Origin of the sequence: Streptomyces xanthophaeus (assembly GCF_000725805.1) — a bacterium.
In the GTDB taxonomy this organism is placed as follows: Bacteria; Actinomycetota; Actinomycetes; order Streptomycetales; family Streptomycetaceae; genus Streptomyces; species Streptomyces xanthophaeus.
The window spans coordinates 115,343-226,923 of the sequence record NZ_KL647134.1 but is presented as its reverse complement, the minus strand read 5'-3'; the positions used below and the strand labels follow the sequence as shown (position 1 = coordinate 226,923).

Genomic DNA, 111,581 nt, shown 5'->3' with positions numbered 1-111,581 from the left:
GGCGACCGGCAAGAAGCCCTACTTCGCCGGGAAGCCGAACCCGCTCATGATGCGGACCGGCCTGAACGCCATCGGCGCGCACTCCGAGAGCAGCGCGATGATCGGTGACCGGATGGACACCGACGTGCTGGCCGGGCTGGAGGCGGGCATGCAGACCTTCCTCGTGCTCACCGGACTGACCTCCGAGGCCGACACCGAGAAGTTCCCCTACCGCCCGACCAAGACGGTCGCCTCCATCGCGGACCTGGTCGACCTGGTCTGACCGACCTGCTGATCGACCTCGTCTGACCGACCTGGTCTGATGCGCGGACACGTTTAGCGCGTACGGCTGACACGTACGGCGCCGCTCCGGATGCGGAGCGGCGCCACGGGCGTGAATCTCCTTGTTGAGGAGGTTCACCATGCGCAGTGTTCCGATCGCCGTCCGTGTCGCCGGGGTGGCCGTCGCCCTGACGGCCCTGTCCGCCGTGACCGCGCCCACCGCCCTCGCGGGCGAGGAGGACCGCGGCAGCATCTCGGCCGACCCCAACCCGGCCGAACCGGGGGCGCAGGTCAAGCTGCGCGTCCACGGCTGCAACGGCACCACGGGCGCGGCCAAGTCCGCCGTCTTCGTGGGGGCCGCCGACCTGCGGGGACGCGACGGAGGCCGCAGCCCGCTCTACGGCGACGCGATGATCAGCTCGCACGCCTCGCCGGGCTGGCACTCCGTCCGGGTGACCTGTGACGGGCACGACGGCAAGGTCCACGGTTCCATCGAGATCCGCCGGCGCGACCACCGCCCCGATCCGCACCGTTCGCCGGTCTGGCCGGTCCACGCGGGCGGCGGCGGGATGTCCGCCGAGGTCGCGGAGACGACGCGGCTGGCCGCGGCGGCCAAGAAGGAGCACGGGAGCGACGGCCCGGGCATGCCGCACACGGTGATCGGCGCCGTCCTGGCGGCCGCCGCCACGCTGGCCGTGGCGGGCCGGGCGCTGACCCTGCGCCGCCGCCGCAGCGGCGAATGAGCGAGGGCAAGACCTCCGCGGGCGGGCGGCTGCTGACCTTCGCCGCCTGGTCGGTGCTGGTGCTGGGCCTGTGGCTGTGGGGCCGCCAGATCACGGGGGTCCCCGCTCCGGCGGCCGGGCAGGCCGGCGGTTCGGTGGGCCTGGGGCTGCCCGCCGCGCACGCCCCGCTCGCCGCGGCCCTGCCCCAGCGGGTCGACGTACCGTCCATAGGCATCCAGGCTCCGGTGATCTCCCGGGGTCTGGACGGCGACGGCGCGATCGAGCCGCCGCCCGACGACCGCCCGGGCACGGTGGGCTGGTGGGGCGCCGGTACCCAGCCCGGCGCCGCCGGGACCGCGCTGATGGTGGGGCACGTGGACACCCGCTCCAAGCCGGCCGTGTTCTACGGGCTCAGCTCGGCGCAGCCGGGCGAGAAGGTCCGTGTGGTGCGGTCCGACGGTTCGGTGGCGGAGTTCACGATCGAGGACGTACGGGTCTACGAGCGCGCGGGCTTCGACCCGCACAAGGCGTACGGCCAGCGGGTCGCGGGCCGGGCGGAGCTCCGCCTCGTGACCTGCGGCGGCAGCTACGACAAGGCGGCCAAGGAGTACACGGCCAATGTGGTGGTTTCCGCGTACCTGACGGGCTCGGGAGCCCGGCCGGGTGGCACGGCGGCGTAGGCCGCGTCGCGGATCGCACCGCACGGGAGCACGAAGAAGCCCCCGCAGCTTTCGCTGCGGGGGCTTCTTCCGTCTGTGCGCCGCCAGGGACTCGAACCCCGGACCCGCTGATTAAGAGTCAGCTGCTCTAACCAACTGAGCTAGCGGCGCTTGGTGACAGGGAAAACTCTACCCCACCTCCAGCGGTGCTCGTGACCAGCCACGCCCACATTGTCCGATTAACCCATGTTTGAGCGTTCCATCGTGCACGATATGTCTGCCGTGCCGCATCTGATGACCCGCCAGATGCGCTTCCGGCCGACCAGTGGACGAGCAGGGGAGTGGACGGAACCGCATGACGATGCAGCCGCCGACGCGTGTGCAGATGCCGATGCCCGCTTTCGAGGAGTACGAGCCCGCGGGCGACTGCCCGTGCCAGGGGTGCGCCCTGCACCGCCGTTCCCTCGCCCGCGCCCGCGCCATACCGCTCCGGGACGGGGGGCATCCGGCCGCGCGCGGGGCCCGGCGGGCGCTGGTGCTGGCCACTGCCGCGGGCGTGGTCCTGGGAGGCGGCGGCGGAGCCGCGGCGGCGCTGAGCACCCCGGCCGCTCCGGGAACCGTGGCTGCGGACGACCCGGGCTCCCCGCAGGGCGGCCGGGCCCCGCTGCACGGCCCGAAGGCGCCGGTCGGCAAGCCCGGAGCCCCGGGCGCGCCGGGCGCTGTCAAGCGGATCGACCGCACGACGATCATCAACCGGGCGAAGCTGTGGCTGGACGCGAAGGTCCCGTACAGCATGTCCGAGTACTGGACGGACGGGTACCGGCAGGACTGCTCGGGTTACGTCTCCATGGCCTGGAACCTCGGTACGAACGAATGGACCGGCAGCCTCGACAAGTTCGCCACCAAGATCACCAAGGAGGAGCTGCTGCCGGGGGACATGCTGCTCTTCCACAACCCGGCGGACCCCAACAACGGCTCGCACGTCGTCATCTTCGGCGGCTGGGTGGACGGCACGCACACGCACTACGTGGCCTACGAGCAGACCCGGCCGAACACGCGGAAGCTGGCGACGCCCTACGGCTACTGGACCAACCCGGCGAAGTACGTCCCGTACCGGTTCAACGGGGTGACCGGCGGGATCGTGCCGGAGGTCCCGGCGGCGCCGGCCGAGCCGGGCGGCGCGAAGCCGGGCGACGTGACGCCCTTCCCGGGCGCGGCGAAGTTCGGCCCCGGCGTCACCAACGACCACGTGGCCCAGCTCGGCCGGATGCTGATCGACCGCGGCGCCCTGCGCTTCTACCCGAAGGGTGCGAGCCGGACCTGGAAGGACGCCGACCGGCTGGCGACCCAGGCCTTCCAGCGGGCGCAGGGCTGGACGGGGACGGACGCCGACGGCATCCCCGGCGAGCACACCTGGCGGCTGCTGGTCCAGCGCCAGGGCAAGGACATCACGCCGACCGTGGGCGCGGCCCCCGGCCCGGGCGGGGTCCGCGCCTATCCGGGCCTGTCGGTCTTCCGCCCGGGCAAGTCCCACGACGCCATCGCGGCCCTCGGCCGCCAGCTGGTGAAGAAGGGCTTCGGCAAGCACTACACGTCCGGCCCGGGCTCGCGCTGGAGCGAGGCCGACCGCCGCAACGTCGAGGCCTTCCAGCGCGCCCAGGGCTGGCGCGGCGCCTCGGCCGACGGCTACCCGGGCCCGGAAACCTGGCGCCGGCTGTTCGCATGACGGAGGCAACGATGTACCCCACCCGCACCACCTCGACCACCGGCACCCTCCACGTCCCCCCGGCAGCCTCGTCCTGGCCGGCGGCCGAGCCCGAGTCCTTCGGTACGCCCGCCTCGTCCTGGCCGGCGGCCGAGCCCGAGTCCTTCGGTACGCCTGCCTCGTCCTGGCCGGCGGCAGCCACGACCCAGCCGACGGCAGCCCCGGCCCGGCCGGCGGCCGAGCCCGAGTCCTTCGGTGCGCCCGGTCCCGACCGGGGGGCCCGCCCGCCCCAGCACTTCCCGATGCCCGAGCCCGCCCTGGCGGACCGCGCCGTGCCCGCCTCCGGGTCCCGTCCGGCGTCCGAGGCCTCCCGGATGACCCCCACCCCCCACGCCGTTCCGACGTCCGACCCGGCCCCGGTGGCCCGCGCGGTGCCCGCACCCCAGCACTCGGCGACGCCCGGCCCCGGCCGGGGGGTCCCGGTCCCCGGGGCCAACCCGGCGTACGGGCCGGACCGGGCGGTGCCCGCCTCCGGGTCCTTCCCGGCGTCCGGCCCCGCCGCGGCGGGCCGGGCGGCCCCCGAGCCCCAGTCGTTCCGGACGCCCGGGGCGGACCGGGGGATGCCCGTTCCGGCCGACCGGCTGGGTTCCGTGTCTCCGCTCTTCCCGGCGGCCGGCTCCGACCCGGTGCGCCAAGAGGCGCCCGCCCCACAGGACTTCGCCGCCCGCGGCGAGGCGCCCGAGCCGCCGAGGGCGGCCGTGGCGTCGGCCACCGGGGAGGTACGGGTGCCCGGCTGGCTCGTGGGAACCGCAACGGCTCCGCCCGCCCCGGCCGGGGCGCAGACTCCGGAGGCCCGGCCTTTCGCGGCGTCCGCTGCGGAGGTGGCCGAGCCCCTGCCCACCCGCGCAGGGTCGGAGGCTCCGCCAGCCGAACCCTTCGACGCGACTGCCGGGAACCCGGCGTCCACCGTGCTGCGGGAGGTGCCCGGCCCCGTGGCCGCTGCTGCGGCCCGGCCCTTGGGCGCGGTTGCCGCGGCCCCGGCGTCCGCCGCGCTCCGGGAGGGTCCCGGACCTCTTGCGGCCTCGGCGGCCCATGCCGCCCCGGCCGACCCGGGCCTCCGTGAGTACCCGGCGTCCGCTGCGCCCCGGGAGGTGCCCGCCCCGGCCGGGGCGGAGTCACCGGCAGCCCGGCCCTTCGCCCCGGCCGGCGGGGCCCCGGCGTCCGCCGCGCCCCGGGAGGTGCCCGAGCCCCTTGCTGCCCCTTCGGCTTCGGGGTCCGTTACGCACCCGGCGTCCGGCACGCGCCAGGAGGTGCCCGAGTCCTTCGCCGCCCCGGCCGCCCGTACGCATCCGGCGTCCGCCGCCCCGCGGGAGGTGCCCGCCCCGGCCGGGGCGGAGTCACCGGCAGCCCGGCCCTTCGCCCCGGCGGCTCGCGCCGTGCGGGGCTTCGACGGGGCTTCCTCCGCGGCCTCGGGCGCCGAGGCCGTCGGGTCCGGCGAACCGCAGGGGCGGGTCGCTTCGGTGCTCGCCGCCGCCGCGGCGGGGTCGCGGGTGGCCGTGGTGTCGGTGCCCGCGGCGGTCCGCCTGGCAGAGGCACCCGCCGCAGGCGCAGACCGCCCCGCCCCGGAGCCCCCGCACGGCCCCGAGGTGCCCGCGGCCCGCGCGCAGGCCGACCCCGACCCCGACCCCCAGGACGTGGCCACCCTGCACCTGCGGAGCACCGCCGCCGAGCCCGCCATCCCGCACCCGCAGAGCCCCGAACCGGAGCCCGAGCCGGTGCACTCCGGCATCCCCGGCCCCGGCGTCGCCGAGATCGTCGCCCAGGCGGTCGAGCGGGGCCTGGAACCGGCCCGGGACGAAGCCCAGGACGACACGCAGGACCTGCCCCGGGTCACCCCCCTGCGCGGCGCCGCGGTCACCGAGGTGCCGGTCCACCTGCCGTTCCGCGCCGAGCCCGCACCCGGGCCCCGGCCCGCAACGGCCAAGGCCATGGCGCCAACCACCCCCCGCCGGGCCCAGCCCCCGGCCCAGCCCCCCGCCCGCCGCGCCCCCCGCGGCGACGAACGGCTCCGCGAGCACCGCGGCCCGGTCCTGCCCGGCTGGATCGGCGTAGCCGTCGGCGGGCTCGCGCTGGCCGGCTGCGCGGCCGTGCTCTGGCGGACCGGCATCCTCCCGGCCCCCCTCGTGGCCGCCTTCGGCGGGACCCCGCGGGCCTACCAGGGCCTGCGCGCCACGCACTGGCCGCCGCTGGCCTTCCTCGGCATCGTCGCCCTGCTCGCCCTCGGCGGGCTCGGCCGCGCCCGGACCGGCCACGCCTGGGTGCTCACCCTCTTCGGCCGCTACCGCGGCACGGTCCGCCGTACCGGCCTGACCTGGATCAGCCCCCTCCTGCTGCGCCGCCGGGTCGACGTACGGCTGCGCCACTGGCGCAGCGAGCCGATGCCCGCCGTCGACTCCGGCGGGCTCGCCCTCCAAGTGGTCGTCCAGGTCGTCTGGCAGGTCAAGGACACCGCCCGGGCCACCCTCGGCGTCGAGGACCACGTGGACTACCTCGCCGAGCAGGTGGAATCCGCCATGGCCCGGGTCCTGTCCCAGCTCCCCGCGGACGCCTTCCACGAGGACGCTCCGACCCTGCGCGACGCCGAGGCCGTCGGCGAGGCGCTGACCCGGATGCTGGCGGCGGAGACCGAGGCGGTGGGCGTGGAGGTGTTCTCGGCCCAGCCGACCCGGATCGAGTACGCCCCCGAGGTGGCCGCGGCCATGCGCCGCCGCCGGGTCGCGGCGATCGACGCCAAGCACCGGGACAGCGTGCTGACCTCGGTGGTGGACGCCGTCGACGACACCGTCCACCGGCTCACCTCGCGCGGGCTCGTCGAGCTCGACGACTACGAGCGCAAGGCTCTGGTGAAGGACCTCACGGTCGCCTTCTACACGGGGCGCTCGGACTAGGACGGGCCGAGTCAAGGCGGTACGCGAACGGGTGGCCGGAATCTACCGGACCACCCGTTCTCGCATTGGTATGGACATGGCCAACTCTCGTCAATAATCTGGGACTTGGTCTAGACCTGAAGAACTCAACCGAGCCACTTCATCCCCACGCGTGCGCACGCTCTCGCCGAACTCCCCCCACGTTCAAGGAGCATCATGCGTCACTTCCGCATGCCCGGACGGGCCGGCGCCGCCGCGCTCGGACTCGGCCTCGTCGCCGGAATCACCCTGCTCAGCGCCCCCAGCGCGAGCAGCCACGGCTACACCGACACCCCCATCAGCCGCGCGAAGCTCTGCGCCAACAAGACGGTCGCCAACTGCGGCGCCATCCAGTGGGAGCCGCAGAGCGTCGAGGGCTTCAAGGGGTTCCCGGCCGCCGGACCGGCCGACGGCAAGATATGTTCCGCCAACCTCCCGCAGTTCGCGGAGCTCGATGACCCGCGCGGCGGCGCCTGGCCCGCCACCCAGGTCACCAGCGGCCAGAGCTATGCCTTCCGGTGGCAGTTCACGGCCAACCACTCCACCACCGACTTCAAGTACTACGTCACCAAGAACGGCTGGGACCCCACCAAGCCCCTCACCCGCGCCGCCCTCGACCCGCAGCCCTTCCTGACCGTCGCCTACAACGGCGCCCGACCCTCCATGACCACCGTCCACCAGGGCGCGATGCCCAGCGGCAAGACCGGCCGGCACCTGATCCTGGCCGTCTGGACCGTCAACGACACCCCGATGGCCTTCTACTCCTGCTCCGACGTTCAATTCTGACGACACGTCAGCTAACCTCCGGCGGCATGCGGACGACGACTGCACCGGAAACCGTCGCGGAGCTCATCGCGCGCCAGTGGGGCGACCACCGGCCCGGCCTGATGTACGAGGACACCCGAGGCGCCACGGGCGCACCCGGCGCACCCGGCGCACCCGGCGCACCGGGCGCCGAGCGTGCCGGGCGCGCCGTCCTCAGCCGTCACCGGGCCGCCCGGGAAGCCGCCGCCCGCGCCGCGCTCCTCGTCGACCTCATGCCGCCAGGGGCCGAGCCGCACCTCGGGGTGCTGCTCGACAACGTCCCCGAGTTCCCGCACTGGCTCGGCGCGGCGGCCCTCGCGGGGGCCGCCGTCGCGGGGATCAACCCCACCCGGCGCGGCCCCGAGCTGGCCCGCGACATCCTGCACACCGAATGCCGGCTCCTGGTCACCGAGCCCGCCCACCTGCCGCTGCTGCGCGGCCTCGACCTGCCCGGCGTACGCCTCCTGGTCACCGGCACCGAGGAGTACGAGGCCCTCCTCGCCCCCTACGCCGGCGCGAAGCCCGGCGAGGCCGTCCTGCGCCCGCCCGGGCCCGCCGACCGGCTGCTCCTCTACTTCACCTCGGGCTCCACGGGCGCCCCGAAGGCCGCCATCTGCACCCAGGGCCGCCTCGCCGGGGCCGGTCACTCCCTGGCACGTCAGTTTTCGGTCACTCCGGACGACGTCCACTACGTCTGCATGCCGCTCTTCCACGGCAACGCCGTCATCGCCGACTGGCTCCCGGCACTCGCGGGCGGGGCCGCGGTGGCCCTGCGCCGCCGCTTCTCCGCCTCCGCGTTCCTGGACGACGTGCGGGCCTACGGGGCGACCTACTTCACCTACGTCGGCCGCGCCGTCCAGTACCTCCTGGCCACCGAGCCCCGCCCCGACGACCGCAACCACCCGCTGCGCCTCGGCTTCGGCACCGAGGCCGGGGCGGTGGACGCGGCCCGCTTCGCCGAGCGGTTCGGCGTCCGGCTGGTGGAGGGCTACGGGGCCACCGAGGGCGGCGCCTCCGTACAGCGGACCCCCGACACCCCGCAGGGGGCCCTGGGCCGGGCGGGGGCGGGGGACGACCTGGCGGTGATCGACCCGGAGACGGGCCGGGAGTGCCCGCCCGCGCGGCTGGACGCCCGGGGCCGCCTGCTGAACGGCGACGAGGCCATAGGCGAGCTGGTCAACCGGGGCCGGAGCCTTTTCGAGGGCTACTGGCGCAACCCGGACGCGGAGGCCGCCCGCACCCGGGACGGCTGGTACTGGACGGGCGACCTCTTCTTCCGGGACGCCGGGGGCTTCCTCTACTTCGCGGGCCGTACCGACGACCGGCTGCGGGTCGACAGCGAGAACCTCGCCGCGGCGATGATCGAGAACATCCTGGCCCGCTGGCAGGACGCGGCGGCCGTCGCCGTCTACGCCGTCCCCGACGAGGTCGCGGGCGACCAGGTGATGGCCGCGATCGCCCTGCGCGAGGGGGCGGTCTTCGACCCGGCGGCCTTCGCGTCCTTCCTGGCCGCCCAGCCGGACCTGGGCACGAAGATGGCCCCGCGCTACGTCCGCGTGGTCGCGGCCATGCCGGTCACGGCGACGAACAAGGTCCACCGGGTCGCCCTGCGCCGCGCGGGCTTCCTGCCCCGCACCCCGCAGCGGGCCGCCGGCGGCCCCGGCCCCGACCCGGTGTGGTGGTGCCCGGTCCGCGGCGAGGGCTACCGCCGCCTCGTGGAAGCGGACCTGAGCGCCCTGCTCGCGGCCTACGAGGCCCAGGGCCGCACGGCTCTGCTGGGCCTGCGCCCGGGCCGCGGCGGGGTGCCCGGGTAATGGTTTTGAGCACCCCGGAGGACCAGGTAGTATTTTCTCTGTCAGCAGGCGCCGCTAGCTCAGTTGGTTAGAGCAGCTGACTCTTAATCAGCGGGTCCGGGGTTCGAGTCCCTGGCGGCGCACCTGTCCTTCGGGCGGTTTCCGGTTCACCGGGAACCGCCCGAAGTGTTTTCCGGGCCGGTTCGGGCTGGTCCGGGCCGGGGCCCAGGGGCCCGCGGTCCCGCCGCGGGCCCCGTCAGAGGGTGAGCGACAGCAGCAGTGGCGCGGCCTTGCGGTTCAGCGCGTCCGCCGCGGCCCGCAGCCGGTGCGCGTGCTCGACCGGCATCGACAGGGCCAGGCAGCCCACCGCCGCGCCCGCCGTGATCGGGACGGCCGCGCAGACCGTGCCCACGGCGTACTCCTGCAGGTCCAGCACGGGCACGGTGGCCGGCTGGGAGTCCAGCTTGGAGAAGAGGATCCGCTCGTTCACGATCGTTTTCGACGTGAGCCGGGCGATCTTGTGGCGGGAGAGGTGGTCGCGGCGTCCGTTCAGGTCGAGCTGGGTGAGCAGGCACTTGCCGACCGCGCTGGCGTGCGCCGCCGAGCGGAAGTCGACCCACTCGTGGACCTTCGGGGTGCGGGGGCTGTCCGCGAACTGCGTGATCCGGACCTCGCCGTCCACGTACCTGCTGATGTAGACGGCCGCGCCGACCGAGTCGCGGAGCCGGTCCAGGGTCTCCTGGAGCTTGTCCGTCAGAGCCTGCTGCCGGTCGGTACCGGAGCCGAGCAGCACGAGGGAATCCCCTATGGCGTAGGCGCCATCGGACACCTGCAGTACGTACCCCTCCCGGCGCAGCATGAGCAGCATCGGGGCGAGATGGACTGCGGGCAGGCCGGTCTCACGCGCGATCTGCGCATCGGTCACACCACCGGTGTGCCGCGCGATCGTTTCGAGTACGCGTAGTGCGTACTGCACCGAGTGGAACGGCGCGGTCGGCTCGGGCTTCAGCGCCACGGTTTCCCCCTAGCAGGTTGTTACCGCTTGCCCTACCACGATAGCCATCAAGAGGCCCATGTGGAGCGCCTGTTGAGGAGATTGATGGCTCAATCATGTCGCTCGGCCTCGATCTACTCCGCTGGCATATGCCATGGTCATGACCCCTGCCCCGGTGTGCCGGGAATGCCCGGCGCACACTCACGGTTCGAATTCTTCGTACGGACCTCGTACGGATGTCGTACGAACACCGAACCGAGACGGGAGCGACGATGAGTGACCCCACCGAACGAGGGGACGCGCAGCGACAGGAGGGCCGGGACGGCATCCGCGCCACCGCCCGGGGAGAGGCGCCGGTGCCGCTCTCGGTCCTGGACCTCGTCACGGTCGGCGCCGGCAGCACCGCCCACGCCTCCCTGCGCACCAGCGTGGCCATCGCCCGGCTCGCCGAGTCCCGCGGCTACCACCGCCACTGGGTGGCCGAACACCACTCCATGCCCGGGGTCGCCAGCTCCTCCCCGGCCGTGATCCTGGCCCACCTCGCCGCGCACACCTCGCGGATCCGCCTCGGCTCGGGCGGGGTCATGCTGCCCAACCACGCCGCGCTGGCCGTGGCCGAGCAGTTCGGCACCCTGGAGGCGCTCGCCCCCGGGCGGATCGACCTCGGGCTCGGCCGGGCCCCGGGCACCGACGGCCGCACCGCCGCCGCGCTGCGCGGGCCCGGGCGCCTGGACGAGGCCGCGGACGGGTTCCCCCGTCAGCTCATGGAGCTCACCCGCTTCCTCGACGACGACTTCCCCGACGGGCACCCGTACGCCCGCGTCCACGCCGTACCCGGCCCGGTGCAGGGCCCCGCCGGGCGCCCGCCCGTCTGGCTGCTCGGCTCCTCCGGCTTCAGCGCCCGCCTCGCCGGCGAACTCGGCCTGCCCTTCGCCTACGCCCACCACTTCTCGGCGGCCGGCACCCTGCCCGCGCTCGACCTGTACCGGCAGTCCTTCCGCCCCTCGGCCGTCCTGGACGCCCCGTACGCCGTCATCGGCGTCGCCGCGCTCGCCGCCCCCACCGAGGAGGAGGCCCGCGCCCAGGTGCTCACCGGCGCCCTGTCCATGCTGCGGCTGCGCAGCGGGCGGCCCGGGCTGGTGCCGACGCCCGAGGAAGCGGCGGCGTACCCGTTCACCGCGCCGGAGCGGGAGTTCGTGGACGGCTGGCTCGCCAACATCGTCCACGGCACCCCCGACGCCGTCCGCGCCGGGCTCGACGCCCTGGCCAAGAGGACGGGCGCCGACGAGCTGATGCTGACCGCCAACGCCCACAGCGGCGAGGCCCGGCTGCGCTCGTACGGGCTCGTCGCAGATGCGTACGGCATGCCGGAGGATCTTGCTCCGACCTCTTGACAGGAGGAGAACGCAGTTCGGCTGGTTTGTTGCCGAAACCTTGCGGGAGCGTGTCTCAAGGGAGCCTTAAACCGCTCGTCACCCGGGGTGGCGGGCGGTTTCTGATGTGCGCTCAGGTCTCTGACAAGGGGATTTGCCGGTTCGGTGGTCTAGTCCTTCTTTGGTCCAAACCATTGACTCGGGGGAGTGGAGATCGCTATCTCTTTCTCCACCTGAACCTCTTGCTTCTCCCTCCCACCCCCCGGAGGCAGTTCATGCACATCCGTAAACCACTCATCGCAGCCGCCGCCACGGCCGCGCTGGCAGCCGGAGCGCTGGCGTCCTTCGCGGGGCTCGGCACCGCCCAGGCGGCCGGTGCCGGTACGACCGCCGCGGCCGGCGGCGTCCGGATCGCCTACTACGACCAGTGGAGCGTGTACGGGAACGCCTTTTATCCCAAGCACCTCGACACCCGCGGAATAGCGGGCAAGCTGGACGTCATCAATTACTCGTTCGGCAATATCCACCCGACCGACCTCACCTGTTTCGAGGCGAACAAGGCGGCGGGCGACGACAACAACCCCAACGCCGGTGACGGTGCGGGTGACTCGTACGCCGACTACCAGAAGTCCTTCAGCGCGGCGGACAGCGTCGACGGCGTCGCCGACAAGTGGGACCAGCCGATCGTGGGCGTCTTCAACCAGTTCAAGGAACTGAAGGCCAAGTACCCCCACCTGAAGATCAACATCTCGCTGGGCGGCTGGACGTACTCCAAGTTCTTCCACGACGCGGCGAAGACCGACGCCTCCCGCAAGAAGCTCGTCGCCTCCTGCATCAAGCAGTACATCAAGGGCGACCTCCCGGTGGAAGGCGGCTACGGCGGCCCCGGCACCGCGGCGGGCATCTTCGACGGCATCGACATCGACTGGGAGTACCCCGGCTCCTCCGGCGGCCACCTGGGCAACCACTACGGCCCCGAGGACAAGGCGAACTTCACCCTCCTGCTCCAGGAGTTCCGCAAGCAGCTCGACGCCGAGGGCGCGGCCAACGGCGGCAAGAAGTACCTCCTGACCGCGGCCCTCCCGGCCGGCCAGGACAAGATCAAGTACATCGAGACGGACAAGATCGGCGCGTACCTCGACTACGCGAACATCATGACGTACGACATGCACGGCGCCTGGGACGGCGACGGGCCGACGTACCACCAGTCCCCGCTCCAGCCCTCGGCGGCCGACCCGACCGACCCGATCGCGCCGGGCACCGAGAAGTACAGCATCGACAACGCCATCGACTCCTGGATCGACGGCAACCCGGCGTACGGCATCGCGGGCGGCTTCCCCGCCAACAAGCTGACCCTGGGCTACGAGTTCTACTACCGCGGCTGGAAGGGCGTCCCGGCGGGCACCACCAACGGCCTCGCCCAGACCGCGACCGGTGGCTCCGCCGCCCGGCCGCTCAGCCAGCAGGCGGGCATCGCCCACTACAAGGAGCTCGGCGGGATCGTCGACAACCCGGCGACCACCTTCTGGGACGACCAGTCGAAGTCCTCGTACTTCTACAAGGACGGCGAGTTCTTCACCGGCCTGAACCAGAAGTCCATCCAGGCCCGGGTCGACTACGGCAAGCAGCGCGGCCTGGCCGGCGCGATGATGTACTCGCTCCTCGGCCTGGACAACAACACCACGCTGCTGAACCAGATCTCGGACGCCCTCGGCGGGACCACGCAGCCGCCGGTCACCACGCCTCCGACGACCACCCCGCCCACCACGACCCCGCCGACCACGCAGCCCCCGACCGGCTGCGGCTCGCTCCCGGCGTACGTCGCGGGCACGATCTACAACAGCGGCAACGAGGTCTCCCACAACGGCCGCAAGTACAAGGCCCAGTGGTGGACGCAGAACGAGACCCCGGGCACCACGGGTGAGTGGGGTGTCTGGAAGGACCTCGGCGCCTGCTGATCTCCCCCCACCCCGCGCCGAGCGACGCCTCCGCCCTGCCCCTTCCGGGGTGGGGCGGAGGTGTGTCACATGGTTGCCGGATTCCCCCCACCGCTGCGTGGCGGCGTCGCTACGCTCGGCAACAGGTTGAATCCGGCTCCGCATCGCTCGGGGGTACCCCATGGCCCAGACCCGCGACATCGATCCCAGCGCCTCGCCGTTGGACTACTACAGCTACGAACTGCGCAGGCTCAGGGAGGACGCGGGTCTGAAACAGGCCCAGTTGGGATCCATCATCTTCTGCACTGGCTCCCTGATCGGCATGATCGAGAACGGCAAGAGGGTCCCCACCCGCGACTTCTCGGAGCGGGTGGACGCGGCGCTGGGAACGGGCGGGGTGTTCTCCCGCCTGGTGGGCCTGGTGCTACGGAGCCAGTTGCCGAGCTGGTTCCAGGCGTTTGCCGAGATGGAAGCCAGGGCGACACACATCTCCTCGTTCCAGCCGCAGTTGGTGTACGGCCTGCTCCAGACGGAGGACTACGCCCGGGCGGTTCTCCGGGCCGGGTGGGGTGAGAAGCTCGAAGAGGCGGTCGCCGCGAGGATGGAGCGCCAGCGGATCCTGACCAGGGAGTGCCCGCCCCTCGGCTGGGTGGTCCTGGACGAGGCGGTGCTGCACCGGCCCTTCGGCGGGAGGGAAATAATGCGGGCTCAAATGAACCGGTTGCTGGAGTTCCAGGACCGTCGCGAGTTGCGCATCCAGATCCTGCCGTTCAGCGCCGGACAACACCCGGCCACGGTTGGGGCGTTCACGGTCCTCCGGTTCAAGGGGGACCCGGACATCGTCTACGCCGAGAGCTACGGTTCGGCACATGTGACAGCGAATCCTGAGACGGCGAGTGACTGTGCGCATCGCTACGATCATCTGCAGGCCGCGGCACTCTCCGTGGAGGAATCGGCGGCGTTGATCGCCCGCGTACGAGAGGAACGTTATGGGGACCATTGACAACCTGGCGGGCGCGCTGTGGCGGAAGTCCAGCTACAGCGGCGGGACCGGCGGCGAGTGCGTCGAGTGCGCCCCCCTTGGCGGTGCCACCTGGCAGAAGTCCTCGTACAGCGGCTCCAACGGTGGCGAGTGCGTCGAGGTGGCCAGCCAGCCCCACCTCGTCGCCGTGCGGGACTCCAAGCAGGCGGACGGCCCCGTCTTCGCCGTGGCGCCGCACGCGTTCGCGACGTTCGTGCGGAGTCTCTGACCGTACGCCGGAGACGGCAGCCCCAGGCGGGGCTGCCGTCACGGCTGCTCGGGGCCGCCCAGGCCCGGGCGGGAGCCGATCATCTCCGCGATGCGGTCCGGGGCCACCGCGCGGGAGTACAGCCAGCCCTGGCCCGTGTCGCAGCCCACGCGCCGCAGCCGGGCCGCCTGGCCCGCCGTCTCGACGCACTCCGCGGTGACCGTCAGGCCCAGCCGGTGCGCCAGCTGGACCAGGGCTTCGACGATGGTCTCGTCCGCCGGGTTCGGGTGCGTGCCCTCCTCGTAGCGGAAGCCCCGGACGAAGGAGCCGTCCAGCTTCAGGACCGACACCGGCAGGCGGCTGAGGTAGGCCAGGTTCGAGTAGCCCGTGCCGAAGTCGTCGATGGCGATCCGCACGCCCATGTCGCTGAGCGCCTGGAGGGCCTGGAGCGGGCGGCCCGCCGAGCCCATGACCGCCGATTCGGTGAGCTCCAGCTGGAGCAGCTGCGGCGCGAGGCCCGTCTCGGCGAGGATCTCCGCCACGTCGCCCACCAGGTCCGAGTCCCACACCTGCCGCACCGCGACGTTCACGGAGACGAAGACGGGGCAGTCGCTCGGCTGCTCGATCTGCCAGCGCCGCGCCTGCCTGCAAGCGGTCCGCAGGACCCACTGCCCCAACTGGACGATGGACCCGTCCTCTTCGGCGATCCCGATGAACCGATTCGGCGTCAACGTGCCGAACTGCGGGTGGTTCCAGCGGACCAGGGCCTCCACCCCGCGCACCACTCCGCTCTCCAGGTCCACCAGCGGCTGGTACTCCAGCTCGAACTCGCCCTGCTCCACCGCCGGCCGCAGCGTGGAGGACAGGGCCTGGCGCGTCATGCGGTGGGCGTTGCGTTCCGGGTCGAAGAGGGTCCAGCGGGCCTTTCCGTCCGCCTTGGCCCAGTACAGGGTCGTGTCCGCGGCCTGCATCAGCCCGGTCGCCGAGGTCCCGGCGGCCGCCCGCTCCACCACCCCGATCGAGGCCGAGACCGACAGTCGCTGCCCGGCCAGGTCGAAGGGCTCCTGGACGGCGGCCAGGACGCTGCGGGCCAGTTCGGCGAGCTGCTCCGTGCCGGTGGAGTCCTCCACGAGCAGGGCGAATTCGTCGCCGCCGAGCCGTGCCACCAGGTGCCCGCCCGTGCGCCCGTACCCGGACTGGTCGGCGCACTGGGTCAGCCGGGCCGCGACGGCCGTCAGCAGCCGGTCGCCGACCCGGTGGCCGAGGGTGTCGTTGACGGCCTTGAACCCGTCCAGGTCCAGGTAGCAGAGCCCGATCCGGCCGGTGCCGCCGCCGGATTCGTACGAGGAGGCCTCCAGGGCGGCGGAGAGCCGCTCGAAGAACAGGGCCCGGTTGGGCAGCCGGGTCACCGGGTCGTGCATCTGGAGGTGCCGCAGCCGGGCCTGGAGGTCGCGCCGGTCGCTGATGTCGGCGACGGACAGCAGGACCTCACCGGTGCCCGGCACGGGGCCGAGGGTGACCTCGGTCCACAGCGAGTGCCCGTCGGGGTGCTTGAGGCGGCGCGTGCAGCGCAGCCGGGCCTGCCGGCCGCGCAGCACCTCCTGGTACGCGGCCCAGGTGCGCGCCTCCGACGCCAGGTCGACCAGGTCGGCGGCGCACTGGTGGGTGAGCGCCTGCGGCTCGGTGCCCAGCAGTCCGGCGAGGGCCGTGTTGGCGACGACGACGTAGCCCTCGCGGTCGACGACGGCCATGGCGAGGTGGGCCGCGTTGAACGCGGCCCGGTAGTCGCTCCGCGCGCTCTCGGCGCGGGGCGGTGGCGCCGGGGTGGCGGGCGCCGACGGCGCTGCCGGTACTGCTGCGTGACGCTGCGTAATGGCCGATCGGATGCTGTCGGCCGCCGAACCGGTTCCTTCTGAGGTTCCGCTCACCGTTGGCTCCCGCAGTGTTCGTGAGTGTCCGTGCAGGAAAGTGTGCCGATCATAGAGGCAGCCGGGAGGCCCTATCCAGCGGCGTCGCCGGTGGGAGCGCGGTCGTTTGACGAGTTGGCGCCAGGGTGACGCCGTGATGACGGATCGTCGGCATGACACCGGGCGATCGTTTCTGCGCGGCTCTGAGCATGCAGAGCCCCCTGCTGATCTCACGTGATCGCTCGTGACGTTCTGTAGGCAACCGCGTGAAGTTGGAGGGTCACCGGCTTGCCCTATTGCTCACTCGTGTGGGGCAGCGGAACAGGGCACTAGTAAGACAATCGCCTCAAGGTGGACGAGAGGGTACGAATCCACCACCGGAGGTCGATGTGCCGCGACAGGAGACACCCGGGGGAGTGGACTGCTCCCGCATGCGAAGTACGGCGGCAGCGCTCACTTCTCTCACGGCGCTCGCCGCCATGTCGCTCGTCGCGGGTCCCGCGGTGGCCGATTCGAGGGTCGACCCCTGTGCACTGACCCGCACCTCCGCGCACCACTCCCTCGGGCTGGACACCTGGAACCGTGCCTATCCGCGGCCCGAGCGCACGCTCGACGCGGTCATGGTCTTCCTGTCCTTCCCCGACCACCGGCCCGCCTATACCCCCGAGGAGCTGACCGCCGACTACTTCCCCGCCACCAGCGACTACTTCGAGCGGTCCTCCTACGGCCGCTTCCGCCTGGCGGCGCACCCGCAGAAGCAGTGGATGCGGATGCCCAAGCCCTCGGGCGCGTACGGGATACAGCGCGACTGGGCCCCGGAGGACCGGGCGGCGTACCTGCGGGACGCGGTCGCCACCGCCGACACGGGGGTGGACTTCGGCAAGTACGACGTCGTGTACTTCGTGGCCGACCCGGACGCGCCCGGTGTGGACTCCGATGCCACGAAGGTCGTCAACTTCGACCGCCCGATCGTCGCGGACGGCACCGAGCTGCGGCGGATCGTGACCGTCTTCGAGCAGCACCCGCCGGACCGCAACGTCCTCGCCCACGAGACCGGGCACGTCTTCGACCTGCCCGACCTCTACCACCGGCCGACGGACGGCAAGGGCGACTGGGACACCCACGTCGGCGACTGGGACGTCATGGGCAGCCAGTTCGGGATGGCCCCCGACCTCTTCGCCTGGCACAAGTGGAAGCTGGGCTGGCTGGACGCCTCCCAGGTGGACTGCGTGCAGTCGGGCTCCTCGCTGCACACCCTCCAGCCGCTCGCCGAGGCTCCGCCGCAGGGCGGCACGGGCGGGACCCGGCTCGCGGTGGTCCGTACGGGCCCCGGCAGTGCCATCGCCATCGAGGCGCGGGGCTCCGCGGGCAACGACGGGGACACCTGCACCGAGGGGGTCCTGGTCTACCGGGTGCGCAACGAGGCGGCCTCCGGCGGCGGTCCGATCGAGGTCCTGGACGGGCACCCGGAGACCGAGGCCTGCTGGGACCGTTCGGTGTACCCGCCGCTGGCGGACGCACCCCTGGAGGTCGGCGAGACGTACACGGTGCCGGGCGAGCGGATCAGGATCGAGGTGGCCGACCGGACCCAGTCGGGCGCGTACACCGTGAAGATCACGACCTGACGGGTCGGGCCCACCCCAGCCCGGACACGAAGAAGGCCCCCACTCGCGTGGGGGCCTTCTTCCGTCTGTGCGCCGCCAGGGACTCGAACCCCGGACCCGCTGATTAAGAGTCAGCTGCTCTAACCAACTGAGCTAGCGGCGCCTGCTGACGAGGTAGACATTAGCAGGCCGGAGCGCGGAACGAAAAATCGATATCCGCAGGTCCGGTGGGCCCCGTCGTACGGGCCGCCCGGACGAAGGCCCAGAGCAGCGCCTCGGGCCCCGGGAGCCACGGCAGACGCGTGTCGGGGGCCACGACCCAGCGCGAGGCGCCGGGCGCGCCGGCCAGCGCAGGCACGGTCACGGCGTCGCCCAGGCCGTGGCACAGCGGCGCCGGGGCCGTGCGCGAGGCCCCCCACTCCTCCCACCGCAGCAGGGCGGGGAGCCGGTGGGCGGTACCGGGTGCGGCGAACAGCAGCATCCGGCCGCGGTGCACGGCGACTGGCCCGGACCCGGGGCCCTCCGCCCAGAGCAGGTCCAGCACGCGGCGCCCCACGACGAGGGGGACGTTGACGACGTCGAAGACGGTCCCGCAGGGCAGCACGGCGGGGGAGGAGGGCCGGGTCTCCCAGATCGCCAGGGTGCTCCGCGGGTGGGCGGAGGCGGAGGAGAGCCAGGCTGCGCCCTGCGGTGTGACGTGGGTTGCGGGTGCGGTGCGGGTGTCGAGTGCGGGGCAGCCGGGAGCCGTCGTCAGCGTCGTCATGTGTCCAGGTCTACCGGCCGTGACGCACTGCATCCCGGGAGTTACCGAAAACCGGGACGCGCCGGGTGGTGCTGGGGTATGTTGCGCCCCGCATATGCCAGTGCGCTGCGCCCGGGGATCGTGCCGTGCCCGCCGGCCGGGCGCGGGACCCCCGGGAAGCCCCGCGCCGCCGCGGAGCGGCTAGGCGGAATCCGGGCCCGCGTCGCGCTGGAGGGTCTCGCCGAACTCGATCATCTTGCGGGCGTAGTCCTCGGTCCACTCCGCCTGGGCGGCGATCGCGGCCGGGGACAGGCGGTCGAAGCGCCGCGGGTCCGCGAGCTGGGCCGCGGCCAGGGCCTGGAACTCCACCGCCCGGTCCTGGGCCGCCCGGAAGGCGAGCGTCAGCTCGGTGGCCCGGGTCAGCAGTTCGCGCGGGTCGTCGATGGACTCCAGGTCGAAGAAGTGCTCCGGGTCCGTGACGGCCGCCGAGGGTTCGAAGAGCAGCGGCGCGGGCCGCAGCCTCCGCTCGGTCCGCTCGGGCTCTGCCATGCCTGTCCTCCTGCTGCGTGCGAAATGCTTCCGGGCCACCGTCCATTGTCCAACGCCGCGCAAGAGCGCACACGGGTGCACCGCCACGAGCTGGAACGTCTGTACGGGCGCTGGGACGCGGGTGGCGGCCGAGGCCCCGAGCGGCGGGCGAGTCGATCAGGAGAGCGAGGGCCGCCAGGCCACCCGGTGCTCGGCGAGGTGGGCGAGGACCGAATGGTTCGCCTCCCAGCCGTCCGGGAATTTGACCGTCACGCCCAGCTGGACCGGTTCCGTCGAGGGGTGGTCGTCCAGGAGTTCCGCGATGCCCGCCCGGGCCACCACCACGCAGGCGTGCCGGTGCCGGGAGGCCAGTACGCACAGCCGGCCCGTCTCCAGGTGGAAGGCCGTCGCGTCCGGGCGGCCCGACAGGGGGTGGAGCACCACCGTCAGGTCGTACTCCCGGCCCTGGAGCCGGTTCGCGGTGTCCACCGTCACGCCCGTGACCCCGAGCGCCACCAGGGCCGCGCGGACCGCCGCCGCCTGGTCGCGGTGGGCGGTGCCCACGGCGATGCGGTCGGCGGTCAGCGGGGCCGGGGGACCGGCCTGCTCGTCCGAGGTCACCGCCCCGCGGTCCAGGGCGCGGCGGACCACCAGGGCCACCGCCCGCACCGCCTCCGGGTCCGTGCGCGGGGTGTGCCGCGCGGGCAGCTCCAGCAGGCCCCAGCCCGACTCGGCGGCCTCGTCCAGGACCCGGTCGGGCCCCGAACCGTCCGAGGCGACCCCGTACGACAGCCGCCGCTCGCCGGGGCCCGTACCGCTGCGGAACTGCGTGTACGGGTAGAAGGCGCGCGAGACCAGCGGCGCGGCCGTCGCCGGGAGCCGCCAGGACACCGGCAGCCGGTGCTGCGGAAGCTGCGGGTTGTGCGCCAGCAGGGTGGACACCGCCGAGGCCGACGGATCGTAGGACAGCCCGGCCCACTGCTCCGCGCCGACCACGCTGAAGGGGTCCAGCTGCCCCGGATCGCCCACGAACAGCGCCCGGTCGAACAGTCCCGCCACGGCCAGCAGCGCGTCGGAGCGCATCTGGTACGCCTCGTCGACGATGGCGTGCTCCCAGGGCTCGACGTCCTTGACGAAGGCCCACTTCGCCGCGGTCGACAGGGTGATCGGGAGCTCCGCGAGGTCCCCGGGCTTGGCGGACAGCGTCACCGAGGGCAGCTCCCGCAGCGCGGGGTCGTAGGCGTCCCCGTCGCTGCTGTGCAGCCGGCCGACCTTGAGCCCCGGGTCCTTCGCGGCGAGCCGCAGCACCAGGTCGTCGACCTGTGCGTTGGTCTGCGCCACCACCATCAGGCGGCGTCCGGTCGCGGCCAGCTCGCGGGCCGCCCGCACGACGAGGGTGGACTTCCCGGCGCCGGGCGGGGAGTCGACGACCACGCCCCGCTCGGTCCCGTGCAGGGTGTCGTGCAGGATGGCGGCCGTCGCCCGGGCCGCGGCGGCGCCCGGATCGAAGTCGGTGCTCGCGGTCACAGCAGGTCCTCGTCGGTCACGGCGTCGGGCTGGAGCAGGGTGGGGGCCGCCGCGGATCCGGGCGGTCCGCCGTGGGTCCACGGGGTCCGTTCGGGGTCCGGGAGCTTGGGGCCGCCGCGCGCGTCGTGCTCGAAGAGCGTCCAGCACACCCGGTCGCCCTTCTCCGGCACCGAACCGGGCTCCGGGTCCCGGCCGCGGCCCATCTTGTCCAGCAGCCGCAGGACGATCCCGCCGTCCTCCTCGAAGCGGACGAACCGCGCGGACTGCGGGCGGCCGTCCAGGGACCGGAACACCTTCGCCCCGCCGTCCTCGGCGAGCTGCGGCCGGTCCTCGGTGGCCACCGTCACCAGCGGCCGGGGGCTCGGGCGCTTGGAGTCCGTCCACTCCATGACCACCTCGGTCACCTCGCCCGCGAAGGCCTCGCCCGAGAGCCGGCGGCCCGCCATCACCAGCGGGTCGTCCAGCGCCTCCTGGGCGTCGAGCCGCACCTGTTCGGTCTCCCGGGTGGCGAGCTTCTGAGCCGCCGTCACCGCGTCGTCGTGGCGCGGCTGCGGGGGTTCGCCCGCGCGTACGCGGTCCCGGTGGCCCGTGTACGACCAGCGGTCGCGGGTCCAGCGCTCCTCGGCCCGTTCGCCGGGCGGCAGGGCGCCCAGCAGGGCGAGCGAGCGCCACACCGCGTCCCAGGTGGGCCTGAGCTGCGTCTCGACGAGGGCCCGCACCTCCTCCTCGGCCCGTGCGCAGGCCCGTTCGTCGCGCGGCTGCGCCGAGCGGGCCGCGTCGTAGCGGGCCATCGCGGGAGCCAGCAGCCGGTTGTCGAAGGCGGGGTCGGTGGCCGGTCCCGCCGGCGGGCAGAGCAGCTGGCCGGACGCGTCCCGGGCCAGCTCCGCCCGCAGCGCCGCCTCGGCCCCGGACTCCCCGGCGGGCGGGGCTATCCAGGCGAGCAGCGCGCCGAGGTGCTGGTCCTCCAGATTGGACTGTCCGGTGGCCCAGTGCCGCGCCAGCAGGTCCGTGGCCGACAGCAGCATGGACGAGCCGGGCACCCGGGAGCGCTCGGCGAGGTGGGTCAGCCAGCGGCCCAGCAGCGGCACCCGCGCGGGCGCCGGGTAGGGATTCTCCGGGTCCTCCTCGGCGGTGCGCCGGAAGCGCATGGAGCGCCCCAGCAGCCGCAGGTACTCGATGCCCGCCCGGCTCGGCACGACCAGCTGCGGCGCGTCCAGGCACAGCTCCGCCTCGACCTTGGACTTCTTGCCCGTGTCCGGGTCGGTCTCGTTGCGCTCCACGAGCTCGACCTCGTCCGCGTACGCGTCCACGTACGGCAGGACCTCGTCCGCGAGGGCGGCCAGGAACGCCCAGCGCAGGTCGCGGTCGCGCGGCTGTGCCACGACCAGCAGCTTCGGCGCGGCCGGGTCGGTGCCGACCAGTGCGCCCAGCGGGGCCCCGGCCTCGCCCGCGGTCGTCAGCGGTACGAGGACCAGCGGGCGCGCGCTCAGGTGCCGGTGGCGTACGGTCGCCAGCGCCTGGGCGAGGCCCGCCCGGACGGCCTCCAGCCGGGCCAGGGTGTTCAGCAGGGGCACGAGGCGGCCTCCGTGGCGAGTTGCAGCGCTTCGGCACGCAGCCGGGCGGCGTGCCGCAGGGCCTCGGCGGTGGGGTCACCGGCGGGGGCCGCGGGTCCGTCGGCCGCGGCGAGGGCCTGGCCGACGGTGGTCAGCGCGCCCAGTTCGCCCCGTACGGACCGGCCCAGTGCGGTGACCTGGTCCGAGGCGCGGGCGGCGGCCCGGCAGTGGAAGGCCAGTTCGCAGGCGGCCAGGCATTCGGGGGCGTAGGCGGCGTCCACCGCGGAGACGGCTTCGGTGAGCTCCTCGGCGGGCCGCGACGGGTCGAAGCTGAGCCCCTCGGGCAGGGCCGCGGCGAGCTCCTCGACCCGGGTGAGGCGCTCCAGCTGGCGCAGGGTCACGGCGCGTTCCCGGCGGACGTCGACGGGCGCGGCGGCGGGCAGGTTGGAGAAGTCCTTGGGGCAGACCAGCAGGACCGACTGTCCGACCTCGGCTCCGTCCAGCTTCGCGGCGGTCTTCTCCAGGGCGAGGACGTAGACGGCGGCCTGGCGGGCGGCGGCGCCCACCTTCGCGGGGTCGGCGGCGCCGTCGATCATGGGGAAGGACTTGATCTCCACGACGGTCCAGCGGCCGTCGGGGTGCACGACGACGGCGTCGGGCTCCAGGTAGACGGGGGAGCCCGCCACCTCCAGGGCCAGCATCGGGTGGTCGAGGAGGGACCAGGCGCCCTCGGTCCGTCCGGCGGCGGTGGCCTCGCGCAGGGCCAGCGCGGTGCGGGCGGCCCGGCCCTCGGGGCCGGCGGCGGTGAGGTCGGGGACGCGGGCGTCCGGCCCGGGCGGCGTGGCCGCGGAGCCGAGGTGCTCGTGGACCAGGTGCAGGAGCGCGGCGCCGCCGTCGCCCTTGACCTTGGCCTCGAAGGAGATGCCGCGGACGATCGCGAACTGCGACTGGCCGAAGGAGGCGGGTGAGCCGAGGGCGGAGGCGAGCACCGTCTTGTCCACGCCGGCGCCGTCGAGCAGGGCGCGTCTGCTGCAGCCGGGGTTGGCGGCGAGGGCCGCCAGCGCCCGGGCGTCGAGCGGGCGGGGCTGCACGGCGGGGCCCCGGAGACCGGCGAGCCGCTGGCGCAGCGTCGTGGGCTGCGGGGTCGGCTGCGCGGTGTGCCGGGGAGGGCCGCTGGGCGGGTAGGAGCTCACCCGCGGAAGTGTCCCATCCGCCACTGACAATCGTGGACTTACCGCGGAAACCGGCTGCTCGTAGCGGGTGCGGTGGCGGGCGTTCATGTGATGGATGATGGATGGACGACGGAATCGCGCCAAAGTGCGCAATTTCGTACACATCCATCTGGACCGGGAGAAAACACTTATGGCCCCCCGCATCCTGCTGGCCCGCCACGGCCAGACGGCGTGGTCCCAGCTCGGCAAGCACACCGGACGCACGGACGTGCCCCTGCTGGAGGAGGGCAAGCGGGGCGCGAAGCTGCTCGGCGAGCGGCTGGCCCGCGACCCCTGGCGGGGCCTGCCCGGCGTGGAGGTCCGCACCAGCCCCCTGGTCCGGGCGAGCGAGAGCTGTGACCTGGCCGGTTTCGGCGTGCAGGCGGAGCCGTGGGACGCGCTGATGGAGTGGGACTACGGCGACTACGAGGGCATGACCCCGGCGGAGATCCAGGCGGTCCGCCCGGGCTGGCTGATCTGGCGCGACGGGGTCCCCGGCGGCGAGTCGGTCGCCGATGTCGCGGCCCGCGCGGACGAGGTGGTCGCCTGGGCCCGCTCCGCGGAGCGCGACGTCCTCGTCTTCGCGCACGGCCACATCCTGCGCACCCTGGCCGCCCGCTGGCTCGGCTTCGAGGCCTCCTTCGGGGCGCGCATCCGCCTGGAGCCGACCTCGCTGTCGGTGCTCGGGTGGGCGTACGGGGCGCCCGCGCTGGAGCGCTGGAACGACACGGGGCACCTGGACGCGTAGGGCCTGCCTTTCGGATCAGGCCCTGCGCCCGGCGGGACCCGGAACGTCGACGCCCTACGCGCCCAGCAGTTCGAGCAGGGCGCGGACGGCGTCGAGGACGGGCTGGCCGATCGCGCCGGCCGTCGCGGCGATGCCCGCGACGGTCATCAGCGCGCCGTGCCGCTGCCCGGGGGCGGCCTCCTCCTCGGCCGTGATGGCAGGGAGGGCTTCGTCGATGCACTGCGCGGTCGCCGGGGGCACCTGCGCGTGCAGCTCCCGCAACAGGGCGGCCAGCTCGGCGACGGCCTGCGTCACGGCGGCGGACGGCTGGGGGCCGGCGGGCGCCCCCGCGTGGTGGGCGATGCCGGTGTTCCCCGTACCGCCGTGCATGTTGACGACGTCGCGGTAGTAGTTGTTCCCGCTCATGACCTCGAAACCCCCGTGTTGCCCGAGCCGCCGTACATGTTCACCGTGTCTCCGAAGTAGTAGTTGCTGGGGTTGCTGATCGTCAGCCTCTCCACGCGGACGCGCAGCTCCGTGTCCGGGTTCTCTATCGCGTACGCGATCTGCTGGACGAGCAGGTTGAGGTGGTCGGGGTGGCCCGTGACCAGCGCGGTCGACTCGCCGTTCGACTCGACGGCCATGACGAAGTGCGAGGAGGAGGACAGCACGATGGACATCTCGACCAGGAAGTAGATCAGCGCGCCCACGCTGACGAGCCAGATGAACCTGATGAAGCCGCCGAAGGTCTCCTGTTCCCGGGAGAGGAAGCTGGCGATGGCGCCGAACAGTGTGAACCCCATAGCCACCAGGACGATGAGGGCCGACCGCCGTAGGAAGCGCAGCACGGCCTCCTTGCGCCGGGGGTGGAGGACGAACGTGTACACCCGGGCGACGTTCTGGAGCGGGTAGACCGCGCCTCCCACCCACAGCAGTCTCTTGGTGACGGTCAGATCGAGGGGCCCGCCCGGGGAGGCGGCCGGGGGCCGCCCCGGCGGGCCCTGAGGGGCGGGCGGGCCCGTGGGCGGCGGTGGCGGCGGCTGCGGTGGTGGCTGTGGCCCGGTCGTGTCCATGCTTCCCCCTGAGATGGAACCGTGTCGGAGCGAAGCCTCATTAAGGACGGACCGCCTTCCGGCCGCAAGGCGAATTCAGGCCCTCCGCGCCGCCCCCGGAGGGAGCCCGGGGGGTCAGACCGCGGCGTGCCGGGTCAGGAAGGCGTCCACGCGCGGGGAGCGCTGGTGCGGGACCAGGACGCGGGCGGTGTCCGAGAGCATGGACCGGATGCGGGTCGACTGGACCTCGGTCAGCAGGTCGAGCACCCGGCCTCCCGCCCAGGCCGCCTCCTCGGGGGCGCCCGCGCGGGCCAGGTCACCGGCCAGCTCGGCGGTGTAGAGGGCCACGTTCCGGGCGAAGTGCGGATCCTGGAGGTCCGCCGCCCGGCGGGCGTGCCGGGCCGCGCGGGCGTGCTCCCCGAGCGTGGACCAGCACCGGGCCTCCAGGGACTCCAGTTCGGCCTCGCCGAAGAAGGACATCCACTCGGGGTCCGTGCCCGCCCCGCCCCGGGCGAAGTCGGTGTGGGCGCGGGCCAGCGCCTCCTCGCAGGCCTTGCGGTCGCCCAGGCCCGCCCAGCCGCCCGCCTCGCGGAGCGAGAGCAGCGACAGCAGCCGCGGGGAACCGACGGAGCGGGCGGCGCGGCGGCCCGCCTGGGCCGCCCGTACGGCCTCCCGGGAGCGGCCGCAGTCCCGGGCGAGGAACGCCATGTTGCTGAAGGCGTGCGCCTCCAGGCCCGCGTCGCCCGACACCCGGGCCGTCGCCAGCGCCTCGGCGTAGTGCGAGCGGGCGTCGTCGAAGCGGCCGGAGTCGTGGGCCAGCCAGCCGACGGAGACGGCCAGTTCACCGGCGCCCGCGTGCAGCCGGTCCTCGGTGGACTGGCGCTTGGCCCCCGCGTCGAGCAGCGCGTAGGCGGTGCGCAGCGGCCCGGAGGCCTTGCGGTAGAGGGCGTCGGCCCCGTGCCGGTCGTCCAGCAGCCGGATCTGGCGTACGGCGTCCTCGACGGCGGCGGCCTCGGACTCGCCGGCGCGGGAGGGCAGCCGGCGGGTGTCGCCGAGCAGGGTGAGGCCGAGCGTCGCGGCCGCCACGGTCGCGGAGCCACCCGCCATGAACGCGCGACGCAGCACGTCGCTCTCCTTGAAGCTGGTGCCGGTACCGGAGCCGGTACCCGAACGGTGGGTGAGGACGGTGAGGGGGGCGCGCTGCGCCGAGCGTCCGCGGACGGCCTCGCGCGGGGAGAATCCCAGGTCGGCGAGGGTGCGGCCGGGGAACATGTGGAGGAAGACCCGCTCGTAGGCGTAGTTGGGGCAGCGGATCTCGCCGGACTCGACCCGGCCGATGTACCGGGCGTCGCAGGAAACCGTTTCGCCGATCTCCTTGGCCGCCCTGCGCACCAGGGCCGCGAACTCGGCCGGGGAGTGCTGACCGCGCATCCGCCGGAACGTGGAGTTGGGTGAGTGGGGGGACGCCGCCATGGACGTGACCTCTCTGGCAAGGAACACACCGCCGGTGCTGTGACCTGTTCGAGCTGGAGCCCGGCGCGCATGAACGTACCGCCAGCGAGGGGGCGTTCATGCGATGTTTGGCTACAAAACGGATATCTCACCCGCGATCCGCCATGAACTGCCATCCTTTGCAGCGTCTTGGCGCCGCACCTGTTGACGTTTCTGCGCGTTGAACCCGTGCGGAGTGGGAGGCGACTGACCGCTCCCGGCTCGTACGCGGATCGAGGAGGGGTTCCCTTGATGGAGGCCGGCATGGAGAGCACTGGAACGAACACCGCGCCCCAGCCCGGCGCGACCCCCGTCGGCGAGCCGGACCTGGTGACCGTGCCCACCCGGCAGGGCCTGGAGGCCGTCGACATCATCCGCCGCGCCGCCCGTCAGGCCGGCGGGGTCGGCCCCGTCCTGCACGACGGCTCAGGCGACACCCTCGGCTTCCTCGTACCGCCCGGCACCGCCGACGCCTGGGACCTGCCGGGCAGCGCCTGTACGCAGACCGACGGGCGCGGGATGCGCTTCGGCGAGCCGGCCGCCCCCACCCCGGCCGGCACCGGCTGGCTGCTCCCCCCGGAAGCCGTCGCCGCGGTCACCGACCCCCAGGTCCTGCGCGCGGCCCTCGGCGAGGCGGCCCGGCTGATCGAGGCCGCGGACAACTGCCGCTGACCGGCGACAATGGGTGCGTGGCGAGCAAGGACAGAGGCAAGGGCAAGCAGCGCGGGCGCGGCGGCGCGGAGGCGGTCGTCGGACAGGTGGACGGCGGACGGGCCGAGCTCGCGCCCGACCGCGAGCGTCCGGGCGCCTGGACCCTGCTGATCGACGGGGCTCCGCAGTCGCATGTGGACCTGGACGATCCGGGGTACCTGGACTTCTCCTACCAGCGCCGGATCGGCCACCTGATCGACCTCGCCGCGCCCGCCCGGCAGCCCCTGAACGTGCTGCACCTGGGCGGCGGGGCCTTCACCCTCGCCCGGTACACGGCCGCGTCCCGCCCCCGCTCCACCCAGCAGGTCGTGGAGATCGACGCCCCGCTGGTGGCCTTCGTACGGGAACACCTGCCGCTGGATCCGCAGGCCCGGGTCCGGGTCCGGGCGGTGGACGCGCGGGCGGGCCTGGCCAAGGTGCCCGACGGCTGGGCGGACCTGGTCATCGCGGACGTGTTCAGCGGCGCCCGCACCCCCGCCCACCTGACGAGCACCGAGTTCCTCGACGAGGTGCGCCGGGCGCTGGCGCCCACCGGCTGGTACGTGGCCAACCTGGCGGACGGCCCGCCGCTGGCCCACCTGCGGGCCCAGATCGCGACCGCCGCGTCCCGGTTCACGGAGCTGGCGCTGGCCGCGGACCCGGTGGTGTGGCGGGGCAAGCGCTTCGGCAACGCCGTCCTGGTGGCCGCCGACCGGGAACTGCCCGTCGCGGAGTTCACCCGCCGGGTGGCGAGCGATCCGCACCCCGGCCGGGTCGAGCACGGCCGGGCGCTGGCCGACTTCGCGGGCGGCGCGGCCCCGGTCGCGGACGCCGCGGCGGTCGCCTCGCCGCAGCCGCCGCCCTCGGTCTTCCAGTAGGGCCGCCGGGCGGTCGGGCAGCCGGTCGGCCGGCCGGCCGGCCGACCCGTCAGGGGTCGACGATCTCCACGGACGGCGCGTGGTCGTGCCAGGTGCAGAAGACGGAGACCTCGCGCCCGTCGCGGGTGAAGGTCACCCGGATCCAGTAGTCCTGCTTCCACACCTGCATCCGCCAGCCGGCCGACGGGGTCGCGGAGACCAGTTCGGCCGAGGACGTCCCCAGGTCGAAGACGACCCGGCCGCCCGAGACCGGATAGGCCTTCACCTGCCCCGAGCCGTCCTCGTCCGGCTCCCGGTACGGGCGCTGCCCGGACGGACCCTTCCCCGGGGACCCGGAGGAAGCGGAACCGCCCGACGGCGGGGCGGAGGAGGCCGTACTCGGGGACGCGGAGGGCGAGGCGGACGGGGAGGGCGAAGGCGAGGCGGAGGCCGCCGGAGGGGAGGCCTGCGCCTCGTGCGTCGAGGAGGACAGGGGCTGCGTGGCCAGCGGCACGGCGAGCGGCGGATCGTAGGCCGTGCCCGACATGACGGTGTGGACGCCCCACCAGGACAGCGTCACCGCCGCCCCGGTCGCCAGCATCCACGCCCCGGCATGTACAAGTCCTCGTCGCATCAGGGCACATACTGCACCACCCGCCACAAGAGTGTCCCGACACCCCGGGTGGTCCCCCGAATGGGCTACCGTGCGGGCCATGGCAAGTGTGCTCGTGGTCGAGGACGACCAGTTCGTACGTTCCGCCCTCATCCGGCACCTGACCGAGGCCTCGCACACCGTGCGCAGCGTCGGCACCGCCCTGGAGGCCCTGCGCGAAGTCGCCCACCACCGCTTCGACGTGGTCATCCTCGACCTCGGGCTGCCCGACCTCGACGGGTCGGAAGCGCTGAAGATGCTGCGCGGCATCACCGACGTACCCGTGATCATCGCCACCGCGCGCGACGACGAGGCGGAGATCGTCCGGCTGCTCAACGACGGCGCCGACGACTACCTGACCAAGCCCTTCTCCGTGGAGCACCTCTCCGCCCGGATGGCCGCCGTGCTGCGCCGCTCCCAGGCGGCGGCGGCCGAGCCGCCCTCGCGGGTCCTGCACGTCGGCGGGCTCGCCATCGACCCGCTGCGCCGCCAGGCCCAGCTCGACGGGACGGCCCTGGACCTCACCCGGCGCGAGTTCGACCTGCTGGCCTTCCTCGCCGGGCGGCCCGGGGTCGTCGTGGCCCGCCGAGAACTGCTCGCCGAGGTCTGGCAGCAGTCGTACGGGGACGACCAGACCATCGACGTGCACCTGTCCTGGCTGCGCCGCAAGCTCGGCGAGACCGCCGCCCGGCCCCGCTACCTGCACACGCTGCGGGGTGTCGGAGTCAAGCTGGAGCCGCCGCTGTGAGGTGGGCGCTGGTCAAGGTGTGCCTCGCGGTCACGGCCATGGTCGTCGTGGCCTTCGCCGTACCGCTCGGGCTCGTCGTCCAGGAGATGGCCAGCGACCGGGCCTTCTCCAACGCCGAGCGGCAGGCCGCCACCATCGGGCCGACCCTGTCGATCACCACCGACCCCGTGCAGCTGCGCAAGGCGGTGGAGTCCACGCAGATGGGCGCCGCCGGGCGGATGGCCGTGCACCTGCCCGCGATCGGCGACAGCCCGCCCGCCGACATCGGCGAGGGCCGGGCGGGGGAGCGCGCCGTGGCCGAGACCCGGCGGATCGGGCGCGCCACGACCACCTCGGTACCGGGCGGCGGCTCGGCGCTGCTCCAGCCGACCGCCCTGGGCTCCGGGGACATCGCGGTGGTGGAGATCTTCGTACCGGAGAGCGAGGTCAGCAACGGCGTCGCGACCGCCTGGATGGTGCTCGCGGGCGTCGGACTGGCCCTGATCGTCGGCTCGGTGGGGGTCGCCGACCGGCTCGGCGCCCGGCTGGTGCGTCCCGCCGAACGGCTCGCCGACGCCGCCCACCAGCTCGGCGAGGGACGGCTCGGGGCGCGGGTGCCGGAGGACGGGCCGAAGGAACTCCGCTCGGCCGCCGTCGCCTTCAACGCGATGGCCGACCAGGTGGTGGAACTCCTCGCCAACGAGCGGGAGCTGGCCGCCGACCTCTCGCACCGGCTGCGCACCCCGCTGACGGTGCTGCGGCTCAACACCGCCTCCCTCGGCGACGGCCCCGCGGCCGAACAGACCCGGGCGGCCGTGGAACAGCTGGAGCGCGAGGTCGACACGATCATCAGGACGGCACGCGAACAGCGCCCGGCGACCGGCCTGGTCGGAGCGGGCGCGGGCTGCGACGCCTCGGAAGTCATCCGCGACCGGATGGCCTTCTGGTCGGCCCTGGCCGAGGACGAGGGCCGGGAGGTGCGGCTCGCCGGGGTGGACCGTACGGTACGCATCCCCGTGGCCCGGCCCGAGCTCGCGGCCGCCCTCGACGCCATGCTCGGCAACGTCTTCCGGCACACCCCCGAGGGCACCCCCTTCGCGGTGGACGTCCACGACGCCTCGGACGCCGTCATCGTGCTCGTCTCCGACGCGGGCCCCGGCATCGCCGATCCGGACGCCGCGCTGCGCCGCGGCAACGACGGGGGCCGCGACGGCTCGACGGGACTGGGCCTGGACATCGTGCGCCGGGTCGCCGAATCCACGGGCGGGGACGTGCGCCTGGGCCGCTCGGTGCTCGGCGGCACCGAGGTCCGGGTCTGGATCGGGCTGGACGGGCGGAGCCGGGGCGGCGCGGGCGCGGCGCGGGTCAGGCGCGGGGTCCGGCGCGGCAACCGACGTACCCGGGGGCGCGCCTAGCAGGCCGTTCGTCCCCCTGTCGGTACGGTCCGTCGCCATGGACACCCTCATCTTCGGCGGGCTCCTCGCCACGCTCGTCGCCATGTACCGGGACTCGTCCCGGTCGGTCGTGCTCGGGGCGTGGTGGGTCATGCTGATCGCCGTCGTCCTGCTGATGGCGCACCACATCACCGGTGGCCTCGCCCTGACCCTGAGCTACTGACCGGTGGCCGCGATGTACAGCCTCCTGCCGGAGGCCCCGCCGCAGGGCGGGCTGCTGGGGCGGTTCCAGTACTGGTTCGCCTGCTTCTTCGCCGTCGGCTGGACGGGGGTGGTGTGCGGGGGCCTCTTCTACCAGTTCGTGCGGTGGGAGTACCCGTGCCCGCTGTGCATCGTGCAGCGGATGTTCATGCTGCTCGCGGCGATGGGCGCGGCGTACGTCATCCGTACGGCTCTGGTGCACGGCGTCGTGCCCACGCGTGACTACATGACGGGCTGGGGCCTGTCCCTGGTCGCGGTCGTCGCGGGCTCCTTCGCGTCCTGGCGGCAGACGATGCTGCACGTGCTGCCGGGGGCCAAGGGGTACGGGAGCGAGGTGTTCGGCCTGCACCTGTACGTGTGGGCGCTGATCCTCTTCCAGGCCTCGGTGGTCGTCATCGGCATCGTCCTCGCCACCTCCCAGGTGACGGCGGACCGCAACATCCCGGCGATCCGGCCGGGGGCCTACCGGACGGTGGGCAACGGCGCCCTGGCCTTCCTGGGACTGGTGCTGGCGGTCAACCTGGTCGCGGTCTTCCTCGAGGAGGGCTTCCACTGGTTCCTGCCGGACGACCCCACCCGCTACCAGTTCTTCCACGACATCGGGCTCCTGGGCTAGGCCGTCCACGCCGTCCGGGCCGTCCCCCGCCACGCACGAAGGGAACGCAGGCATGCGCTACGCAGTCCTCGGCACCGGGGTCGTCGGCCGCACCCTGGCCGCCCGGCTCGGCTCGCTCGGCCACGAGGTGGTCATCGGCACCCGGGACCCCGCCGTCACCCTCGGCCGCGCCGAGTACGGCGAATGGCGGGCGGGGCGGCCGCAGGTGCGGCTGCTGACCTTCCGGGAGGCCGCGGAGCAGGGCGGGACCCTCGTCAACGCCACCGGCGGGCAGGCGGGCCTCGCCGCGCTGGCGGAGGCGGACCCGGCGCACCTGGCGGACAAGGTGCTGATCGACGTCGCGAACCCGCTCGACTTCTCGCGGGGGTTCCCGCCCACCCTGGACCCGGTGGACGGCGACAGCCTGGGCGAGCTGATCCAGCGCTCCTTCCCGCAGCTGCGCGTCGTCAAGACGCTGAACACGATGAACTGCCGGATCATGGTCGACCCGGCCCGGGTCCCGGGCGCGCACCACGTGTTCCTGTCGGGCGAGGACACGGACGCGAAGACGGCGGTACGGGCCCTGCTGCACTCCTTCGGCTGGCCGCAGGCGGGCATCCTCGACCTCGGCGGCATCGAGACGGCCCGGGGGAGCGAGATGCTGCTGCCGATGTGGCTCCGGCTGATGGGCGCGCTCGGTCACACCGACTTCAACTTCCACGTCCAGGGCGCCTGAGGGCCGGGCGGGCCGCCGTGCCCGGACGGGGGCGCAGATGTTGCCGCGCCCCCGGCCCGAACCGAGGGTGAGGGGGACGGAAGGAGCCACGCATGAGAGTCATGCTCAGGGCGCACATGGACACGGCTGCCAGCAACGAGGCCATCAAGACGGGCGCCCTGCCCGAGGCGATGAAGACCCTGATGGGCAAGGTGAAGCCCGAGGCCGCCTACTTCGGGCTGCACGAGGGCGTGCGCTCCTGCTGGATCGTCTTCGACCTCCAGGACAGCTCGGACCTGCCGCCGCTGGTGGAGGACCTCTTCCTCCAGTTCAACGCCGAGGTCGAGGTCGGTCCCGTCATGAACGCGGAGGACCTGGCGAAGGGGCTGGCGGCGATGGCGTCGTCTCCGTCGTAGGGGCGGCTGGTGCTGTCGAGGGGTCCGGCTCCGTCGTGGGGTCCGGCTCCGGCGTAGGAGGGCAGGCGGGGGTGTCCGGCTGCGGGCCGGCGCCGAAGCCGACCCGCCCCGCGGCGACCGCCGCCAGGACACCGGAGGTCACGGCGGCGGCGCAGGCCACGGCGAAGGCCGCCCGGTACCCGTAGGCCGCCGCCAGCGGCCCCGCCGCGGCCGCGGCCGCCGCCTGACCGAGGATCAGCCCGCTGCCGGTCACGGTCATGGCCTCGCCCATCCGCTCGGCCGGCCCGGCCCGTTCCACCAGCCCGAACAGCGCGATCAGGTGCGGGGCCACGGCCAGGCCGATGCCCGCGAGGGCGAGCGATGCGCCGGGGAGCCCCGCCACGGCCAGCAGCCCGAGCGTCAGCACCGCCTGAGCCGCGGCCGTCCGGCGCAGACGTACCGTCAGGTCCGCCGAACCGGGCCGGGCCACCGTCACGAATCCGGCGACCGAGCTGGTCACGGCCATGGCGGCCCACACCAGGCCGGCGGCGCCCGGCTCGCCCAGGGACTCGGCGAGCGCGTTGACCCCGGTGTTGGCCCCGCTCCAGGCGGCCCCCTGCAGCACGGCCAGCGCGCACAGCAGGAGCAGCCCGGGTGAGCGCAGCCGTACGGGGGCGCGGGGACCGGCCTTCGGGGGTACGCCCTTCAGGGGTACGGCCGGGGCGGCGGGACCGGGGGCGGTCGGATGCAGCGCGAACAGGGTTCCGGACACCAGGATCAGCGCGGCCGCGAGCACCAGCGCCGACGCGGGGTGCACCGTCACGGCGAGGATCCCGGCCAGCGCGGGCCCGACCATGAACCCCACCTCGTCCAGGGCGGTGTCGAAGGAGAGGGCGGACCCGAGCAGCTTCTTGTCCGGTCCGGCCAGCCGCGCCCAACGGGCCCTGGCCAGGGGGCCGACCTGCGGGACGGTGAGCCCGGCCAGGACGGCGAGGAGCATCCGCGGCAGCAGGGGCAGACCGTCGAGGACGGCCGCGATCAGCGCCGCGAGGACCAGGGCGTTGGCCGCGCAGGCCACGAGCAGGACGGGGCGGTGGCCGCGCCGGTCGGCGAGGCGGCCGATGACGGGGCCGCCGAGGGCCTGGCCGGTCCACAGGGCGGCGGCCACGGCGCCGGCGTCGCCGATGCCGTCGCGTTCGTTGATGAGCAGGAGCGTTCCGATGGGGCACAGCGCGGCCGGGAGCCGGGCGAGGAACGCGAGGAGGAGCACGGCGGCGCCACCGAGGGCGAGCACGCCGCGGAAGCTGCCGGGCGGGGACGCGGGCGGGGGAGCGGATGCGGATGCGGACGAGGGTGCGGACGAGGATGCGGGAAGGGGACGGGTCACGGACGGCCTCCATCCGCACGCCGACCCTCCCGTTTCTCCGGCGCGCGCCGTTGCCCGTCGTGCGGGACGGTAGCCCGCGGCGCCCGCTTCGCCAAGACCTTGCGCGGGCCCGTCTGCGGGCCGGGCCGGTCCGGGCCGGGCCGGTCCGGTCAGGCTCCGGTCAGGGTCCGGTCAGCCGGGGTTCTCCGAGGTCAGCCGCTTGGCCTGGGCCCTGCCGACCTCGGCGGCCCGGTGCAGGTAGTCGCCGATGACGGCGAGTTCGGCGTCGGAGTAGCCCTCCAGTACGGCGCCGAAGGCCCGGCCGGGGGTCTCCCAGGCCGCGCCGATCCGCTCGCGGGCCTCGGGCGCGAGGGCGACGAGGGAGCGGCGGCGGTCGTCCGGGTCGGCGTGGCGCTCGACGATGCCCGCCTTGACCAGCCGGTCGACGAGGCGGGTGGCGGAGCCGGAGGTCAGACCGGTCAGACGGGCGATCTCACCGGTGCTGACGGGGCCGGGCTCCAGGTCCAGCAGCGCGATGCACTGCATGTCGGTGGGGTGCAGGCCGACGTGCTCGGCCATGGCCTGGTTGAAGAGCGAGTAGTCGGCGTAGTGCCGCTGGCTCTCGGTGACGATGCGGGCGAGCAGCTCGGCGCGGCTCCACCCGTCCTGCCCGCCACCCGTACGAGGGATATCCGTTGACATCGGCTTCTCCGTGCTCCAAATTTAACTGTGTGACGCAGTGAATGTGTAGCGAAGAATCTGCGTCGCGTATGGATTCTATCCGGAGACTGCCGCGTCCAAAAGGCGTCCAGAAGAAGGAAGAGGTACCTGTCATGTCGATCCTCGTCACCGGCGGCCGAGGCGCCGTTGCCCGTGGCCTGTCCGCCCTGCTCGCCGCCCGCCGGATCCCGTACCGCCTCGGCTCCCGCGAGCCGGACACGCCGGGGACCGTCCGCTGCGACCTCACCGACCCGACGACCTTCCCCGCCGCCCTCGATGGGGTGCGGTCCGTCTTCCTCTACGCCGAGGCCTCCCGCGTCGAGTCCTTCGTCAAGGAGGCGGTCGCCGCCGGGGTCGAGCATGTCGTGCTCCTGTCCTCCTCCTCGGTGCTCGGGCCCGACGCCGCGAACAGCCCGCTGTCCGCGTCCCACCTCGCGGTGGAGGAGGCCCTGACCTCCTCCTCCCTGCACACCACCCTGCTGCGGCCGGGCTCCTTCGCCACCAACGCCCTCGGCTGGGCCTGGCCGCTCAAGTCGGGCCGTCCGGTCCACCTGCCCTGTCCGGGCGCGTACAGCGATCCGGTCCACGAGGCGGACATCGCGGAGGCCGCCTTCGCCGTCCTGACCGACCCCGCGCACGCGGGCGGGGCCCACACCCTGACGGGCCCGCAGTCGCTGACCTTCGCGACACAGCTCGCGATACTCGGGTCGGTCCTCGGCCGGCCCCTGCCCTTCGAGTCCGTTACGGCCGAGCAATGGAAGTCCGAGGTCGACGGCTTCATACCGGGCCCGTACGCGGATGCGCTCCTGGACTTCTGGGAGGCCTCCGACGGCGTGCCCGTGGAGATCACCGACACCGTCGAGCGGCTCACCGGCCACCCGGCCCGGACCTTCGAGTCCTGGGCGCGGGACCACGCCGAGGCCTTCGGCGGGTGCGTCGGGGAGCGCTGAAGGCGGCCCATGCCGTGACGCCGGGCTACTGCACGCTGAAGCCGTGCGGATGGGAGGGGTCCTGGGCGCAGGAGAAGATGTTGAGCTTGCCGTAGTTGCCCACGACCGCACCGGTCGGGGCGAAGGCGCCGTCCTCCGGACGGCGGTCCTCCAGCGGGATCCAGCTGGAGTCCCCGCCGTGCCACTCGTGGGTGTCGATCGTCAGCAGCAGCTGCGTCGGGGAGCCGCAGCTGCGGCAGTCGATGGTGCCGGGGCCGGTGAGGTTCCAGGCGGCGTGGCCGCCGGCCTTCCAGCCCGGGGCGACGGACAGGTCGTCCTGGTAGCCGGGCAGGCAGACCGTGTCCCCGTCGTCGTGCCCGTCCACCGCGCCGGCCTCCTCCGCCTCGTAGGCGGCCTCCTCCTGGGCGTCCTCCCACGCCTCGACCCGCTCCCCGAGCTCCCCCGGGAGCAGCTCGATGTACGGGTATTCGACGACCTGCTCCGGGTGCAGTACGCAGGGCTGGGTGAGGTAGCCGTGGAAGCCCACGGACCCGGGCACGGGCGGCTCCGTCAGCACCTCGCGGACCTCGGCGGACCTGCGCCAGCGCAGGTGCACGTACATGCCGTGACCCGTCGGCCCGTGGGCGTCGAAGGGGCACCAGAACACCTGGAGCAGGTCGTGGCCCGGCGGGCCCGCAGGGAGGTCCGGCACGTCCCCCGCGTACAGCTGGGCCACGGCCAGCAGGGGCAGCGGAGGCAGCAGGGCGGGGGCGTCCGGCTCCGGGCCGTGCGGGCCCTCGCACACCGGCCACGGCTCGTCGGCGGGCCAGAGCAGCGGCCCGCCGACGTGACTGTCGGCCACCCCCGGTGACCCGGGCCGGGGGTGGAGCCGGGTCGTCGTCCGGCGGTGGCCGGACAGGCCGGGGAAGAGGGCTTCGGCGTCCAGGGGGCGCGGGGGCGTGGTGCGGGTCATGGGCGCGAATCTACAAGGCCCCCGTCCGGGCCAGCCGGGCGTACCAGTGGGCGCTGGCGCGCGGGGTGCGGGCCTGGGTCGCGTAGTCGACGTGGACGATGCCGAAGCGCTTGCTGTAGCCGTAGGACCATTCGAAGTTGTCCATCAGGGACCAGAGGAAGTAGCCCTCCACGGGGGCGCCGTCGGCCATCGCGCGGTGGACGGCCGCCAGGTGCTCCTTCACGTAGCCGATCCGCTGCGGGTCGTGCAGGTCCGGTCCGTACGCAGCGCCGTTCTCCGTGATCATCAGCGGCAGTCCGGGAGCCTCCCCGGTGAAGCGCATCAGCAGGTCGTGGAGGCCGGTGGGGTCGACGGACCAGTTCATGTCCGTCCGTTCGCCGGGAGGCTGGTGGAAGGCCACCGCGTCCGCTGCGGGCCAGGGGGAGTGCCCCGTCGCCCCGTGGCCGTCGGCGCGGGGACCGGCCCCGGCCGGGGCCGCCGAGACCACCGCCGGGGTGTAGTAGTTCACGCCGAGGAAGCCGAGCGGCTGGTGGATCAGGGCTTCGTCGCCGGGGCGGACGAAGGACCAGTCCGTCAGCGCCGCGGTGTCCTCCAACAGGTCCTCGGGATAGGCCCCGTGCAGCAGGGGCCCGGTGAAGATCCGGTTGGCGAGGGCGTCGATGCGGCGCTGCGCGTCCAGGTCGGCGGCCGAGTCCGTCAGCGGCCGCACCGCGCTGGGGTTGAGGGCGATCCCGGCCCGGGCCGAGGAGGGCAGGGCCGCCGCGGCCATACCGTGGGCCAGGTTGAGGTGGTGGGCGGCGCGCAGGGAGTCGGCCGGGGAGGTGCGGCCCGGGGCGTGCACCCCGGAGGCGTAGCCGAGGAAGGCGCTGCACCAGGGCTCGTTGAGGGTGGTCCACAGCTCCACCCGGTCGCCCAGGGCCTCGGCAACGGTCGCCGCGTACGCCGCGAAGGCGTAGGCCGTCTCCCGCTCGGGCCAGCCGCCGCCCGTTTCGAGCTCCTGCGGCAGGTCCCAGTGGTACAGGGTCACGCAGGGCCGGATCCCGTGTGCGAGCAGCTCGTCCACGAGCGCGTCGTAGAAGCCGATCCCGCCCGCGAGCACCCGCGGCCAGGACACCGAGAACCGGTAGGCGCCCAGCCCCAGCCGGGCCATCAGCCGGACGTCCTCGCGCCACAGTCGGACGTGGTCCACCGCCACGTCGCCCGTGTCCCCGTCGTGCACCTTGCCGGGGGTGCGGCAGAAGGTGTCCCAGATGGACGGACCGCGCAGGGCGGCCGCCCCCTCGATCTGGAACGCGGCCGTGGCCGCACCCCACAAGAACCCCGGGGGGAAGCGGAGTTTGCCCGACACCTGCGTCGTGTCCGTCGGAGTGTTCGTCAACCCTTCACCGCTCCTTGCATGATGCCGCCGACGATCTGGCGGCCGAAGACGAGGAACACCAGCAGCAGCGGGAGCGTGCCCAGCAGCGCGCCCGCCATGATCACGGACTGGTCGGGGATGTAGCCCCGGCCCAGCCCCGTCAGGGCCACCTGCACCGTCGGGCTGCCGTTCTGGGTCAGCGCGACGATCGGCCAGAAGAAGTCGTTCCAGGCCATGACGAAGGTCAGCATGGCCAGCACCGCCATCGCGGGCCGGGCCGCGGGGAAGACCACGTGCCACACCACCCGCAGCGAACTCGCCCCGTCCGAGCGCGCCGCCTCCACCAGCTCCGTCGGCAGCGCCTGCGCGAGGTACTGCCGCATGAAGAAGACCCCGAAGGCGGACACCAGCATCGGCAGGACCACCGCCTGGAGCCGGTCCGTCCACGACAGCTGCGCGATCAGCATGTACAGCGGGACCACGCTCAGCTGCGGCGGGATCAGCATCGTGGCGACCACCAGCGACATCAGCAGCCGCCGGCCGCGGAAGCGCAGCTTGGCGAAGGCGAAACCGGCCAGGGTGGAGAACAGCACCGTGCCCGCGGCGACCGTGCTCGCCACGATCACCGTGTTCAGCAGCGCCGCGCCCATGTTGGCGTCGGTCCACGCGACCTGGAGGTTGCGGCTCAGGTTCCCGCCGAACCAGAACGGCGGAGGGGTCTGCGCCAGCCGCGTGTTGCTGCGGGAGGCCGCGATCGCCGTCCACACCAGCGGGAAGAGCGAGCCGGCGGTGAACAGCGCGAGCACCACGTAGGTGAACCTGCCCGCGCGCAGCGATCCCATCAGGAAGCCTCCCGTCCGCGCAGCAGCCGTGCCGCGCCCGCGATGAGCAGCAGGATCAGGAACATCGCCCAGGCGATGGCCGAGGCCCGCCCCAGGTGCAGGTTCACCCAGCCCTGCTCGTACAGGTACAGCCCCAGCGTCTGGAACTGGTGGTCCGAGCCGCCGGTGGCGCCCGCGCCGCCGTTGAAGAGCAGCGGCTCGCCGAACAGCTGCGTCGCCCCGATCGTCGACACCACACAGGTGAAGAAGATCGTCGGCCGTAGCGAGGGCACCGTCACGTGGAGGAACTGCTGCCAGCGCGAGGCCCCGTCCAGTGCGGCCGACTCGTACAGCTCCCCGGGGACGGCCTGCATGGCCGCCAGGTAGATCAGTGCGTTGTAGCCGGTCCACCGCCAGATCACGATGGTGGAGACCGCCAGCTGGGAGGCGAAGGTGCCGTTCTGCCAGTCCACCGCCTCCAGACCGACCGCCGACAGGGCCCAGTTGACCATCCCGTAGTCCCGGCCGAAGAGCAGCACGAAGACGAGGGTGGCGGCCGCCACCGAGGTCGCGTACGGGGTGAGCACCGCGACCCGGAAGAAGGCCGAGCCGCGCAGCCGGTAGTTCAGCAGGTGGGCCAGGCCCAGGGCGATGGCCAGCTGCGGGACCGTGGACAGCAGGCCGATGGTGACGGTGTTGCGCAGGGCGTTCCAGAAGAACTCGTCGTCCCACAGCCGGGTGAAGTTCTTCAGCCCCACCCAGGTCATGCTGTCCGGATCGGTCAGTTCCACCTGGTGCAGCGCCGCCCAGCCCGTGTACAGCAGGGGGAACAGCCCGAAGGCGGCGAAGAAGAGGAAGAAGGGCGCCACGAAGGCGTACGGGCTCCAGCGCAGGTCCCACCGGTAGCGGCGCGAGCGCCACGCCTGGCCCCGGCCGGTTCCCGCGCCCCGCGCCCCCTCGCCCTCGCCGTCCCCCTTCCCCTTCCGCGCAGGGCGGGAAGGGGAAGGGGAGAGGACAACCGTCTCGTCCGTCACCGGAGCCTCACTGGTCCAGGGCGTTGTCGATCGCCTTCACCGCGGCTTCCCAGCCCTCCTGCGGCGAGCGGCCCTTCTGGTCGACCTGGAGCATCCCGATGTCCGCAAGGTTCTGCGCGATCACCAGGTCCTTCGGCCCGAGCACCGTCACCGGCACGCTCTCGGCGGCCTTCGCGAAGATCGCCCCGATCGGGGCGCCACCGAAGTAGGCGTGCTGCGCGCCCGACACCGACGGCAGTGCGTACGCGGCGCTCGCGCTCGGGAAGCTGCCCCGCTTCTCGAACAGCTTCGCCTGCTGCGCCGGAGCCGTCAGCCAGGCCGCCAGCTTGGCGGCCTCCTCGGTGTGCTTGCCCGCCTTCGGCACCACCAGGAAGGAGCCGCCCCAGTTGCTCGGCTTCGGCGCCTGGGCCACGTCCCACTTGTCCTTGCCCGCCGGACCCGCCTTGTCCTGGATGTAGCCGAGCATCCAGGCCGGGCAGGAGACCGTCGCGAAGGCGCCGTTCGAGAAGCCCTGGTCCCAGGAGGGGGTGAACTGCTGGAGCTTGGCGCTCAGTCCCTCGGTGGCGAAGGAGGCCGCGAGGTCGAAGGCGCCGCGCACCGCCGGGTTGGTCTTGTAGACGACCTTGCCCTGGTCGTCGTAGTACCGCTGGGCGCTGCTCCCGGTCACGGCCGCCATCACGCCCGACGCGGAGTCCACGAAGGCCTTGCCGTCACCGGCCTTCGCCTTGTACGCCTTGCCCGCCTCCAGGTACTTGTTCCAGTCGCCCGCCCACAGCGCACCGACCGCTGCCCGGTCGGTGGGCAGACCGGCCGCCTCGAACAGGTCCTTGCGGTAGCAGATGCCCTGCGGGCCGATGTCGGTACCCAGGCCCACCGTGGCCCCGCCCTTGGCCGTGCCCTGCGCCCACTTCCAGGGCAGGTAGGCGGCCTTGTCCACGCCCGGCGCCTTGCCGAGGTCGACCAGCTTGTCGGCCTGGGTGGCGGTGATCTCGGCGATGTTGTTGACCTCGACGGCCTGGATGTCGGCGAGCCCGCTGCCCGTGCCGAGGTGGGTGAGGAGCTGCGGGTAGTAGTTCTCGTTCCGCTCGATGGAGGTCTGCTCGATGCGGATTCCGGGATTCTGCGCCATGTACTCGTCGTAGAGGCCGGCCTCCTGGAGGCCGAAGGCCCCGAACACTCCGACGGTGATCGTCGTCCTGGCCTTGCCGTCGGCGGACGAGCCGCCCGGCGCGGGCTGCTCGTCCGGGTCCTGTGCGCAGCCGGCGAGCAGCAGGGCTGCCGTGGCCACCGCGGTGCCTGCCGTGACGAGGCTTCTTCGGGCGCGTGATGGGGCTCGCATGTGCATCCTCCCTGAAGGACGAGAACGTGCCGGTGTTCTGAGACACACTGTGGGAGCGCTCCCACGCGCGTCAAGGGGTAGATTCACAACCGGGAGGAAGCCATGAACGGGCACGGGCGCAGTGGGGGACGGCCGACCCTGGAGGAGGTGGCGGCGCGCGCCGGAGTGGGGCGCGGCACGGTCTCCCGGGTGATCAACGGCTCCTCCAAGGTCAGCGAGCACACCAAGGCCGCGGTCGAGGCCGCCGTCGCCGAGCTGGGGTACGTACCCAACCGCGCGGCCCGCGCCCTCGCGGCCAACCGCACCGACGCCATCGCGCTCGTGATCCCCGAGCCCGAGGCCCGCTTCTTCGCCGAGCCGTACTTCTCCGACGTGGTCCGCGGGGTCGGCGCCACGCTCGCCGAGACCGACGTGCAGCTCGTCCTCACCCTCGCGGGCAACGACCGTGAGCGCCGCCGCCTGGCCCAGTACCTGTCCGGGCACCGCGTCGACGGGGTCCTGCTGGTGTCCGTCCACGCCGGGGACCCGCTGCCCGAGCTGCTGGCCGAACTGGGCATCCCGGCCGTGATCAGCGGCCGCCGCTCGGCCGCCGAACCGCTGCCGTACGTGGACTCCGACAACCTGGCGGGCGCGGCCGAGGCCGTGCGCCACCTGCTGGGCCGGGGCCGCCGAGCCATCGCCACGATCACCGGCCCGCTGGACGTGTACGGGGCCCAGTGCCGCCTCGACGGCTACCGGCAGGCCCTCGCCGCCGCCGGACACCCCGTCGACGAGGAGCTGGTCGCGGTCGGCGACTTCACCGAGGACGGCGGCCGCCGCGCCATGCGCGAACTGCTGGCGCGCCGCCCCGCGCTGGACGCGGTCTTCGCCGCCTCCGACGTGATGGCCGCGGGCGCCCGCCGGGAGCTGCGCGCGGCCGGCCGGCGCATCCCGCAGGACGTGGCCCTCATCGGCTTCGACGACTCGGTGGTGGCCCGGCACATGGACCCGCCGCTGACCAGCGTCCGGCAGCCGATCGAGGAGATGGGCCGGACCATGGCGCGGGTGCTCCTGGAGCACATCGCGGAGCACCGCGGAGCCCCGGGGAAGCCGGGCTGGAACGCCGTCGTGCTGCCGACCGAGCTGGTGGTCCGGGAGTCGTCCTGAGGGGCAGGGCGGACAGGGCCGCCCCTGGAGCGAAACGCAGAGGGCCCCGGTCCGCTTCCGCGGACCGGGGCCCTCTTTCAGGGTGAGTGACGGGACTTGAACCCGCGGCCACCTGGACCACAACCAGGTGCTCTACCAGCTGAGCTACACCCACCATGTCCGGTCGGAAAACCGACCGGCCGAAGAAAAGGGTACAGGGTCCGGGAGGGTGCTCGCGCCCCCGTTCCCCGCGCCCCTCTCCGGAGGGGCGGCGACCGGTCCTACTCGCCCGGCACGACGTGCTTGGCGGCGATGGTCCGGGCGGTGTCCGAGTCGGGACCGGGCTGCGGAACGAAGACCGCTTCCCGGTAGTAGCGCAGCTCGGCGATGGACTCCTTGATGTCCGCGAGCGCCCGGTGGTTGCCGTTCTTCGGCGGGCTGTTGAAGTACGCCCGCGGGTACCAGCGGCGCGCCAGCTCCTTGACCGAGGACACGTCCACGATCCGGTAGTGCAGGTAGCCCTCCAACGCGGCCATGTCGCGCAGCAGGAACCCGCGGTCGGTGCCGACCGAGTTCCCGCAGAGCGGGGCCTTGCGGGGCTCCTTGACGTGTTCCCGTACGTACGCCAGGACCTGCGCCTCGGCGTCCGCGAGGGTGGTCCCGCCGGCCAGCTCGTCGAGCAGTCCGGAAGCGGTGTGCATCTCGCGCACCACGTCGGGCATGGTCTCCAGGGCGGCGTCCGGCGGGCGGATCACGATGTCCACGCCTTCGCCGAGCACGTTGAGCTCCGAGTCGGTGACCAGTGCGGCCACCTCGATAAGTGCGTCGTCCGTCAACGAGAGCCCGGTCATCTCGCAGTCGATCCACACCATGCGATCGTTCATGCGCCCCACCTTATGCGCTCCCCGCGGCATCCGGCCGTGCCCGCGGGGTCCGGTACCGGACTGCGGCGCACGGGCCGGCGGGACGGGACGTACGCGCGGGTCCCCCCTCGGCGGTGGCCGAGGGGGGACCCGTGTCGTGCGGTGTCCGGGACGGGACGGACGCTACGCGTGCTCGCGCAGGACCCGGCCCGGGGAGTACAGCTCCGTCACCGTCGGCCCGGCCGCGGCCAGGGCCGCCGCCGCCCGCTGGGGCTGCGGAGTGCGCTGGTGCGGAACGGGGCTCTCCGAGAGCTGGGAGACCTGCGCCACGTCGGCCTGCGGCCGCCGTGCCCGGTAGGCGGAGCGGTACGCGGCCGGGGAGGAACCCAGCTGCCGCCGGAAGTGCCCGCGCAGGGCGACGGGCGAGCGGAACCCGCAGCGCCCGGCGACCTCGTCCACCGAGTAGTCGGAGGTCTCCAGCAGCCGCTGTGCCTGGAGCACCCGCTGGGTGATCAGCCACTGGAGCGGGGCGCTGCCGGTGAGCGAGCGGAACCGCCGGTCGAAGGTGCGCCTGCTCATGTAGGCGCGGGCGGCGAGGGTCTCCACGTCGAACTGCTCGTGGAGGTGTTCCAGCGCCCAGGCGACGACCTCGGCCAGCGGGTCGGCGCCGATCTCCTCCGGCAGCGACCGGTCGAGGTAGCGCTCCTGGCCGCCCGTCCGGCGCGGCGGGACGACGAGCCTGCGGGCCAGGGCCCCGGCCGCCTCGCTGCCGTGGTCCGTGCGCACGATGTGCAGGCACAGGTCGATTCCGGCCGCCGTGCCCGCGGAGGTGAGCACGTCGCCGTCGTCGACGAACAGTTCGCGCGGATCGACATGGACGGACGGGTACCTCTTGGCCAGCGTCGGCGCGTACATCCAGTGCGTCGTCGCGGGCCGGCCGTCCAGCAGACCGGCGGCGGCGAGCACGAAGGCTCCCGTGCACAGTCCGACGATCCGGGCCCCCTCCTCGTGCGCCAGACGCAGTGCGTCGAGCGCCTCGGGCGGCGGCGGTGAAGTGATGGAACGCCATGCGGGAACGACGACCGTGCCTGCCCGGGCGATCGCCTCCAACCCGTACGGCGCAGTCAGTTCGAGCCCGCCGGTGGTCCTGAGCGGACCGTCCTCACCGGCGCACACGAGCAGTCGATAGCGTGGAACTCCCGCGTCCTGCCGGTCAATGCCGAACACGGAGAGTGGAATGGAGCTCTCGAAGATCGGTCCGCCGCTGAAGAGCAGCACCGCGACGATCTCCCTGCGGCGACGCCCCGCGAGCTTCCGGCCGGCGTCCGCGACGACGGCGGTGGAATCCTGGCTCATGGCGCTAAGCCCCCCTTGGGTGTCGCGACTCCTTGGTCTGGTCGCACCTGCACGTTTCCCCTCGGCCTTGCACGTGGATCCCCCGCTGTAAATACATGATCGAATCTACTGCGTCCCGTGGTGTCGGCGTGACAAGTTCAGCACGCAGCGCTATGTCGACTTGGCAACTTGGCGAAAAGCATTCGATCAGGAAGCGTTCCACTCCGCTACCTGGGTGGGAAGCGCGCTGCCCGGCCATGGCCAGTACCCATAGGGTCCCGGCGCCCCCCGAGCCGTGTCGTCGCTGGTGGTAGGGGGGTTGGGGGGACATTCCGGCAAGGGGGGCACCTTGCCGGGAAGTTGGCTGAAAACTAGCGGGTGTGGGTGTGCGAACCAGTCAGTCTTGAGGGGATGTGCGGTCGGCGGCCCGGCAGCCGTGGTGCGCAGCGGCCCCGCCGCGCGAGTGCCGGCCGCGCGGACCGGAGGGGAGCGGCTCCTGTGCGAGGACCGCGACCGCGGCCCGTTCCGCCTTCTCCGAGTGGCGCAGCAGTACCCGGCAGGCGGCCGTGACGGCGCACAGGCCGAGGGTGGCGACCGCCGCCCCGCCGTAGGAGGTCCCGTAGACCACGAGGACCACCGGGACGAGCAGGCAGCTGAAGGCGGCCCAGCGCACCACGTCACCCGCCGGGTCGTCCTGAGGGCGTCTGGCGGGGTGCACGGACGGGTGAAGCGGAGGCGGCGGGAATTGAGGGGCCGGTTGTGCGGACCGGGTGGACCGGAGGCCTCGAGTCGGCTGGGCGGGCTGGACGGGGTGTACCGGATGGCCGGGCACGGCGTGCTCCCTGCGGGCTCTTCCTGGACGGTCGGACGCCTGTCCAACGTCCCGCGGCGGGGCTCGGTCACTGCGCGCAAGGGTGGCACGGTGCCCGTTCGTCACTGGCTGTAGGGGCCAGCGGCCATTGCCAAGGCGCGCTCCCTCCGGCATGCTCCCTGGGACGCTCTCCAAGGGCGGCATGCCCTGTGCAGGACGGGAGTGTCGCCGTACCCTGGTGGGTACGGGCTTGGGAAGATGCTTCCCGGACAGAGCTCCGTTACCCAGCGTCGCCGATTTCGCCCCTGTTGCTTCCTCCAAGGACCTCTTCGCCGAGACACCCATGGCCGGTCACGAATCCTCCGAACCCGCGGACCGCAAGCGCAAACGCCTCGCCGACCCCGCGTCGGCCGCCGATCTGCGCGCGGTGGAACAGACACGCCTTCCCTGCGATCCGGCCTTCCGGCACGGAGTCGTTGTGGGATTCGACGGATCCACCTCCAGCGAACGCGCGCTCGCGTACGCCATCGGGATGGCCCGCCGCTCCGGATCCGGTCTGATCATCGTCCATGTGGCCAACCGGCTGCCCACCACGGTGTGGGCCGGCTGTGAGCCGCCCGTCTTCGTGGACGTGCCGGACCATCGCACCGAGGTTCTGGGGCTGGAGCTGGCCTGCGCCGACTACCTGTCGGAAGTGCCGTGGATCCTGGTCGAACGCGGCGGTGACATCTGCCATGAGCTGGAGGAGGTCGGCCGCGAGTACTCGGCCGACGCCATCGTGGTCGGTTCGACGCACGGACTCGTCGGCCGGATCTTCGGCTCGGTGGCGGGCCGGCTGGCCAAGCGGGCACAGCGACCCGTTGTTGTCATTCCGTGACCGTCTGTGAAGCCGGTTGTGCGGTTGTGCACCCGTGTAAAGGGTAGATAAATGCTGCTGGGACGCAGCAAACAACTGCAGATCGAAGGGAGCCCGCCGTGGACAATGGTGTCTCTGCGGGAAGCACGGCCTCGACTTCGACCCTCGGGCACATCGCCCTGGGTCTCACCCTTCTCGCGTTCGGTATCGGCCACACCGGGATCATCGACGGTGTGAGCGCGGCCGACTCCGTGTCGCTCGCGACCTACGTCGGCGGTCTCGCCCTGTTCGTCCTCGGAGTCCTCGAATTCCGCGGCGGCAACGGCTTCAACGGCACGGCGTTCGCGGGTCTCGGTGCCTTCTGGTTCACCTGGGCCGCAGGAGCCGACGGAAAGGTTTCGGCAGACGCGGCCGGAACGTTCCTCGTCCTGTTCGCCCTCCTCGGGATCACCCTCACGCTGGGTGCGACGGGCGGACTGTTCGGACAGGGCGTGTACGGACTGTTCACCCTCTCCCTGGTGCTCCTGGCGATAGGCGCCTTCGCCGACAGCAGCTCGCTGGGCAAGGTGGCCGGCTGGGTGGCCGCCGTCTCCGGGCTGCTGGCCTGGTACGGGGCGACCGCGGCGCTGGCGCACTGGCCGACGACGCTGGGCCGGACCTCGCGCCGCGGGGCGGTCGCCGCGGGCTGAGCGGGGCACGGCCGGCAGCGGAGCCGGAAGCGGTAGCGGAAGCGAGGACGGCCCCCCGGGGATCCCGGGGGGCCGTCCTGCCGTGCGTGCGCCCGCCGTCTACTCGACGGTGACGGACTTGGCCAGGTTGCGCGGCTTGTCGATGTCCCGGCCCAGGGCCAGGGCGGTGTGGTAGGCCAGCAGCTGGAGCGGGATGCCCATCAGGATCGGGTCCAGCTCGTCCTCGTTCTTGGGCACGAGGATGGTGTGGTCCGCCTTCTCCTGCGCCCGGTGGGCGACCGCGAGGATCCGGCCGCTGCGGGCCTTGATCTCCTCCAGCGCCGCGCGGTTCTTCTCCAGCAGGGAGTCGTCCGGCACGATCGCGACGGTCGGCAGCGACGGCTCGATGAGCGCGAGCGGACCGTGCTTGAGCTCGGAGGCCGGGTAGGCCTCCGCGTGGATGTAGGAGATCTCCTTGAGCTTGAGGGAGGCCTCCAGGGCCACCGGGTAACCGCGCACCCGCCCGATGAACATCATCGACTTTGCCTCGGCGTACTCGGCCGCCAGCTTCTTGATGTCCTCTTCGCCCTCGAGGATCTCCTGGATCTGCGCGGGCAGCTTGCGCAGGCCCTCGATGATCCGCTTGCCGTCGGTGACCGACAGGTCCCGGATCCGGCCCAGGTGCACGGCGAGCAGCGCGAAGGCCACCACGGTGTTGGTGAAGCACTTGGTGGAGACGACGCAGACCTCGGGGCCCGCGTGGACGTACACGCCGCCGTCGGCCTCGCGGGCGATGGCGGAGCCCACCACGTTGACCACGCCGAGGACGCGGGCGCCCTTGCGCTTGAGCTCCTGCACGGCCGCGAGCACGTCGTAGGTCTCACCCGACTGGGAGACCGCGATGTACAGGGTGTCGGGGTCCACGACCGGGTTGCGGTAGCGGAACTCGGAGGCCGGCTCGGCGTCCGCGGGGATGCGGGCCAGGCTCTCGATCAGGCCCGCGCCGATGAGGCCCGCGTGGTAGGAGGTGCCGCAGCCCAGGATCTTGACCCGGCGGATGCCGCGCGCCTCGCGCGGGTCCAGGTTCAGGCCGCCCAGGTGCACGGTGTTGAAGCGGTCGTCGATCCGGCCGCGCAGCACGCGGTCGACCGCGTCGGGCTGCTCGGAGATCTCCTTGTGCATGTACGTGTCGTGGCCGCCCATGTCGTAGGAGGCGGCCTCCCACTCCACGGTCTCTGGGGTGGCGGTGGTCGACGTGCCGCTGGTGGTGTAGGTGCGGAAGTCGTCGGCCTTCAGGGTGGCCATCTCGCCGTCGTTGAGGGTGACGACCTGGCGGGTGTGGGCGATCAGCGCGGCGACGTCGGAGGCGACGAGCATCTCCTTCTCGCCGATGCCGAGGATGACGGGGGAGCCGTTGCGGGCGACGACGATGCGGTCGGCGAAGTCGGCGTGCATGACGGCGATGCCGTAGGTGCCCTCGATCGCCTTGACGGCCTCGCGGACCTTCTCCTCCAGGGAGTCGGCGGCGGAGCGGGCGATCAGGTGGACGATCACCTCGGTGTCGGTCTCCGAGACGAAGACGACGCCCTCGGCCTCCAGCTTGGCGCGCAGCTCGGAGGCGTTGTCGACGATGCCGTTGTGGACGACGGCGACCTTGCCCTCGGGGTCGAGGTGCGGGTGCGAGTTGAGGTCGCTGGGCGCGCCGTGCGTGGCCCAGCGGGTGTGGGCGATGCCGGTGGTGCCGGCGAAGCGCTTGGGGACGCGGCTCTCCAGCTCGCGGACCCGGCCCTTGGCCTTGACGACCTTCAGGGTGGTGGCCTTCGGGCTGTTGACCACGATGCCCGCGGAGTCGTACCCGCGGTATTCGAGGCGCTGCAGGCCTTCCAGCAGCAGCGGTGCCACGTCACGCTTGCCGATGTAACCGACAATTCCACACATACGGTTCTGCCCCTCCTGAAGTCCGGTTGGTGTACCCGCACGCGGCCGCCCCGGCGGCCACCTGCTCAGCCGTAGACGATGCGGCGCAGCTGCCGGAGCGAGAGCTCCGGAGGCGCCACGGCGCGGTGCGGCAGCTCGGCCGCGATCCGCTCGAAGATGTCCGCGTTGACCGCCCCGCCCGACTGCAGTTCACGGTGGCGGCGGCGGACGAACTCCTCGGTCGTCTCGTCGAAGTACGCCAGCACGTCGAGCACCACCCGGGCGGCTTCACCGCGCTGCAGCGCGGTGCTGCGCACCAGGTGGTCGACGAGGTCGTCATGCGACGGGCGGCGATCGAGCACCCGTCGATACTGGCGGCTCATACCGGTGAATGCAAAGATCCTGCCCGATTCCGGGCAGGATCTCCCTGGTCTGGACCAGCGGAATGCGTGGATCCGGTCAGAAACGCCGCAAAACGGCCTGCTTGGCCGCCGTGAACTCATCGGCCGTGAGGATGCCCGACTGGTGCAGTTCGCCGAGCTCGCGCAGCCGCCGCAGCAGGGCGTCGTGGTCGACGGGCTCCTCCGCGGCCCCCGACGCCCCGCCCGGCAGCCCCAGGGAGCCGCCCGCCGCGGCGAGGGCCGCGGGGGCCTCCTCGGCCGCTGCCGCCGCCGGGTGGGGCAGCCGTACCGCCACCGCCGCCGCGACCAAGGCCATCAGCGGGTCCTTCTTGAAGCCGAACAGCTCCACCGCGTGGGGGTCGTACTTGGGTGCGGGCGCCGAGGCCGTGGCGCCGGCCAGGGTGAAGCGGAGCCAGCCGTTCTCCAGTCCCACCGCCGGGGTCCACTCCACCGCCTTCACGTCCGCGGCCCGGAACGAGCGCGCTCCGCCGGAGCTCTTGGCGTCCTCCGTCTTCCAGTTCCACTCCAGCACCACCCGGTCCCCGTCGAAGGCGACCGTCCCGTCGCCCGCGCTCACCGTGACCGGCACCGGGGGGCCGGGCAGCAGGTAGGCGACCGTCGGCCCGCTCTCCACCTGCTCCAGCAGCAGCGCGTTGCGCACCTCGTCCACGAAGTACTCGGCCACCCCGCTGCGGTCGCTCTCCACGCTGAGCCGGTACGGGTCGGAGGCCTCCGCCAGCCGCCCGCCCGTCACCTGGAGCAGCGGGTCGGCGCCGTCGCGCAGCCGCAGCCGCAACCGGCCCGACTTGCGGCCCGGTTCGTAGCTGATGCCCGCCACCGCGCGCAGCGGGACCGCCACTTCACCGAGGGTCTGGCGCAGCAGGCCCACCCCCTTGTCGCGGCCCGGCACGATGCGCACCGTGTCCCCGTCGAAGGTCCACGTGCCGTCCTTCTGGATGATTTCCGCCATCCGACGATTCTCGCACCGGCCTGAACGCCCCAGGTGGCCTATACCTGGGGCCATGAGAGTCCTGCGACGCACGCTCGGCACCCTCCTCGGGCCCCTCGGCCCCCTCCTCCTCGGCGTGGCCCCGCTGCTGGCCACCGCCTGCACCGCCGCCCACGGAGACGACGCCAGACCCGGCGACCGGCGGCCCGCAGCCGTCCTCGCCCCCTACGAACGGCTCCTGCCCGCGCCCCTGTCCGCGCAGGCGCAGGGCCCCGGGTACGCCTTCGGCGCCGGCACGGTCATCCGTACGGGCCACGGGTCGGGGGAGGAGGTCCGCCAGGTCGGCGAGCTCCTCGCCGAGCAGCTGCGCGGCCCGAGCGGGCTGCCGCTGCCGGTGGTCGACGGGGCCGAGGGGGACGGCATCCGGCTCCGGCTGGACGAGGACGCCGAGGGGGTGGGGGACGAGGGGTACCGGCTGGAGTCCCGCCCGGGCGGGGTCACCCTCACCGCGCGCACCCCGGCGGGGCTCTTCCGCGCGGGGCAGACCCTGCGCCAGCTGGTGCCGGTGGCGGGGCCCGGGACGGTCCCCGGCGGCACGGTCACCGACCGGCCGCGGTTCGCGTACCGGGGCGCGATGATCGACGTCGCACGGCACTTCTTCACGGTCGAGCAGGTGAAGAGGTACATCGACCAGCTGGCCCAGTACAAGGTCAACACCCTGCACGTGCACCTGACGGACGACCAGGGCTGGCGCCTGGCGGTCGACTCCTGGCCGCGGCTGGCGGAGCACGGCGGCGGCAGCGAGGTCGGCGGCGGCCCCGGCGGGTACTGGAGCAAGGCCGACTACCGCGAGCTGGTCGCGTACGCGGGCCAGCGGTACGTGGACGTGGTCCCCGAGATCGACATGCCGGGCCACGTGAACGCCGCACTCGCCTCCTACGCCGAGCTGAACTGCGACGGGAAGGCCCCCGAGCGGTACACCGGGACCAAGGTGGGCTTCAGCTCGCTGTGCGTCGGCAAGGAGCGGACGTACGAGTTCATCGACGAGGTGCTCGGTGAACTCGCGGAGCTCACGCCGGGCCGCTACCTCCACATCGGCGGCGACGAGGCCCACTCGACCCCGGCGGCGGACTACGCGGCCTTCATGGACCGGGCGCAGGCGGTGGTGGGGCGCCACGGCAAGAAGGTGATGGCCTGGCACCAGCTGGCCGCGGCCCGCCCGGCCGAGGACGCGGTGCTCCAGTACTGGGGCCACGACAAGACCCCGGCGGCGGAGAAGGCGGCCGTCGCGGCGGCGGCGAAGGCCGGCCATCCGGTGATCCTGTCGCCCGCGGACCGGCTCTACCTGGACATGAAGTACGACGCGCAGACCAAGCCGGGCCTGGCCTGGGCCGGTTACGTCCCCGTGGAGCGGTCCTACTCCTGGGACCCGGGCTCCTATCTGGCCGGAGTTCCCGAGTCCGCGGTCCTGGGCGTCGAGGCGCCGCTGTGGACGGAGACCGTCGCGACCCGCGGGGACCTGGAGCTGATGGCCTTCCCGAGGGTCCTGAGCCTGGCCGAACTGGGCTGGAGCCACGGCCCGCGGGACTGGGCCTCCTACCGCGAACGGCTCGCGGCCCAGGGCCCGCGCCTGGACGCCCAGGACGTCAGCTACTACCGGGCCCCGGACGTGCCGTGGTCCTAGCGTCCCTTCACAGGGCGGAGTCCGGCTCCTCGCCGGGGGCCCGGCCCGCGTAGGCCTCGGCGAGGAGCTGCTCCTCGCTGGAGCCGAGCCGCCAGTAGCCGGTGAAGCGCACGGCCCTGCGGTCGACGCCGCGTTCCTGCACCAGGTGGCGGCGTACGGCCCGGACGGTGCCGGCCTCGCCCGCGAGCCAGACGTACGGGGCTCCGCGGGCGGGCCCGGCGGCGTCACCGGGCTCCGCGGCGCGCAGCGCGTCCAGGACCCGCCCGGTCCGGTCGGGGCCCGTGCCCTCGCGCACGATCCAGGTGAGGACGGTGTCCGCGGGGGCGGCCGGTGCGAGCCGGTCGTCCGCGTGCGGCACCTCGAACCAGGCCCGGACCCGGACCCCGGCGCCGAGCCGTTCGAGGATCGCCGCGGCGGCGGGCAGCGCGGTCTCGTCCGCGTACATCCAGACCTCGGTGCAGTCGGCCGGGGGCTGGAAGCGCACGGACCTGTTCTGCGCGACGGCCGGTCCGATCGCCATGATCCGGCGGCCGGTGACCGCCCGCCCGGCCCAGTGGGAGGCGGGGCCGTGGTCACCGTGCAGGACGAAGTCCACGTCGACCTCGTCCACCCCTTCGGGTGTCCGGCGCTGCTCGCGCACGGTGTAGGAGCGCATCGCCGGACGCTCCTCGTCGGGCATCGCGCGCCAGGCCGCGAACCAGGTGTCCGCGTCGGTGGAGGGGAGCACGGTGTGCTCCCGGTGCGGGGGCGGCAGGAAGAGCGAGAGGCTCTGGTCGAAGCCGCCCGAGCGGAAGTCCGCGAGCGACTCCCCGCCGAAGGTGACCCGCAGGAACGAGCGCCCGAGGCGGCGGGTGCGGAGCACGTCGAGGGCGAAGAAGCGGAAGTGCTGCTCGGCCGGGACGTCGGACGCGGCTGCGGCTGCGGCTGCGGATCCGGATGCTGTTGCCGTCATGCGGTGGGTCCCCCCTGGGAAGGCCGGTCGGTCCGGTGCGGTGCGGTCCGGTGCGGTGGGGCGGCGGGGGTCAGCTGACCTTCTTGGCGTTCTGGATTGCCTTCGCGAGGTCTTCGAGGATCTGGGCGCACTTGTCGTACGAGTAGATCGGCTCGGTCACGCGCGGGGCGACCTGGCCGGCCTTGACCGCGGGGAGCTCGGTCCAGGTGGGCCTGGCCTTCAGCTCCTCCTGCTGGAGGGTGCCGGTGCGGTTGTCGAGCAGGACCAGGTCGGCCGGGTACTTGCCCGCGTTCTCCCAGCTGAGGCTCTCGTAGAAGCCGCCCGCGTCCAGCGCGCCGTCCTCGGGGGTGACGAACTCGACGCCCAGGGTCTCGAAGTACTTGAGGTCGGCCGAGGTCTTCGGGGTGGACACGTAGAAGAGGGCGTCGGAGCCGGAGCCGACGAGCACCTTGATGCCCGGGTTGGCCTTGGTGGCCTCGCGGACCTTGGCGGCGCCGGTCTCGAAGCGGGCCTTGGCGTCGGCCGTCTTCTGGGTGTTCAGGTCGGCGCCCAGGGCCTTGGCGAGGTCGGCCGTGCGCTCCAGGGCCCGGTCGAGGGAGACGCCCTTGCCCACGCCGATCGCGGCGGCCGGGGCCAGCTTCGCGATCTTGTCCTTGGAGGCGGTCGGGACGTACCAGAGGCTTCCGTCCCAGGTGTTGGTGACCAGCAGGTCGGGCTGGAGGGCGGCGTACTTCTCGACGTTGAACTCGTCGTAGACGTTGCCCAGGATCTCGACCTTGGAGATGTCCATCGAGCCGGCGTTCGGGTCGGGCTTGCCGTCGGCGGTCTTGGTGGGGCCGAACACGCCCTTGACCTGGACCCCGTAGTCGTGGAGCGCGGCGGCCGTGCCGGTGTAGGCGACGACGTTCTTCGGCTTGGCCTTGAGGTTGATGTCCGTGCCGAGGTCGTCCTTGAAGGACCAGCCCTCCGACGCGGCCGCGCCGGTGTCCTTGCCGCCTTCCCCCTTCGCCTGGGTCGTGCCACAGGCGCTGAGCGCGGCGACGAGGCCGAGGGCGCCGCCGGCCGCTATGAGACCGCGACGGGAGAGGGGGGAGGTGCGGGACTTGCGCATGAGGGTGTCCGTATTCGTACGTTCCGGCGGCCGGGGAGCCATTTGGCAGGAAGGTTAGCCTAACCTTCCTGGGAACGAGAAAGGGGGCCCTGTCCCAGGACCCCCTCCGGACGATCCGCGGCCGCGGCCGCCGCCGCCGGCGGCTAGGCGGTGAAGCCCAGCTCGCGGGCGATCAGCATGCGCTGGACCTCGCTCGTCCCCTCGCCGATCTCCAGGATCTTGGAGTCCCGCCACATGCGGGCGACCGGGTACTCGTTCATGAAGCCGTAGCCGCCGTGGATCTGCGTGGCCTCACGGGCGTTGTCCACGGCCACGGTGGAGGAGTACAGCTTGGCGATCGCCGCCTCCTTCTTGAAGGGCTCGCCGGCCACCAGCCGCGAGGCCGCGTCACGCCAGCCGATACGGGCCATGTGGGCGCGCATCTCCATGTCCGCCAGCTTGAACTGGATGGCCTGGTTGTCGCCGATCGCCTTGCCGAAGGCGTGCCGCTCCCTGGCGTACTTCACCGACTCGTCCACGCAGCCCTGCGCCAGACCGGTGGCCAGAGCGGAGATCGCGATCCGGCCCTCGTCCAGGATGCGCAGGAACTGCGCGTACCCGCGGCCCTCCGCGCCGACCAGGTTGGCCAGCGGGACCCGCACCCCGTCGAAGGACAGCTCGCGGGTGTCCGAGGCGTTCCAGCCGACCTTGGAGTAGGGCGCGGCCACCGTGAAGCCCGGGGTGCCGGACGGGACGATGATCGAGGAGATCTCCGGGCGGCCGTCGGCCTTGCGGCCGGTCACGGCGGTGACGGTGACCAGGCCCGTGATGTCCGTGCCCGAGTTGGTGATGAAGCACTTCGAACCGTTGATCACCCACTCGTCGCCCTCGCGGACGGCCGTGGTGCGGGTGCCGCCCGCGTCCGAGCCGGCGCCCGGCTCGGTCAGGCCGAAGGCGCCCAGGACCTCACCGGAACACATCTTGGGCAGCCACTGCCGCTTCTGCTCCTCGGAGCCGAAGAGGTAGATCGGCATGGCGCCGAGGGAGACCCCGGCCTCCAGGGTGATGGCGACCGAGGAGTCGACGCGGGCCAGCTCCTCCAGGGCGATGCCGAGGGCGAGGTAGTCGCCGCCCATGCCGCCGTACTCCTCGGGGAAGGGCAGGCCGAACAGGCCCATGCGGCCCATCTCGGCGACGATCTCGTACGGGAACTCGTGACGCTCGTACAGGTCGCCGATCTTCGGCGCGATCACGTCGTGCGCGAACGCCTCGACGGTACGGCGGAGTTCCTCGTGCTCGGGGGTGAGCCGGTGGTCGAGGGACATGGGTCTCTTACTCCTTGTGGGAGAGGGCGCGGACGGTACGGGAGGGGCTGGGGCGGCCCAGCTGTTCGGCCATCCATACGCTCGTGGCGGTGAGGGCGGCCAGGTCGACGCCGGTCTCGATGCCGAGGCCGTCGAGCATCCACACCAGGTCCTCGGTGGCGAGGTTCCCGGTGGCGCTCTTGGCGTACGGGCATCCGCCGAGGCCCCCGGCGGAGGCGTCGACCGTGGTCACGCCGTGCTGGAGCGCGGCGAGGGTGTTGGACAGGGCCTGGCCGTAGGTGTCGTGGAAGTGCACGCCGATCAGGTCGGTGGCCACGCCCGCCCCGTTCAGCGCGGACAGCAGGGCCTGGACGTGGCCCGGGGTGGCGACGCCGATGGTGTCGCCGAGGCTCAGCTCGTCACAGCCGAGGTCCAGCAGGGCCTTCGCGACGCCGACCACCCCGTCGACCGGGACCGGCCCTTCCCAGGGGTCGCCGAAGCACATCGAGAGGTAGCCGCGCACGTGCGCCCCGGCCTGCTTGGCCCGGGCCACGACGGGCTCGAACATGGCCAGGGACTCGGCGACGGTCCGGTTGAGGTTGCGGGAGGCGAAGGTCTCGGTCGCCGAGCCGAAGACGGCGATCCGGGTCGCCCCCAGCGCCAGCGCCCGGTCGAGCCCGCGCTCGTTGGGGACGAGGACCGGCAGCGCCGCCTCCACGTCGGCGAGCAGCGGGAAGAGCTGCTCCGCGTCCGCGAGCTGGGGCACCCACTTGGGGTGGACGAAGCTGGTCGCCTCGATGGTGGTCAGCCCGGCGGCGGCGAGGCGGTGGACGAACTCCGCCTTCACCTCCGTGGGGACGGCCGTCTTCTCGTTCTGCAGCCCGTCGCGGGCCCCGACCTCGTGGATGCGGACCCGGGGCGGCAGGCCCGGGGCGGGCACGGTCATGGGCAGCGCGTTCACGCGTCCTCCTCCTCGTCCGGGGTGACGACGGCCAGCACCTGGTCCATGGCGACGGTGCTGCCGGGGGTCACGTCGAGCTCGGTGACCGTGCCGGAGTGCGGGGCGGAGATGACGTGCTCCATCTTCATGGCCTCGACGACGAGCAGGCTCTGGCCGGCGGTGACCTTCTCGCCGACGGCGACCTTCACGACGGTGACCGTGCCGGGCATCGGGGCGGCGAGGGTGTCCGCCCCGCCGCGGCCGCTGCCGCTGAGGGACGCGGTGACCGGGTCGTGGTGCTGGACGTGCCAGGAGTCCCCGTCGCGGCCGAGCCAGATCCCCTCAGGGGAGGCCGCGTGGCTGAACGCGTGGGTCACGCCGTCGAGTTCCACCGTCACCCGGTCGGCGGTGCGGGTCACGGTCCGGGCCCGCGCCGGTGCGCCCGCGGCCTGCTCCGCATCCCGGGCCTGCGGCTCCGCCGCGGCGGACACGGTGAGCTCGGTGGCGGAGCCGGCCGGACGGGTACGGACTTCCACCGGGTCCTGGCCGGGGAGGCGGAAGTGGTGGACCGTCCAGGCGGGGGTGCCGCCCAGGCGCCAGCCGCTCGGGGCGTCGAAGGGATCGGCCCACCGGTTCGCGTCCGCCGGTGCCTCGGGCCGCGCCAGCAGGGCCGCGGCCGCATACACCTCGTCCGGCACGCCCTCCGGGAGGAGCGTGCCCAGGTCCCGCTCGACCAGGCCGGTGTCCAGGTCGCCCGAGACCACGTCGGGGTGGGCCAGCAGCCTGCGCAGGAAGCCGGCGTTCGTCTGGACGCCCAGGATCACCGTGTCGGCCAGGGCGCCGCGCAGCACCCGCAGGGCCGCCGCCCGGTCCGGGCCGTACGCGATGACCTTGGACAGCATCGGGTCGTACGTCGAGCCCACCGGCACCCCGGCCGTCAGGCCGGAGTCGGTGCGCACCGCACCGCCCGAGGGCTCCGACAGCGCCAGGACCGTACCGCCGGACGGCAGGAACCCGCGGGCCGGGTCCTCCGCGCAGACCCGGGCCTCGATGGCGTGGCCGGTCAGGCGGACCTCGGCCTGCGTGAAGCCGAGCGGGGCGCCCGCCGCCACCAGCAGCTGCTGCTCCACCAGGTCCAGGCCGGTGATCAGTTCGGTCACCGGGTGCTCGACCTGGAGGCGGGTGTTCATCTCCATGAAGTAGTAGGAGGAGGGGTCCTCGCCGGGGACGATGAACTCCACCGTGCCCGCTCCGACGTACCCGCAGGAGCGGGCCGCCTCGACGGCCGCCTCGCCCATTGCGGCGCGGGTCTTCTCGTCGAGGAGGACCGAGGGGGCCTCCTCGATCACCTTCTGGTGGCGGCGCTGGAGCGAGCACTCGCGTTCGCCCAGGTGGACCACGTTGCCGTGGGCGTCGGCGAGGACCTGGATCTCGATGTGCCGGGGCCGGTCGACCCACCGCTCCACGAGGAGCGTGTCGTCGCCGAAGGAGGAGCGCGCCTCGCGGCGGGCCGCCGCGATCTCCTCGCCCAGCAGGGCGGCGTCGCGCACCAGCCGCATGCCCTTTCCGCCGCCGCCCGCCGAGGGCTTGAGCAGCACCGGCATGCCGATCTCCGCGGCGGCGGAGGCCAGTTCGGCGTCAGAGAGGCCGCTGCCGGAGGAGCCCGGGACGACCGGGACCCCGGCCGCCTTCACCGTCTCCTTGGCCCGGATCTTGTCGCCCATCAGGGAGATGGCGGAGGCGGGCGGCCCGATGAAGGCCAGTCCGGCGTCGGCGCAGGCCTGGGCGAAGGCCGCGTTCTCGGCGAGGAAGCCGTACCCGGGGTGGACCGCCTCGGCGCCCGTGCGCCGGGCGGCGTCCAGGAGCCGCTCCACCGACAGGTAGCTCTCGGCGGCCGCGGCCGGGCCGATCCGGACGGCCGTGTCGGCCTCCCGCACGTGGCGTGCGTCCGCGTCGGCGTCGCTGAAGACGGCCACGGAGCGGACGCCGAGCTGTCGCAGGGTGCGGATGACCCGGACCGCGATCTCGCCCCGGTTCGCGACCAGAACAGTGCTGAACATCAGTGAGGTCCTCACGTCACACGTCACATACGGAAGATGCCGAAGCCCGAGTCGCCCAGCGGGGCGTTCGCGCACGCGGTCAGGGCCAGTCCCAGCACCTGCCGGGTCTCCATCGGGTCGATGACCCCGTCGTCCCACAGCCGCGCGGTGGCGTAGTAGGCGTTGCCCTGTTCCTCGTACTGCGCCCGGACCGGGGCCTTGAAGGCCTCCTCGTCCTCGGCCGGCCACTCCTGGCCCGCGCCCTCGATCTGGTCGCGCTTGACCGTGGCGAGCACCGAGGCGGCCTGCTCCCCGCCCATGACGGAGATCTTCGCGTTGGGCCACATCCACAGGAACCGCGGCGAGTACGCCCGCCCGCACATCGAGTAGTTGCCCGCGCCGTACGAGCCGCCGACCACCACCGTCAGCTTCGGCACCCGGGCGCAGGCCACGGCCGTCACCATCTTGGCGCCGTGCTTGGCGATGCCGCCCGCCTCGTAGTCCCGGCCGACCATGAAGCCCGAGATGTTCTGGAGGAAGAGCAGCGGGATGCCGCGCTGGTCGCACAGCTCGATGAAGTGGGCGCCCTTCTGGGCGGATTCGGCGAACAGGATGCCGTTGTTGGCGATGATGCCGACCGGGTGTCCGTGGATCCGGGCGAAGCCGGTGACCAGCGTCTGCCCGAACTCCGCCTTGAACTCCTGGAAGCGGGAGCCGTCCACGACCCGCGCGATGATCTCGCGGGCGTCGTAGGGGGTGCGGGAGTCGACGGGGACCGCGCCGTACAGGCCCTCGGGGTCCACCTTGGGCTCCTCGGGGGCCTCCACCGACCAGGGCAGCGCCCCGCGCTCGGGCAGGGTCGCCACGATGTTGCGGACGATCCGCAGCGCGTGCGCGTCGTCCTCCGCGAGGTGGTCGGTCACGCCGGAGACCCGGGAGTGGACCTCGCCGCCGCCGAGCTCCTCCGCCGTGACCACCTCGCCGGTCGCCGCCTTCACCAGCGGCGGGCCGCCGAGGAAGATCGTGCCCTGGTTGCGGACGATGACGGCCTCGTCGCTCATGGCGGGGACGTACGCGCCGCCCGCGGTGCAGGAGCCGAGGACGGCGGCGATCTGCGGGATGCCGGCGCCCGACATGCGCGCCTGGTTGTAGAAGATCCGGCCGAAGTGCTCGCGGTCCGGGAAGACCTCGTCCTGCATGGGCAGGAAGGCGCCGCCCGAGTCGACCAGGTAGAGGCAGGGGAGACGATTCTCCAGGGCCACTTCCTGGGCGCGCAGGTGCTTCTTGACGGTCATCGGGTAGTACGTGCCGCCCTTGACGGTGGCGTCGTTCGCCACGATCACGCACTCGCGGCCGCTGACCCGGCCGATGCCCGCGATGACCCCGGCCGCGGGCGCGGCGCCCCCGTACATGCCCTCGGCGGCCAGCGGGGCCAGCTCCAGGAAGGGCGATCCGGGGTCCAGGAGGGTGTCCACGCGCTCGCGCGGGAGGAGCTTGCCGCGGGCGGTGTGGCGGGCCCGGGCCTTCTCGCCGCCGCCGAGCCGGGCCGCGTCGAGCCGGGCGCGCAGGCCCTCGCTCAGCTCGCGGTGGGCGGCCTCATTGGTCCGCCAGGCCTCGGACGCCGGGTCCGCGGCGCTCGTCAGCACTGGTGCCTGCTGCATCGGTCGAGCTCCCTTGCTCGTTCCACCTGCTCGGTGCACGCTGTTAATGGTCGTTAACGTGTGTGGGACCTAGGTTAACGACCGCTAACGGCCCTGTCTAGAATGGTTTCCCATGAGCACCAGAGCGGCCGCCCCCACCCGTCGCGAGCAGATCCTCAGTGAGGCCGCTCGTCTCTTCGCCGCGCGTGGGTTCCACGGTGTCGGCGTCGACGAGATAGGGGCCGCCGTGGGCATCAGCGGCCCCGGCCTGTACCGCCATTTCGCGGGCAAGGACGCCATGCTCGCCGAGCTGCTGGTCGGCATCAGCGAGCGGCTGCTGACCGGCGGCCGGCTCCGGGTGGCGCAGGCCTCCGGCGACCCGGCGCGGGTCCTGGCCTCCCTCATCGACGGGCACATCGACTTCGCCCTGGACGACCGGGCGCTGATCACCGTGCACGACCGCGAGCTCGACCGGCTGCGCGAGGCCGACCGCAAGCTGGTCCGGCAGCTGCAGCGGCAGTACGTGGAACTGTGGGTGGACGTCGTGCGCCAGCTGCACCCCGGGACGGGCGAGGCGGAGGTACGGGTGTCCGTGCACGCCGTCTTCGGCCTGCTGAACTCCACCCCCCACCTGGCGGCCCTGGGGCGGGAGGCCACGGAGTCCCTGCTGCGGCGGCTCGCGAACGGGGCGTTCGGGGCGCTGACGGGGTGAGGCGGCGCGTCCGCTGGGCGGGACGGACGAGGCGGCTCCGGCGGGGCGGCGGCACAATGGCCCCCATGCCGAAGCCGATAGAGACGCCCGTACCCAGCCGCGCCGAACTCATCGACCACCTGGTCCGCACGCGGATCGCGGGGCAGGTCGCCACCCCGCGCGAGAACAACCTCTCCCACTACCGCAAGCTCGCCAACGGCGACCGGCACTACTGGCTCGGCCTGGAACTGGGCGACCGCTGGAGCGACGAGCAGGACGTCCTCGCGGTGATGGCGGAGCGCTGCGGGGTCGTGGACGACCCGGCGCACCGCTTCGGCCAGGACACCATCGACCCCGAGCTGACCGTCTCGGGCCTGGACCGCCTCGCGGCGCGCCTGCACAAGGCCGCGCTGGACCGGCAGAGCGTGCTCCTGGCCACCGGGCACCCGGGCGGCCTGCTGGACGTCCACCGGGCCACCGCCGACGCCCTGCGCGCAGCGGGCTGCGAGATCGTCGTCATCCCGGCCGGGCTGACCGCCGACGAGGGCTCGGTCTGGCAGTTCGCGGACGTCGCCGTGCTGGAGCGGGGCGCGACGCTGTGGCACACCCATTCGCCGGAACCCATGAACGCGATCCTGGACGGGCTCGCCGCGGCGGGCCGCCCCCAGCCCGACCTGGTCGTCGCCGACCACGGCTGGGCCGGCCGCGCGGCCCAGCGGGGCCTGGACGCGGTGGGCTACGCGGACTGCAACGACCCGGCGCTCTTCGTCGGCGAGGCCGAGGGCACCCTCCAGGTGGCGGTGCCCCTGGACGACCACGTCCGCGACCCGCGCCACTACGACCCGATGGTGGCCTACCTGCTCTCCACGGCCGGCCTGCTCACCTGACGGGCCGGTCGGAGGCCTGGTGAACGGCCTGGTCAACGGGCCTGTCAGTGGCGGCGGTTACGGTCGATCCATGCCGACCGAGCCGAAGCCGCACCACCCGCTGTCCGTACTGGCCGACGATCCCCGGGGGCGCTCCCTGGGGCTGGAACTGCCGCCCGGAGCCCTGGTGCCCGCGCCGGGCCGGGGGCGGGGGCGGCGCGCGCCGTTGCTGTGGATATCCGACGAGCCCGTGGGCCCGGGCGTGCTCGCCGCGCACCGCGAGCTCCCGGCGCTGGCCGCCGCGGGCCTGCAGGCGGTGCTGCTCCAGGACCGCAGCGGCGTGGAGGGCTGGTGGGAGGGGGAGCTGACCCCGGAGCGGATGTCCGACCCCGACGACCACCACGTCGAGCCGGTGCTGCGGGAGTTCTGGCAGGCCGTGGTCCCCGACGCCGAGGAGGGCGAGGAGGGGGAGGAGCTCATCGCCCCCTTCGGCCGCGACTGGCCGGGACTGGCGGCGGCCGGGACCCCGGGGCAGGACCCGCAGGAGGCGCAGGACCCGGAGGGCGAGGCCGCGCGGCTGGCGGACGAACTGATCCTGACGGGCGTGCTGGGGAGCCCCCGCCTCGCGCTGGTCCCCGCGGGCCGGGGCGCCGACGTCCTCACGGCGATGGGCTGGTGCGGGCCGCTGAACCACGAGAACGACGTGGCCCTCGTCAGCGCCGTCCTGCGCTCCTGGGAGGAGCGGTTCGGCGCCCGCGTCGTCGCCCTCGGCTTCGACGAGCTGCACGTGTCGGTGGCCGCCCCGCCACGGACCACGGCCGGAGCCCTGCCCGTCGCCGCGGAGCACTTCGCCTTCTGCCCGGACAACGTCTGGCAGGGATCGGGCAGCCTGCGCGCCTACGCGGACGAGGCCCTCGTCGACGCCGCGCACTGGGCGTTCTGGTGGGACTGACCGGCGGCCCCGGTCAGCCGCGGGGGACGCGTACGACACCCTCCTGGATGACGGTCACGGCCAGCCGGCCGTCCTGCGTCCAGATACGGGCCTGGCCCAGGCCCCGGCCCGCCGCCGACGAGGGCGACTCCTGGTCGTACAGCAGCCATTCGTCCGCGCGGAACGGCCGGTGGAACCACATGGCGTGGTCGAGCGAGGCGCCGACCACGTCGCCGACGGCCCAGCCGCCCCGGCCGTGCGCGAGCAGCACCGAGTCGAGGAGGGTCATGTCGGAGACGTAGGTGGCCAGGCAGGTGTGCAGCAGGGCGTCGTCGCTCTCCAGCTTCCCGGCCGTCCGGAACCACACCTGCGAGCGCGGTTCCACGGGCGTGCCGACGCTGCCCCAGGGCGGGGTGGTGGCGTACCGCAGGTCCACGGCGCCGCGGGCGTCGATCAGCCGCTCCACGGTGCCCGGGTCCCGGAAGGTCTCCCGGTACGCGGGCAGGGACTCGGCCGCGGTGGGCAGGGTCTCCGGGTCGGGGGCCTCGGGCATGACGGCCTGGTGGTCGAGCCCCTCCTCGTACGTCTGGAAGGACGCCGAGAGGTGGAAGATCGGCTGGCCGTGCTGGACGGCGACGACCCGGCGCGTGGTGAAGGAGCGCCCGTCGCGGATCCGGTCCACGGAGTAGACGATGGGCGCGCCCGGGTCGCCGGCGCGCAGGAAGTACGAGTGCAGCGAGTGCGCGGTGCGGTCCGCGGGCACGGTCCGGCCGGCCGCGACCAGTGCCTGGGCCGCGACCTGACCGCCGAAGACCCGCGGTACCAGCGACGGACGGCTGGTACCGCGGAAGATGTTCTCCTCGATCTGCTCGAGGTCGAGCAGATCGAGGAGCGCCGTCAGTTCCTCGTTCATGGGGGAAGGGTAGGTCCGGCGGGACCTGTCGGTCCCTTACAGGCCCATCGACTTGGCGATGATGGACTTCATGACCTCGCTGGTGCCGCCGTAGATGCGGTTCACGCGGTTGTCGGCGTACAGACGGGCGATCGGGTACTCGTTCATGTAGCCGTAACCGCCGTGCAGCTGGAGGCACTTGTCGATGACGCGGTGCGCGACCTCGGTGCAGAACAGCTTCGCCGAGGCGGCCTCGGCGGCGGTCAGCTCACCGGCGTCCAGGGCCTCCAGGGCGCGGTCGGCGACCGCCTCGGCGGCGTCCACCTCGGCCTGGCAGGAGGCCAGTTCGAACTTGGTGTTCTGGAAGTGCGCGACCGGCTTGCCGAAGACGGTGCGCTCCGTCACGTACTGCTGGGCGAACCGGACGGCGGCCTTGGCCTGCGCGTACGCACCGAAGGCGATGCCCCAGCGCTCGGACGGCAGGTTGGCGCCGAGGTAGTAGAAGCCCTTGTTCTCCTCGCCGAGCAGGTCCTCGACCGGCACCTGCACGTCGACGAACGCCAGCTCGGCGGTGTCGGAGGTGCGCAGGCCGAGCTTGTCCAGCTTGCGGCCGATGGAGTAGCCGGCGGACTTGGTGTCCACGGCGAACAGGGAGATGCCGAAGCGGCGGTCGTCCTCGCGCGGGGCGGAGGTGCGGGCGCAGACGATGACGCGGTCGGCGTGCACGCCGCCCGTGATGAAGGTCTTGGCGCCGTTGAGGACGTAGTGGGTGCCGTCCTCGGAGAGCTTGGCGGTGGTCTTCATGCCCGCGACGTCGGAGCCGGTGCCCGGCTCGGTCATGGCGAGCGCCCACATCTCCTCGCCGGTGACGAACTTCTCGAGGTAACGCTTCTTCTGCTCGTCGTTGGCGAGCATCTTGATGTAGGGGAGGGCGAGCAGCACGTGCACGCCGGAGCCGCCGAAGTTCACGCCCGCGCGCGAGGTCTCCTCGTAGAGCACGGCTTCGAACTTGTGCGTGTCCAGGCCCGCGCCGCCGAACTCCTCGGGCACGTTGATGCCGAAGACGCCCAGCTCGCCGAGCTTGTAGTAGAAGTCGCGGGGCGCCTGGCCGGCCTGGAACCACTCGTCGTAGACGGGGACGACCTCGGCCTCGATGAAGGCGCGGATGGTCTCGCGGAACGCCTCGTGGTCCTCGTTGAAAACGGTACGGCGCACGGCCGGCTCCCTTCGGTGCGCGGCGGTCCGCCGCCTCTGCCTAAGCGCTTGCTCAGATTAAGTTACCGGCGGGTTGTCCTCCCTGTCCAGAGAGGGTGACGGACCTGACTCAGTACGAGAACGCCATCGGCCGGTCGGGGTCCCCTTCGTCGCCGCCGATCCGGCGGGGCGGGGCGAGGTCGGCCGCGGTGAGCTCGGGCGGCCCCGCCATGACGTACTTGGCCATGAGGCGGACCTCGACCACGGCGAGCAGCGCGTACAGCAGGCCGAATGCGGTGATCGAGGCGACGACCTCGCCGCGGGAGACCGTCGGGGAGACCGCGTCGGCGGTGCGCAGGACGCCGTAGACCACCCAGGGCTGGCGGCCCATCTCGGTGAAAATCCAGCCCCAGGAACAGGCGATCAGGGGGAAGGCCAGCGTCCACACGGCCGCGCGCCAGTACCAGGTGGTCAGCAGGGACCCCAGGGTCCGGCGGCGGGTCAGGGCCAGGTGCGGCACCTCGTCCTCCCCGGTCCGCAGGCCCGGGGCGAGCAGGACCTTCCGGCGGGTCAGCCAGAGCCCCAGGGCGCCGATGGCCAGCGAGGCCATGCCGAAGCCCATCATGAAGCGGAAGCCCCAGAACGCGACCGGGATGTCGGGCCGGTAGTCGCCCGGTCCGTGCTGTGCCTCCTCGACCGCCTGGGTGTCGTTGATGCCCGCCACGTACCCGGTGAAGTTCCCCACTGCGAGGAACGAGAGCAGGCCGGGGACCGACCACTCCACGCTGTTGTGCCCCTTGGAGACGTCACCGACGGCGAACACCGAGAACGGGGCGGACGTCTGGCCGTCCCACAGCGCCTCGGCGGCGGCCATCTTCATCGGCTGCTGCTGGACCATGACCTTGCCGAGGGTGTCCCCGCTGAAGGCCACCAGCACCCCGGCGAGCGTCAGCGTCACCAGCCCCAGCCGCAGGGAGGCCCGCATCACCGGCACGTGCCGGCCGCGCCGCAGGTGCAGGGCTGCGATGCCGGCCATGAAGGCCCCGCCGACCAGGAAGGCGGCCGAGAGGGTGTGGTAGACGACGACCAGCGTCGTGTTCTGGGTGAGCACGAGCCAGAAGTCGGTGAGCTCGGCGCGGCCGCGCTCCTCGTTGATCCGGTAGCCGACGGGGTGCTGCATCCAGGAATTGGCCGCCAGGATGAAGTAGGCGGACAGCATGGAGGCGACCGCGACGATCCAGATGCAGGCGAGGTGGATGCGCTTCGGCAGCCGGTCCCATCCGAACACCCACAGGCCGACGAAGGTGGACTCGACGAAGAAGGCGATCAGCGCCTCGAAGGCCAGCGGCGCCCCGAAGATGTCCCCGACGAAGCGTGAATAGGCCGACCAGTTCATCCCGAACTGGAACTCCAGCACGATGCCGGTGACGACACCCACCGCCATGTTGATCAGGAGCAGCCGCCCCCAGAACTTGGTGGCCGCGAGGTACTTCCCCTTCCCCGTGCGCACCCAGGCCGTCTGCACGAGGGCGACCAGGGTGGCGAGGGAGATCGTGAGCGGGACGAACAGGAAGTGGTAGACGGTCGTCATGCCGAACTGCCACCGGGCCATCGTGTCGAAGGCCACCGCCAGCTCCATCCGGATCCTCCTTCGTTCCGCGTACCCGGTCGGCACCGGTCGGCAGGGGACACTCTTGCCCGGGGCGGGCACGCGGCCCGGCAGCGGCGGTCCGACGGCTCACGATGTACGCCGGACGGCGCACGGGTCCGGTCCTGTTCAGCCCGCGGACGGACCGAGGTACTCGGCCAGCGCCTCGTGCGTGAGGTGGATCCCGGCCCGCAGCGCGGCGTCCCGGCGGCCGGGATACGCCGCCCGGTGCTCGGCTTCGAGCTCCCGGGCCCGGCGCAGCAGGCCGGTGCAGTGCGCGCCGTCCTCGCCGCGCAGGGCCGGGTCCAGGGCCGAGGCGGTCGCCGAGACGAGCGGGGCCATGGCGCGCACCGCTGCCCCGTCGGCCGCGTCGGCCCCGGCCGCCCCGTCGGCGGACCGGACCTCCAGCTCGCGCGTGAGGAAGTACAGGGCCGGAGCCGTCCGCGCGGCCAGGCGCAGACGGGGCCGCAGGGCGTCCGAGGCCCCCGGGCGGACCCGCCGGGGCGGCAGCAGGAGCAGCCGCGCCGACCTGTGCTCCAGTGCGGCGGACAGCTCGTACGGGCGGTGCCAGAGCGCGAAGGCCTCCGCGGGTGCGGGGACGGCCGGGCCCGTGGGACGCCCGGCGGCCGCCAGAGCGGCGATCCGCCCGAGGCGGGCGCCGAGTCCGGTGCGGTACGCCTCCAGGCCGGCGGCGGCCTCGCGGTACAGGTCCGGGGGCCACAGCAACGGGGCGAGGAGCGCCACGACGGCGATGCCGACCGCGCTCTCCCACAGCCGGGCCAGCGGGTAGCCGGGGACCGGCGTCGCGTAGATCACCAGGGCGGTGACCAGCACCTGCTGGTTGGGGGAGCCGTCGTGGCGCAGCAGGTACATCCCGGCGCAGCCGCCCACCAGGAGCACCAGGAACGACAGGGAGCCCACCGGCAGCCAGTGCAGGACGACAACGCTCAGCCCCACGCCCGCGACCACGCCGACGAGCCGCTCCAGGGCCAGCCGGGGAGCCGAGAACAGGTCCCCGCGCAGGATCAGGACGGCGGGCAGGGCGGCGGGCACCGGGGCCGTGCTCGTGCCGATCCACAGGCACACGAACCAGGGGAGGGCCGCGCACACGAACAGCCGGGCGGCCTGGGGGAGGCGCCCGCCGAGAGCACGGTCCAGGGCCACGACCGGATTGACCGGCATGCCGAACATGCCGGACATGCTAGGGCTCGCGGGGTCCGCCGACGCACGACGCCGCGGGTCAGGCGGCGGGTCCGGGCGGGGTCTTGTCGGGGCAGGGCCGTGGAGCGGTCGGGGTGCGGCGAGGCCTGTCAGGCGCCGGGTCCTGGCGGGGGCCCGGCGGCAGGCCCGGCCGGGGCGTGCCGCGGCAGGGATGCGGCGCCTGTCAGACGCCCGGTTCCGGCGGGGGCTCGGTGGCAGGCCCGGCCGGGCCCTCCCGGCGCAGGGCTGGGGAGTGGACCGGGTGCGGCGAGGCCCGTCAGGTGCCAGGCCCTGGCGGGGGCTCGGCGGCAGGCTGGCCCGGCCGGGGCTTGTCGGGGCAGGGATGTGACGCCATCCGTGCGCGGCGATGCCTGTCAGGTGCCCGGGCCGGGCGGGGGCTCGGTGGCAGGGCCGGCGGAGGCTTCCCGCGGCGGGCCGTGGAGCCGTCGATGCGTGGCGGCGCCTGTCACACCGATGCGCGGCGAGGCCCCTCAGGTGCCGGGTACCGGCGGGGGGTCGGCCGGGGCTTCCCAGCGCAGGGCGAACCACAGCTCCATCCGGGTGTCGGGGTCGTCGAGGTCGGTGCCGAGGAGCGTCGCGGCGCGGGCGATGCGCTGGCGGACCGTGTTGCGGTGGACGGCGAGCGCGGCCGCGGTGCGGTCCCAGCTGCCGTGGTGCGCCAGCCAGGCGCGCAGCGTCTCCCGCAGCACCGGCCCCAGCGGGGCCAGCAGGGCCTCGGCGTGCGCCCGGGCCTCCGCCGGGTCCAGCAGGCTGCCGAGGCCGCCGTCGGTGTGCCGGACCAGTGGGGTCCGGGCCGCCTCCGCCCGGCGCAGGGCCCGTCGGGCCTGGGCCGCTGCGGCAGGCAGTTCCCCGGGGCCGGCCGGGGCGCTCACCCCGAGGCGCCAGCCCGGCTGCGGGGCGGGCTCCCGGTCGGTGAGCAGGCGCACGCGCTCCCCGCGCGGGTCCAGCAGTACGGTGCCCAGCGCCGCAGCCAGGGCCTGCGGATCGCCCGGGCCGTGGGCCAGCACGACGTGCCAGGGCCCGGCGGGCAGGGCCGCGGACGGGTCCGCGTCGAGGAGCAGCCGGGTCAGCGCGGCAGCCTCCGCCCCGGCCGGGCGGTGCGCGGTCAGCAGGGTCAGCAGCACGGCAGCGACCGAGGCCACGGTGTGGTCGCCGGGGGCGCGGGACGGGGTGACGAGGGCCAGGGCGTGGCCCCCGCCGACCGCGTAGGCGGCCAGCTGAGCGCCGCCCAGGGTGTCGGTGGCGGTCGCCGCGGCCCCGGGAGCCACCCGCCGCGCCAGCGCCGCGACCGCAGCGAAGGCCTCCGCCCCGGGCGGGGCCCCGGCGGACGCCTGCACCCGCCCGGCCAGGTCCGGGGGAGCAGCCCCGGCCGGAGCCGTGCCCGCGGCACCAGACGGCTGCGCGGATCCCCGCGCCGCGGGTCCAAGGGCCGCACTCGCCGGACCCTGGCCCGCCGGAGCCAAGGACGCCGTGCCTGTGGCGCGAGGGAGCCGTGCGGATCCCAGATCAGCGGATCCAGGACCCACGCCCCGCGGAGCCGCGGCTGGCGCCGGTGCTGCCGTGCCCGGGACGCCGAGCGGGTGCGCGGACCCCGGTGCCGCAGGCCCCTGAGCCGCGTCGGCAGGAGCTGCGTCGGCCGGGGCCGGGTTCCCGGGCGGCTGCGGGCGCCCTGACGCGGCAGGTGTGTGCGCGGCTACCGGGGCGGCGGGCCCCGGGGGCGAGGTCCCAGGAGCCGCGGACCCCGGAGTCACGAGCCCTGGCGCCGCAGGCGCCGGTGCCGGTGTCGTCGGGAGCAGGGCTGCCCAGCCGCCCAGGGTTGCCGCGAGGCGGGACAGGACCGCCGGGACCGGGTCCGGGCGGGCGGCCGCCGCCGCGAGGGACTGCTGGGCCTCGGTGACCCGGCGCAGCTCGCGGGTACGGGCCTCCGCCATCAGCCGCCACACCGCGCGGGCCACCGCCGTGAAGGGGGTGCCCGGCGGGACCTCCAGCAGCGGCAGCCCGTACCGGTCGCAGGCCTCGGCGAGCCCCGGCGGCACCACCTCGTGCACGGGAGCCACGCCGAAGCCCAGGGCTGCGACCCCGGCCTCGGCGAGCCGTGCCACGTAGGCCTGCGCGTCGGTGAGCGCCGCCCCCGCCGTCAGCAGCAGCTCCCCGCCGAGCAGGTACGGGGACGGGTCCGCCATCTCGGAGGCGTGCACCCCGTGCACCTCGGTCTCGGCGGGCCCCGCGCGGTGCGCCAGCCCCAGCTCGCGGTCGCGCAGCAGCGCACCGAGCGCAACCGGCGGGGTGGGCGGCGCCTCCATGGATACTCCATCCAGGTCGCGGGTGGTCTATGGATGAAACGTACACTTCGCGCCCGTTGGGCACCGCCTTACGCTCGAAGGACCGCACTTGTAGGACCTCCAGAAGGGCACCCCCCATGAGCACGCAGCCGCGCGGCCCCGTCGACTCCTCCCGCATCCCGCGCTACGCGGGCCCCGCGACCTTCGCCCGGCTGCCGCGCCTCGACGAGGTCGGCTCCGCCGACGTCGCCGTCGTCGGCGTGCCCTTCGACTCCGGCGTCTCCTACCGCCCCGGCGCCCGCTTCGGCGGCAACGCCATCCGCGAGGCCTCCCGCCTGCTGCGCCCGTACAACCCGGCGCAGGACGCCTCCCCCTTCGCCCTCGCCCAGGTCGCGGACGCCGGTGACATCGCCTGCAACCCCTTCAACATCAACGAGGCCGTCGAGACGGTCGAGGCCGCCGCCGACGAGCTCATCGGCAACGGCTCCCGCCTGATGACCCTCGGCGGCGACCACACCATCGCCCTGCCGCTGCTGCGCTCCGTCGCCAAGAAGCACGGCCCGGTCGCCCTGCTGCACTTCGACGCGCACCTCGACACCTGGGACACCTACTTCGGCGCCGAGTACACCCACGGCACCCCGTTCCGCCGGGCCGTCGAGGAGGGCATCCTCGACACCGAGGCGCTCTCCCACGTCGGTACCCGCGGCCCGCTCTACGGCAAGCAGGACCTGGACGACGACGCCAAGATGGGCTTCGGCATCGTCACCTCCGCCGACGTCTACCGCCGCGGCGCCGACGAGGTCGCGGACCAGCTGCGCCAGCGCATCGGCGACCGTCCGCTCTACATCTCCATCGACATCGACGTGCTGGACCCGGCGCACGCGCCCGGCACCGGCACCCCCGAGGCGGGCGGCATGACCTCCCGCGAGCTGCTGGAGATCATCCGCGGCCTGTCCTCCTGCAACCTGGTTTCCGCGGACGTGGTCGAGGTCGCCCCGGCGTACGATCACGCCGAGATCACCTCGGTCGCGGCCTCGCACACCGCGTACGAGCTCACCACGATCATGAGCCGTCAGATCGCGGCGGCGAAGGCGAAGGGCAACTAAGCACCGTGACGCACGACCACGACCTGGTACTCCGTCCCACCGAGGCCCAGACGGCGGCCGCCCTGGCGCCGCCGCCGGGCCGCACGGGCGGGGACCTGGTCGTGGAGACGCTGCGCTCGCTCGGCGCGACCACCGTCTTCGGGCTGCCCGGCCAGCACGCCCTCGGCCTGTTCGACGCGGTCGGCCGCTCCGACCTGCGGCTGATCGGCCTGCGCACGGAGAACAACGCCGCCTTCGCCGCCGACGCGTACGGCCGCATCACCGGCGAGGCCGTGCCCCTGCTGCTGTCGACCGGGCCCGGCGCCCTGATGGCCCTGCCGGCCCTGGCCGAGGCGGCGGCCGCGTCCGCCCCGGTGCTCGCGATCGCCTCCCAGGTACCGGTCGCGGGCCTGGGCGGCGGCCGGCGGGGCCATCTGCACGAGCTGCGTGACCAGTCCGCCTCCTTCCGGGACGTGGTCAAGTCGGTCCACGTGGCCCGCACCCCCTCCCAGATCCCCTCGGTGGTCGCCGAGGCCTGGGAGTCGGCGCTCACCGCCCCGCACGGCCCCGTCTGGGTGGAGATCCCCGAGGACGTGCTGCGCGCCGAGACCCTGATCCCGCAGGTCACCGGCATGGATGCGACCCCGCACGAACTGGCCCCGCGCCCGGAGCTGACGGCGGTGGCCGCGCACTGGCTGTCCGAGGCCGCGCGCCCGGTGATCGTCGCGGGCGGCGGGGTCGTCCGCGCCGACGCGGCGGGCAAGCTCAAGCAGCTCGCCGAGCGGCTGAACGCGCCCGTGGTCACCACCTTCGGCGGCAAGGGCGCGTTCCCGTGGAACCACCCGCTGTCCCTCCAGTCCTGGCTGGAGGACCGCCACATGACCGACTTCCTGGAGGACGCGGACGTCCTGCTGGTCGTCGGCTCGGGCCTGGGGGAGCTGTCCTCGAACTACCACACGTTCTTCCCCACCGGCCGGGTCGTGCAGATCGAGGCCGACCTCGGCAAGCTGGAGTCCAACCACCCGGGCCTGGGCATCCACGCGGACGCCCGCCTGGCGCTCCAGGCCCTGCTGGAGACGGTCCCCGTGCGCGAGGACCCGTACGCCCCCGACCGCGTGAAGATGGTCCTCTCCGACATCGCGGACCGGTTGTCGGGCCAGGACCTGGGCCTGGAGCAGCAGCTCCTGACCTCGATCCGTACGGCCCTGCCCGCCCGCTCCCCGTCCTTCTGGGACATGACGATCCTGTCCTACTGGGCCTGGTCCGCCTTCGACGCGAAGCACCCCAACACCATGCACTCGGCCCAGGGCGCGGGCGGCCTCGGCTACGCCCTCCCCGGAGCCCTCGGCGCCTGCCTGGCCGAGCCCGGCACCCCGGTCCTGGCCGTCTCCGGCGACGGCGGTGCGATGTACTCGGTCGCCGAGCTGGCCACGGCCCGCCAGCACGACCTGGACGTCACCTGGCTGATCGTGGACGACGGCGGCTACGGCATCCTGCGCGAGTACATGCGGGACTCCTTCGGCCGGGCCACGGGCACCGAACTCACCGGCCCCGACTTCGTGGCCCTGGCGGGCTCCTTCGGCGTACCGGCGGCCACGACCACCCCGCAGGCCCTGGCCGCGGACCTCAAGAAGGCCTTCGCCACCCCGGGCCCCTCGGTCCTCGTCCTCCCGGCCACCCTCAAGATGTTCGCCCCGACCCACCTCTGACCCCGCGACCCCGGCCGGCTCCGCCATGCGTCCCGGCCCCCCGGCGGGCGAGGAGGGCTCAGGTGGCGAGTTCCACCGTCACGCAGACGTGCAGGAACCACGCCACCGACAGGCCCGCCGCCCAGCGCCTGCGGGCCTTGGGCCAGTCGCACTCCAGGACCGCCGGGATGCCCCACGGGGGCATCAGGACCAGCGCCGCCACGAGCAGGCCCGCCGGGTAGTGCGGGGGCACCGGCCGCTTCGCGCGGATGCGCTCGCGCCGGCGCCTGCGGCGCAGTGCGCGCTGTTGCTGGGGCGTACGGGGTCTCGGCATGCCGTCGCGGTCCCCGGGAGCCCGTGATTCCAAACGCCCGTCCGGGTGAATGCCCGCCGCCTCCGGTCGCCGACCGTCGCGTAAACCCGTTCGATTGTTGCGGCGGGATGAAATCCGCCGGCCGGCGCGTTGGGGGAGGCGGCAGGACCAGGACGAACGGGGAGGCACCACGTGGCGGCGGCGAAGACGGCGACCGGGGCGAAACAGGGCTGGGGCCGCAGGCTCGCGGCCTACACCTGGCGGTACAAGGCCAACGTGCTGCTGGCACTGGGCTCCTCGCTGGCCGGCATGGCCGTCATGGCGCTGGTGCCGCTGGTCACCAAGGTCATCATCGACGACGTCATCGGCGACCAGAGCAAGCCCATGGGCCCGTGGGCCGGGATGCTCATAGCCGCGGCCCTCCTCGTCTACGTGCTCACCTACATCCGCCGGTACTACGGCGGCCGCCTCGCCCTCGACGTGCAGCACGACCTGCGCTCCGACATGTACGACACCATCGCCCGGCTCGACGGGCGGCGCCAGGACGAGCTGTCCACCGGGCAGGTCGTCGGACGCGCGACCAGCGACCTCCAGCTGATCCAGGGCCTGCTCTTCATGCTGCCGATGACCATCGGCAACTTCCTGCTCTTCGGCATATCCCTGGGCATCATGCTGTGGCTGTCGCCGCTGCTGACCCTCGTCGCCCTGCTCATGGCACCCGCCCTCTGGTTCATCGCCAAGCGCAGCCGCAAGAAGCTCTTCCCCGCCACCTGGTACGCCCAGAGCCAGGCCGCCGCCGTCGCGTCCGTCGTCGACGGCGCCGTGACCGGCGTCCGCGTCGTCAAGGGCTTCGGGCAGGAGGAGCAGGAGACCGGCAAGCTGCGCGCCGCCGGACGCCGCCTGTTCGCCGGGCGGATGCGGTCCATCCGGCTCAACTCCCGCTACACCCCCGCACTCCAGGCCGTACCCGCCCTCGGGCAGGTCGCCATGCTGGCCCTCGGCGGCTGGATGGCGACCCGGGGCCAGATCACCCTCGGCACCTTCGTCGCCTTCTCCACCTACCTCGCGCAGCTCGTCGGACCCGTGCGCATGCTCGCCATGGTCCTCACCGTCGCGCAGCAGGCCCGCGCGGGCGTCGAGCGGGTCGTCGAGCTCATCGACACCGAACCCGTCATCCAGGAGGGCACGCACACCCTGCCCGCCGACGCGCCCGCCACCGTCGAGTTCGACGGGGTCGGCTTCGGCTACGACCCCGGGCGGCCGGTGCTCGACGGGTTCTCGCTGTCCGTCGCCGCGGGCGAGACCGTCGCCGTCGTGGGCGCCTCCGGCAGCGGCAAGTCCACCCTCTCGCTGCTCCTGCCGCGCTTCTACGACGCCGACCGCGGAGCCGTCCGCATCGGCGGGCACGACGTCCGCGAGCTCACCTACGACTCGCTGCGCGCCGCCATCGGACTGGTCCCGGAGGACTCCTTCCTCTTCTCCGACACCATCCGCGCCAACCTCGCCTACGGGCACCCCGAGGCGACCGACGAGCAGATCGAGGCCGCCGCCCGCGCCGCCCAGGCGGAGGGCTTCATCCTGGACCTGCCCGCCGGGTACGACACCACGGTCGGCGAACAGGGACTGACCCTCTCCGGCGGCCAGCGCCAGCGCATCGCGCTCGCCCGCGCCCTCCTCACCGACCCGCGGCTGCTGCTCCTCGACGACGCCACCTCCGCCGTCGACGCCCGCGTCGAGCACGAGATCCACGAGGCGCTGCGCGCCGTCATGGCCGGGCGCACCACGCTGCTCATCGCCCACCGCCGCTCCACGCTCGCCCTGGCCGACCGGATCGCCGTACTGGAGCACGGGCGGCTCGCCGACGTCGGCACGCACGAGGAGCTGGAGCGCCGCTCCGCCCTCTACCGCCGCCTGCTCACCGACCCCGACGCGCTCGGCGCGGGTTCGCCGCGGACCCCCGACGCGCTCGCGATGGGGGAGTTCGAGCGGGAGCTGGAGCGGGACCTGGGCCGGGACATCGAGCAGGACATCGAGGTCGAGGCCGAGATCGACTCCGAGCCGGTCAACTCCAAGCGCCGGGTCGCGGGCGGGATCACCCCCGAACTGTGGCGGCGCCAGGAGGAGCAGGAGGAGCTGGCGGAGGAGCAGGAGGAACTGGCGGAGAAGCGGGAGGAGCTGAAGGCGGCCCGCCGGGCCGCACCCGCACCCGCCGCCGCGAGCGGTGCGCCGGGAGCCGGGCACTCCATGGCCGGAGCCGTCGCCGGGATGCCCGCCACCCCCGAACTCCTCGCACAGCTGGCCGCGCTGCCGCCCGCCGACGACACCCCCGGCGTGGACGAGACCCGCGCCGAGGCCGCCGAGGAGAGCTACGGCCTGCGCCGGCTGCTCCAGGGCTTCTGGGCGCCGCTGGCCATCAGCCTCGGTCTGGTCGCCGCCGACGCGGGCGCCGGGCTGCTGCTGCCCATTCTGATCCGGCACGGCATCGACCAGGGCGTCGAGCAGGCCGCCCTCGGCGCCGTCTGGGTGGCGGCGGGCCTCGCCCTCGCCGTCGTCGTCGCGCAGTGGGCCGCGCAGTTCGCCGAGACCCGGATGACGGGACGCACCGGCGAGCGCGTGCTGTACGCGCTGCGCGTCAAGATATTCGCCCAGCTCCAGCGGCTCGGACTCGACTACTACGAGCGCGAGCTGACCGGCAAGATCATGACCCGGATGACCACCGACGTGGACGCCCTGTCCACCTTCCTGCAGACCGGGCTCGTCACCGCCGTCGTCTCCGTCTTCACCTTCTTCGGCATCCTGGCCGCGCTGCTCGTCCTCGACGTCGAGCTCGCGCTGATCGTCTTCGCCACCCTCCCGGTGCTGGTGCTCGGCACGATCGTGTTCCGCCGCAAGTCGGTCGTCGCGTACGAGCTCGCCCGCGACCGCGTCAGCCTCGTCAACGCCGACCTCCAGGAGTCCGTCGCCGGGCTCCGCATCGTCCAGGCCTTCCGCCGTGAGCGCTCGGGCGCCGTCCGCTTCGCCGAGCGCAGCGACTCCTACCGCCAGGCACGGGTCCGCGGCCAGTGGCTGATATCGGTCTACTTCCCCTTCGTCCAGCTGCTCGCCTCGGGGGCCGCGGCCGCCGTGCTGATCGCGGGCGCGGGCCGGGTGGAGGCCGGCACCCTCACCACGGGTGCGCTGGTCGCCTACCTGCTCTACATCGACCTGTTCTTCGCCCCCGTGCAGCAGCTCTCGCAGGTCTTCGACGGCTACCAGCAGGCCACCGTCTCCCTCGGCCGGATCCAGGGGCTGCTGCGCGAGCCCACCACCACCCCGCGGCCCGCCGATCCCCGCCCCGTGGCGCAGCTGCGCGGCGAGATCGCCTTCGAGGACGTCCGCTTCCGGTACGGCACCGCCGAGGAGCGGGGCGCGAAGGGCGAGGCGCTCGCGGGCATCAGCCTGCGGATACCGGCCGGGCAGACCGTCGCCTTCGTCGGCGAGACCGGAGCCGGGAAGTCCACGCTGGTCAAGATGGTGGCCCGGTTCTACGACCCGACCTCCGGCCGGATCACCGCCGACGGAGCCGATCTGCGGGACCTCGACCTGACGGAGTACCGCCACCGCCTCGGTGTGGTCCCCCAGGAGCCCTATCTCTTCCCCGGGACCGTGCGCGACGCCATCGCCTACGGGCGGCCCGCGGCGAGCGACGCCGAAGTGGAGGCCGCCGCCCGGGCGGTCGGCGCCCACGACATGATCGCCACGCTCGACGGCGGCTACCTGCACGCCGTGGCCGAACGCGGCCGCAACCTCTCCGCAGGTCAGCGCCAGCTGATCGCGCTGGCCCGCGCCGAACTCGTCGACCCCGACGTGCTGCTCCTCGACGAGGCCACCGCCGCCCTCGACCTGGCCACCGAGGCCCAGGTCAACCAGGCCACCGACCGGCTCGCGGGCAAGCGGACCACCCTGGTGGTCGCCCACCGGCTGACCACCGCGGCCCGCGCCGACCGGGTCGTGGTCATGGACCGGGGCCGCGTCATGGAGGACGGCACGCACGCCGAACTCCTGGCCCGCGGCGGGCGCTACGCCGAGCTGTGGCGGACCTTCGCCGGTGAGGACGAGCGCGCCGCCGCCTGACGGGGGAAGGCCGCGGCCGCCGCCCCGGGCTCAGACCTCGCCGAAGAGCAGGTTGCCCGGGGCGTCCTCGTCGGTGCCGGTGTAGTAGTCGCGCACGGCGTCGAGGAGTTCGTCCACGGTCAGCCGGCCGTCCCCGTTCGCGTCGATCCGCCGGAACAGCGTCTCGGCCTCGGCGTGGTCCAGCGCCGTGCCGAAGACCTCCTGGGCCCGGTGGAACTCGTCGGGGCTGATGAGTCCGTCGCCGTCGGTGTCGACGATCGTCAGGAGAGCCTTCATCATCGGCCGGTACGAGCGGTCGTAGGCCGGCCCGCCCTGCGCGTACAGCCGCGTCATGCCGTGCTTGTACTCCGCGGGCGTGACCTTGCCGTCGCGGTCGGCGTCGATCTCGGTGAACAGGTCCTGCCAGAAGTCCGCGATCCCGCTCATCACGGCTTCCGCGCGGGGCGAGTCATCGGGTTCGCCCAGGGCCGTCAGCAGCCGGGACCCGAGCGCGATGATGTCGGTGGCGTCGATCTCGCCGCTCCCGTCGGCGTCGAGGCGGTTGAAGGAGCGCTCCAGCTTGCGGTCGAGGAGGTCGTTCGTCATGTGGCATGCCTTCCATGGCTACGGTGCGCAGAGGTCCGGTCACCTAGCGTAATGTCCTGGCGGAGCGTGAACTCCCTTTCTGCTGCTGGGAAGTTGCGGAAGCACCCTTAAGGGGGAGGGGTGGACCGCGGGCCCGCTCCCGGCCGCAACCTTCGGGAGGGTACGGGCGTCGTACGTGCGTACGCACGTGGTACGTACGACCGATCGGGGGCAGTGTGGTGCAGCGGCGGGCAGGGCGCGGCCGGAGGGTCGCGGCGCTGGGGGTGTTCGGGGCGGCGCTGTGGCTCGGCGTCGGCGGGCTGTTCGCGGTCCCGGCCGCGCAGGCCGCCACCGGGGGCTGTGCGGGCCGGCTGGTCAAGACCCTGCCGGCCGCCGCCGGCGAGGTGCGCGTGTACAAGAGCCGCACCCAGGTCTGCGCGGTGACCGTGGCGCGGCGGCCCGGGGAGCGGCGGCGGATGACGGTGAGCATTCAGCCGCGCGGCGGGGTCCCCGTCCGCGACGCCGGGCGTTTCACCCGTTATGCCGGGCCTGTCGTCGTCGGTGCGATCAGCCGCTGTGTGTATGTAAAGGGGGATGCGGGCGGCGGATCCGCCGATTCCGGCTGGATCCTGTGCTGACGGAGAGACCCAACTAGGTCTGTTCAGCGATGCGTTGCCCCGGCTAGGTTCACCGCGACCGAAGTGAACGCAAGGGGAGGGTGAATGCGCAAGACGCTCGGATGGCTGCTGTCGCTCGTGGTGCTGATCGGCACCATGGGTGCGGCCGGCTCCACGGCACAGGCGGCCACCGCCGCAGGGCCGGCAGCCGCGACGGACATCAAGGACCAGATCCTCGGCATTCCCGGGATGAGCCTGATCGAGGAGAAGCCGTACCCCGGTTACCGCTTCTTCGTACTGAACTACGAGCAGCCGGTCGACCACCGGCAGCCGTGGAAGGGCACCTTCAAGCAGCGCCTGACCCTTCTGCACAAGGACGTCTCGCGGCCGACGGTGTTCTTCACCTCCGGCTACAACGTCAACACCAGTCCGCGCCGCAGTGAGCCGACGACGATCGTCGACGGCAACCAGGTGTCCCTGGAGTATCGATTCTTCACGCCCTCCCGGCCCGACCCGGCCAACTGGGCCAACCTGGACATCTGGCAGGCCGCCAGTGACCAGCACCGCCTCTTCACCGCCCTCAAGAAGCTCTACACCAAGAACTGGCTGGCCACGGGCGGCAGCAAGGGCGGCATGACGGCGACGTACTACGAGCGCTTCTACCCGCGCGACATGGACGGCGTCGTCGCGTACGTCGCGCCCAACGACGTCGTCAACAACGAGGACTCGGCCTACGACCGGTTCTTCAGCAAGGTCGGCACCAAGGAGTGCCGCGACCGGCTGAACGCGGTGCAGCGCGAGGCGCTCGTGCGCCGCGAGCCGCTGGAGGCCAAGTACGCCGTCGCCGCCGCCGAGAACGGCTGGACCTTCACCACCGTCGGCAACCTCGACAAGGCCTTCGAGGCCGTCGTGCTCGACTACGTGTGGGCCTTCTGGCAGTACAGCCTGCTCGCCGACTGCGCCTCCATCCCGGCCGCCGCCACCGCGACCGACCAGGAGATCTGGGACACGATCGACGCGATCTCCGGCTTCTCCGCCTACGCCGACCAGGGCCTGGAGACGTACACCCCGTACTACTACCAGGCGGGCACCCAGCTCGGCTCCCCGGACATCAAGCAGCCCCACCTCAAGGGCCTGAGCCGCTACGGCTACCAGCCGCCGCGCAACTTCGTGCCCCGCGACATCCCCATGACCTTCCAGCCGGGAGCCATGAAGGACATCGACACCTGGGTGCGCAACAACGCGAACCAGATGCTGTTCGTGTACGGGCAGAACGACCCGTGGGGCGCCGAGCCGTTCCACCTCGGCTACGGGGTGCGCGACAGCTACGTGATGACCGCGCCGGGCGCCAACCACGGTGCCAACGTCGCCAAGCTGCTCGACGGCGAGAAGGCGCTGGCCACCGCGAAGATCCTGCAGTGGGCCGGGGTCGCCCCGGCCGCCGCGCTCGCCGACACGGGGAAGGCGGCGCCGCTGGCGGCGCCCGACGCCCAGCTCGACCAGCGCGACCTGGAGCGCGAGCCGCAGCTGCGGCCGTAACGCTCCACCGGGCCACGGACCGGCGTACAGGAGGACTAGTACGTCAGTCCGTGGCCCAGCGGGTAGCGGCCCGGCACCGGGACCGGGAGGCGGCCGGCGGGCCGCTCGGCCCCGGTCAGCACCCGGGCCGCCGCCCGCATCTCCACGTCCGTCCACGCGTACGTCGCCAGCTCCGCCGCGCACCGCGGCAGCCGGGCGGGGTCGTACGGGTTGCGGACCGCGAGCACGACCACCGGCACCCCGGTGGCCAGCAGCTCCGTGACCAGCGTGCGCTGGGGATCCTCCCCTTCGGCCACGTTGTACGTGCACACCACCACCGCCGCGTGACCGGGCGCCGCGGCCACCGCACCGGCCGGCGCCGCAGCCGTGGCCCGGCAGCCCAGGGCGGTCAGTTCCCGGGCCAGTACGGCCGTGGGGGGTCCGGTCGTGGCGCTGGGGGAGACCGGGTCGGTCCCGGTCACCAGCACCCTCGGGCCCGTCGCCGCGTCCAGCGGGAGCGTCCCGGCCGCATTGGCCAGCAGGGTGGTCGTCCCGGCGGCGATCTCGTCAGCCGCGGCCAGGTGCTCGGGGATGCCGACCTGCGCGTCCACCCCCTGCGCGGTGGGCTCGGGCGCGTCGAACAGGCCCCGGCGGGCCTTCAGTTCCAGGATCCGCAGCACCGACTCCGCGATGCGCTCCTCGGTCAGCTCGCCCGACTCCACGGCGGCCAGCACGCTGCGGTACGCGAGTCCGAGGTCCGGCGGGTTCAGCAGCTGGTCGCAGCCCGCCTTCAGGGCCAGGACGGGCACCCGGTCGTTCCCGTACTTCTGGCGGACCCCGGCCATGTCGAGGGCGTCGGTGACCACCACCCCGCGGAAGCCCAGGCGTTCGCGCAGGATGCCGGTGACGATCGGCCGGGAGAGCGTCGCCGGATCGCCCGAGGGGTCCAGCGCGGGGAAGACGATGTGCGCCGTCATGACGGCGTCCACGCCCGCGTCCACCGCGGCGCGGAAGGGCGGCTCGTCCAGCTCCTCCCAGAGCGCGCGGCTGTGCCGCATCACCGGCAGGCCGACGTGGCTGTCGGTCTCGGTGTCCCCGTGGCCGGGGAAGTGCTTGGCGGTCGCGGCCACCCCGGCGCCCTGGTAGCCGCGGACCTGGGCGGCGACCAGGGCGGCCACCGCCTGCGGGTCGGAGCCGAAGGACCGTACGCCGATGACCGGATTGGCCGGATTGACATTGACGTCGGCGACCGGCGCGTAGTCCTGCCGGATGCCCATCGCGGCCAGCTCCGTCCCCGCGATGCGGGCGGCCCGGCGGGCCTCGGCGGCGGAACCGGTCGCGGCGTGCAGCGCGCCCAGCGCCATCGCTCCCGGGAAGAGGGTGGCGGGCTTGCCGATGCGGGCGACGGCGCCGTGCTCCTGGTCGGTGGAGAGCAGCAGCGGTACGCGCGGACCGGCGGCCAGGGCGGCCCGCTGGAGCCCGGCCGAGAGCGCGGCGATCTGGTGCGGGTCACGGGTGTTGTGGGCCCAGGCGAAGTAGATGATCCCGCCGAGGTGGTAGCGGGAGACCAGCTCGGCGCCGGTGCGGACCCCGAACGCCGCCAGGTTCTTCTCGGCGTCCGCCGGGTCGGGATCGGTGGCCGAATGGCCGTAGGCCCGGGAGACGAACAGCTGGCCGACCTTCTCGGCCAGGCTCATCCCCTCCACCAGGCGGCGCAGCCGGGCCCGGTCGGGCCGCCGGCCGGGTGGCCCGGCGGGCTCCCGTGCGGGGTTGCGCGGGTCGTCGGGGGCGGGGCGGGCCCCCACGGCGGCGGAGGCGGCCCCGGCGGCCGTGACGGCGGCCACGGCGGCCACGGCGAACAGGGTCCGGCGGGAGGCTTCGTACGGCACGCGCCGGACCCTACTGCCGGGCCGGGCCCCGGGGCGTCACGGACACTCGGGAGGTCCCCCGGAAGGGGTCCCCGGCTAGGCCGTCTCTTCGGCCTGGGACCGCGCCCCCTGCGCGGCCCAGTGCTCCTGGAGGACCCGCACGGCCTCGGTGATCGCGGGACGGCGGGCCGCGCCGGTGCGCCACAGGGCGTACAGCCGCCGGACGGGGCCCGGTTCCAGCGGGACGGCCACCGCCCCGGGCGGCAGCACACCCGTGCCCAGCCGGGGGACGACCGCCACCCCGAGCCCGGCCGCGACCAGGGCGACGATGGTGTGGTTCTCCTCGGCCACGTGCACGATGTCGGGTTCGGACCCGGCCGTGCGCAGGGTCCGCACCAGCCAGTCGTGGCAGACCCGGCCGGGCGGCTGGCACACCCAGCGCTCGCCGCCGAGGTCGGTGCGGCGGACGGCCCGCCGGGTGGTGAAGGGGTGCCCGGCCGGGACCACCAGGTCGCAGGGGTCGTCCCCGATCACCGCCTGCTCGATGCCCTCGGGCGACGGCAGCGGCGCGATGTCCCAGTCGTGGGCCACCGCCAGATCGGTGACGCCGCGGGCCACCAGGTCCACGGACAGGTGGGGGTCCACCTCCGTGAGGCGGACGTCCAGCGCCGGATGACGGCGGGCCAGGTCGGCCAGCACCCCCGGCAGCAGTCCGCGCGCCGCCGAGGCGAAGGCCGCCACCGTCAGCAGCCCGCTCGGCTGCCCGCGGCGCTCCTCCAGGGTGGTCTCGGCGCGCTCGACGATGGCCAGCAGCTGCTGGGCCGTGTCGGCCAGGTGCCGGGCCTCCTCGGTCAGCGCGACCCCGCGCCCGCGCCGCTCCAGCAGCGTGGTCCGGGTCTCCCGCTCCAGTTTGGCGATCTGCTGCGAGACCGCGGAGGGGGTGTAGCCGAGGGCGGCCGCCGCGCCCGCGACCGAACCGTGGACGGAGACGGCGTGCAGGGCGCGCAGCCGGGAGAGATCGAGCACGGCTCCATCGTGGCACCGGGGAGATGCGTAAGCAATGCTTCATCCATCGCGGAAGAGATCAGCGCTGGTGCTACACGGTCCGGGCGTCGATGCTCGGACCATGCGTCCCGTACACACCGCACTCGCCGTGCTCGTCGCCGCCGTCTGGGGGTTCAACTTCGTCGTCATCGAGATCGGACTCGACCACTTCCCGCCGCTGTTGCTCTCCGCCCTGCGCTTCCTCGTCGCGGCCCTGCCCGCGGTCTTCCTCGTCGGACGCCCCAAGGTCGCCTGGAAGTGGGTCCTGGGCGTCGGGGCGGTCCTCGGCATCGCCAAGTTCGGGCTGCTGTTCACGGGCATGGACGCCGGGATGCCCGCCGGACTGTCCTCCCTGGTGCTCCAGGTCCAGGCCGTCTTCACCGCCGTCCTCGCCGCCGTGCTCCTGCGCGAACGGCCCGGCCGGATCAGGGTGCTCGGCATGGCCGTCGCGCTCGCCGGGATCGCCGTGGCCGCGGTGGACGGGGGCACCTCCGGCCCGGTGCTCGGCTTCGCGCTCGTCGTCGCGGCCGCCGCCTGCTGGGGCGTCTCCAACGTCCTGACCCGCAAGGCCTCCCCGCCCGACGCGCTGAACTTCATGGTGTGGGTGTGCACCGTCCCGGTGCTGCCGCTGCTCGCGCTGTCGCTGCTGCTGGAGGGGCCCGAGCGGGACCTGGCCGCGCTGCGCGCCCTGGACTGGTCCGGGCTCGCCGTGATCGGGTACGTGGCCTGGGTGTCCACCGTGTTCGGCTTCGGCGCCTGGGGGTACCTGCTGCGCCGCTACCCGGCCTCCGCGGTGGCCCCGTTCTCCCTGCTGGTCCCGGTGTTCGGGATGTCCTCGGCGGCCCTGGTGCTGGGGGAACAGGTCTCGGGCACGCGCTGGCTGGCGGCGCTGCTCCTGGTCGGCGGGGTGGCCCTCACCTCGCTGGCCCCCGGGCGCGCTCCGAACCGTACGGGGGTCGGTCCGGGCGTCAGCGCGGGGAGTCCTGCTGGAGCGGCAGCCGCCAGTCCTGCCCGGTGAGGGCGACCCCGTACGAGCGGGCGGGGCGTTCGGCGACCAGGGTGAAGCCCGCGCGCAGGTACAGGGAGCGGGCTTCGTGCAGGACGTCGTGGGTCCACAGGACCAGCTCGCGGTAGCCCACCGAGCGGGCGAAGGCGACGACCGCGGTGACAAGGCGGCCGCCGATGCCGTGGCCGCGGTTCTGCGGGTCGACCAGGAGCAGCCGCAGCCGGGCGGTGCCCGGGGCGCCGTCCTCGCGCACGCACATCACCGACCCGACGGGCCGGCCGCCGCGTTCGGCGATCCAGACCCGCTCCAGATACGGGTCGTGGTCCTCGGCGAAATCCGCGACGACCCGGGCCACCAGGCCCTCGAACTCGGCGTTCCAGCCGTACTCGGCGGCGTAGAGCGCGCCGTGCCGCTGCACGATCCAGCCCAGGTCGCCGGGCTCGGGATCGCGCAGCCGCACCGATGCTGCCTCGGGCGTGTCCATGGCGCCCGAGGATAGGCGCTACTTCTTGCCGCCGCCCAGGATCTGGCCGAGCAGATCGCCCAGCCCGCCGCCCGCCGGGGCCGCTCCCGGGGCGGGTGCGCCGCCCGGGGCGGGTGTGCCCGGTGAGGATGCTCCGGCGGCCGTGGGGCCCGCGCCCTTGCCCGAGGCCGCGCGCTTGGCGAGGACCGCGAGCAGCACCGGGATCAGCATCTCGATGACCCGGCTGATGGTCGGGGCGGGGATGCCGGTCTTCTTCGAGACGGCGTTGGCCACCGGCTTGGCGACCTTGGCGAGGACCCCGGCCATCATCCCGCCGCTGAGCATCCCGCCGACGCCGCCCAGCGTGGCCACGCCCTGCAGCGGGGGCTCGGTGACCTCCGCGAGGGCCTGGCGGACCTCGACCCCGTCCTCGTCGTCGGCGTCGGCCTTCTGCTGGAGGTCGCCGGTCATGGCGCCGACGGTCTCCGTGACGGCGGTGCGGGCGCCGTCCGTGTCCGTGCCGAGCAGTCCGGCGATCTCGGTCAGCTTCTCGTCGCCGAGCTCGCCCAGTACGTCGTCCTGGAATGAAGATTCGCTCATGCCCGAAACGCTACTTCTGTGTCGATTCACCGGCACCTTGGGTAGGCGTTTGGTAACGGAAAAGTAAATCTGTAGATCGGAGTGCAACCCTCCAGGGGTACCGCGGGTCGTATGTTGCGTCGGGACTTCCGGGAGGGGATCTGGGGGGATCGGGAAGTCCGGCACGGGAGGGGTAACCGTGAGGGGGTCCGGCCGCGAGGCCGGACCCCCTTTGGTCGCTCTGCCCTTCGCTCCTTCCGTCCACAGGCCCGCCGCGCTGTCGGCGCCCCGGGGTAGCTTCGTGCCATGACAACCCACGGGGCGGTGCAACTGGCCGTGGTGGAGGGGGTGCTCGAACGCATCACCTACGCCAACGAGGAGAGCGGCTACACGGTCGCGCGGGTCGACACCGGCCGCGGCAGCGGCGACCTCCTCACCGTCGTCGGCGCCCTGCTCGGCGCGCAGCCCGGCGAATCGCTGCGCATGGAGGGCCGCTGGGGCTCCCACCCGCAGTACGGCAAGCAGTTCACGGTGGAGAACTACCGCACTGTGCTCCCCGCCACGATCCAGGGCATCCGGCGCTACCTCGGCTCCGGCCTGATCAAGGGCATCGGCCCGAAGATCGCCGACCGGATCGTGGAGCACTTCGGCACCGACACCCTCGACGTGATCGAGGAGGAGCCGAAGCGGCTGATCGAGGTACCCGGGCTGGGCCCCAAGCGGACGAAGCTGATCGGGGCCGCCTGGGAGGAGCAGAAGGCCATCAAGGAGGTCATGGTCTTCCTCCAGGGCGTCGGCGTCTCCACCTCCATCGCCGTCCGCATCTACAAGAAGTACGCCGATGCGTCCATCTCGGTGGTGAAGAACCAGCCCTACCGGCTCGCCGCCGACGTCTGGGGCATCGGCTTCCTCACCGCCGACCGGATCGCCCAGGCCGTCGGGATCCCGCACGACAGCCCCGAGCGCGTGAAGGCCGGGCTCCAGTACGCCCTGTCCCAGTCCACCGACCAGGGGCACTGCTTCCTGCCCGAGGACCGGCTGATCGCGGACGGGGTCAAGCTGCTCCAGGTGGACACCGGCCTGGTGATCGACTGCCTGGCCGAGCTCGCCGCCGACCCGGAGGGGGTCGTCCGGGAGCAGGTGCCCGACCCCCAGGGCGGCCCCGACCCGCTGACCGCCGTCTACCTGGTGCCCTTCCACCGGGCCGAACTGTCGCTGGTGGGGCAGGTGCGCAGGCTCCTGAACGCAGAGAACGACCGGATGCCCGCCTTCCAGGACGTGGACTGGGAGAAGGCGCTGGGCTGGCTCGCGGGCCGGACCGGTGCCGAACTCGCCCCCGAGCAGCGGGACGCGGTCCGCCTCGCGCTGACCCGCCGGGTCGCCGTCCTGACCGGCGGGCCGGGCTGCGGCAAGTCCTTCACCGTCCGCTCGATCGTGGAGCTCGCCCGGGCCAAGAAGGCCAAGGTCGTGCTCGCCGCGCCCACCGGGCGGGCGGCGAAGCGGCTCTCCGAGCTGACCGGCGCCGAGGCCTCCACGGTGCACCGGCTGCTGGAGCTCAAGCCAGGCGGGGACGCGGCGTACGACCGGGACCGGCCGCTGGACGCGGACCTCGTCGTCGTGGACGAGGCCTCGATGCTGGACCTGCTGCTGGCCAACAAGCTGGTCAAGGCCGTGGCGCCGGGCGCGCACCTGCTGCTGGTCGGGGACGTGGACCAGTTGCCGTCCGTAGGCGCCGGGGAGGTGCTGCGGGACCTGCTCGCCGAGGGCGGGCCGGTGCCCGCCGTCCGGCTGACCCGGATCTTCCGGCAGGCCCAGCAGTCGGGCGTGGTCACCAACGCCCACCGGATCAACACCGGACTGCCGCCGGTCACCGAGGGCCTGCCGGACTTCTTCCTCTTCGCCGAGGAGGACACCGAGGAGGCCGGCCGCCTCACCGTCGACGTCGCCGCCCGCCGGATCCCGGCCAGGTTCGGGCTGGACCCGCGCCGGGACGTCCAGGTGCTCGCGCCCATGCACCGCGGCCCGGCGGGCGCCGGGAACCTCAACGGCCTGCTCCAGCAGGCGATGACCCCGGCCCGGCCGGACCTGCCCGAGAAGCGGTTCGGCGGGCGGGTCTTCCGCGTCGGCGACAAGGTGACCCAGATCCGGAACAACTACGAGAAGGGCGCCAACGGCGTGTTCAACGGCACGGTCGGCGTGGTGACCGCGCTCGACCCCGACGAACAGCGCCTGACGGTACGGACGGAGGAGGACGAGGAGATCCCCTACGAGTTCGCGGAGCTCGACGAACTCGCCCACGCCTACGCCGTCACCATCCACCGTTCCCAGGGGAGTGAATATCCGGCCGTCGTGATCCCGGTCACCACGGGGGCTTGGATGATGCTCCAGCGCAACCTGCTCTACACGGCAGTGACCAGGGCGAAGAAACTGGTCGTCCTCGTCGGGTCCCGCAAAGCCCTCGGCCAGGCGGTGCGTACGGTTTCCGCAGGCAGGAGGTACACGGCGGTGGCACCCAGGCTGTCCGGCCGCATACCGGTGGGAAACATCACCTAGATGATCGATCATTTGGGGTTCCACCACCGGTGCGGAGGGGGCAGGATGAGCAGCTTGGCGGCACTCAGTGCCGTCAAAAGCACCAAAGGCCGACCCCGAGTGCACTCTCCTGCGCCAAATGGGGGAAGGTAGAGGCAGTCAGGGCACCTCGAAGAAGAGGCACTACGTCGGTGAGGGATGACGTGAGCGACAACTCTGTAGTACTCCGGTACGCGGACGGTGAATACACCTACCCGGTGGTCGAGAGCACCGTCGGCGACCAGGGCTTCGACATCTCGAAGCTGAGGGCCCAGACCGGGCTCGTCACTCTGGACAGCGGCTACGGCAACACCGCGGCGTACAAGTCCGCGATTACCTACCTCGACGGTGAGCAGGGCATCCTGCGCTACCGCGGTTACCCGATCGAGCAGCTGGCCGAGCGCTCGACCTTCATCGAGGTCGCCTACCTGCTGATCAACGGGGAGCTGCCGACCGTCGACCAGCTCGCGTCGTTCCGCAACGAGATCACCCAGCACACGCTGCTGCACGAGGACGTGAAGCGCTTCTACGACGGCTTCCCGCGTGACGCGCACCCGATGGCGATGCTGTCCTCCGTGGTCAGCGCGCTGTCGACGTTCTACCAGGACAGCCACAACCCCTTCGACGAGAAGCAGCGCCACCTCTCGACGATCCGGCTGCTCGCCAAGCTCCCGACCATCGCGGCCTACGCGTACAAGAAGTCGGTCGGCCACCCGGTGGTCTACCCGCGCAACGACCTCGGCTACGTCGAGAACTTCCTGCGCATGACCTTCTCCGTGCCGGCCCAGGAGTACGACCTGGACCCGGTCGTGGTCTCGGCGCTCGACAAGCTGCTCATCCTGCACGCGGACCACGAGCAGAACTGCTCCACCTCCACCGTGCGTCTGGTCGGCTCCTCGCAGGCGAACATGTTCGCCTCGATCTCCGCCGGCATCTCGGCCCTGTGGGGCCCGCTGCACGGTGGCGCCAACCAGTCCGTCCTCGAGATGCTGGAAGGCATCAAGAACGACGGCGGCGACGTCGACGCCTTCATCCGCAAGGTGAAGAACAAGGAAGACGGCGTCCGCCTGATGGGCTTCGGGCACCGCGTCTACAAGAGCTTCGACCCCCGGGCGAAGATCATCAAGGCGGCGGCGCACGACGTCCTCTCGGCGCTCGGCAAGAGCGACGAGCTGCTGGACATCGCGCTCAAGCTGGAAGAGCACGCGCTGGCCGACGAGTACTTCGTCGAGCGCAACCTCTACCCGAACGTGGACTTCTACACCGGCCTGATCTACCGGGCCATGGGCTTCCCGACCGAGATGTTCACCGTGCTCTTCGCGATCGGCCGCCTTCCCGGCTGGATCGCCCAGTGGCACGAGATGATCAAGGAGCCGGGTTCCCGCATCGGCCGCCCGCGCCAGATCTACACCGGCGAGGTCCTGCGCGACTTCGTCCCGGTCGAGGCCCGCTGACCCGAGGTCTGCTCCACCGCGGCCCTTGGGCCGCACGCGAGGCGAACGAAAAGCGCCCCGCCGCCGATCCCCCCACGGGTCGACGGTCGGGGCGCTTTCCTTTCCCCGGAACGGATTCCCCCCACGGGACCCGGACCGGGGCGTCGGTGTCTGCCGGGACCCGTATCGGGTCGGGAGGGCCGCTCAAAGCTTCCCGCGGGCACGCGTCCCGGCCGGCTGGTGCCGCGGACGTCCCCCAAGACATCCGTGGAACGTCCCCCAAGACATTCCTGGCACCGCCCCATTAGACCCGTGCCGACCCCGGATGGTTACGTTGCGATCACTGTGATCTGCGTCTCCCGTGAAGGAAATGTGTGGGGACCGGGGAGGGTGACCACTAGCGGAAGGATCGCAGCCGGAGGCTGTTCGTCACCACGAAAACGGAGGAGAACGCCATCGCGGCCCCCGCGATCATGGGGTTGAGCAGCCCGGCGGCGGCCAGCGGCAGCGCCGCCACGTTGTAGCTGAAGGCCCAGAACAGGTTGCCCTTGATGACGGCCAGGGTCCGGCGGGACAGCCGGATCGCGTCCGCCGCCACCAGCAGGTCGCCCCGTACGAGCGTCAGGTCGCCCGCCTCGATGGCGGCGTCGGTGCCCGTGCCCATGGCCAGGCCGAGGTCGGCCTGGGCCAGCGCGGCCGCGTCGTTGACCCCGTCCCCGACCATGGCGACCGTACGGCCCTGCGCCTGGAGCCCGCGTACGACGTCCGCCTTGTCCTGGGGCAGCACCTCGGCGATCACCTCGTCGATGCCCACCGCGCGGGCCACCGTCTCGGCCACCGCCTTGTTGTCGCCGGTCAGCAGGACCGGGGTGAGGCCGAGCGCCCGCAGCCGGGTGACCGCCTCGGCGCTGGTCTCCTTCACCGCGTCGGCCACCGTCAGGACGCCGCGCGCCGCTCCGTCCCAGGCCACCAGGACGGCGGTGGCGCCTTCGGCCTCGGCGGCGGCCTTGGCCTCGGCGAGTGCGGCGGGCAGCTCGATCGACCAGTCGGCCAGCAGGCGTTCGCGGCCCACCAGGACGGCGTGGCCCTCGACCACGCCCTGCACGCCGAGCCCCGCGAGGTTCTCGAAGTTCTCGGGTACCGGCAGCACGCCGGCCCGCGCGGCCGCCCCGGTGGCGACGGCCCGGGCGATGGGGTGCTCGGAGGCGTGCTCCAGGGCCCCGGCCAGCCGCAGCAGTTCGTCACCGTCCACGTCCGCGGCGGGATGCACCGCGGTCAGGGTCATCCGTCCGGTGGTGACGGTGCCGGTCTTGTCCAGGACGACCGTGTCCACGCGGCGGGTGGACTCCAGCACCTCGGGGCCCTTGATCAGGATCCCGAGCTGTGCGCCCCGTCCGGTGCCGACCATCAGCGCGGTCGGGGTGGCCAGGCCCAGGGCGCAGGGGCAGGCGATGATCAGGACGGCCACGGCCGCGCTGAAGGCGGCGGTGGGATCGTCGGTGATCAGCAGCCAGGTGACCCAGGTGCCCAGCGCGAGCAGCAGGACGACGGGTACGAAGATCCCCGAGATCCGGTCGGCGAGCCGCTGCACCTCGGCCTTGCCGTTCTGGGCGTCCTCGACGAGCCGCGCCATCCGGGCGAGCTGGGTGTCCGCGCCGACGCGGGTGGCCTCGACGACCAGGCGGCCGGAGGTGTTGACGGTGGCGCCGGTGACCGCGTCGCCCACGGTGACCTCGACCGGGACCGATTCGCCGGTCAGCATGGCGGCATCCACGGCGGAGCTGCCCTCGGTGACCGTGCCGTCGGTGGCGATCTTCTCCCCGGGGCGTACGACGAAGCGGTCGCCGACGCCGAGGGCGCTCACCGGGATGCGTACCTCCTGGCCCCCGCGCAGGACGGCCACGTCCTTGGCGCCTAGTTCCATCAGCGCCTTGAGGGCCGCGCCCGCCTTCCGCTTGGAGCGGGCCTCCAGATAGCGGCCGAGCAGGATGAAGCTGACGACGCCGGCCGCGACCTCCAGGTAGATGGCCGAGGAGCCGTCCGTACGGGAGATCGTCAGGTCGAAGCCGTGCCGCATGCCCGGCATGCCGGCGTGGCCGAAGAACAGGGCCCACAGGGACCAGGCGAAGGCGGCCAGGGTGCCGACCGAGACCAGGGTGTCCATGGTGGCGGCGCCGTGCCGGGCGTTGGTCCAGGCGGCCCGGTGGAAGGGCAGGGCGCCCCAGACCACGACCGGTGCGGCCAGGGTCAGGGAGAGCCACTGCCAGTTGTCGAACTGCAGGGCCGGGACCATCGCGAGCAGGACGACGGGCAGGGCGAGGGTGACGGAGACCAGCAGCCGCTGGCGCAGCGCGGCGAGCTCGGGGTCACGTACGGCCGCGGCCCCGTCGGCCGGTTCCGCTTCCGATTCCGCTTCGGGCTGCGGCGGCGGGGGCTCCTCGGCGGTGTAGCCGGTCCTGACGACGGTCGCGATCAGGTCGGCGACCTGGACGTCCCCGCTGTAGGAGACGCGGGCCTTCTCGGTGGCGTAGTTCACCGTGGCCTCGACGCCGTCCATCCGGTTGAGCTTCTTCTCGATGCGGGCCGCGCAGGAGGCGCAGGTCATTCCGCCGATCGAGAGCTCGACCGCTGTTATGGGTCCGTCGTGCACTGTGCTGGTCATGTTCCGGCTCCAGGGGGATGGCCGGGCCGTACGGAACCAGTATGAGCTGGCCGGTACGGCCCGGCGGGGTACCGCGGGGTACTGCTGCGTGCTGCGTGCTGCGGGGCTTCCGAAGGAGGAGGTGCTCAGGCCCGGCCGGCGAACTCGTACCCGGCCTCGTCCACGGCGGCGCGGACGTCCTCGTCGGTGAGCTCGGCGGCGGAGACCACGGTGACCTCGCCGGTCGCGGCGACGGCCTTGACCGAGGTGACGCCCGGCAGGGCGGAGAGCTCGCTGGTCACCGCGCCCTCGCAGTGCCCGCAGGTCATGCCGGTCACCCGGTAGACGGTGGTGGTCTGGGTGTCCGTCTCGGCGCTCATCTCGTTCTCCTCTTCAGGGGCGGGTCCGGTCACCGGAGGGGCGGCGGATGTCTCCACCGTCCTCCCGACACTCAGAGACTATACCCCTAGGGGGTATGGAAGCGAGTATCCCGCCCCGCGGTTGCGGAATGGCCGATCGGTGCGGGCCGTACGTAAATGACGGATATGGATCACTCGGGAACCCTTGTCCTGATCATGGCCGCCGCCGTCCTCGCGCCCCTGCTCGCCCACGCGGTCGCGCGGTGGCTGGCCGTACCCCTGGTGATCTTCGAGATCCTGCTGGGCATCGTCCTCGGCCCCGACGTGCTCGGATGGGCCGTCAGCGGGGAGGTCGTCGACGTACTGAGCCAGCTGGGCCTCGCGATGCTGATCTTCCTGGCCGGTTACGAGATCGAGTTCGACCGGGTCAAGGGGGACACCCTCAAGCGGTCCCTGTGGGCCTGGGTGATCGCCCTCGCGCTCGGCCTCGGCACCGGGATCCTGCTCGGGGGCGGATACGACCGGGGCGTCTACATCGGCACCGCACTCACCAGCACCGCGCTCGGCGCGATCCTGCCGGTGCTCCGGGAGGCCGGGGACCTCAGGACCCGGTTCGGCTCGGTGATGATGGCCATGGGGTCGGTCGGCGAGTTCGGGCCGATCATCGCCATGGCACTGCTGCTGAGCGGGCGCGCCCCGGCCCGTTCCACGGCCCTGCTGGCGGCCTTCGCGGCGCTGACGGTCCTGGCCGTCCTCTGGGCCCTGCGGCCCAAGCCGCCCTGGTTCCGCGAGGTGATCGCCCGGACGCTGCACACCAGCGGCCAGTTCGCGGTGCGGCTGGTGATGCTCGTGCTCGTGGGGATGCTGGCGCTGTCCCAGGTGCTCGGGCTCGACATCCTGCTCGGCGCCTTCGCGGCCGGGCTGCTCACCCGGCTGGTGCTCCAGGGGGCCGCGCCAGAGAGCAGCGAGCTCGTGCTGTCGAAGGTCGAGGCCATGGGCTTCGGCTTCCTGGTGCCGCTGTTCTACGTGGTCACCGGGATCGAGTTCGACCTGGACGCCCTGCTCGCGGGCGGGTCGGCGCTCCTGCTGCTGCCCCTCTTCCTGGCGCTCTTCCTGGTGGTGCGGGGCCTGCCGATCCTGCTGCTGGCCCCGCGCGACCTGGGGAAGCGGGACCGGTCGGCGCTGGTGCTGTTCGGCTCCACGGCCCTGCCGCTGGTGGTGGCGATCACCACCATGGGCGTGCAGGACGGGAAGGTCGAGCCGGGGGAGGCGGCGGCGCTGGTGGGCGCCGGGATGCTGTCCGTGCTGCTGTTCCCGCTGCTCGGGCTCCGGCTGCGGGCCCGGGGGAAGGCCGGGGGAACGGCCGGGGCCCGGGCCGGGAGCGGTATCGGCGCCGACGAGTCCTGGTGATGCCGCCGTCGGCCCTCAGCCCTCAGTCCTCGCGGCGGCCCCGGTTGCCGGGCCTGCGGGCCACCCACGCGCGGACGGTGTCGGCGTACCAGTAGGGCTTGCCGCCCTCCACGTGGTCGGGAGGGGGGAGGAGACCGTGCTTGCGATAGGAGCGCACGGTGTCCGGCTGGACGCGGATGTGGGCAGCGATCTCCTTGTAGGACCACAGCTGTCGGTCGCTCATGCCACGACACCTCCTTGTCCACGCCGCGGGGCCGGCCGGGAGGCCGTCGGGGGAGCCGGCGCGTGGACAGTGACGATCACTCGGGTTGTGCCCAAGGAACGACGCGGGGTGAGAGCAGGGGAGGGGCTGTCGACCGCCTGTGACGGAAAACCCGCGTAATGCGGATATGCGTGACACAAAGGAGACCCCTGTGACGGAAGTGCCACAGGGGTCCCCGGCTGCCGATGTGCCACGGGAGGCAGCCGGAGAGGCCCGCAGGGGCCGCGGCAGGCAGGGAAGCCGCAGGCAGGGGCAGCCGCAGGCCGGGCTCAGCGGTACAGGGCCGGCCGCTCCGCCATCTCCACCACGGTCCGTACGCCGCTGCGCGCCGCCGTCAGGCCCGCCTCCGAGACGGCCGCCGCCGCGTAACCGTCCCAGGCGTCCGGCCCCGCCACCCTGCCCCGCGCGGCCCCGGCGACCCAGCTCCGCAGCTGGCGGTCGTAGGCATCGGCGAAGCGCACCGTGAAGTCCTGGTCGATCTCCCCGCCCCACCGGCCTCCCGACTGCACGACCATCGCGTGCCCGTCGCCGATCTGTGCGCTGCCGGACTCGCCGACCGCCTCGCACCGGACCTGGTAGCCGAAGCCGCAGTTGACGAAGATCTCCACGTCGACCACGGCTCCGCCGGAGGTCTCCAGCAGCACCAGGCGGGGATCGCGCAGCCCCTCCGGAGCTGCCGAGGTAGGTCGCGGCGAGAGCACCGACACGGCCGTGACCTCCTGCCCCAGCAGCCAGCGGGCCGCGTCCACCTCGTGCACCACGGAATCGGTGATCAGCATGTCGCTCGTGAAGAAGGACGGCGAGGAGGCGTTGCGGTGGCGGCAGTGCAGGAAGAGGGGCCGCCCGATGCCGCCCGCGTCCAGCAGTTCCTTGAGCCGCACGTACTCGGCATCGAACCGCCGCATGAACCCCACCTGCACCAGGCGCTTCCCCAGCCGCCGCTCCGCCTCCATCACGCGCAGCGCACCCTCCGGGTCCGGGGTCAGCGGCTTCTCGCAGAGCACCGGCAACTGCCGTGCCAGGGCGTGCGCGATGGCCTCCTCGTGGGCCGGCCCGGGGGAGGCGATCAGCACGGCCTGGACCCCGGGTGCGGCTATCGCCGCCGCCGGGTCGGTGTGCGCGCTCGCCCCGTCCAGGGCGTCCGCGACCGCCTTGACCCGGTCCCCGTCCGGGTCGGCCACGGCCACCACCCGGGCCCCGCCCACCGTCCGGCCGATCCGCCGGACGTGGTCGGCGCCCATCCTCCCGGTGCCGACGACGGCGATACCGAGCGTGCTGGTCATACGGATTCCTCCTTCAGGCGCCACAGGAGCGCAGGTAGGCACGGGTGCGGCGGGCGATCGGCAGCGGCTGCTCCGGCGGGCACGGGTACATGTCCTGCTCCACGATGGCGAACAGGTCCGTCCCGAGCCGCTGCGCCGCCGCCAGTACGGGCTCCAGCGCGGGCACCCCCGACGGCGGTTCGCACATCACCCCCCGCCCCACGGCGGGGCCGAACGGCAGCTCCTGCGCCTGGACTTCGGCCAGGATCCGCGGGTCCACCTGCTTGAGGTGGAGGTAGCCGATCCGCTCGGCGAAGGTCTCGATGGCCTTGACGCTGTCCCCGCCGCAGTACGCGTAGTGCCCGGTGTCCAGGCAGAGCGAGACGAGGGCCGGATCGGTGGCGTCCAGGAAGCGGGCCACATTCTCCGGGGTGTCGATGTGGGTGTCCGCATGCGGATGGACGACGATCCGCAGCCCGTACCGGTCCTGCACCTCCCGCCCCAGCCGCTCGGTCTGGGTGGTCAGTTCGCGCCACTGTCCGGCCGTGAGGGTGCGGTCCTCCCGGACCTCCCCCGTCTTGTCGTCCCGCCAGAACGAGGGGATGACGACGAGGTGTTCCGCACCCATGGCCCGGGTCAGCTCCGCGATCCGCGACACGTGGGCCCAGGTGTCCTCCCAGACCGCGGGCCCGTGATGGAGTCCGGTGAAGACGGTGCCCGCACTGACGCGCAGGCCCCGCCGGACGGTCTCCTCGCCGAGCCGTACGGGATCGGTGGGCAGGTAGCCGTAGGGGCCGAGCTCGATCCACCGGTACCCCGCGTCGGCGACCTCGTCGAGGAACCGTTCCCAGGGCGTCTGCCGGGGATCGTCGGGGAACCAGACACCCCAGGAGTCCGGGGCCGAACCGATGCGGATACGGGTCAACGCGGCGGGGGAGGACGTCATGGCGGCCACCTTAGGGTGCGAAGCTCGAAGGACGGGGAGACGACGAGATGGATGACGGAAGGCAGGACTGGTCGTGACCGGTGTTCCGTTCGCGTTCGACCTGATCACGATGGGACGGATCGGGGTGGATCTCTACCCGCTGCGGACCGGGGTGCCACTGGCCGAGGTGGATTCGTTCGGCAGGTTCCTCGGCGGGTCCCCCGCCAACGTGGCCGTCGCGGCCGCCCGGCTGGGGCGCCGGGTGGCGATGATCACGCGGACCGGCGCGGACCCCTTCGGGGCCTACCTGCGCGCGGAGCTCGGCGGATTCGGGGTGGACGACCGGTGGGTGCGCGAGGTCCCGGGCCTGCACACACCGCTCACCTTCTGCGAGATGTTCCCGCCCGACGACTTCCCGCTGTACTTCTACCGCGCGCCCAAGGCCCCCGACCTGGAGATCCGCCCGGAGGAACTGGACCTGGAGGCGGTCGGGCGGGCCCGCGTGTTCTGGATGACGGGTACGGGCCTCAGCGAGGAACCGAGCCGCTCCGCCACCCTGGCCGCCCTGGAGGCCCGTACCGGACCCGGGACCACGGTCTTCGACCTGGACTGGCGGCCGACGCTGTGGCGCGATGACCCCGGCCCCGCGTACGCCGAGGCCCTGACCCACGCGACGGTGGCCGTCGGCAACGCCGAGGAGTGCGCGATCGCCACCGGGGAGACGGAACCCCGCGCGGCGGCCCGGGCCCTGCTCGCCGCCGGGGTGGAACTGGCCGTGGTCAAGCGGGGCCCGGCCGGAGTGCTGGCCGTCCACCGCGACGGAACCTGCGCCGAGGTGCCGCCCGTACCGGTCGAGGTGGTCAACGGGCTGGGCGCGGGCGACGCGTTCGGCGGCGCCCTGTGCCACGGGCTGCTCGCCGGATGGGACCTGACGAAGACGGTCCGGTACGCGAACGCGGCCGGGGCGATCGTGGCTTCGCGGCTGGCGTGCTCGACCGCCATGCCGTTCCCCGACGAGGTGGAGGAGGTGCTCGGCCGTGCCGGTGCAGTCTGAGTGGGGGACCGAGTGGACGAGGCTGCGGGTGCTGGACCTCGGCCCGGGGGAGGCGTACGGCTTCGGGACGGGGGAGTGCGAATGGATCGTGCTCCCGCTGTCGGGTGCGTGCGAGGTCGACTGCCGGGACCTGCCCGGACCCGAGGCGGCGCCACAGGTGTTCCCGCTGCACGGGCGCAGCGGCGTCTTCGACGCCGTGAGCGACTTCGCCTACCTGCCGCGCGACGCCCGCGCCGAGGTCCGCTCGGCCGCCGGGGGGCGGTTCGCGCTCGCCGGTGCGCGCTGCGAGGAGAGGCTCCCGCCGCGCTACGGCCCGGCCGCGGACGTCCCCGTGGAACTGCGGGGCGCCGGCCAGTGCTCCCGCCAGGTCAACAACTTCGCCGCCGCCGACGCCTTCGCCTGCGACCGGCTCATCGCCGTCGAGGTCCTCACTCCCGGCGGCAACTGGTCCTCCTACCCGCCCCACAAGCACGACGAGCACCACGAGGGTGAGGAATCCCGCCTGGAGGAGATCTACTTCTTCGAGATCGCCCCGCACGGCGCCACCCCCGGCGTCGGCTACCAGCGCGTCAGCCCCTCGCCCGCCGGGAAGACCGACCTGCTCGCCGAGGTGCGCACCGGCGACGCCGTGCTCATCCCCGACGGCTGGCACGGTCCGTCCATCGCCGCCCCCGGGCACGCCATGTACTACCTGAACGTCATGGCCGGACCGGACCGCACCCGCGCGTGGCTGATCCGCGACCACCCCGACCACGGCTGGATCCGCGACACCTGGGCCGGCCAGGCCGTGGACCCCCGGCTGCCCTTCTACCGCGCGGAGGACCGATGAGGCTCACCGTCGCCCAGGCGCTCGTCCGCTTCCTGGGCAGCCAGTACACCGAACGCGACGGCAGGCGCCAACGCCTGATCGCCGCCACCTGGGGCATCTTCGGGCACGGGAACGTCGCCGGGATCGGGCAGGCCCTGCTGGAGTCCGGCCCCGGGACCATGCCCTTCCTCCAGGGGCGCAACGAGCAGGCCATGGTGCACGCCGCCGTCGGCTACGCCCGCCAGTGCGGGCGGCTCTCCGCGCACGCCGTGACCACCTCCATCGGGCCCGGCGCCACCAACCTCGTCACCGGGGCGGCCCTCGCCACGGTCAACCGGATCCCGGTGCTGCTGCTGCCCGGGGACGCCTTCGCGACCCGGCCCGCCGATCCGGTGCTCCAGCAGCTGGAGGTCCCGTACGCGGGGGACCTCTCCGTCAACGACACCCTGCGGCCCGTCTCCCGGTGGTTCGACCGGATCACCCGCCCCGAGGCCCTGGTCCCCGCCGCGCTCCAGGCGATGCGGGTGCTCACCGACCCCGTCCAGACCGGGGCCGTCACCCTGGCGCTGCCGCAGGACGTGCAGGCGGAGGCCTACGACTGGCCCGAGGAGTTCTTCGCCGAGCGGGTGTGGGGCGTGCGCAGGCCCCGCCCCGACCGCAGCGAGCTCACGGCCGCCGCCGAGGCCGTACGGGGATCTGCGCGCCCCCTGCTCGTCGCGGGCGGCGGGATCCGGCACAGCGGGGCCCAGGAGGCGCTGGCCGCCTTCGCCGCGGCCACCGGGATCCCGGTGGCCACGACCCAGGCGGGCAAGGGCGCGCTGCCCCACGACCACCCCGCGGAGGTCGGCGGGATCGGGCACACGGGGACGGCCACCGCCGACGCCCTGGCCAGGGAGGCCGATCTCGTCATCGCCGCCGGGACACGGCTGACCGACTTCACCACGGCCTCCGCGACCCTGTTCCAGAATCCGGCCGTCCGCTTCATCGGCCTCAACCTGGACCCGTACGACGCCCACAAACTCGCCGCCGGCCCGCTGGTCGCCGATGCCCGCGAGGGCCTCGACGCGCTCCGGGAGGCGCTCGCCGGCCACCGGGTGGGCCCCGCGTACGAGGCGGCGTACGGGGAGCGGAAGGCGGACTGGGAGGCCCGCGTCGAGGCGGCCTACGCCGTACCCGCCGCCGACGAGGACGCCCCGCCCACCCAGGCCCAGGTCCTCGGGCTCCTCGACCGGCTGGTCGACGGCAGCGACATCCTGGTCAACGCGGCCGGCTCGCTCCCCGGCGACCTGCACAAGCTGTGGCGGGCCCGCTCGGCGGACCAGTACCACCTGGAGTACGGCTACTCCTGCATGGGCTACGAGATCCCGGCGGCGATCGGCGTGGCGCTGGCCGCCCCCGGCCGCCCGGTGTGGGCCCTGGTCGGCGACGGCACGTACCTGATGAACCCGACCGAGATCGTCACGGCCGTCCAGGAGGGCGTCCCGCTGCGGCTGGTCGTCCTCGACAACCACGGCTACGCCTCCATCGGCGGGCTGTCGCAGGCCGTGGGCGGCGAGGGCTTCGGCACGGCGTACCGCTTCCGGGCGGCGGACGGCTCGTACACCGGGGACCCCCTTCCGGTGGACCTCGCGGCGAACGCGGCCTCCCTGGGGATGGCCGTCATCCGCGCCCGTACCGTCGGTGACCTGCGGAAAGCCCTGGCGCAGGCCCGTGCGGCAGACCGTCCCACATGTGTCTACGTCCAGACCCGAACACCCGACACTGTGTCGGGCCCGCCTCCGGCACAGGCGTGGTGGGATGTTCCTGTGGCCGAGACCGCGACGCGAAAGTCCGCGGCGGCGGCCCGCGAAGAGTACGACCGGCAAGCCGCGCAGCGACGTCGCCATCTGTGAAGGAGCAAGCATGAAGACCGTCAACCACTGGATCGGTGGCAAGACCGTCGAGGGCGCGTCGGGCAACTACGGCCCGGTCACCGACCCGGCCACCGGCGAGGTCACCACGCAGGTCGCCCTGGCCTCCGCCGAGGAGGTCGACGCGGCCGTACGGATCGCCCAGGAGGCCTTCCAGACCTGGGGCAAGTCCTCGCTGGCCGCCCGCACCAAGGTGCTGTTCGCCTACCGCGCCCTGCTGGACGCCAACCGCGACGCCATCGCCGAGCTGATCACCGCCGAGCACGGCAAGGTCCACTCGGACGCGCTGGGCGAGGTCGCGCGCGGCCTGGAGATCGTCGAGCTGGCCTGCGGGATCACCACGCAGCTCAAGGGCGAGCTGTCGACCTCGGTCTCCAACCGCGTCGACGTCTCCTCCATCCGCCAGCCGCTGGGCGTCGTCGCGGGCATCACGCCCTTCAACTTCCCGGCGATGGTCCCGATGTGGATGTTCCCGCTGGCCGTGGCCTGCGGAAACACCTTCATCCTCAAGCCGAGCGAGAAGGACCCCTCGGCGTCCAACAAGCTGGCCGAGCTGATGACCGAGGCCGGTCTGCCGGCGGGCGTCCTGAACGTGGTCCACGGCGACAAGGTGGCGGTGGACGCGCTGCTCGCGCACCCCGGCATCGCGGCCGTCTCCTTCGTCGGCTCCACCCCGATCGCCCGGCACATCCACACCACGGCCTCCGCCAACGGCAAGCGCGTCCAGGCCCTGGGCGGCGCCAAGAACCACATGCTGGTGCTCCCGGACGCAGACCTGGACGCGGCCGCCGACGCGGCCGTCTCCGCCGCGTACGGCTCGGCCGGCGAGCGCTGCATGGCGATCTCCGCGGTCGTGGCCGTCGGCTCGATCGGCGACGCCCTCGTCGAGAAGATCCGTGAGCGCGCCGAGAAGATCAAGATCGGCCCCGGCAACGACCCGACCTCCGAGATGGGCCCGCTGATCACGGCCGCCCACCGCGACAAGGTCGCCTCCTACGTCAAGGGCGCCGCCGCCCAGGGCGCGGACGTCGTCCTCGACGGCACCGGCTACACGGTCGAGGGCAACGAGAACGGCCACTGGATCGGCCTGTCCCTGCTCGACGACGTCAAGACCGACTCCGACGCCTACCGCGACGAGATCTTCGGCCCGGTGCTGTGCGTGCTGCGCGCCGAGACCTACGAGGAGGGCGTGGCCCTCATCAATGCCTCGCCGTTCGGCAACGGCACCGCGATCTTCACCCGCGACGGGGGCGCCGCGCGCCGCTTCCAGCTGGAGATCGAGGCGGGCATGGTCGGCGTCAACGTGCCGATCCCGGTGCCGGTGGGCTACCACTCCTTCGGTGGCTGGAAGGACTCGCTCTTCGGCGACCACCACATCTACGGCAACGACGGCATCCACTTCTACACCCGCGGCAAGGTCGTCACGACCCGCTGGCCGGACCCCTCGGACGCCCCGGCGGGCGTGGACCTGGGCTTCCCCCGCAACCACTGACCCACCCGGCGCCCGCCACCACGGCACCGCCGCCCACGGCACCGCCACCCGTACCGCAGAACCCCCGGCCAACCCTCACCGGCCGGGGGTTCCTGCTGTGGTCAGCGGGTGGACGCCAGGTCCGGTTCGGGGTGCTGGACGGGGGGCGTGCGGCGGCGTCGGCGGCGCAGGGTCCGCCAGGCGAGGGCTGCGCCCGCCAGTACCAGGACGGCTCCCGCGGCGGGCCAGGGCACGGCGACGAAATCCGCCTCGGAGCTCGACACCAGGTCGGGGTGGGCGCTCGCGCCCGCGGTGATCCGTACGGTGACCCAGTCCAGCTGGGGCGCGTCCGGCCACGGTTCGGTCAGCTCCACGCGCTGGCCCGGCAGCAGCACCAGCTTCAGTTCACGGGCCGGCCGGTCCAGGACCCGCCGCCCGAACAGCCCCTCGGCGGAGACCGTCAGCTCGGGTTCGACGACCACGTTGCCCCGGTTCACCAGGGCGTACGACACGGTGGCCCGGGCCTCGCGGACCCAGGGCAGCAGCGGCGCCGACCGGCTGACCCGTACGTCCTCCACGCTCAGCCCCGGGGTCAGCGGTCCCGGCACCCGGAAGTACAGCCGGGCCCCCACCGAACGCTTCACCCCGACCTGGACCTTGCCCTCCTTCTGCACGCCCTCCACGGCCGTGCCCAGGGCCACGATCCCGCCCACGTGGTCGCCGGGGGTCGCGTCCGCCGGGACCTTCACGGTGAACGGGATGTCCTTGCGGCCCTTCGCGGGCACGGTCACGGTGCCCGCCGCCTCCGGCGGCAGCGATATCCAGGTGCCGACGTCCTTGGGCGCCGTCTCCACCGGCAGGAGCGCGAAGGCGCCGCCCGACCGGGTGTTCACGGCGTCCGTGGCGAAGACCTGGAAGGTCAGCTCCTGGTCGGAGGAGTTCAGCAGCGTCACGCTGTCGCTGACCGTGGTGCCGGCCGAGCCCTGGTGGAAGAAGTACGCGCGGTCGGTCATCGCCGCACCGGCCGCGGGCGTCGGGAAGACCCCCCAGGTGCCGTTGTCCGCGGCCGCCGCGGGCCCTGCGCCCGTCAGCAGACCCCACGGGCCGAGGAGGCCGAACAGGCCGAGGAGCAGCCCGTGGAGCACGGTACGGGCAGCGCGGGACCGGGATCGGGTGCGGGTGCGGGTGCGGGTACGCATGGGCGGGTCTCCAGTCGGGGCCGACAGGGGAAAGGTGGCGCGGCGCTGGAGCGCCGCGCCACCCTGGGGAAGCGGAGCCGTACGGGTCAGGCGATGGAGAAGGTGACCACCGACTGGTAGGTGTCGGCGAACATGAACGGCGGGAGCTGGATCATCCCGGCGCCGCCGACGGCGAACTCACCACCGGTCAGCTCCTCCCCGCCCGCGGCCTGGGAGGCGATCTGCATCGGGTCCGCCGAGATGGCCCCCGGCGCACCGGCGGTGCAGGTGCTCGGGCTGTCCGGGTTGGTCACCGTGCAGGACGGCTGGATGCCGAGCTGCGCCTTGGTCATCGAGTGACCGGTCGTCTCGTTCAGGAACGGCGTACGGGTGGCCGTGACGTCCCAGCCGAGCGTGCCGCCGCGGAAGTCCTGGACGGACATCGCGGTGAACTGGCCGACGACCGACTGGGGCTTGCCGTTGATGGTCACCTTGCCGAAGCTGACGGCCGGGTTGCCGCTCTGCGGGCCGATGCCCAGCGGACCGGGCAGCACCTCGACGTCCACCGGGTTCTTCACGCCCGGCTGGTCCTCCAGGAACACGAAGTCCTTGTAGGGCGTGATCGAACCGTCGATCCTGATCTGGTCGGCCTTCTTCGTGACCGTGACCTCACAGGTGGCCGCGCCCGCCGCGGTGGCCGTGCCGTCTGCGGTGTCGCCGGTCGGCACGCCGGCCAGCAGGGCGGAGCAGGTGACCGCCCCGGCCGGGAAGTTGGCGCCCGTGACGGTGACCTTGGTGCCGGCCTTGCCGCTGTTGGGCGTCAGCTTGGTGGTGACCGGATCCTTGGGCAGGGCCTCCACGGCGACCGACCCGAGGGAGGCGCTCGGGCGCGGAGCGGGGACGCAGGTGGTGGTGAAGACCGAACCGGAGAGGTCCGCGTCCGTCACCGCCAGGTCGAGGGCGACGTTCACCGTGGTGCCCTCGGTGCCGTCCGGGATCACGATGGTGCCGGAGAACGGCTTGGGGTCCAGGGGCTGTCCGGCGACGACGCTCACGGTCTCGGGCGGGCTGGTGACCACCTGGGTGGTCGTACCGACCTTGAGGGTGATCTTGGAGGTGTTCACGGTGGTGACGGAGAAGCCCGGGATCAGCGGGCTGGCGCCCGGGTCGATCGTGATCGGGACGACGTCACCGGCCTTGGCGCCGTCGGGCAGGGTGATCGTGTAGTTCTGGTTGCCCGATCCGTCCGGCTGCGGCGCCGGGGCGTCGCAGTTCTCGAAGACGGGGGTGGTCTTCGTCGCGGCCTGTGCGGTCCCCGACAGACCCACCACACCGCCCGTCAGGGCCAGGGAGAGGGCTCCTGCCCCGGCCAGCACTCTGTGTCTGAGCATTCTCGAACTCACTGGGTCGCGACTCCTTCGTCATGACGAACCCCTCCCCCCACCCGCTGTGTGGGGGAGGCCGAGCCGGTGCGGTGGCCGATATTGACGCGTCGCGGTGATGAGAAGTCAATGGATTGGTTTCGCCCGAAGCACACACACATTGATGTCCCATCAGCTCGGGTCCGCGGAGGGGGCTGCGGCTGGGACGGGCGGGACGGGCGGGGGCTATTGGCGGACGGACGGACGGACGGACGGACGGGCAGCGGGCGGTGGCCGGCGGGCGGTGGCGCCGGGCCGGACGGGGGCCGTCCGGCCCGGGGCGCCTCAGCCCGTGGCCGGGGTGTGCAGCAGCAGGTTCGGCGTACCCGCCGGGAGCCCGGTGATCCCGTCCGGCACGGCGCCGCGCACCAGCGCGTCGGTCACCTGCGCGGGGGTGCTCGCCGGGCTGCCCGCCAGGACCAGAGCCGCGGCGCCCGCCACGTGCGGGGCCGCCATGGAGGTGCCGGACGACCGGGCCGTGGCGGTGGGCGAGCCCCTCCAGGCCGAGGTGACGGCCACGCCCGGCGCCGAGAGGTCCACGCAGGGGCCGTGGTTGGAGAACAGGGCCCGCCGGTCCGAGGCATCGGTCGCGCCGACCGTGAGGGCCTGGGGGACGGCCGCGGGGGAGCCCCCGCAGGCGTCCCTGCCGTCGTTCCCGGCGGCCACGGTGACGGTGATCCCGGCGGCGACGGCCCGCTTCACCGCCTTGTCCAGGGCGGCGCTGCGGGTGCCGCCCATGCTCATGTTGGCCACCGCCGGGGTGCCCGGTCTGCGGGCCGCGTCCTTCACCAGCCATTCCAGCCCGCCGACCATCGCCGACAGCCGCCCGGAACCACGGCAGTCGGCCACCTTCACGGCGACCAGCGAGACCCCCTTCGCTACCCCGTAGGTCTTCCCGCCCACGGTACCCGCGACGTGCGTGCCGTGGCCGTTGCAGTCCCCCGGCGGCTGAGGAACACCCCGTTGTAGCCGGACCGGGCGCGCCCGCCGAACTCCTCGTGGCCGGTGTCGATGCCGGTGTCCACGATGTACACGGTGACGCCCTCGGCCGTGGCCGGGTACGTGTACGAACCGTCGAGCGGGAGCCCGCGCTGGTCGATGCGGTCCAGCGGCCAGGGTGCCTGCGGCTGCGTGTCCGTGGTGCGGAACTCGGCGTCCGGCTCCACCGAGGCCACCCGCGGGTCGGCGGCGAGGGCGGCGGCCCGGGCGGCGGTGGTGCGGACGGCGAAGCCGTGCACGAGGGTGTCGTAGACGGGCCCGACCTCGTCCCCCGCCTCGGCCGCCTCCGCGGCCAGGGCGCGGGTGGGGGCGCGCGTGGCGCCGTCCGCGAGGAGCACGACGTAGGGGGCGGTGGGGGTCTCGGCGGCTGCGGTGGGCGCCACGGCGGTCGCCGCGGCCAGCAGGGCGGTGGCCGGGAGGAGCGTGGTCAACGCGGTCAGTGCGGTCATGCCGCCGATGCTTCGCGAGCGCCGGTACGGGCGCGCGGAGGGTGCGCCGTGTGGCCGCACGACACGCCGCCGCGGGGGCTACGCGGACGCCGGGTTACGCCCTGCTCTCGGGGGTGGTGGTCCATCCGCGCATCGTGAAGACGCCCTCGTCGTGGGAGCCGGCCGAGGCGTACGTCGCCAGGGCGGCCTCGTTGTCGGTGTCCACGCCCACCCACATGCCGTAACAGCCGCGTGCGGCGGCCTCGTCGGCGAGCGCCAGGGTCAGGGCGCGGCCGATGCCCAGACGCCGGTGCCCCTCGTCCACGGAGAGCTCGTACAGGCACATCTCGGTGCCCTTGTCGGGGTGGGTCATCTCCACGCCGGAGACCATGCCGACCGGTACGCCGTCCACATAGGCGAGGAGCATCAGGTGCCCCGGCGCGGCCAGGAAGCGCTCCGACCAGTCCTTGCGGGCGGGCCCGTCGAAGAGGCTCTCGGCGGCTTCGATCTCGGCAGTCGTCACGGCCCGTCGGATGTCCATGTCGGCCACGATAATGAGCCACGTGGAACACGGGGAAGCGGATTTCGGTACGGCGTGGCGGGCGGCACCGCAGGCGGTCAGGCGGGCCCTCCAGCTCGCCCACGAGGCCTTGATGGCGGGCGGCCTGGCGGTGGGCGCGGTGCTCACGGACGCGGAGGGCACGGTGCTGGCCGAGGGCCGCGGGCGAGGCCTACGAGGACGGCCCCGGCCGAGGGCCCGTGCGGGGGACGCCGCTGGCCCACGCCGAGATGAACGCGCTCGGAGCGGCCCGCACGCAGTGGGACCTCGGCTCCGCGGTGCTGTGGAGCACGCAGGAGCCCTGCCGGATGTGCGCGGCCGCGGCCCGGTTCACGGGCGTGGGCCGGGTGCGGTACCTGGCGCCCGACCCCTGGGCGTTGACGGATGGCTCGTCGGGCTCCTCCGGGGCGGACGCGCAGGGCGAGACGGAGTGGCTGCTGGCGGCGAACGTGATGTTCCTGCGCAGCGTGGCGGTGGCCTTCGAGGACGATCCGGGCGAGCCGGAGATCCTCAGCCACCACCGGGGCGTCGAACCGGAGACGGCGGCCCTGCACGACGCGGTCCCGCCGGGCCTTCCCGCGGTCGGCCCCGCCGAGGAGTGGCTGGCCGGGATCTGGCCGCAGCTGACCGCGGCAGCGGTCCGCCGGAGCCTGCGCACCTGACCTGCCTGACCTGCCTGACGTATCTGGCGGACCCGGCCTGATCGCCGGGACCGCCGCTGTCAGCCGCGCAGCGCGAGGGCGGCTGCGTAGCCCGTGGGGGCCGGGAGGTCCGACAGGAGCCAGCCCGGGACGCGGGCCGGGGCGGCGGCGGAGCCCACGTACGGCTCCGCCACGCCGAGGGCCAGACCGGTGCCCGTGGCCTTGAGGTAGGCCTCCTTGCGGGACCAGACCCGGGCCAGCGCCGTCCGCCGGTCCGCCTCGGGCAGGGCGGTCAGCTCGGCCGTCTCCGCGGGGTGCAGGGTGGTCAGGATGTCGGCGGCCGCGGCCGCGCCCGGGATGCCCTCCACGTCGACGCCGACCGGCACCCCGGCGAAGGCGAAGTAGGCCACGTCCTCGCTGTGCGACAGGGAGAAGTGCACCGCGCCCCCGGCCACGGCCGGCCGGCCGTGCGGACCGCCGCAGCACGGGCAGTCCTCGCGGACCAGGGTGACCCTCTCCGGAGCCAGCCCCAGGTAGCCGCCGAGCAGCACCCGCAGCCCGACGTGCGAGGCGAGGTAGCGGTGACGGTCGGCCTCACGCAACAGCCGTCCCGCGCGGTCGCGTTCGGCCGCGTCCAGCATCGCCGACGCACCGTCGAGCGGGTGCCCGCCGACCACGTCCCGCGTGATGTCCAGGGACCACACCGTCGCGTCCGCGCCCCTGGGGAGCGCCCCGGTCCGCGGTGCGTCGCCGTCGAGCTGGTTCACGTATCCGATCACCCGATGAGCCTAGACGAGGGCTCCGCCGGGCGCAGGACCGCACGGGTGCGACGGTATGAGGCCCTCACGGCAGCCCCGGCCCGGTGGCGGGCGCGGACGGGCCGTGGAGCAGACTTCAGGCACGGACAACCGACAGAACCGACGACGAGGTGCTCACGCGCATGACGGCCGGCATGGACAGAAACACGTGGTTCCGCATCTACGCCGCGAAGGGCACGCCCCGGCGCCGGCTCGTGGTGCTGCCCCACGCGGGCGGCTCCGCGACCTTCTTCCACGGCTGGGGCCGCGCCTTCGGGAACGACACCGAAGTCCTGGTGGCGAAGTACCCGGGCCGCCAGGAGCGGTTCGCCGAACCGTGCATCGACAGCATGGACGTGCTCGCCGACGAGGTCACCGCGGCTCTGCTGCCCTTCGCCGGTACGCCCCTGACGCTGTTCGGCCACAGCATGGGCGCCTCGCTGGCCTACGAGGTGGCGCTGCGCCTTGAGGCCAGACACTCCGTGCGGCCCGCCGCCCTCCACGTCTCCGCCCGCAAGGCCCCGCACCGGGTGACGCCGCGCAACATCCACCAGCTCGGCGACGCCGCACTGATCGCCGAGGTGGCCGCGCTCGGCGGCACCGACACCGCCATGCTGGCCGACCCGGACGTCCAGGAGCTCGTACTGCCCGCGCTCCGTGCGGACTTCACGATCGTGGGCACCTACGGGCCGCGCAGCGCCGTCCCCGTCGGCTGCCCCGTCCACGCCTGGATCGGTGACGCGGACCCGCACACCTCGGTGGAGGAGATGCAGGCCTGGGGCGACGTGGCCCCCCGCGGGTTCCAGCAGCGGGTCCTGCCCGGCGGCCACTTCTACCTCGTCGAGCAGCACGATGTCCTGCTGCGGGGGATCGCGGAACAGCTGGTCCCCGCCGCCTGACCGGACCCGCGCCGAGCCCTCCGCGCCACCTTTCCCGCCCTCAGCGACCTCCGTGGCCCCAGCGCCCTCCGCGCCCTCAGCGGCCGGAGGGTGCGCCGGCCTGCCCCGCGGGGGTGCGGGCCGCGTCGGGGGAGAGGGTGCCGTCGGTCCACGCGTAGACGTGCCGCCCGCGGACCGCGACCCGGTACTGGTGGACATCCCGGCACTCGGCCCGCTCCTCAGCGCCGGTGTCACCGGGCCACCACCGGGCGGCCGGCCTGGGCCCGGACATCGGCTTCGCAGTGCCCGCCGTGCACTGCGGGCCATCCAGCGGGGTCGCCCCGAGCGTGAAGCGGATCAGCCGGGCCTGGCCGTCGGTGTGCGCCCGTATGCGGACGTCGGTGGCGTCCTTGGGTATCCAGGACGGCAGGACGAACGCGGTCCTGCCGCGGGTGGGCGCCTCGGCGGCGGTCACGAAACGCCTGCCCTTCTCATGGAACACCTGGGCGTTGATGGTCTCGGTCACGGGGTTGGGCGGCAGGTTGGGCAGGGCGAAGGCGGCGCTGGCGAGGGCCCCCAGGACGGCGGCGACGAGGACGAACGGACGGCGGTTCATGCCCTCCAGTCTCGGTCCGCGGCCCCGCGCGGCGCGTCCCTCCCCAGGACGAACCTCCGCCCGGCCGCAGGTCGCACACGCCGTCATACCTGAGTCCCGGTCCTACCCCTCGGGAGGGAGGCCAGGCCCCCGCCGGTCCCCCGTACGACCCAGTAACCCCGCGCCCCCCGCGGGCGTTGGCCGGGAGCGACCCGTCAGCCGCCCCACCGGCCCGTCCCGAGGAATGCCATGCGCCGCCGTACCGGATCCGTTCTCACGTCGGCGGCTGCCGCCGCCCTCCTCCTCATGTCGGCGGCCACCGCCCAGGCGGCGGTCCCCGCGGACAAGCCGCAGGTGCTGAGCCGTTGGACGCAGAGCGACTCCGCCAGTTACCAGGCCTGGGCCGAGGCGCGCGGGAACCGGGAGGCCTGGAGCGCGTACGGCTTCGACTGGTCGACCGACTACTGCACCGCCTCCCCGGACGAACCGCTCGGCTTCCCCTTCCGCACGGCCTGTGCGCGCCACGACTTCGGCTACCGCAACTACCAGGCGGCGGGGCAGTTCCCCGCCGCCAAGGCGCGTCTGGACGATGCCTTCCACGCCGACATGCGGCGGGTCTGCGCCCAGTACGCGGGCGCCCGGCGCGGCACCTGCGAGAGCACGGCCTGGACCTACTACCAGGCCGTCCGGATCTTCGGCGTCCCCGGGCACGCCACGGCCGCCCCGGAGCCCGCCCCCGAGTCCGTTCCCGAGTCCGTTCCCGCTCCCGCCGCCCGGCCCTGACCGCGCAGGGCGACGTCAGCCGCCCAGCCTCCTGCGCAGCGCCGCGATGTGCTCGGGCGTCGTCCCGCAGCAGCCGCCGACCAGGTCCAGCCCGTACCGTTCGACCCGCTCCGCCATCGACTCCGCGAACTCCTCCGGCCCGCAGGCGACCGGGACGTAGTGGTCCACCGGAGTCCAGTCGGCGACCCCGGAGCGGTCCTCGACGTTCGGATAGGCCCCGACGGGGACCGTGCCGTGCTTCGCGAGCACCGACAGCGCGGCGTCCAGGTCCCCCAGGGCGACGCAGTTGACGAGGACCGCCCCGGCCCCGGCCGCCGTGACCGCACGGACCGCGTCCTCCAGTGGTTCGCCGGACAGCAGCAGCCCGCCCTCCCGGCAGACGAAGCTGACCCAGACCGGAAGGCCCGCGCGGACGCAGCTCTCCGTGACGACGACGGCCTCGCGGACCGTGTTCAGGGTCTCCGCCAGGACGAGGTCGACCTGCTGCTCCGCCAGCCGGGCGGCCAGCCACCCGTGCTCCACGGCGAGTTCGTCGTCCGGCGGCACCAGGTCCGACCGGTAGCAGTCCTCGGCCGTGGTCATCCCGGCGGCGACCCGGACCGGCTTCCCGCCCGCCCCAGGAGCCCCCGCCCCAGGCGCACCCGCCGCGGACCGGGCGTCCGCGACGGCCCGGTGCACCAGCTCCCGCGAGAACGCCTCGTCGGCGCCCGCCGCCCGCAGCGCACGCAGATTGGTGCGGAAGGTGTTCGCCGTGACGAGACCGGCCCCGGCCGCCCGGTAGGCACGGTGGATTCCCCGCAGCAACTCCCGGCCCGCGTCGTCCAGCAGCGCCTCGCTGGTCCACCAGGGGTCCGTGACGGAGCGGCCGAGCCGCTGGAGCTCGGTGCCCTTGGGGCCTTCCAGGACGGTGACGCTCACAGGGCCTGGCGCAGGTCGGCGGCAAGGTCGCGGTGGTCCTCGATGCCGACGGCCAGCCGGATCAGGTTGTCGGAGATCCCCAGGGCCTTGCGGGTCTCCGCCGGCACCGGCCGGTGGGTCATCAGCGCCGGGCACTCGATCAGGGAGTGCACGCTGCCCAGGCTGACGGCGACGCCGAACAGCTCCACCCGCTTGAGGAGGTCCTGGGGGTCGCCGAGGTACTCGAAGGAGATGATCGATCCGAATCCGGACATCTGACGGGCCGCGACGGCGTGGTGCGGGTGCGCGTCCAGCCCCGGGTAGTGCACCTTGCCGGCCTTCGGCGAGGCGAGCAGCTCCTCGGCGAGCAGCGCGGCCGTGCGGTTCTGCCGCTCCACGCGCAGCGACATCGTCTTGAGGCCGCGGTGCAGCAGGTAGCAGTCCAGGGCGCCGGGCACGTTGCCGTAGGAGGTGCGGTAGGCGAAGAACTCCTTGTGGTGCTCGTCGCTGTTGTAGACCAGGGCTCCGCCGATGACGTCGGAATGGCCGGATATGAACTTCGTGGTGCTGTACAGGGAGATGTCGGCGCCGAGTTCCAGGGGCTGCTGGAGCGCCGGGCTGGCGAAGGTGTTGTCCACCAGTACGGGGATTCCCGCGGGCCGGGCCAGCGCGCTGATCGCGGCGATGTCGGCGATCTTCAGCAGCGGGTTGGTCGGCGTCTCGACCCAGATCAGGCCCACGTCGTCGCCGAGGGCGCCTTCGAGCGCCGAGGGGTCCGAGAGGTCGCGGTACTCCACGGTGATGCCGTACTTGCCGAGGCTGGAGAAGAGGGAGTAGGTGCCGCCGTAGACGTCGTCGGAGGAGATCAGCCGCTGGCCCGGCGAGAGCAGGGACAGGGCGGTGGCGCCGGCGGCCTGTCCCGAGGAGAAGGCCAGTGCGTGGGCGGCGTCCTCCAGGGAGGCCAGGCACTTCTCCAGGGCCTCGCGGGTGGGGTTCTCGCCCCGGCCGTAGAAGTAGCGCAGGTCGCTCTGCGCGCGCTGCTCGAAGGTGGTGGCGAGGTGGATGGGCGGCACGATGTCCCCGGTGCCGTCGGCCGCCTGCTGACCGACCTTGACGAGCTTGGTGTCGAACTCCATGAGGGCGAACGCTCCTGAGGGTACGGAGGGGAAAGTGGGAGGTCAGACGGCCTTGACGGCGGTGAAGGCGTAGCTGAGGCAGGGAACGCGCAGTGAGGTGTCCTCGGTCTCGAACTCGCGGGCCGCGCTGAGGAAGGCGTTCCACGTGCGCGGGTCGCGTTCGTCGCCGAAGCGCTGGGCCACCTGCCCGCGCAGCCACCCGGGCAGCAGGTCCCAGGAGAACTCGGCGAACTCCTCCGCCGACTTCGGAGTGAAGGACAGCGGGTACTCCTCGTACGAGACCTCCGCGAACCCCGCGGCGCGCAGCCGGCCGGCCAGGGCGGCCGGATCCGACATGGCGAACGGCCCGGGGATCCCGGCGGGCGGAGCGTCGAGCCCCAGCCGGGCGCCGACGAT

The 111,581-nt window shown here is 73.3% G+C and carries 99 protein-coding genes, 4 tRNA genes and 2 pseudogenes (2 of these 105 running past the window's edge); 46 read left to right on the top strand and 59 right to left on the bottom strand.

The features are described from left to right. The 3 genes from IO30_RS0135530 to IO30_RS0135520 form a co-directional block, all read left to right on the top strand. A protein-coding gene (locus IO30_RS0135530; protein ID WP_031150083.1) for an HAD-IIA family hydrolase crosses the window boundary here: on the top strand, positions 1-262 show its 3' end. The gene continues 518 nt to the left of window position 1, outside the view; the window shows 262 of its 780 coding nt (coding positions 519-780); its start codon lies off the left edge, out of view; the stop codon is at positions 260-262. A gap of 139 nt (positions 263-401) precedes the next feature. Next, positions 402-1,004, top strand: coding sequence for a hypothetical protein (locus tag IO30_RS0135525; protein ID WP_037896075.1), 603 nt, complete (start codon positions 402-404; stop codon positions 1,002-1,004). Continuing rightward, complete coding sequence (locus IO30_RS0135520; RefSeq protein WP_031150080.1) at positions 1,001-1,663, top strand: class F sortase; 663 nt, start codon at positions 1,001-1,003, stop codon at positions 1,661-1,663. The genes IO30_RS0135525 and IO30_RS0135520 overlap by 4 nt, the downstream gene beginning before the upstream one ends. Before the next feature lie 76 nt (positions 1,664-1,739). On the opposite strand, the gene IO30_RS0135515 is transcribed toward IO30_RS0135520, so the two are convergent. Further along, positions 1,740-1,813, bottom strand: a tRNA-Lys gene (locus IO30_RS0135515). Positions 1,814-2,027: 214 nt separating this feature from the next. On the opposite strand from IO30_RS0135515, the gene IO30_RS0135510 reads away from it, so the two are divergent. The 5 genes from IO30_RS0135510 (at position 2,028) to IO30_RS0135490 (ending at position 9,053) form a co-directional block, all read left to right on the top strand. Then, positions 2,028-3,368, top strand: a complete 1,341-nt coding sequence (locus IO30_RS0135510) for a peptidoglycan-binding protein (RefSeq protein ID WP_031150079.1) — start codon at positions 2,028-2,030, stop codon at positions 3,366-3,368. 11 nt (positions 3,369-3,379) lie between these two features. Next, complete coding sequence (locus IO30_RS47395; RefSeq protein ID WP_245234267.1) at positions 3,380-6,295, top strand: SPFH domain-containing protein; 2,916 nt, start codon at positions 3,380-3,382, stop codon at positions 6,293-6,295. A gap of 210 nt (positions 6,296-6,505) precedes the next feature. Next, on the top strand, positions 6,506-7,099 hold the full coding sequence (locus IO30_RS0135500) for a lytic polysaccharide monooxygenase auxiliary activity family 9 protein (protein WP_031150075.1): 594 nt from the start codon (positions 6,506-6,508) through the stop codon (positions 7,097-7,099). Positions 7,100-7,125: 26 nt separating this feature from the next. Further along, entirely contained in the window at positions 7,126-8,931 is a 1,806-nt protein-coding gene (locus tag IO30_RS0135495; protein WP_051902796.1) for an AMP-binding protein, read from the top strand. Positions 8,932-8,979: 48 nt separating this feature from the next. Further along, a tRNA-Lys gene (locus tag IO30_RS0135490) sits at positions 8,980-9,053 on the top strand. 113 nt (positions 9,054-9,166) lie between these two features. On the opposite strand, the gene IO30_RS0135485 is transcribed toward IO30_RS0135490, so the two are convergent. Beyond that, positions 9,167-9,925 carry an IclR family transcriptional regulator gene (locus IO30_RS0135485; RefSeq protein WP_031150071.1) on the bottom strand — a complete coding sequence of 253 codons (759 nt, stop codon included), beginning with the start codon at positions 9,923-9,925 and terminating at the stop codon, positions 9,167-9,169. 251 nt (positions 9,926-10,176) lie between these two features. On the opposite strand from IO30_RS0135485, the gene IO30_RS0135480 reads away from it, so the two are divergent. The 4 genes from IO30_RS0135480 to IO30_RS0135465 all read left to right on the top strand — a co-directional run bounded on the left by IO30_RS0135480 (position 10,177) and on the right by IO30_RS0135465 (position 14,464). After that, positions 10,177-11,298, top strand: coding sequence for an LLM class flavin-dependent oxidoreductase (locus tag IO30_RS0135480; protein ID WP_051902808.1), 1,122 nt, complete (start codon positions 10,177-10,179; stop codon positions 11,296-11,298). A gap of 254 nt (positions 11,299-11,552) precedes the next feature. Beyond that, on the top strand, positions 11,553-13,235 hold the full coding sequence (locus tag IO30_RS0135475) for a glycosyl hydrolase family 18 protein (RefSeq protein ID WP_031150067.1): 1,683 nt from the start codon (positions 11,553-11,555) through the stop codon (positions 13,233-13,235). Between the two features lie 160 nt (positions 13,236-13,395). Beyond that, positions 13,396-14,217: a helix-turn-helix domain-containing protein gene (locus IO30_RS0135470; RefSeq protein WP_031150065.1), complete on the top strand. Its 822-nt coding sequence runs from the start codon at positions 13,396-13,398 to the stop codon at positions 14,215-14,217. Beyond that, the gene (locus tag IO30_RS0135465) at positions 14,204-14,464 is read left to right on the top strand and encodes a DUF397 domain-containing protein (RefSeq protein WP_031150063.1); all 261 of its coding nucleotides are present in this window, start codon (positions 14,204-14,206) and stop codon (positions 14,462-14,464) included. The genes IO30_RS0135470 and IO30_RS0135465 overlap by 14 nt, the downstream gene beginning before the upstream one ends. Before the next feature lie 38 nt (positions 14,465-14,502). Here the strand turns inward: IO30_RS0135465 and IO30_RS0135460 are convergent, their stop codons facing one another. Beyond that, positions 14,503-16,371, bottom strand: a complete 1,869-nt coding sequence (locus IO30_RS0135460) for a putative bifunctional diguanylate cyclase/phosphodiesterase (RefSeq protein WP_051859797.1) — start codon at positions 16,369-16,371, stop codon at positions 14,503-14,505. A gap of 368 nt (positions 16,372-16,739) precedes the next feature. Between IO30_RS0135460 and IO30_RS0135455 the strand changes: the two genes are divergently transcribed. Further along, positions 16,740-17,975, top strand: coding sequence for a M6 family metalloprotease domain-containing protein (locus IO30_RS0135455; RefSeq protein WP_031150060.1), 1,236 nt, complete (start codon positions 16,740-16,742; stop codon positions 17,973-17,975). A gap of 68 nt (positions 17,976-18,043) precedes the next feature. Here IO30_RS0135455 and IO30_RS0135450 read toward each other — a convergent pair. The 6 genes and pseudogenes from IO30_RS0135450 to IO30_RS0135425 form a co-directional block, all read right to left on the bottom strand. Then, positions 18,044-18,117: transfer RNA gene (locus tag IO30_RS0135450), tRNA-Lys, on the bottom strand. Beyond that, positions 18,108-18,717, bottom strand: a pseudogene (locus tag IO30_RS41415) (bifunctional DNA primase/polymerase). Before IO30_RS41415 ends, IO30_RS0135450 begins: the two are co-directional and overlap by 10 nt. Positions 18,718-18,897: 180 nt before the next feature. Then, the gene (locus IO30_RS0135440; RefSeq protein WP_031150058.1) at positions 18,898-19,245 is read right to left on the bottom strand and encodes a hypothetical protein; all 348 of its coding nucleotides are present in this window, start codon (positions 19,243-19,245) and stop codon (positions 18,898-18,900) included. 156 nt (positions 19,246-19,401) lie between these two features. Continuing rightward, positions 19,402-20,751, bottom strand: a complete 1,350-nt coding sequence (locus IO30_RS0135435) for an AAA domain-containing protein (RefSeq protein WP_031150056.1) — start codon at positions 20,749-20,751, stop codon at positions 19,402-19,404. Beyond that, the gene (locus tag IO30_RS0135430; RefSeq protein WP_031150054.1) at positions 20,748-22,325 is read right to left on the bottom strand and encodes a hypothetical protein; all 1,578 of its coding nucleotides are present in this window, start codon (positions 22,323-22,325) and stop codon (positions 20,748-20,750) included. The genes IO30_RS0135435 and IO30_RS0135430 overlap by 4 nt, the downstream gene beginning before the upstream one ends. Continuing rightward, the gene (locus IO30_RS0135425; RefSeq protein ID WP_051902795.1) at positions 22,313-23,497 is read right to left on the bottom strand and encodes a hypothetical protein; all 1,185 of its coding nucleotides are present in this window, start codon (positions 23,495-23,497) and stop codon (positions 22,313-22,315) included. The genes IO30_RS0135430 and IO30_RS0135425 overlap by 13 nt, the downstream gene beginning before the upstream one ends. A gap of 169 nt (positions 23,498-23,666) precedes the next feature. Between IO30_RS0135425 and IO30_RS0135420 the strand changes: the two genes are divergently transcribed. Further along, the gene (locus IO30_RS0135420; protein WP_031150052.1) at positions 23,667-24,263 is read left to right on the top strand and encodes a histidine phosphatase family protein; all 597 of its coding nucleotides are present in this window, start codon (positions 23,667-23,669) and stop codon (positions 24,261-24,263) included. A 54-nt stretch (positions 24,264-24,317) separates the two neighbouring features. Here IO30_RS0135420 and IO30_RS0135415 read toward each other — a convergent pair whose 3' ends face one another. The 3 genes from IO30_RS0135415 to IO30_RS0135405 all read right to left on the bottom strand — a co-directional run bounded on the left by IO30_RS0135415 (position 24,318) and on the right by IO30_RS0135405 (position 26,767). Next, positions 24,318-24,668 carry a hypothetical protein gene (locus tag IO30_RS0135415; RefSeq protein ID WP_031150050.1) on the bottom strand — a complete coding sequence of 117 codons (351 nt, stop codon included), beginning with the start codon at positions 24,666-24,668 and terminating at the stop codon, positions 24,318-24,320. Continuing rightward, a complete protein-coding gene (locus IO30_RS0135410) occupies positions 24,665-25,315 on the bottom strand; it encodes a DUF6232 family protein (protein WP_031150048.1) in 651 nt (216 codons plus the stop codon). Before IO30_RS0135410 ends, IO30_RS0135415 begins: the two co-directional genes overlap by 4 nt. Positions 25,316-25,429: 114 nt before the next feature. Then, complete coding sequence (locus IO30_RS0135405) at positions 25,430-26,767, bottom strand: NsdA family TPR-like regulatory protein (protein ID WP_031150046.1); 1,338 nt, start codon at positions 26,765-26,767, stop codon at positions 25,430-25,432. Between the two features lie 282 nt (positions 26,768-27,049). Between IO30_RS0135405 and IO30_RS0135400 the strand changes: the two genes are divergently transcribed. Both IO30_RS0135400 and IO30_RS0135395 read left to right on the top strand, forming a co-directional pair. Next, positions 27,050-27,457, top strand: a complete 408-nt coding sequence (locus IO30_RS0135400; RefSeq protein WP_051859822.1) for a hypothetical protein — start codon at positions 27,050-27,052, stop codon at positions 27,455-27,457. Positions 27,458-27,474: 17 nt separating this feature from the next. Further along, positions 27,475-28,353, top strand: a complete 879-nt coding sequence (locus IO30_RS0135395; protein WP_031150042.1) for a spermidine synthase — start codon at positions 27,475-27,477, stop codon at positions 28,351-28,353. 49 nt (positions 28,354-28,402) lie between these two features. Here the strand turns inward: IO30_RS0135395 and IO30_RS0135390 are convergent, their stop codons facing one another. Continuing rightward, entirely contained in the window at positions 28,403-28,966 is a 564-nt protein-coding gene (locus tag IO30_RS0135390; RefSeq protein ID WP_031150040.1) for a hypothetical protein, read from the bottom strand. A gap of 79 nt (positions 28,967-29,045) precedes the next feature. On the opposite strand from IO30_RS0135390, the gene IO30_RS0135385 reads away from it, so the two are divergent. From IO30_RS0135385 to IO30_RS0135360, 6 genes are all read left to right on the top strand, one after another. Beyond that, positions 29,046-29,732, top strand: a complete 687-nt coding sequence (locus tag IO30_RS0135385) for a response regulator transcription factor (protein ID WP_031150038.1) — start codon at positions 29,046-29,048, stop codon at positions 29,730-29,732. Further along, the gene (locus tag IO30_RS0135380; protein ID WP_031150036.1) at positions 29,729-31,126 is read left to right on the top strand and encodes a sensor histidine kinase; all 1,398 of its coding nucleotides are present in this window, start codon (positions 29,729-29,731) and stop codon (positions 31,124-31,126) included. Before IO30_RS0135385 ends, IO30_RS0135380 begins: the two co-directional genes overlap by 4 nt. Positions 31,127-31,163: 37 nt before the next feature. Next, positions 31,164-31,328, top strand: a complete 165-nt coding sequence (locus tag IO30_RS46210; protein ID WP_167347307.1) for a DUF5993 family protein — start codon at positions 31,164-31,166, stop codon at positions 31,326-31,328. A 12-nt stretch (positions 31,329-31,340) separates the two neighbouring features. Continuing rightward, entirely contained in the window at positions 31,341-31,982 is a 642-nt protein-coding gene (locus IO30_RS0135370) for a disulfide bond formation protein B (RefSeq protein WP_051859821.1), read from the top strand. 52 nt (positions 31,983-32,034) lie between these two features. Next, positions 32,035-32,697, top strand: a complete 663-nt coding sequence (locus IO30_RS0135365; RefSeq protein WP_031150032.1) for an NADPH-dependent F420 reductase — start codon at positions 32,035-32,037, stop codon at positions 32,695-32,697. Positions 32,698-32,789: 92 nt separating this feature from the next. Next, complete coding sequence (locus IO30_RS0135360) at positions 32,790-33,092, top strand: hypothetical protein (protein ID WP_031150030.1); 303 nt, start codon at positions 32,790-32,792, stop codon at positions 33,090-33,092. On the opposite strand, the gene IO30_RS47770 is transcribed toward IO30_RS0135360, so the two are convergent. Both IO30_RS47770 and IO30_RS0135350 read right to left on the bottom strand, forming a co-directional pair. Next, positions 33,034-34,458 (bottom strand): MFS transporter, encoded by a 1,425-nt coding sequence (locus IO30_RS47770; RefSeq protein ID WP_078904913.1) that lies wholly within the window; start codon positions 34,456-34,458, stop codon positions 33,034-33,036. The two genes, IO30_RS0135360 and IO30_RS47770, sit on opposite strands and share 59 nt — an antisense overlap. 171 nt (positions 34,459-34,629) lie before the next feature. Further along, the gene (locus tag IO30_RS0135350; RefSeq protein WP_051859793.1) at positions 34,630-35,139 is read right to left on the bottom strand and encodes a MarR family winged helix-turn-helix transcriptional regulator; all 510 of its coding nucleotides are present in this window, start codon (positions 35,137-35,139) and stop codon (positions 34,630-34,632) included. A gap of 131 nt (positions 35,140-35,270) precedes the next feature. Between IO30_RS0135350 and IO30_RS0135345 the strand changes: the two genes are divergently transcribed. Then, complete coding sequence (locus IO30_RS0135345; protein WP_031150024.1) at positions 35,271-36,107, top strand: NmrA family NAD(P)-binding protein; 837 nt, start codon at positions 35,271-35,273, stop codon at positions 36,105-36,107. Between the two features lie 25 nt (positions 36,108-36,132). Here the strand turns inward: IO30_RS0135345 and IO30_RS0135340 are convergent, their stop codons facing one another. The 5 genes from IO30_RS0135340 to IO30_RS0135320 are packed head-to-tail and all read right to left on the bottom strand — an operon-like array spanning position 36,133 to position 41,610. Then, complete coding sequence (locus tag IO30_RS0135340) at positions 36,133-37,059, bottom strand: hypothetical protein (RefSeq protein ID WP_031150022.1); 927 nt, start codon at positions 37,057-37,059, stop codon at positions 36,133-36,135. A 10-nt stretch (positions 37,060-37,069) separates the two neighbouring features. After that, positions 37,070-38,437 (bottom strand): GH1 family beta-glucosidase, encoded by a 1,368-nt coding sequence (locus IO30_RS0135335; RefSeq protein ID WP_167347306.1) that lies wholly within the window; start codon positions 38,435-38,437, stop codon positions 37,070-37,072. After that, entirely contained in the window at positions 38,434-39,258 is an 825-nt protein-coding gene (locus IO30_RS0135330; protein ID WP_031150018.1) for a carbohydrate ABC transporter permease, read from the bottom strand. Before IO30_RS0135330 ends, IO30_RS0135335 begins: the two co-directional genes overlap by 4 nt. Continuing rightward, positions 39,258-40,271 (bottom strand): carbohydrate ABC transporter permease, encoded by a 1,014-nt coding sequence (locus tag IO30_RS0135325; protein WP_031150017.1) that lies wholly within the window; start codon positions 40,269-40,271, stop codon positions 39,258-39,260. The genes IO30_RS0135330 and IO30_RS0135325 overlap by 1 nt, the downstream gene beginning before the upstream one ends. Positions 40,272-40,278: 7 nt before the next feature. Next, the gene (locus IO30_RS0135320; RefSeq protein ID WP_031150015.1) at positions 40,279-41,610 is read right to left on the bottom strand and encodes an ABC transporter substrate-binding protein; all 1,332 of its coding nucleotides are present in this window, start codon (positions 41,608-41,610) and stop codon (positions 40,279-40,281) included. A gap of 102 nt (positions 41,611-41,712) precedes the next feature. Here IO30_RS0135320 and IO30_RS0135315 point away from each other — a divergent pair, with 102 nt between their 5' ends. Beyond that, complete coding sequence (locus tag IO30_RS0135315; protein ID WP_031150014.1) at positions 41,713-42,756, top strand: LacI family DNA-binding transcriptional regulator; 1,044 nt, start codon at positions 41,713-41,715, stop codon at positions 42,754-42,756. Between the two features lie 81 nt (positions 42,757-42,837). Here the strand turns inward: IO30_RS0135315 and IO30_RS0135310 are convergent. The 4 genes from IO30_RS0135310 to IO30_RS41410 all read right to left on the bottom strand — a co-directional run bounded on the left by IO30_RS0135310 (position 42,838) and on the right by IO30_RS41410 (position 45,651). Continuing rightward, positions 42,838-42,910 (bottom strand) — tRNA-His (locus IO30_RS0135310). 106 nt (positions 42,911-43,016) lie between these two features. Beyond that, on the bottom strand, positions 43,017-43,619 hold the full coding sequence (gene orn / locus IO30_RS0135305) for an oligoribonuclease (RefSeq protein WP_031150012.1): 603 nt from the start codon (positions 43,617-43,619) through the stop codon (positions 43,017-43,019). A gap of 162 nt (positions 43,620-43,781) precedes the next feature. Beyond that, the gene (locus IO30_RS0135300; protein WP_031150010.1) at positions 43,782-44,954 is read right to left on the bottom strand and encodes a helix-turn-helix domain-containing protein; all 1,173 of its coding nucleotides are present in this window, start codon (positions 44,952-44,954) and stop codon (positions 43,782-43,784) included. Positions 44,955-45,330: 376 nt separating this feature from the next. Next, positions 45,331-45,651: a hypothetical protein gene (locus IO30_RS41410; protein ID WP_037896066.1), complete on the bottom strand. Its 321-nt coding sequence runs from the start codon at positions 45,649-45,651 to the stop codon at positions 45,331-45,333. A 436-nt stretch (positions 45,652-46,087) separates the two neighbouring features. Here IO30_RS41410 and IO30_RS0135290 point away from each other — a divergent pair, with 436 nt between their 5' ends. Next, complete coding sequence (locus tag IO30_RS0135290) at positions 46,088-46,621, top strand: universal stress protein (protein ID WP_031150006.1); 534 nt, start codon at positions 46,088-46,090, stop codon at positions 46,619-46,621. A 98-nt stretch (positions 46,622-46,719) separates the two neighbouring features. Beyond that, a complete protein-coding gene (locus IO30_RS0135285) occupies positions 46,720-47,289 on the top strand; it encodes an acetate uptake transporter (RefSeq protein ID WP_031150004.1) in 570 nt (189 codons plus the stop codon). 99 nt (positions 47,290-47,388) lie between these two features. Here IO30_RS0135285 and glmS read toward each other — a convergent pair whose 3' ends face one another. From glmS to IO30_RS0135270, 3 genes are all read right to left on the bottom strand, one after another. Then, positions 47,389-49,206: a glutamine--fructose-6-phosphate transaminase (isomerizing) gene (gene glmS / locus IO30_RS0135280; RefSeq protein WP_031150002.1), complete on the bottom strand. Its 1,818-nt coding sequence runs from the start codon at positions 49,204-49,206 to the stop codon at positions 47,389-47,391. A 65-nt stretch (positions 49,207-49,271) separates the two neighbouring features. Continuing rightward, on the bottom strand, positions 49,272-49,547 hold the full coding sequence (locus IO30_RS0135275; protein ID WP_031150000.1) for a hypothetical protein: 276 nt from the start codon (positions 49,545-49,547) through the stop codon (positions 49,272-49,274). A 97-nt stretch (positions 49,548-49,644) separates the two neighbouring features. Beyond that, the gene (locus tag IO30_RS0135270; RefSeq protein ID WP_031149998.1) at positions 49,645-50,556 is read right to left on the bottom strand and encodes a DUF4429 domain-containing protein; all 912 of its coding nucleotides are present in this window, start codon (positions 50,554-50,556) and stop codon (positions 49,645-49,647) included. Between the two features lie 52 nt (positions 50,557-50,608). Here IO30_RS0135270 and IO30_RS0135265 point away from each other — a divergent pair, with 52 nt between their 5' ends. Continuing rightward, the gene (locus IO30_RS0135265; RefSeq protein ID WP_031149996.1) at positions 50,609-52,219 is read left to right on the top strand and encodes a beta-N-acetylhexosaminidase; all 1,611 of its coding nucleotides are present in this window, start codon (positions 50,609-50,611) and stop codon (positions 52,217-52,219) included. A gap of 7 nt (positions 52,220-52,226) precedes the next feature. Here the strand turns inward: IO30_RS0135265 and IO30_RS0135260 are convergent, their stop codons facing one another. The 6 genes from IO30_RS0135260 to IO30_RS0135235 form a co-directional block, all read right to left on the bottom strand. After that, positions 52,227-53,171: a siderophore-interacting protein gene (locus tag IO30_RS0135260; protein ID WP_031149994.1), complete on the bottom strand. Its 945-nt coding sequence runs from the start codon at positions 53,169-53,171 to the stop codon at positions 52,227-52,229. 70 nt (positions 53,172-53,241) lie between these two features. Then, positions 53,242-54,282 (bottom strand): ABC transporter substrate-binding protein, encoded by a 1,041-nt coding sequence (locus tag IO30_RS0135255; protein ID WP_031149992.1) that lies wholly within the window; start codon positions 54,280-54,282, stop codon positions 53,242-53,244. 143 nt (positions 54,283-54,425) lie between these two features. Next, positions 54,426-55,586 carry an acyl-CoA dehydrogenase family protein gene (locus IO30_RS0135250; protein WP_031149990.1) on the bottom strand — a complete coding sequence of 387 codons (1,161 nt, stop codon included), beginning with the start codon at positions 55,584-55,586 and terminating at the stop codon, positions 54,426-54,428. A gap of 7 nt (positions 55,587-55,593) precedes the next feature. After that, positions 55,594-56,511: a hydroxymethylglutaryl-CoA lyase gene (locus tag IO30_RS0135245; RefSeq protein ID WP_031149988.1), complete on the bottom strand. Its 918-nt coding sequence runs from the start codon at positions 56,509-56,511 to the stop codon at positions 55,594-55,596. An 11-nt stretch (positions 56,512-56,522) separates the two neighbouring features. Then, positions 56,523-58,565 (bottom strand): ATP-binding protein, encoded by a 2,043-nt coding sequence (locus IO30_RS0135240; protein WP_031149986.1) that lies wholly within the window; start codon positions 58,563-58,565, stop codon positions 56,523-56,525. 23 nt (positions 58,566-58,588) lie between these two features. Further along, on the bottom strand, positions 58,589-60,205 hold the full coding sequence (locus IO30_RS0135235; protein WP_031149984.1) for a carboxyl transferase domain-containing protein: 1,617 nt from the start codon (positions 60,203-60,205) through the stop codon (positions 58,589-58,591). A 112-nt stretch (positions 60,206-60,317) separates the two neighbouring features. On the opposite strand from IO30_RS0135235, the gene IO30_RS0135230 reads away from it, so the two are divergent. The 3 genes from IO30_RS0135230 to IO30_RS0135220 all read left to right on the top strand — a co-directional run bounded on the left by IO30_RS0135230 (position 60,318) and on the right by IO30_RS0135220 (position 62,693). Further along, positions 60,318-60,896 (top strand): SACE_7040 family transcriptional regulator, encoded by a 579-nt coding sequence (locus tag IO30_RS0135230; RefSeq protein ID WP_031149982.1) that lies wholly within the window; start codon positions 60,318-60,320, stop codon positions 60,894-60,896. A gap of 65 nt (positions 60,897-60,961) precedes the next feature. Continuing rightward, the gene (locus tag IO30_RS0135225; RefSeq protein WP_037896148.1) at positions 60,962-61,762 is read left to right on the top strand and encodes a phosphatase; all 801 of its coding nucleotides are present in this window, start codon (positions 60,962-60,964) and stop codon (positions 61,760-61,762) included. 70 nt (positions 61,763-61,832) lie between these two features. Next, positions 61,833-62,693, top strand: a complete 861-nt coding sequence (locus IO30_RS0135220) for a DUF4253 domain-containing protein (RefSeq protein WP_031149978.1) — start codon at positions 61,833-61,835, stop codon at positions 62,691-62,693. 13 nt (positions 62,694-62,706) lie between these two features. Here IO30_RS0135220 and IO30_RS0135215 read toward each other — a convergent pair whose 3' ends face one another. The 5 genes from IO30_RS0135215 to IO30_RS0135195 all read right to left on the bottom strand — a co-directional run bounded on the left by IO30_RS0135215 (position 62,707) and on the right by IO30_RS0135195 (position 69,930). Next, positions 62,707-63,585: an acyl-CoA thioesterase gene (locus tag IO30_RS0135215; protein ID WP_031149975.1), complete on the bottom strand. Its 879-nt coding sequence runs from the start codon at positions 63,583-63,585 to the stop codon at positions 62,707-62,709. A gap of 36 nt (positions 63,586-63,621) precedes the next feature. Next, a complete protein-coding gene (locus IO30_RS0135210) occupies positions 63,622-64,779 on the bottom strand; it encodes an acyl-CoA dehydrogenase family protein (protein ID WP_031149973.1) in 1,158 nt (385 codons plus the stop codon). 109 nt (positions 64,780-64,888) lie between these two features. After that, on the bottom strand, positions 64,889-66,397 hold the full coding sequence (locus tag IO30_RS0135205; RefSeq protein ID WP_031149971.1) for a cytochrome ubiquinol oxidase subunit I: 1,509 nt from the start codon (positions 66,395-66,397) through the stop codon (positions 64,889-64,891). Between the two features lie 138 nt (positions 66,398-66,535). Further along, a complete protein-coding gene (locus tag IO30_RS0135200; protein WP_157853443.1) occupies positions 66,536-67,597 on the bottom strand; it encodes an FUSC family protein in 1,062 nt (353 codons plus the stop codon). 500 nt (positions 67,598-68,097) lie between these two features. Beyond that, on the bottom strand, positions 68,098-69,930 hold the full coding sequence (locus IO30_RS0135195; RefSeq protein ID WP_051902792.1) for a PucR family transcriptional regulator: 1,833 nt from the start codon (positions 69,928-69,930) through the stop codon (positions 68,098-68,100). Between the two features lie 116 nt (positions 69,931-70,046). Here IO30_RS0135195 and speB point away from each other — a divergent pair, with 116 nt between their 5' ends. Together speB and IO30_RS0135185 are read left to right on the top strand one after the other, a co-directional pair. Continuing rightward, a complete protein-coding gene (gene speB, locus IO30_RS0135190; RefSeq protein WP_031149965.1) occupies positions 70,047-71,015 on the top strand; it encodes an agmatinase in 969 nt (322 codons plus the stop codon). A gap of 5 nt (positions 71,016-71,020) precedes the next feature. Then, the gene (locus IO30_RS0135185) at positions 71,021-72,703 is read left to right on the top strand and encodes a thiamine pyrophosphate-binding protein (RefSeq protein ID WP_031149964.1); all 1,683 of its coding nucleotides are present in this window, start codon (positions 71,021-71,023) and stop codon (positions 72,701-72,703) included. A gap of 58 nt (positions 72,704-72,761) precedes the next feature. Here the strand turns inward: IO30_RS0135185 and IO30_RS45730 are convergent, their stop codons facing one another. Then, positions 72,762-73,016, bottom strand: a complete 255-nt coding sequence (locus tag IO30_RS45730) for a hypothetical protein (RefSeq protein ID WP_157853442.1) — start codon at positions 73,014-73,016, stop codon at positions 72,762-72,764. A gap of 171 nt (positions 73,017-73,187) precedes the next feature. On the opposite strand from IO30_RS45730, the gene IO30_RS0135175 reads away from it, so the two are divergent. After that, positions 73,188-77,108: an ABC transporter ATP-binding protein gene (locus tag IO30_RS0135175; RefSeq protein WP_031149962.1), complete on the top strand. Its 3,921-nt coding sequence runs from the start codon at positions 73,188-73,190 to the stop codon at positions 77,106-77,108. A gap of 30 nt (positions 77,109-77,138) precedes the next feature. On the opposite strand, the gene IO30_RS0135170 is transcribed toward IO30_RS0135175, so the two are convergent. After that, positions 77,139-77,693, bottom strand: coding sequence for an EF-hand domain-containing protein (locus IO30_RS0135170; RefSeq protein WP_031149960.1), 555 nt, complete (start codon positions 77,691-77,693; stop codon positions 77,139-77,141). Positions 77,694-77,911: 218 nt separating this feature from the next. On the opposite strand from IO30_RS0135170, the gene IO30_RS0135165 reads away from it, so the two are divergent. Next, positions 77,912-78,310, top strand: a complete 399-nt coding sequence (locus tag IO30_RS0135165; protein WP_107066959.1) for a hypothetical protein — start codon at positions 77,912-77,914, stop codon at positions 78,308-78,310. An 84-nt stretch (positions 78,311-78,394) separates the two neighbouring features. Then, positions 78,395-79,828: a S28 family serine protease gene (locus IO30_RS0135160; RefSeq protein WP_031149956.1), complete on the top strand. Its 1,434-nt coding sequence runs from the start codon at positions 78,395-78,397 to the stop codon at positions 79,826-79,828. Positions 79,829-79,863: 35 nt separating this feature from the next. On the opposite strand, the gene IO30_RS0135155 is transcribed toward IO30_RS0135160, so the two are convergent. Further along, positions 79,864-81,696, bottom strand: coding sequence for a glycoside hydrolase family 3 protein (locus IO30_RS0135155; protein WP_031149954.1), 1,833 nt, complete (start codon positions 81,694-81,696; stop codon positions 79,864-79,866). A 75-nt stretch (positions 81,697-81,771) separates the two neighbouring features. Beyond that, a complete protein-coding gene (locus IO30_RS0135150; protein ID WP_031149952.1) occupies positions 81,772-82,701 on the bottom strand; it encodes a LysR family transcriptional regulator in 930 nt (309 codons plus the stop codon). A gap of 100 nt (positions 82,702-82,801) precedes the next feature. On the opposite strand from IO30_RS0135150, the gene IO30_RS0135145 reads away from it, so the two are divergent. Beyond that, positions 82,802-83,737 (top strand): EamA family transporter, encoded by a 936-nt coding sequence (locus IO30_RS0135145; RefSeq protein ID WP_031149950.1) that lies wholly within the window; start codon positions 82,802-82,804, stop codon positions 83,735-83,737. Here the strand turns inward: IO30_RS0135145 and IO30_RS0135140 are convergent. Together IO30_RS0135140 and IO30_RS0135135 are read right to left on the bottom strand one after the other, a co-directional pair. Then, a pseudogene (locus tag IO30_RS0135140) lies at positions 83,688-84,185 on the bottom strand (GNAT family N-acetyltransferase); the annotation flags it as partial. The gene IO30_RS0135145 and the pseudogene IO30_RS0135140 sit on opposite strands and share 50 nt — an antisense overlap. A 42-nt stretch (positions 84,186-84,227) precedes the next feature. After that, complete coding sequence (locus IO30_RS0135135) at positions 84,228-84,788, bottom strand: DUF937 domain-containing protein (RefSeq protein WP_037896061.1); 561 nt, start codon at positions 84,786-84,788, stop codon at positions 84,228-84,230. A gap of 285 nt (positions 84,789-85,073) precedes the next feature. Here IO30_RS0135135 and recD2 point away from each other — a divergent pair, with 285 nt between their 5' ends. Both recD2 and IO30_RS0135125 read left to right on the top strand, forming a co-directional pair. Beyond that, positions 85,074-87,320 (top strand): SF1B family DNA helicase RecD2, encoded by a 2,247-nt coding sequence (gene recD2 / locus IO30_RS0135130; protein WP_031149945.1) that lies wholly within the window; start codon positions 85,074-85,076, stop codon positions 87,318-87,320. Between the two features lie 182 nt (positions 87,321-87,502). Then, the gene (locus tag IO30_RS0135125; RefSeq protein WP_031149943.1) at positions 87,503-88,792 is read left to right on the top strand and encodes a citrate synthase; all 1,290 of its coding nucleotides are present in this window, start codon (positions 87,503-87,505) and stop codon (positions 88,790-88,792) included. A gap of 376 nt (positions 88,793-89,168) precedes the next feature. On the opposite strand, the gene IO30_RS0135120 is transcribed toward IO30_RS0135125, so the two are convergent. Together IO30_RS0135120 and IO30_RS0135115 are read right to left on the bottom strand one after the other, a co-directional pair. Further along, entirely contained in the window at positions 89,169-91,433 is a 2,265-nt protein-coding gene (locus tag IO30_RS0135120) for a heavy metal translocating P-type ATPase (protein WP_031149941.1), read from the bottom strand. Positions 91,434-91,558: 125 nt separating this feature from the next. Beyond that, positions 91,559-91,792, bottom strand: a complete 234-nt coding sequence (locus IO30_RS0135115) for a heavy-metal-associated domain-containing protein (protein WP_031149939.1) — start codon at positions 91,790-91,792, stop codon at positions 91,559-91,561. A 165-nt stretch (positions 91,793-91,957) separates the two neighbouring features. Here IO30_RS0135115 and IO30_RS0135110 point away from each other — a divergent pair, with 165 nt between their 5' ends. After that, a complete protein-coding gene (locus IO30_RS0135110) occupies positions 91,958-93,181 on the top strand; it encodes a cation:proton antiporter (RefSeq protein WP_031149936.1) in 1,224 nt (407 codons plus the stop codon). A gap of 22 nt (positions 93,182-93,203) precedes the next feature. Here IO30_RS0135110 and IO30_RS0135105 read toward each other — a convergent pair whose 3' ends face one another. From IO30_RS0135105 to IO30_RS0135095, 3 genes are all read right to left on the bottom strand, one after another. After that, positions 93,204-93,404: a helix-turn-helix transcriptional regulator gene (locus IO30_RS0135105; RefSeq protein ID WP_030710687.1), complete on the bottom strand. Its 201-nt coding sequence runs from the start codon at positions 93,402-93,404 to the stop codon at positions 93,204-93,206. 308 nt (positions 93,405-93,712) lie between these two features. Continuing rightward, positions 93,713-94,726 carry a Gfo/Idh/MocA family protein gene (locus tag IO30_RS0135100; protein ID WP_031149934.1) on the bottom strand — a complete coding sequence of 338 codons (1,014 nt, stop codon included), beginning with the start codon at positions 94,724-94,726 and terminating at the stop codon, positions 93,713-93,715. Positions 94,727-94,739: 13 nt separating this feature from the next. Continuing rightward, complete coding sequence (locus IO30_RS0135095; RefSeq protein WP_031149932.1) at positions 94,740-95,651, bottom strand: sugar phosphate isomerase/epimerase family protein; 912 nt, start codon at positions 95,649-95,651, stop codon at positions 94,740-94,742. Between the two features lie 73 nt (positions 95,652-95,724). Here IO30_RS0135095 and iolC point away from each other — a divergent pair, with 73 nt between their 5' ends. Genes iolC through IO30_RS0135075 form a run of 4 tightly spaced genes read left to right on the top strand, consistent with a single transcriptional unit; the run spans position 95,725 to position 100,894 of the window. Next, complete coding sequence (gene iolC / locus IO30_RS0135090; protein WP_031149930.1) at positions 95,725-96,684, top strand: 5-dehydro-2-deoxygluconokinase; 960 nt, start codon at positions 95,725-95,727, stop codon at positions 96,682-96,684. Continuing rightward, positions 96,668-97,513 carry a 5-deoxy-glucuronate isomerase gene (iolB, locus tag IO30_RS0135085; protein WP_031149928.1) on the top strand — a complete coding sequence of 282 codons (846 nt, stop codon included), beginning with the start codon at positions 96,668-96,670 and terminating at the stop codon, positions 97,511-97,513. The genes iolC and iolB overlap by 17 nt, the downstream gene beginning before the upstream one ends. After that, positions 97,510-99,384, top strand: a complete 1,875-nt coding sequence (gene iolD / locus IO30_RS0135080; RefSeq protein ID WP_031149926.1) for a 3D-(3,5/4)-trihydroxycyclohexane-1,2-dione acylhydrolase (decyclizing) — start codon at positions 97,510-97,512, stop codon at positions 99,382-99,384. Before iolB ends, iolD begins: the two co-directional genes overlap by 4 nt. A gap of 10 nt (positions 99,385-99,394) precedes the next feature. Further along, positions 99,395-100,894, top strand: coding sequence for a CoA-acylating methylmalonate-semialdehyde dehydrogenase (locus tag IO30_RS0135075; RefSeq protein ID WP_031149924.1), 1,500 nt, complete (start codon positions 99,395-99,397; stop codon positions 100,892-100,894). A gap of 101 nt (positions 100,895-100,995) precedes the next feature. Here the strand turns inward: IO30_RS0135075 and IO30_RS0135070 are convergent, their stop codons facing one another. The 5 genes from IO30_RS0135070 to IO30_RS0135055 all read right to left on the bottom strand — a co-directional run bounded on the left by IO30_RS0135070 (position 100,996) and on the right by IO30_RS0135055 (position 105,440). Beyond that, positions 100,996-102,072, bottom strand: a complete 1,077-nt coding sequence (locus IO30_RS0135070; RefSeq protein WP_051902791.1) for a WxL protein peptidoglycan domain-containing protein — start codon at positions 102,070-102,072, stop codon at positions 100,996-100,998. An 86-nt stretch (positions 102,073-102,158) separates the two neighbouring features. Further along, positions 102,159-103,442: an IPT/TIG domain-containing protein gene (locus tag IO30_RS0135065; RefSeq protein ID WP_031149920.1), complete on the bottom strand. Its 1,284-nt coding sequence runs from the start codon at positions 103,440-103,442 to the stop codon at positions 102,159-102,161. A gap of 315 nt (positions 103,443-103,757) precedes the next feature. After that, positions 103,758-104,375, bottom strand: coding sequence for a S8 family serine peptidase (locus IO30_RS47380; protein WP_237403457.1), 618 nt, complete (start codon positions 104,373-104,375; stop codon positions 103,758-103,760). Then, positions 104,351-104,920 carry a protease inhibitor I9 family protein gene (locus tag IO30_RS47375; RefSeq protein ID WP_237403458.1) on the bottom strand — a complete coding sequence of 190 codons (570 nt, stop codon included), beginning with the start codon at positions 104,918-104,920 and terminating at the stop codon, positions 104,351-104,353. The genes IO30_RS47380 and IO30_RS47375 overlap by 25 nt, the downstream gene beginning before the upstream one ends. 94 nt (positions 104,921-105,014) lie before the next feature. Continuing rightward, a complete protein-coding gene (locus IO30_RS0135055; protein WP_031149917.1) occupies positions 105,015-105,440 on the bottom strand; it encodes a GNAT family N-acetyltransferase in 426 nt (141 codons plus the stop codon). Between the two features lie 218 nt (positions 105,441-105,658). On the opposite strand from IO30_RS0135055, the gene IO30_RS42455 reads away from it, so the two are divergent. Continuing rightward, positions 105,659-106,120 carry a deaminase gene (locus IO30_RS42455; protein ID WP_237403459.1) on the top strand — a complete coding sequence of 154 codons (462 nt, stop codon included), beginning with the start codon at positions 105,659-105,661 and terminating at the stop codon, positions 106,118-106,120. Between the two features lie 59 nt (positions 106,121-106,179). On the opposite strand, the gene IO30_RS0135045 is transcribed toward IO30_RS42455, so the two are convergent. Beyond that, entirely contained in the window at positions 106,180-106,878 is a 699-nt protein-coding gene (locus IO30_RS0135045) for a 4'-phosphopantetheinyl transferase family protein (protein WP_031149916.1), read from the bottom strand. A gap of 173 nt (positions 106,879-107,051) precedes the next feature. Between IO30_RS0135045 and IO30_RS0135040 the strand changes: the two genes are divergently transcribed. Further along, positions 107,052-107,795, top strand: coding sequence for a thioesterase II family protein (locus IO30_RS0135040; protein ID WP_234321914.1), 744 nt, complete (start codon positions 107,052-107,054; stop codon positions 107,793-107,795). A 76-nt stretch (positions 107,796-107,871) separates the two neighbouring features. On the opposite strand, the gene IO30_RS0135035 is transcribed toward IO30_RS0135040, so the two are convergent. Then, the gene (locus tag IO30_RS0135035) at positions 107,872-108,390 is read right to left on the bottom strand and encodes a hypothetical protein (RefSeq protein WP_031149913.1); all 519 of its coding nucleotides are present in this window, start codon (positions 108,388-108,390) and stop codon (positions 107,872-107,874) included. A 228-nt stretch (positions 108,391-108,618) separates the two neighbouring features. Between IO30_RS0135035 and IO30_RS0135030 the strand changes: the two genes are divergently transcribed. Continuing rightward, positions 108,619-109,152, top strand: coding sequence for a phospholipase (locus tag IO30_RS0135030; RefSeq protein ID WP_037896056.1), 534 nt, complete (start codon positions 108,619-108,621; stop codon positions 109,150-109,152). A gap of 15 nt (positions 109,153-109,167) precedes the next feature. Here IO30_RS0135030 and IO30_RS0135025 read toward each other — a convergent pair whose 3' ends face one another. The 3 genes in view from IO30_RS0135025 to IO30_RS0135015 are tightly spaced (at most 42 nt apart) and all read right to left on the bottom strand, a layout consistent with a single transcriptional unit that may run on beyond the window. After that, on the bottom strand, positions 109,168-110,070 hold the full coding sequence (locus IO30_RS0135025; protein WP_031149910.1) for a homocysteine S-methyltransferase family protein: 903 nt from the start codon (positions 110,068-110,070) through the stop codon (positions 109,168-109,170). Next, positions 110,067-111,185 (bottom strand): trans-sulfuration enzyme family protein, encoded by a 1,119-nt coding sequence (locus IO30_RS0135020; protein WP_031149908.1) that lies wholly within the window; start codon positions 111,183-111,185, stop codon positions 110,067-110,069. The genes IO30_RS0135025 and IO30_RS0135020 overlap by 4 nt, the downstream gene beginning before the upstream one ends. 42 nt (positions 111,186-111,227) lie before the next feature. After that, positions 111,228-111,581: the 3' portion of a class I SAM-dependent methyltransferase gene (locus IO30_RS0135015; RefSeq protein ID WP_051902790.1), read on the bottom strand. The gene runs 519 nt beyond the window's last position; the window shows 354 of its 873 coding nt (coding positions 520-873); the start codon falls outside the window, past its right edge; it ends in the stop codon at positions 111,228-111,230.

What these genes read in the sequence shown, in the direction of transcription:
- IO30_RS0135415 (WP_031150050.1), bottom strand. Translation starts at nt 24,668, where the DNA reads ATGAGCGGGAACAACTACTACCGCGACGTCGTCAACATGCACGGCGGT.
- IO30_RS0135170 (WP_031149960.1), bottom strand. Translation starts at nt 77,693, where the DNA reads ATGACGAACGACCTCCTCGACCGCAAGCTGGAGCGCTCCTTCAACCGC.
- IO30_RS0135035 (WP_031149913.1), bottom strand. Translation starts at nt 108,390, where the DNA reads ATGAACCGCCGTCCGTTCGTCCTCGTCGCCGCCGTCCTGGGGGCCCTC.
- IO30_RS0135510 (WP_031150079.1), top strand. Translation starts at nt 2,028, where the DNA reads ATGCCGATGCCCGCTTTCGAGGAGTACGAGCCCGCGGGCGACTGCCCG.
- IO30_RS0135240 (WP_031149986.1), bottom strand. Translation starts at nt 58,565, where the DNA reads ATGTTCAGCACTGTTCTGGTCGCGAACCGGGGCGAGATCGCGGTCCGG.
- IO30_RS0135145 (WP_031149950.1), top strand. Translation starts at nt 82,802, where the DNA reads ATGCGTCCCGTACACACCGCACTCGCCGTGCTCGTCGCCGCCGTCTGG.
- IO30_RS0135095 (WP_031149932.1), bottom strand. Translation starts at nt 95,651, where the DNA reads ATGACGTCCTCCCCCGCCGCGTTGACCCGTATCCGCATCGGTTCGGCC.
- IO30_RS45730 (WP_157853442.1), bottom strand. Translation starts at nt 73,016, where the DNA reads ATGCCGAGACCCCGTACGCCCCAGCAACAGCGCGCACTGCGCCGCAGG.
- IO30_RS0135270 (WP_031149998.1), bottom strand. Translation starts at nt 50,556, where the DNA reads ATGGCGGAAATCATCCAGAAGGACGGCACGTGGACCTTCGACGGGGAC.
- glmS (WP_031150002.1), bottom strand. Translation starts at nt 49,206, where the DNA reads ATGTGTGGAATTGTCGGTTACATCGGCAAGCGTGACGTGGCACCGCTG.
- IO30_RS0135475 (WP_031150067.1), top strand. Translation starts at nt 11,553, where the DNA reads ATGCACATCCGTAAACCACTCATCGCAGCCGCCGCCACGGCCGCGCTG.
- iolD (WP_031149926.1), top strand. Translation starts at nt 97,510, where the DNA reads ATGAGGCTCACCGTCGCCCAGGCGCTCGTCCGCTTCCTGGGCAGCCAG.
- IO30_RS0135525 (WP_037896075.1), top strand. Translation starts at nt 402, where the DNA reads ATGCGCAGTGTTCCGATCGCCGTCCGTGTCGCCGGGGTGGCCGTCGCC.
- IO30_RS0135370 (WP_051859821.1), top strand. Translation starts at nt 31,341, where the DNA reads ATGTACAGCCTCCTGCCGGAGGCCCCGCCGCAGGGCGGGCTGCTGGGG.
- IO30_RS0135315 (WP_031150014.1), top strand. Translation starts at nt 41,713, where the DNA reads ATGAACGGGCACGGGCGCAGTGGGGGACGGCCGACCCTGGAGGAGGTG.
- IO30_RS0135105 (WP_030710687.1), bottom strand. Translation starts at nt 93,404, where the DNA reads ATGAGCGACCGACAGCTGTGGTCCTACAAGGAGATCGCTGCCCACATC.
- IO30_RS0135330 (WP_031150018.1), bottom strand. Translation starts at nt 39,258, where the DNA reads ATGGGATCGCTGCGCGCGGGCAGGTTCACCTACGTGGTGCTCGCGCTG.
- IO30_RS0135135 (WP_037896061.1), bottom strand. Translation starts at nt 84,788, where the DNA reads ATGAGCGAATCTTCATTCCAGGACGACGTACTGGGCGAGCTCGGCGAC.
- orn (WP_031150012.1), bottom strand. Translation starts at nt 43,619, where the DNA reads ATGAACGATCGCATGGTGTGGATCGACTGCGAGATGACCGGGCTCTCG.
- IO30_RS0135440 (WP_031150058.1), bottom strand. Translation starts at nt 19,245, where the DNA reads ATGGCAGAGCCCGAGCGGACCGAGCGGAGGCTGCGGCCCGCGCCGCTG.
- IO30_RS47375 (WP_237403458.1), bottom strand. Translation starts at nt 104,920, where the DNA reads ATGACCGCACTGACCGCGTTGACCACGCTCCTCCCGGCCACCGCCCTG.
- IO30_RS0135200 (WP_157853443.1), bottom strand. Translation starts at nt 67,597, where the DNA reads ATGTTCGGCATGCCGGTCAATCCGGTCGTGGCCCTGGACCGTGCTCTC.
- IO30_RS0135340 (WP_031150022.1), bottom strand. Translation starts at nt 37,059, where the DNA reads ATGACCCGCACCACGCCCCCGCGCCCCCTGGACGCCGAAGCCCTCTTC.
- IO30_RS0135075 (WP_031149924.1), top strand. Translation starts at nt 99,395, where the DNA reads ATGAAGACCGTCAACCACTGGATCGGTGGCAAGACCGTCGAGGGCGCG.
- IO30_RS0135405 (WP_031150046.1), bottom strand. Translation starts at nt 26,767, where the DNA reads ATGGCGGCGTCCCCCCACTCACCCAACTCCACGTTCCGGCGGATGCGC.
- IO30_RS0135480 (WP_051902808.1), top strand. Translation starts at nt 10,177, where the DNA reads ATGAGTGACCCCACCGAACGAGGGGACGCGCAGCGACAGGAGGGCCGG.
- IO30_RS0135300 (WP_031150010.1), bottom strand. Translation starts at nt 44,954, where the DNA reads ATGAGCCAGGATTCCACCGCCGTCGTCGCGGACGCCGGCCGGAAGCTC.
- IO30_RS0135470 (WP_031150065.1), top strand. Translation starts at nt 13,396, where the DNA reads ATGGCCCAGACCCGCGACATCGATCCCAGCGCCTCGCCGTTGGACTAC.
- IO30_RS0135420 (WP_031150052.1), top strand. Translation starts at nt 23,667, where the DNA reads ATGGCCCCCCGCATCCTGCTGGCCCGCCACGGCCAGACGGCGTGGTCC.
- IO30_RS0135120 (WP_031149941.1), bottom strand. Translation starts at nt 91,433, where the DNA reads ATGACCAGCACAGTGCACGACGGACCCATAACAGCGGTCGAGCTCTCG.
- IO30_RS0135235 (WP_031149984.1), bottom strand. Translation starts at nt 60,205, where the DNA reads ATGCAGCAGGCACCAGTGCTGACGAGCGCCGCGGACCCGGCGTCCGAG.
- IO30_RS0135320 (WP_031150015.1), bottom strand. Translation starts at nt 41,610, where the DNA reads ATGCGAGCCCCATCACGCGCCCGAAGAAGCCTCGTCACGGCAGGCACC.
- IO30_RS0135250 (WP_031149990.1), bottom strand. Translation starts at nt 55,586, where the DNA reads ATGTCCCTCGACCACCGGCTCACCCCCGAGCACGAGGAACTCCGCCGT.
- IO30_RS0135195 (WP_051902792.1), bottom strand. Translation starts at nt 69,930, where the DNA reads ATGGAGGCGCCGCCCACCCCGCCGGTTGCGCTCGGTGCGCTGCTGCGC.
- recD2 (WP_031149945.1), top strand. Translation starts at nt 85,074, where the DNA reads ATGACAACCCACGGGGCGGTGCAACTGGCCGTGGTGGAGGGGGTGCTC.
- IO30_RS0135245 (WP_031149988.1), bottom strand. Translation starts at nt 56,511, where the DNA reads ATGACCGTGCCCGCCCCGGGCCTGCCGCCCCGGGTCCGCATCCACGAG.
- IO30_RS0135110 (WP_031149936.1), top strand. Translation starts at nt 91,958, where the DNA reads ATGGATCACTCGGGAACCCTTGTCCTGATCATGGCCGCCGCCGTCCTC.
- IO30_RS0135040 (WP_234321914.1), top strand. Translation starts at nt 107,052, where the DNA reads ATGGACAGAAACACGTGGTTCCGCATCTACGCCGCGAAGGGCACGCCC.
- IO30_RS0135345 (WP_031150024.1), top strand. Translation starts at nt 35,271, where the DNA reads ATGTCGATCCTCGTCACCGGCGGCCGAGGCGCCGTTGCCCGTGGCCTG.
- IO30_RS0135070 (WP_051902791.1), bottom strand. Translation starts at nt 102,072, where the DNA reads ATGCGTACCCGCACCCGCACCCGCACCCGATCCCGGTCCCGCGCTGCC.
- IO30_RS0135020 (WP_031149908.1), bottom strand. Translation starts at nt 111,185, where the DNA reads ATGGAGTTCGACACCAAGCTCGTCAAGGTCGGTCAGCAGGCGGCCGAC.
- IO30_RS0135225 (WP_037896148.1), top strand. Translation starts at nt 60,962, where the DNA reads ATGCCGAAGCCGATAGAGACGCCCGTACCCAGCCGCGCCGAACTCATC.
- IO30_RS0135495 (WP_051902796.1), top strand. Translation starts at nt 7,126, where the DNA reads ATGCGGACGACGACTGCACCGGAAACCGTCGCGGAGCTCATCGCGCGC.
- IO30_RS0135400 (WP_051859822.1), top strand. Translation starts at nt 27,050, where the DNA reads ATGGAGAGCACTGGAACGAACACCGCGCCCCAGCCCGGCGCGACCCCC.
- IO30_RS47395 (WP_245234267.1), top strand. Translation starts at nt 3,380, where the DNA reads ATGTACCCCACCCGCACCACCTCGACCACCGGCACCCTCCACGTCCCC.
- IO30_RS0135350 (WP_051859793.1), bottom strand. Translation starts at nt 35,139, where the DNA reads ATGTCAACGGATATCCCTCGTACGGGTGGCGGGCAGGACGGGTGGAGC.
- IO30_RS0135260 (WP_031149994.1), bottom strand. Translation starts at nt 53,171, where the DNA reads ATGACGGCAACAGCATCCGGATCCGCAGCCGCAGCCGCAGCCGCGTCC.
- IO30_RS0135115 (WP_031149939.1), bottom strand. Translation starts at nt 91,792, where the DNA reads ATGAGCGCCGAGACGGACACCCAGACCACCACCGTCTACCGGGTGACC.
- IO30_RS0135465 (WP_031150063.1), top strand. Translation starts at nt 14,204, where the DNA reads ATGGGGACCATTGACAACCTGGCGGGCGCGCTGTGGCGGAAGTCCAGC.
- IO30_RS0135230 (WP_031149982.1), top strand. Translation starts at nt 60,318, where the DNA reads ATGAGCACCAGAGCGGCCGCCCCCACCCGTCGCGAGCAGATCCTCAGT.
- IO30_RS0135410 (WP_031150048.1), bottom strand. Translation starts at nt 25,315, where the DNA reads ATGGACACGACCGGGCCACAGCCACCACCGCAGCCGCCGCCACCGCCG.
- IO30_RS0135265 (WP_031149996.1), top strand. Translation starts at nt 50,609, where the DNA reads ATGAGAGTCCTGCGACGCACGCTCGGCACCCTCCTCGGGCCCCTCGGC.
- IO30_RS0135390 (WP_031150040.1), bottom strand. Translation starts at nt 28,966, where the DNA reads ATGCGACGAGGACTTGTACATGCCGGGGCGTGGATGCTGGCGACCGGG.
- IO30_RS0135500 (WP_031150075.1), top strand. Translation starts at nt 6,506, where the DNA reads ATGCCCGGACGGGCCGGCGCCGCCGCGCTCGGACTCGGCCTCGTCGCC.
- IO30_RS46210 (WP_167347307.1), top strand. Translation starts at nt 31,164, where the DNA reads ATGGACACCCTCATCTTCGGCGGGCTCCTCGCCACGCTCGTCGCCATG.
- IO30_RS0135290 (WP_031150006.1), top strand. Translation starts at nt 46,088, where the DNA reads ATGGCCGGTCACGAATCCTCCGAACCCGCGGACCGCAAGCGCAAACGC.
- IO30_RS0135065 (WP_031149920.1), bottom strand. Translation starts at nt 103,442, where the DNA reads ATGCTCAGACACAGAGTGCTGGCCGGGGCAGGAGCCCTCTCCCTGGCC.
- IO30_RS0135100 (WP_031149934.1), bottom strand. Translation starts at nt 94,726, where the DNA reads ATGACCAGCACGCTCGGTATCGCCGTCGTCGGCACCGGGAGGATGGGC.
- IO30_RS0135520 (WP_031150080.1), top strand. Translation starts at nt 1,001, where the DNA reads ATGAGCGAGGGCAAGACCTCCGCGGGCGGGCGGCTGCTGACCTTCGCC.
- IO30_RS0135055 (WP_031149917.1), bottom strand. Translation starts at nt 105,440, where the DNA reads ATGGACATCCGACGGGCCGTGACGACTGCCGAGATCGAAGCCGCCGAG.
- IO30_RS0135160 (WP_031149956.1), top strand. Translation starts at nt 78,395, where the DNA reads ATGCGCAAGACGCTCGGATGGCTGCTGTCGCTCGTGGTGCTGATCGGC.
- IO30_RS0135205 (WP_031149971.1), bottom strand. Translation starts at nt 66,397, where the DNA reads ATGGAGCTGGCGGTGGCCTTCGACACGATGGCCCGGTGGCAGTTCGGC.
- IO30_RS0135220 (WP_031149978.1), top strand. Translation starts at nt 61,833, where the DNA reads ATGCCGACCGAGCCGAAGCCGCACCACCCGCTGTCCGTACTGGCCGAC.
- IO30_RS0135385 (WP_031150038.1), top strand. Translation starts at nt 29,046, where the DNA reads ATGGCAAGTGTGCTCGTGGTCGAGGACGACCAGTTCGTACGTTCCGCC.
- speB (WP_031149965.1), top strand. Translation starts at nt 70,047, where the DNA reads ATGAGCACGCAGCCGCGCGGCCCCGTCGACTCCTCCCGCATCCCGCGC.
- IO30_RS0135255 (WP_031149992.1), bottom strand. Translation starts at nt 54,282, where the DNA reads ATGCGCAAGTCCCGCACCTCCCCCCTCTCCCGTCGCGGTCTCATAGCG.
- IO30_RS0135215 (WP_031149975.1), bottom strand. Translation starts at nt 63,585, where the DNA reads ATGAACGAGGAACTGACGGCGCTCCTCGATCTGCTCGACCTCGAGCAG.
- IO30_RS0135030 (WP_037896056.1), top strand. Translation starts at nt 108,619, where the DNA reads ATGCGCCGCCGTACCGGATCCGTTCTCACGTCGGCGGCTGCCGCCGCC.
- IO30_RS0135365 (WP_031150032.1), top strand. Translation starts at nt 32,035, where the DNA reads ATGCGCTACGCAGTCCTCGGCACCGGGGTCGTCGGCCGCACCCTGGCC.
- IO30_RS0135360 (WP_031150030.1), top strand. Translation starts at nt 32,790, where the DNA reads ATGAGAGTCATGCTCAGGGCGCACATGGACACGGCTGCCAGCAACGAG.